Here is an 85463-nt window from a genome sequence, read left to right as displayed (position 1 = left end):
CCAGCGAGTGAGAGAGCGAGGGTGCTTGTGAGCGCTTCATGAGCCCGTGGCGATTTGCGCGCTCGCCGAGCGACGAACGAGCGTTTTGGCGGAAAGGGGGCGCGCCTTTCTTCTCCCCCATCTTCTTTTGGCGCGAAAAGAAGATGGGGTCCGGGGCGCGGGGCGGGATTAGCCCCGCAACTATCCAATTACATTAATGTTTTATCTGTTATGGTGGGCAGTGCCCACCTTACACGGCTACACGGCTACACGGCTTTCCAAGAACCCCAGTACACAAATATTCCAACAATTGATAAAATAGATAACAATATAAACAAGATAAATATTACCATGTAAAGGGTTGGGGTTTGTTTTTTATCAAAAGCCAAGCCGCAAAAAATTATTTGTTCTGTGACTTTAGACATGACAATTTCAGACGAAGCTAAAATTAATAGAATTACCGATATGCACATAGCAACCAGATCTTTGTTTTTATTGCCATATACCAAAGAAGCATACATTATTATTGCTATTGATATAATTGCTAAAACATTTTGAACTGTTCTAATGTTCTCCACTATTCGGCTACGCATGGATACCTCCTAGTATGCAGGTCGGTTTGCGCGGAGCGAAAAACCGACAAACAAAATAAGGAATTGCCGGATTTTCACGCTGTTCAATCCGGCCGACACGGCTTCTCATCCTACTCGCCCTCTTCTCCTGCTGTCAAAAAGCTCTTCGCCTGCGCGCCCCTCTTCACAATTTAGCGGTAAAATTATCCTTCCGGGGTTAAAATCACCGCTCTTTCAGAGGAGTCTTTAGTGAAGGGAACTATTGTTAACACCGGGGCGGTGCTGGCCGGGGGAGTGCTCGGCGCGCTTCTCGGGTCGAGGGTTGAAGAGCGCTTCAAGACGACCATTCTCCACGCTCTCGGCGTGGCGGTGATCTACATCGGCCTTCGGATGGCGCTGAGCGCGAAAAGCGAGCTTCTGGCCGTAGGCTGCATCCTCCTCGGAGCGGTGACCGGGGAGATGCTTCGCATCGAGGACAGGGTCTGCCTTGCGGGAGAGTGGCTGAAGGGGAGGTTCAGAAGCTCTTCGCCCACCTTTTCGGAGGGGTTCGCCGCCGCCTCGATACTCTACGTCACCGGCGCGATGGCGATTATCGGCGCGATAAAGGACGGCGTCTACGGCGACCCCTCGGTGCTTTACGTCAAGGCGCTGCTGGACGGCTCCGCCTCGATAATCTTCGGCTCGGCCCTCGGCATAGGCGTGGCGGCGAGCGCGCTGAGCGTACTTCTCTATCAGGGCGCGTTCACCCTGCTGGCCGGGCAGCTAACCTTCCTTGAAGACCCGGCGGTGCTTTCGGCGGTCAACGGCACCGGAGGGCTGCTGGTGCTGGCCATAGGAATCAACCTTCTCGGCATCGTGAAGATACGCACCGGGAACCTGATTCCGGGACTCTTTTACGCCATAATATTCGCCCTCAATTTCGGATAACGGAGCACCGTCTTGCGAAAACTCTTCTTTACCCTTCTCCTTCTGCTTCTCGCTCTGCCATTTTCCGCCCTGGCGGAGGAGAGCGGCTGGCAGAACTACTCTTTCAAGATCGACGGGACATACTCGGTGAGAAAGACCGGTCCTTCGGAACTGGTGATCTATCGGGGAGAAACACCCCTGCGCCCCGGCGGGGACGCGGGGCCGCTGATGGCGCTTTTTGTGACGGAAACCTTCGTCTACGGCAAGCACTACGCCCTGAAAGAGGGGAAGCCGGACGACAAGCGGAATATCTACTCCATCGTCCCGAGAGACGGCGGCGAACCGGCGGGGCCGCTGGACGAGGCAGCCTTTCTGGAGAAGGCGGGCGGGCAAAAGGAGTGGGAGACCGTAAGGCAGACCTACAAGAGGGCTCTTCGCGAGGGGCGGGCCGACTACTCCGAGGTCGACCGCTACTTTTTCGGCCAGCTCGGCTTCACGCTGCTGAAGCTCCCCTACATAACCCTCTACAGCTTCCTGCCGGGCTTTCTCATCAGCTTCTATCTGCGCTCGAAGGGGAAAGCGCGGCCGGTGATAAAGGGCTGGCTCTATACCCTCTGCACCATCCTTTCGATCTTCTTCCTCGTAGCGTTCGCCGGCTGGCTCGACATGAGATTCTTTTAGGCGATGTACTTCGACACCCACCTTCACCTTGACTACGAGCCCTTTTTCAGGGAGCTTCCCACCGTAGTCGAAAGGATGAAGGCGGCGGGGATAAGCGGCGCGGTCAACGCCGCGATTAACGTTGACTCGTCAAAAAAGGCGCTCTCCATCCACAAAAAGTATCCCTTCGTCCTCCCCGCCGCCGGGCTCCACCCGTTATACTTGAAGGGCCGCGAACCCCTGGCCGAGCTTTCGGCGCTCCTTCGCGCCGGAGGGTTTCGCGCCGTAGGAGAGACGGGGCTGGATTTCTGGAACGGGCGTGAAAACGAGGAGCTTCAGAGGGAGTGCTTTCACTTTCAGGTGCTGCTGGCCAAGGAGCTTCGCCTGCCGCTCCTTCTTCACATCCGCAAGGGTTTTTACGAAACGCTTTCGGTAATGCGCGAGGCGGGCTATCGCGGCCCCGCCGTCTACCACAACTTCACCGGCTCGCTCGACATGGCGAAAAAGGCGCTGGACGCCAACCTTTACCTCTCCATAGGCGCGACAGTAACCTACCCGCGCAAGGAAAACCTCCGCAGGGTGGTAAAATTCATCCCGGCGGACCGCCTCCTCGTCGAGACCGACGCGCCCGACCTCCCGCCCTGGAGTAAGAAGGGGGAGCTTCACGACCCGGCGGACCTTCCCGAGACCGTACGCGCCTTGGCCGAAGCGCTCGGCGTGAGCGGGGAAGAGCTGGCCGAAACCACTTCAAGCAACGCCCGAAGGCTGTTTTTGGGAGAAGAATGATGGATATGCACGAACGGACGAGGATGCTCATCGGAGAAAAGGGGCTGAAAAAACTCTCCGAAGCCAGCGTCATAGTCTTCGGCCTAGGCGGCGTGGGCGGGGCTGCGACGGAATTTCTGTGCCGCGCGGGCGTCGGCGCGATAACGGTTGTGGATTTCGACAAGGTGAAGGAGTCCAACCTCAACCGCCAGCTTATCGCGCTTCGCTCGACGGTAGGCAGGCCCAAGGCCGAGGTGATAACCGAGCGCCTCCGCGAGATAAACCCCGGGTGCGCAGTTACTCCCGTGGAGGATTTCTTCGCCCCCGACACCGCCGAAAACTTCGACCTTCCCGCGTTCGACTACGTCCTCGACTGTATAGACAGCCTGAACCCCAAGGTAGAACTTATCGTCCGCTGCAAAACCCTCGGGGTGCCGCTGGTCGTATCCACCGGCGCGGGGGGCAGGATCGACCCCACCGGCGTCAGGGTCTCCGACCTCTTCGCCACCCGCAACTGCCCGCTGGCGAGGCACCTTAGAAAGCGCCTCCGCTCACGGGGCATCTCCGGCCCCATCCCCGCCGTCCACACCGACACCCCGGCGCTGGTCAGCGAGCCGCTCGAACCCAAAGCGGAAGACTTTCACCGCGGCAGGGCGCGAAGCCCCGTCGGCTCGATCTCCTACCTCCCCGTAATCTTCGGCGCGGTGATGGCGGGTCATGTGGTCAAGGAGCTTGTCGAGGAAAAACAAGAGGGGTAGGTTTCGTCTCACCACCCGCCGTACATTTCCATCCTTCGCGGCAATCAAAAATATCCAATAATAACGGCTACTTGCGGTTTTGCAAAACCGTCTAATTATCAATTATCAAAAAATTGATAGCAAATTGATAGTTCGATGGTTGCAAAATATCAATTTTACAATTATCATTATTTTTCAAATTGATAATTAAACGACGGAGCCGGTCATGAAAATGCCTGTAGCGCCGCCCGGGCCGGATGCCGGGGACTTTGTAAGACTGCTGGACCACCCCGGAATATTAGAAGTCGAACCTGAGGGAAAGTATCTCCACTGGGACGAACTCCGGCACAGAAAACCGCCCGAGGGGGTCTCCAGCGAAAAGTGGTGGTGGGCGGTAAAAATCGCCCGCAAATTCACTCTCAAAAACTACCCCCTGAAGGACAAGGAAGGGAATTTTTTCAAATTCCTTCAGCCCGACTCCATCGGCAACCGCCTGCGCCTTCTGGAACGGAAGACCGCCGGAGCCCTGTCCGGTGTCTGCCCCGACGCCAACGTTTCGATAAGGGACAACTTCATCGTCTCCTCCCTTTTCGAGGAGTCCATAACCTCCAGCCAGCTCGAAGGAGCCGTTACCACCACCGACGTGGCGAAAAAAATGCTGCTGGAGCAGCGGGAGCCCCGGAACAAAAGCGAATGGATGATACTCAACAATTACCGGGCGATGGAGTTCATCCGGGGTAACGCGAAAGAAAAACTGACTCCGGAACTGATACTCGAACTCCATTCCGTCGTCACCCACAACACGCTGGACAACCCGAAGGACGCGGGAAAGCTGCGGAAAACCGACGACATAGTCGTTCAGGACAGCCTGACCGGCGAGCGCCTTCATACTCCTCCGGGAGCGGACACGCTCAGGGAACGGCTCAGGGACCTTTGCGCCTTCGCCAATGCGCCCGACGACAGCTCGCCGTTCGTCCACCCCCTGATACGGGCGATTTTAATTCACTTCCAGCTCGCCTACGACCATCCCTTCGTTGACGGCAACGGCAGGACCGCCCGCTCCCTCTTCTACTGGTCGGCGCTGAACCGGGGCTACTGGCTGATGGAATACCTCTCCATCTCGGCGGAGATAAACAGGGCCAGGGCAAAATACTATCGCGCTTTTCTCTACACGGAGACGGACGAGGGGGACGCCACCTACTTCATAATGAATCAGCTTGAAACGATCGAGCGCGCTTTAAAGAGATTCGAGGAGAAGGTCGCAAAAAAGACTGAGGAGACGAAAAGGGCGAAGGACCTGCTTTCCGGGTTCGCGAGGAACCTGAACTCAAGGCAGATAGAGCTTTTGCGTCACGCGCTTAGCCACCCCGGCGCCGAATACTCGATAAAAGAACACCAGACCTATCACAACCTCGCCTACGCCACGGCCAGAAGCGACCTTCTTGAGCTTGAGCGGATGGGGCTTTTAACGATGGTGAAGACCGGGCGCAAGTTTCATTTCCTCGCCCCCTCAGGCCTACCGTCAAAAATAGCGCCTAACATATAGCTGTATAATTCCGCGCTGTTGCTATTGTTTTTCATTTAGTGTCAACTTGCAACTATCAATTATCAAAAAATTGATAGCAAATTGATAGTTCGCGAGATGACTTGCCTCACTCCGGTTCAATCTCCCATTCGTAAAATCTATTCCTGGTGCCGAAGTTATCGATATTGCCGATTTGACGGGTCTTGGCGCGGGCGCTATCGTTCGGCCTGACTTTACGACCGGACTTTACCCAAACAAAGGTGCGCCATGAAAAGATTTTTGAACGCCTCGCTCGTCCTCCTCTTCGCCCTTACCCTAAGCGCGTGCGCGGGAATCGGCAGCAAGATCGGCACTTCGCCCAGCGGCCTTGAACTTCCCATCGAGAAAGCTTCCCTAAAACTGTTGGACGACGCCAAAGACGGCGGCTACAAGCTCGTTAATACCGAAGAGTTGTACAAATGGACTGCAGAGAAGAAGGACATGATTATCATCGACGTGCTTCCGAAGGATGAGTACGACAAGGGCCACATCCCCGGCGCGGTCAACAGCCCCCTGCCCAAGACCGAAAAGGAGCTTACCCCCTTCGACACCGAATCCGTCGTGAAAACCGCCGGAAGCGACAAGGAAAAGCCCGTCGTGCTGTATTGCGGTTTCGTGGCGTGCCGGAGGAGCCACCTGGGCGCGAAAATCCTTGCCGAAAACGGTTTCAAGAGCGTCAACCGCTACCCCGCCGGGATAACCGGCTGGAAGGAAATGGGGTATCCTTTGGAGAAGTAGGAACGCCAAGAGGCTTCAAAAGGCCGCCGGGATATGGGCGGCCTTTTTTGCTTTCACGGCGGACAGGCCGGACCGGAGGCAAGGATGCCGGATACAAAAGGTGGAAGTTGGTTTGACCGTACGGTGCTTTTCGCGCTACTGGCCCTCCTGACGCTGGCGGCTGACGGCTGCGGGAGAAACACCGTGAGGAGCGATGAGATAAACAAAGAGATCGACGTCTTCGGCGTGACCCTCCTCTCGCGGGAAGACCTGAATGTTTTAAAGGGCGTGAAGGCCGCCTCCGAGCCCTGCCTTAAGGGCTGCGTCTACATTTTCGACTCCCTGGATGTCTCGATAGGATATGGCCACGACGGCGTCGTGAGGATGATCACGTCGCACAACCCTAAGAACAGCATCTTCGGAATCTCTCCCGGCAACGAGTTCGCCGCCGCAAGGGAAAAGATACTTCTCGCCGGTTTCGCGCAGGGGTTGACCCCCTACAAATTCACGAAGGAGATCTACCTGCTGACCTTTCTGGTGAACGAAAGCGGAATGGTCTTCGGCATCTCGTTGGAAATCATCGATTAGGAGCATCAAGGCTTTTCAGAGTATCCAGAGAGCGGGAAAACGTCGCGAGAAGCCCCGGTTTCAAGGAGTCGCGGAGCGAGAGGGCGAGACAGTAGCAGCGCTACGGCGAGCACTTGAGCGAGCACACGACACAGAAAACGGGGCTCGCAGCAGTTTTCAGGCCTATGCGGTCATCTGACCAGAGCTTCGTGTGAATATAGGGCTGATCATGTAGACAACCGAAACCACGAAAACCACGGCCATCGGCTCGCCAAAATCCATCCTCTTTACGGCGTGGGCCAGCATTAAGGTGAAGACGCCCAGGATCAGAACTCTGGCGAAGAGGGGGACTTTCGGCAATATCGAGCGACCGAAGTGCGGGTAGGGTATGCTTGAGACCATCAGCAGCGAGGAGGCTACAACCATTACCGCCCGCATCCACTCGGCTTCCAGAAAGATGCAGGCGCTTCCCGCGAGGAGCGCGCCGCCGGGGCTCGGCATTCCGCAAAACCACTCGACCCCTCCCTCTACCCCAGCCTTTCTCTTCCTGATTATGAAGCGGACGAGCCGGAAGATCGTGCAGAAGGTGTGCAGTATCCCGAGAGACCACCCGAAGGCGGGACTCTTGAAGGAGTAGGCGACCATGAGGCCGACGGTGCCGCCGAAGCTGGTCCCGTCGGCTATGTCGTCAAACATCTCCCCCTTCGGAGTCGATCCCCACCGCTCCGCCGCCCGCCCGTCGAAGAGGTCGAGAAACTGGCCGAGGAAGACGAGGCCGAAGGCGTAAATAAGCGGCTTCCCCATTAGTATCGTCACGATGCCCGCGATACCGCAGACCATGTTCATCAGGCTGAGTATGTTGGCGTACCAGTAATTGGGGATAATCTTGAAGGCCACGGAGCAAAAGGCCAGACCGATGCAAAACCCCATCAGAGGGCCTAGAACCCGCGAGTGGGGGAGCGGGCCGTAGATTATTTCCAGCACGGTGGCGATGAGGAGGACGACGACGAGAAAGGTCTTGGCTTTGCCGAAGAGGTTGGCAGCCTTGTTTTCCACCACGAGGCGCGACATCTGCCCGAGAACGTCAAGGGCGATGAAAACAATGACGGCGGTGGGATCCAGAAACCCCTTCCACGCCATGTAGGCGAGGGCGGGTATGTACATGAGCTTGTCGGAAAGAGGGTCGATGGTCGCGCCCTTCTCCGTGCTCAGGTTGCAGCGCCGCGCAATGTCGCCGTCGGTGAGGTCGGTTATCATCCAGAAGGAAAAGATCCAGATGGCGAGGCGCGGATAACCCAGATGCAGGGTGTAGACCGAGAGTATGCCCATCGGGAAGCGGTAGAAACTGATGGCGTTGGGATGGAGCCACGACTTTGACCGCACCCACTCGCAGCGCTTGTTGGTCGCCAGCAGATAGCTCATGGCCACGCGCTCGGCGACGAACATGAGGATGATCGGCCAGCCGGTTTCGAGCATTATCTTGAAATAGATTTCCATTATCCCTCTAACACTAACACGGCTTCGGCTTTTGACGCTGAGCTTCGTCGCTACTCGCTCGCGCTCCTTGACGTAGTCACGCTACTGTCTTCGTCGCGCGCCCTGCGGACTCCTTGCCCTTCGCCGAAATAGTTTGCCGTTTTTTTTCTTTACAATAAATGCGCTGCCTCCTGGAATACCGATCAGGAGGTTGCTTTAAAAACGTCGCGAGAAGCCCCGTTTACAAGGAGACGCGGGCGAGACGCGAGGCAGTATCGTCAATACGTTGAGCGTTGAGCGAGCACGCGACGCAGTAAACGGGGCTCGCAGCAGTTTTTAAAACAACCTCAGACATAATAGGTTAAAACCATCACCTTTCCAACCCGCAAAGGATTTTCTCCACCTCGCCCTCCTCCGGCGAGAGGAGAAAGGCGCTCTCCCACATGGTCTTCGGCTCCATGCAGAGGTAGAGGGGAACCTTTCCCCTGCCCAGCGAGCCTACGCGCTCCCTGAAGAAGCGGTAAGCCTCCCTGCGCAGCGGCCAGAAGTAGCGCATCTTGCCGTCGTCGCAGTCGATTATCTCGTCGAAGTAGATTCTGCCGGAACGCAGTGCGTACCCCCACTGGTCCAGAAAGCGCCGGGGAAAGCGCAGCGAGCCCACGCTTATCCAGGCGATTTTTTCCGGCGGCGCCGAGTCGAAGAGGTTTTCGATGAGCCTCCCGTACTCCTCGCGCCAGTTGCCGTGAATTATCACCGGGTCGAAGTGAAAGCCAACCGAAAGCCCGGCCGAAACCGCCTTTTTCGCGGCTTCGAGCCGCTCCCGAAGGGTCGCGGCGAGGGGTTCGTCGCTCGTGGCGAAGGCTTCCGGGTTGACCGACCACGCGGGGACGACGTTTCTGGGAGGCGAGCAGGCCAGCAGCGGCTCGATTACGGCGGATTTGGTCTTCAACTCCACCAAGACATCGGGGAACTCTTTGGCGAGTTCGCTCATGAAACGGGAGTGGCCGGTTATCCCGTCCAGGGCCAGGGAATCGGTGAATTCCCCGGTCCCGACGCGGAAGCGCCCGAGCTTCGCCGCTTTCAGTCTGAATTCCTCCCTCGCCTCTTCGAGGTTGCAGTAGAGGGTCAGCGGGAGGTCGGGCGCGTAAAAACGCAAAAAGCAGTAGGAGCAGGCAAAGGGGCACTGAAAGCCGAGGGTGAAGATGCGGTAGCCGCACCCCACCGCGCCCGGCGTGCAGGGGCAATCCTTGAAAAAGGTTCCCCGCTCGCGGGTGAGGTGGAGCGAGGTCTTCCCCTTCGGAATCTCCTCGCCCTCTTCGCGGACTTCTACGGGAACATCCGGGGGGAGCGTCGAGAGAACCCTTTCCGTGAAGGGAAGATGCAGAACATCACGGTCTACCGCGACTTTCTTTATCAAAAGCTCATTCATTCCAAGTACTTCAGAAGGGGGTCGAGGTCTCCGGCAGAAGCTTTTTTCTCCACCTCTTTTGCGGCTTTCGAGAGCTCTTCGAGGCTGCCGAAGGAGATTATGAGGCGCAGTTTCCCGCCCTCGAACCCCTTCGAGTGCTCGACCCGGACGTTTGCGGGGAGGTCGGCCAGCTTCGCGTCATCGAGAAAGGACGCCGACCACCCGGCGACGGTTGGATAGCGAAGGGAAAACACCTTTTCGCGGAGTTGGTCGCCGTCGCCTTTAAAATCGTAAAGCTTCTCCCTTTTCGCCCACTCTTTGACCGTTATCCCCTCGCGCCACGCGCACTCAAGAAGCTGCCGCGCGAGGTCGTGGAACTTGTTCTGCCCGATGCGGAGTCCCCGCGTCAGTTCAAGGACCGTCAGCGCGTCCCCGCGGGGAGCAGAAGCGAGTATGCGCACCCCCCGGAAGGGAATCTCCCCCTTCGCGAAACGCAAAAGCTCCTCTTTGGGAAGACCGGCGACGAAAAGGGGGTCGTCCATCGCTCCGGGGCGCGGCGGAAGTCCGAGTTTTTCGAGTACGCCGCTTCGGGCCAGCGTTTCGGCGTCCTCGCCGGTCCGCTCCATTCTTTTTTTAAGGTACAGGCAGATTTCAGCGGGGTTGAGCACGCCGGAGGCGAGAGCTTCTTCCAGCAGCAGGTCGAAGAGGGAGCTTTCATCGCCCTTGAAGACGGCGCAGGGCGCTTCCTCCATTCCGGCCTCTTTGAGTGCGCGAAGTCTCGCCGACCCCGAGGCTACGAGATACCCCTCGCCTTCGTGAAGGACCAGCAGAGGGCGCAGGAGCCCGTAGCGCGCCACCGACTCCGCCAACGCTTTTTGGTGTTCCTCTCCCTTCGCCGAAAAGGAGTAAATCTCCTCCCCGGAGCGCAGGAGTTCAACGGGCAGAGTTTTCAGCCCTGAAGTTTCGCCAGACAAAAGAGCGCCTCCTTCCGGGAGTGAGAGAATATCTCGGAGCGTTCGACGTTGCCGCGCTTTAGCGCGCCTTCGGCGACGATGTGCGATTTTTCGGCTATGGCCTTCAGCGCCTCGATCCTCCAGTCGCCCCTCACCTCTTCGTCCAGGGCTATCTTCCAGAGCGCCGCCACCCGGTAGCGATCCTGCGCGAAGTGTATGGCGGAAAGCTGCCCTTCGTGGCCGTTTCTCTTTATTATCAGCTTTTCTTCGACGAGGTGGACGCTATGGCGCGAGGTAAGGCGCAGCCACAGGTCGTAATCCTCGCAGGCGGGCAGAGATTCATCGAAACCGCCCGCTTTCATGAATGCTTCGCGCCGTATAACCGCCGAAGAGGGGCTTATGATGCAGAGGGGGATGCAGTGGGGAAAGATCCACCCCGAGCGCTTGGCGTGGTGGGAGCAGGGGTTGGCCCATTTGCCGCGCCTGTGCCATATCTCTTCGGTGTAGACCAGCGCCGCCTCGGGATGCTCTTCGAGCGCCTTTCGCGAAAGGCGAAGTTTTTCTTCTGTCCAGAGGTCGTCCGAATCGAGGAAGGCCAGAAACTCACCGCGCGATTGGCCGACGCCGGTGTTCCGCGCCGCGGAGACGCCCCGGTTTCCCTGCCGGATGACGCGAAGGCGCGGGTCTGCGAAGGTCTCCTCAAGAAAGGCTGCGGTGGAGTCCTCGCTGCCGTCGTCAACCACTATTAGCTCAAAATCGTCAAAGGTCTGGGAGAGGACGCTTCTGACGGCCTCGGCCGCGAATTCTCTTCTGTTGAAGGTCGGAATTATGGCCGAAACGGCGGGTGCTCTTTTCATCGTCGAAAGGATATCAGCATGGAAAAAAAATTGGGGGTAAATTTTTAGCAAAACAACTTGACATTGGTCGCCCAGAAGGTACGATTGCGCCGCTTAACCTTAAAGCGTGAAGTCGCCGATAAATGGCGAAACAAAATCTACTCGCGGCGTTTATAAAAAGGAGACGCGCTTGTGCGCGATGAGATGGAACGATCCCGAAGATCGAATTGAACTGGAAAAAGCCCTCGAAGCCATCCTCAGGGAGGTAGCCGGAGACTCTTCCGAAGACGGCGATTCCTTTGACGGACCTGAGGAAGGGTTTATGCCTTCGGTGGACGTCGAGGAGACCAGGGAGGGGGTGCGCGTAGTCGCCGAACTTCCCGGCGTCGCTCCCGATTCCCTGAAGTTGCTGGCCGGGCCCGGCTCCCTCGTCATAAAGGGCGAGTGGGGCGGCGCGCTGCCCAAAACCCTCGGAAAACCCATCCGCGTCGAGACCCGCAAAGGCCCCTTCTCAAGGGTTCTCGACCTGCCCGAAGCCGTAGACGGAGAAAGAGCCGAAGCGGTGCTGGAAAACGGGGTGCTTACCGTGGAACTGCCTTTCAGGGCCCAAAAGCAGGACTAAAGCCTCTCCGCCGGGCCGCCCGAAAGTCCGTTACAACTTTCAAGAGGTTGTCGAAAACGTCGCGAGAAGCCCCGGATTCAAGGAGACGCGCAGCGAGAGGGCGAGGCAGTAGCAGCGCTACGGCGAGCCCTTGAGCGAGCACGCGACGATGAAGACGTGGCTCGCAGCAGTTTTCGACAATCTCTTAGACGCTGATCGGGGTATCGCACGGCTCCATGTCAAATCCGCAATCCTCCCCGAAAACCTCCGCCTCGAAGACCCTGAAGCTCGCTCTCGGATTTTGCCAGCCGTTGGGAGGAAGCCCCGCTTTCATCGACAGGTAGGCGAGAGCGGTGTTCGCGTCCCACCCCTGCTCCGGCGCAACCTGCGGCAAAAAGACGGCGTTGTACCCTCCCAGCTCCAGAATTATCCCCTGCTTTCCCACCTCGAACTTCTCCGGCCCTTCTATGGGCACGGGCGGGGTGAGGACGCTTATCTCTACCCTTATATCCGGCAGTTCCCTCGCGCTGACCTTGGGGAAGCGCGGGTCGCGGGTAGCGGCTGAAATCGCGTTGCCCCTTATGCTCATCCAGAGCGGCTCGACGGGCACGATATGGCCTATGCAGCCGCGAAGCTCTCCTTTCTCCTTGAGGGTGACGAAGACGGCGCGGTTCTCCAGAAATATCCCCTCCTCCGGCACCCAAAGCTCCTCGCGGTGAGGCTTTCTTCCCTCTTCGAGGTATATGACCAGGGTCCTTCGCGCCATTGCGAGCGCCAGTTTCTTTTCGTCGTCGCTAAGGAACATCCGTCCTCCTCCTGTAAGGCCTGTTTACGGACAAGCCCTGAAAGAAAACTACCCCCTGAAAGGTCAGTTGGCAAAAAGCGCAAACAAAAAAGCCGCGCTTTTCGGGCGCGGCGCTTTTGCTTCTCGGGAGGAAAAACCTACAGCCCCAGAGTTCCCAGAAAACACGGCCCTACGAAAATCCCTTCGTCGGTTTTTCTGTGGAGTATCTCGAAGGTGACTTCGTTTATGGAGTTCTTTTCCCCGTCGGAGACGAGCACCGGCATTATCACCTCAAGCGACTCACCCTCGTCGGGAACCGGCAGGAGGGAGGGAGCAACCAGAGTAAGCTCGCCGGTTGTAGAGTTAAGCGAGACAAAGCCGGTAAGGGAGCCGTCGGTCTTTGTGAAGGTAAGCGGCTCCCCTTCGGGGTCGAAGGCCTCTATCGTTCCGAGCGCCGTGCCGGCCGAGGCTTCCGGGCTTACGCTGATCTCCATCCCCTGCCAGACCGGCGGGTCGTTGACGAAGGGATTGTCGGTATAGCGCACCGCCACAGTGCCGGCATCGGGGTCTCCCACCGCGCCGTCGTCAAAATCGTCGGAGTCGAAATCCGCCGTGAGGCTCCTGACCGAGGCGACCACCGTGGACGCGGGACGGGAGTTAAGGATCTTTCCGGGGCCTTCGGCTGTGCCTGTGCCGAAAAGGGCGAAGGGGAAGGGGCCGCCGGGAGCGCCGCTGTCTACGAGGACGAGAATATCCAAAAAATCGTCGCCGTTGACGTCCGCGACAGATATTGCGGCGCCGAGGCCGCTGCCGGTGGAGCTGTCCAGGGTCATCGACCAGAAGGGGGAAGTCGAAAGCCCGCCCTCGCCCCCGGCGTAAAGATAAAGAGAGCCTCCGGGGTTTCCGGGAGCCCCGACGACAAGATCGGGGAAGGTGTCGCCGTTCAGGTCTCCCTGCGCCAGGGCGTACCCGAACTCTCCGGCCCCCGAAGGAGCGGTGAGGGTTACGTTCTCCGGAAAGGCGAAGGCGACGGAAGAGGCGAAAATAAGCGAAAGAGCCAGAACGTTCCTTGAAATCACCATGCCAAAAAATCCCCTTTGGGCATTGCCGCGATACATTTTATCTTTAACCATCCCTTATAGCACGATACGGATTCAAAAGTGGAGAGCCAGTATAACCCGTCGCGGTTCAACATAACCTTTTTTAACAGCTCGCGCGTTTTTCAGGGTTTTTGCGAGGGCTTTTGTATGTTTTGCTCGATGTACTCCAGTTGCGAAAGCGCGTTGTAAAGCTCCGTCGAGAGGGCCTGTATCTCGGCGGAGGCCTCCTGCAGCGTGCTGGCGGCGTTGCGCATGCTGTCGAACATCTTTTGAGTCGAAATCCCCGCCCTGTACTCCTCCTTCTCGATCTCCCCGCGCTTTTCGGCCAGCTTCGTCTCCATGTCGGTCAATTCTTCGGACAGGCGGTCAATTTTTTTCTGGTTTTTTTCGGTCCTGGGAAGAAGGTCGTTGATCTTCCGGTTTATCCCGTCGCGGTCGTCGATGAGGGAAGCGACTTCGCTTCTCAGCTTGTTCGCCGTTTTCATTTCGTCGGCTTTTTCGGCGTCGCGGGCGATCTCGGCGCTGTAACTCTGGAGGTTGTCGCGTATCACGTTCGTGCGGTCCAACAGGGTTTCGAGAAGCAGCCTGAGCTCGGCCACCCTTTTTTTCTTCCTGTAGAGAAGAAACTCGGCCCCCCTGTAGCGAATCTCCCAGTGGGGCTCCTTGCCCAGAGTGACGGGGCGAACCGCCATCCCTTCGCTTATTTTTTTGAAAACCTCTTCGGGAAGGGGCTCGGACCAGAAACGGTCTTCAAAAATCTCGAAGGGGTAGATGGGGACAACCGCTTCGCCGTTTTGTCCGATTACCATAAAATCGTTCTCGGAATCGAACTTCATTGACCCCGATTGGCTGACGACCATGACCGCCATCTCGTCTTCGTTTTTCATCTTTACCGCCAGAGCCCCTTCTCCCGCGAAAGAGGAAGCGCAGAAAAAGAGTCCGGCCAGGAAGGCCAGCGCCTTGCAGAACCTCATATTGTCTCCGTTTTTTTTGAGAGCCCTGCCGCTTGGGCGTATACTTATAAAAAAGGCTGCAACAGTCCCGCGCGGCGCTCTCTACCGGCAAGAAACAAATGGGTGGTTGCAGCCGTAAATGCTTTTATAACGCCAATCGGCCTGTTTTTTTAAGAAAGTTTTTCCCGAAAGGAATTTTTCCCGATGAAGGGCAGATTCTTTCTCCTTGCCGTATCGCTGATCTTCCTCTCTTCCACCGCCAAAGCTTGGGATCTGGCCTGGAGGCTCGGCGGGATCGGAGCCTGGTGGGACATGAAAGCGGGAGACAACAATCTCTTCTCGAACACGGCAGGCTTTTCCCTCGGCCTGGAGGGAAGAACCGACGTAGGGGATTCAAAACTGATTCTGGGCGGCGTCAATTACCAGAATCTTTACAACCGGCAGGCCGACGATGACGAACACTTCACGGCGCAAGGGGTGTCCCTGAACGGCGCTCTCGGCTATTACTTCCGCAAAGGCGAGAAGCTGAAGTTCTGGGCGGGGCCGGAAGTTACGGCCGCCTTCCTGGAAGGCTCGATGACCGAAGCCGGTGACTATTTTACCCTCAGAAGATACGGCCTCGGCGGCGCCGCCGGGCTTTTCCTGATCCCGGCGGAAGGCTGGACTCTGGGGGGCAGGGTCGGGCTGGACTACTCCGTCATCAAGGGGAGCGGCAAAGATGTCGGCTCGATAAAGGGCAAGGGGCCGGGCTCCTACCTACTCATGGGGTTCGATTTCTGACCAAACCGCGACCCCCCTAGTTGCCTTCGGTCTCCCACCTCTTCCAGAGGTTCTCGTCCTGTCCGTAGTCCTTGCCGCTTAACTTTTTGAGCGAATCGAGCGCGGCCAGCTTTATCGATTCGTCAGGATCGCTCAAAAGGCGTATGAGCCCGGCCGCCATTTTCCGGTCCAGAAGAGCGCCGGCGGTTTTAGCGGCGGTCAGGCGAATGGAGGGGTCCGTGTCGCCAAGCAGCCTTTTTACGGCGACCAGTATGGTTTCGGCGTCCTTGCGCGGCTCCGTCCCGCCCTCGCGGTACGCAAGCCATATCGCCTTGTTTATCCTCTGCGCCATCTCCATCGACGATTTTCTTGCCTGTGGGGACTTGTCAACCACGCCGCGAGACACTATTCCGATGAGAACAAGCGAATTGTCGAGGCTTTTTTCCCCGGAACCGAGGAGCGCGCCGGCCTTTGTCTCCCCGCTCCCGGAAGCGGGCCGCCCCTTTTCCTCCCCGGATTTTTCCAGGCCCCTCGCTATCGCCGGGAAGTAACCGTCTATCTTGGCGATGATTCTTTTGGCGCTGAGAAGCGCGGCGCCGTCCCTGCCCACCTCTTCCATCCAGCCGCGCACGCGCTTCATCACCGTCTGGGCGCGCTCCCGGCGAAGCTCCGAATCGCTGTCGGCGTAACCTCCCATTGAATCGACTATGAGAGTGAGGAGTTCCTCGGCGGTGTTCCTCGCCTTCATCCGGTCGCTCCCGATAAAACCGGAGAGGTTGTCGACAAGGCCGGAGAGGAAGGCGACGTGGGATTCCTCGCCGCCTATGGCGCGGGAGTGCAGGGTAATTAGCTCTCTGGCGGCGGAAAGGGCGGAGGGATCTTCTTCCCTTATCGATTGCGAGATGAGCTGGACGGCCTTGCCCGGCTCCATTGCGAAAAGCTCTCTCGGAACGGGGGCCGGGGCGGCGCAGGCCGCCGGAACAAAGGCGCAAAGAAAAAGCAAAACAAGCAAGCTGGCAAGATAACGCATGAGAACGGTCCCGCTGATTGATTTCAAAATGAGTCATCTCCCCGGAGGATTTTCTTGTACTTCATTTAGGGGTTGTCCGTAAACAGGCCTTTCTAAAATCGCGCCGGATTTTTGAGAGGACAAGAAAAGAAAGGCCTTGAGGACCCCTCCCCCAAAGCCTTCCTCTACCCTTTGTCCCTGAGCTTTAGACGCTCCGATAACCATCCGGTATTACCGTTTTGGCAGGCTGCCTGTCTTTTTCCGGGGGTATTGCGGTCGTGAAATTTTGTACTAACATGATTTGTGGGGATAGCCTTCACTTTATGGAGGTAGAAAAAATGGGGAAGACAAATTTCTTTAGGGCAACGGCCGTATCGCTGACCTTCGCCGCCCTTTTTCTCTGCGCGACGGGGGCTTCGGCCTCCATGCAGACCAGAGTGATGAGGGGGTTCCTCCAGAAGGTCGACGTCAAGGGGGGGATTGTCTACGTCGTCTTGAGCACCCACAAGGGCAGCCGCTCCTTCGATTTCAAGCTCGAAAAGGAGGCGAAGGTGACCTTCAAGGGGAGCCCGGTAGACGTGAAGGACCTGGGCAAGGGAACCGAGCTTCTGATTACCTACGTCCCGAGCGGGAAATTGCTTACGGCGACGGATCTCAAAAGAGTGCGCTGAATTTCGGTGCGAAAAACGGCGAATCGCTCCCGGAGCGGAGCCGGGAAAGGCGGGATTTTTGCGCCTTGAAGGCCGGCTTGAATAAAACGGCCCGGGCATTCGTCATTTGAGGCGCTGTAAAAAATCCGGTTTAAATAATTTCAAAAAATTCCCTCTATAGTGGAAATGGTAACCAAAGCGCCGGGGGAACAGCTATCGGCGTTATAGATATGTACTTAATATCACTGGGTCTTTTCCCCCATAGCCGTCGCGGGCCACAAATTATCGCCGCTCTTTTTGATTTAGTCTTGCGGCACTTAAACTTTGACGCTATATTGTAAACTCGTGTTTTATTTTAAACCCGCTTTGCGGCCCGAAGGCCGGGGCGGACCGAGAACTGCAATATCTGAAAGGAGAGTCTGATGTCGAGTGATACCACCCTCAAGACCAAATACCCCGTTCCCGAAGCTTACAAGACCCGCCCGGCGCATATCAACAGCCGCGCAGAGTATGACAAGCTCTACAAAGAGTCGATTGAGGACAACGACGGCTTCTGGGCGCGCATGGCCGAGCAGCAGGTGACCTGGATAAAGAAATGGGACAAGGTTCAGGACTGGAAGTACTCCAAGGATGAAGTCTACGTTAAGTGGTTCATCGGCGGAAAGCTCAACATCTCCTACAACTGTCTCGATCGCCACCTTGCCACCCGCGGCAACCAGACCGCCATCCTCTGGGAGGGCAACGAGCCCACCGAAGACCGCAAGCTCACCTACAAAGAACTTCACGAGATGGTCTGCCGTTTCGCGAACGTGCTCAAGGCCAAGGGCGTCAAGAAGGGCGACCGCGTCTCCCTCTACCTCCCGATGATCCCCGAGCTGGCCGCGGCGATGCTGGCCTGCGCCCGCATCGGCGCCGTTCATTCGGTCGTCTTCGGCGGCTTTTCCGCCACGGCGCTCACCGACCGCATACAGGACTGCGACAGTAACCTCCTGGTCACCTGCGACGGTTACTTCCGCGGCGCCAAGCTGATCGACCAGAAAGCCCAGGCCGACGCCGCCGTCGCCAACTGCCCCACCATCAAGACGGTGGTCGTGGTCGAGCGCGTTGGCAAGGCCCACATCACTCCCACCATGGTCGCCGGACGCGACTGCTGGTGGCACGACGAACTCGCCAAGGCCAGCGCCGAGTGCGAATGCGAAGCGATGGACGCGGAAGACCCGCTCTTCATCCTCTACACCTCCGGCTCCACCGGCAAGCCCAAGGGCGTCGTGCATACCACCGGCGGCTACCTGGTCTACACCTCGCTCACCCACAAGCTCATCTTCGACTATCATGACGGAGACGTATACTTCTGCGCGGCCGACATCGGCTGGGTCACCGGCCACAGCTACATCGTCTACGGCCCGCTCTGCAACGGCGCCATCACCACGATGTTCGAGGGCGTTCCGAACTACCCCGACGCAGGCCGTTACTGGGACATCGTCGGGAAACACAAGCTCACCGTCCTCTACACCGCCCCCACCGCGATCCGCGCCATCGCCGCGCAGGGCGACCACCACGTCACCTCTCGCCTCGGCAAGCTCGATTCGCTCCGCCTGCTGGGCACCGTCGGCGAGCCGATCAACCCCGAGGCGTGGAAGTGGTACTTCGAGCTTCCCGGCCGCTCCAAATGCCCCATCGTCGACACCTGGTGGCAGACCGAGACCGGCGGCATCCTGATCACCGGCCTCCCCGGCGCGATCGACATGAAGCCCGGCAAGGCCACCACCCCCTTCTTCGGCGTCGAGCCCGTCATCGTCGACCCCGAAAAGGGCTTCGAGCTCAAGGGCGAGGCCTCCGGCGCTCTTTGCATCCGCCGTCCGTGGCCGGGCCAGATGCGCGGCGTTTACGGCGATACCGACCGCTTCCGCACCACCTACTTCGTCCAGTACGACGGCTACTACTTCACCGGTGACGGCGCCAACCGCGACGCCGACGGCGACTACCAGATCACCGGCCGCATCGACGACGTCATCAACGTCTCCGGTCACCGCATGGGCACCGCCGAGGTCGAATCCGCCCTCGTGCTCCACCCGAAGGTCGCCGAGGCGGCTGTCGTCGGCTTCCCGCACGAAATCAAGGGCCAGGGCATCTACGCCTACGTCACCCTTAACGCCGGCGTGGAACCCACCCCCGAGCTGAAGAAAGAACTGATCACCCTTGTCAGGAAGGAAATCGGCGGCATCGGAACTCCCGACTTCATTCAGTGGGCCCCCGGCCTTCCGAAGACCCGCTCCGGCAAGATCATGCGCAGAATTCTCCGCAAAATCGCCGCGAACGAAGTCGATGGCGGCTTCGGCGACACCTCCACGCTCCTCGACCCCTCGGTCGTCGATTCGCTGGTCGTGACTCGCGAAAACAAAGGCTGATAAGCCGGTATAACTGACCATAGAGGGGACCGGCGAAATCCGGTCCCCTTGTTTTTTACGAAAGTTTCGTACTTGACCGGGTTGCTACTAAATAAAACCGAAGACTTTTACAAAGGCGGTGACGCTTCCCTTCTCTGGGAGATGACAATCTGCCAGTCCCTTTCGAGGGCGGACGCCCCTTGCGCAAACGCGCTGGAAACCAGGGCATCCTACGGCGAAAAGCTGGCAGGGTTCCTGACATCGAGGGCGGGGATAAAGCCTGGGGCGAGAATAATCGAGGTGGGCTGCGGCTACGGGACGCTGATGGAGAGCCTCATCGGCCACCTTCGGCCTTCCGCCGTTACGATGATCGACATAAGCCCGCGCTTTCACGAAATGCAAAAAACCGCGCTCGGCTCACATAAGAACGTCAGCTTCGTCCTGTCCGACGTCTTCGACTGGCTGGATACGCCCGGCGAGACCGCCGACCTTCTCATCTCCAACGAGAACATCGGCGATTTTCCCGCCGCCGACGGCCTTTCGCCTGAAAAAGTCAGGCGGATGCTCGAAAGCGGGATTACCCAAGGCGACACTCTTGAGGGACGATCGGTTAAGCTTATACAGCGCTATGGACTTCCGCTTCCGGAAGGGGACGAACCCTTCGCCTTGAACATCGGGGCGATCGAATATCTGGAAAAGCTGAAGGGAAGGGCGAAAACCGTCTTTTTGTCGGAACACAGCGCCGACATCGTGCTTCGGGAGCCCTACAGCGGGTTTCTCGATTACGATCCGGCTGGAAGGCCCAGAAGAATCGAGCTTAAGGGTCACGCGGAATACACCATACGCTTTGACCACCTCGAAAGGGTTGCAAAAGCTCTGGGGTTTAAAACCGAAAGAGTATCGATGCTTGAATTTCTTGGAGTGCGCCACGACGCGGGGGCGAGGTTTGTCGCCCGGGCGGAGTGCGTAGGCAACGAGAACGCCGAAATCCTCCACGAGTTTTTACACCACGTCAAGGAATACGAATGCCTGCTTCTTCAACTCTGAAAAAACCGCTCGATCCCCTTAATATCGAAGAAGGGAGCGGGCTGGACAAACGCTGGGACGCCCTGCGCGACCCCTCCGACCCCTCCCAGTTCGTCACCGGCGGCTGGGTAGCCCCCGCGCCCTTCGAGAAGCTCTGCGGCATGGAGATAATCGAAGCCGGGGCAGGCCGCAGCGTCCTTCAAATGCCCTTTACGGTCAAGCTCGCCATGAGCGAGGGGCTGATGCACGGCGGGGCCATAACCTCGCTCGCCGACACTGCCGTCGCCGTTGCGATAAAGACCATACTCCCCGAAAAATCCCTCTTCGTCACCTCGGAGCTTACCTGCAAATTTCTCGCGCCGGTAGAAAAGGGCGTAATCACCGCAAGGGCTCACATAAGCCAGTACGGGGGCAAGCATCTGGTCGCCAACGCGGAGATAACCGATGAAAACGGCTGCAAGGTGGCTACCCTCTCCGCCACTTTCCGGGTGCTGCGCCACGGGAAAGCGGAATAAGAAAAGGGGCCCGTTTTCACGAGCCCCTCCGGTCTGCTAAAAATCTCTCAGTAAGACTTCTTTAAAGCGGCAGCGCCAGATTCACGGTCGTGACGCTGTCCTCCACGACTGACGCATCCGCCGCGAGATCGAAGACTACGCTCGCGTCGTCGGTTGCCGGGTCGTCCAAAGCCGCGTCGAAGGTCAGCGCCACGGTGTAGGGGCCTTCGGAGAGGAAGGGAACGGTGTAGCCGCAGACGCCTTCCGTTTCGACCGCTTTCGCGGAGGCTATCGGTTCCGGATCTATAAAATCGACGTCGTCGGGAACGATTCCGCTGCCGCCAAAGACGTAAACGGCGGCGTCGGCGCAGGTATTCACCCCGAGATTGGTTATCTCTCCGGCAATTGTCCCGACCTTGCTGAGGTCCTCGATGCGGATGGTCGGGCGAAGGATGTATTTGTCGCCGCTTTCGGCGGTGTGGACCGACTTTCTAAGATCGAAATCGAGAACGAAATTCGCGCTTCCCCCCGCCGGTACGACAAAGGGGCGGTTCAGCTTGAGGCCGCTCTGGTCTCCGCTGGGGATGACGAGGGGGAAAGCGTCTTCTCCTATCACGATGTAGCAGAAATTCTCTTCGGAGAAGGGGCCGCCGGAGAGGTCTTCCGGCGCGGTGTTGACCATCAGCCTGATCCAGTTGTACTGGCCCGCCGGAAGCTCTATCCCGTCGAGCAGGGTGGCCGTTTCGCCGTTTGTGAGGGTGAGAAGGTCTATCCGCTGGGTCTCGGCGAGGTCGTAGATCAGCCGCTCTCCCTCGGCGGGCTTTATCTCTATCGCGTCGAACTTGATCCAGACGTGGGTCGCGCCGTCCACCGGGGCGTCGGAGAGCTTTAAAGTCAGTCTGCCCGTATCGGAGCCGCCGCTCCCGCCGCAGCCGTAAAGAGCGGCCATCCCGAGGAGCAGCACGGCACCCGCAAAACCATATAATTTCTTCATAGCGTTCACTCCTTGAAGTAGAAATCTTGCCTGTAACTTATTCTAGTGCAGTCGAAGGTTTTTTCAAACTGAATGGTCTGCCTCCCAGGGCGAAAAGCCCGTAGTTTCCCCAGGTATCCGTGTCAAAGTCAATTTATCGGCCGAAATTTTTATACCTTGAGTCCTTTCGGGATAAGACCGCGGCAAGCGCATCCGCGACGGCGAGAGAGGCGGTTAAAGCCGCGCTTTCCCCTTCTCCATGGACCTGAGAAAATTTATCAGCGGCAGGTCGGCTTCCGGCATCAGGTACCGGTCCATCCCGGAGGGAGATACCCACGCCACATCCGCGCACTCCAGAGGCCGGGGCTCCCCCTCCGCTATCCTGCACCAGAAGGCGGCGAGACGGATTGTGCGGTGCGGGTAGGCGTGAAGGGTCTCCAGAACCGGGGTGTGAACCCTGACAGCGATTCCAAGCTCCTCAAAGAGTTCCCGGCGAAGGGCGTCCGCCGGCGACTCGCCCTCCTCCACCTTGCCCCCGGGAAACTCCCAGAGCCCGCCGTGAGCGCCGCCGGGAAGCCTCCTCGCGATGAGAATCTTTCTTCTTCTGATTATCACTCCGGCGACAACGTGGAGCGGCTCGCTGTTTTCTTTCATGTAACCCCGAAAACCCGCCAAAAAGGCGAAAAACCTGTGAACCAAAGCCTTTTATGCTAAAGTAAATAAGAGGCCGCTTAAAAAACGTCGATAGAAGCTCCGGTTTCAAGGAAAAGAGGTCGGCAATCTATTTCGGATGAAGGGCAAGGAGTCCGCAGGGCGCGAGGTCGCAGGCAGTATCGTCTATACGCCAAGACCCGCGCCCGAGAAACGACGCAGCCCTTCGCCGAAAGAGGAAGCCGGGACAATGAGCATTTTTCAGCAGCCCTCTTAAAGAAGGTATCATTGTTCAAGGCGGGGATAAAGGAGAACTCCGATGGATCTTGGACTCAGGATATCCATCGCGATGGCCCTTATCGGACTTGTATCCGGTTACGTGATGTACCGTTCGGATTTTTGCCTTGCGGGAATGGTCCGCGACCACATCCTCTTTGGCGAAAAGCGGCTGCTGCGCGCCCTCGCCCTGACGGTGCTCCTCTCGGCGCCGGTTTTCGAGGGTCTGCGGCTTTTCGGCCTCGCCCCTTTCTCCTTCTTTGATCCGCCCTCTCTGAATTCCCTTATCGGCGGGGTTCTCTTCGGCCTCGGCATGGTTCTCTCGGGCGCCTGCATCGCGGGGACTTTCTGGAAACTGGGCTCGGGGCAGGGCCTCCAGCTGGCAACGATTTTCGGGCTCTTCGCCGGAAGCGCCCTTTACGCCGAGGCGGCCCCCTTCTTCGAGGAACTGGCCAGAACCACCCTCTTTTCCACGGCCCCCACCCTGCCGGAGCTGCTTGGAATTAACCCTTTTTATATAATCACCCCTCTCCTAATCGGCGGAACAGCGCTATTATGGGGGTGGAGCAAACGGGGGCTGTGGAAACACAAAAATTTCGCCAGAGGCTACGTCGAACCCTGGAAGGCGGGCATCGTCATCGCCCTTCTGGGAACGGCCTCGGTAGCGGTCACCGGCATTCCCCTCTCCGCCGCAACGCTATTCGCCAAGGCCGCGGGGTTTGCGGAATCGGTTTTCTTGCCCGGGCACTTCGCGGAGGTTCCTTTTTTCAAGTCCTCTCTTGTAATGGAATTACCCCTGCAGAAAGGAGCGCTGAACTGGGGAAACGGCCCGGTGTGGGACGCTGCCGCCGCCATCCAGTTGCCCTTTCTGCTCTTTATGGTTGCCGGCGGTTTCGCCGGAGCAAGGAGCGCCGGGGATTTTGAATGGCACTTTCGCGTGCCGCCGGTGCAGTATCTTTCGGCCCTTTTGGGCGGGGCCGCAATGGCGGCAGGCTCCAGGGTGGCGGGGGGCTGCAACGTCTGGCAGCTTTTGGGCGGGCTCCCATTTTTTTCAATAAGTTCTTTTATTTTCTTTATCGGGCTGTATCCCGGAGCCTTTCTGGGAGTAAGAATCCTCACCGGGAAAGTTTTATCGCGCAAGGCCGGCGGATGAGGAGGATTTTGAGATGACGGTTCAGGTTGAAGAAGTCGTCCTCGACATAAGGGGCCAGGTTTGCCCTTCAACCCTTCTGTCGGCCCTGAAGGAAATAAACGATCTGCGCGACCGCCTTCGGAGCGGCGAAGTAAAGATTATCGTTCTTACGACAAACCGCAGCGCTACAGGGACCATACCCACGGCGGCCGAAAACATGGGCTACCGTTCGGAGGTCACGGAGGAAGGCACCCATTACAGGATCGAGATAAGTCAGAACCCGTAACGCGGGTTATTTCTCCCGTAACGCAGGATTATTCTGGAGCTTGAATTGAAGGACGAAAAGACTAAAGCGGGCGCACCCCCGGCCTTGTCCGTCGAGGAGCTGAAGGCCGAGAACGCCGCTCTGTATAACTATATACGAACCTCCACGAACCGGATGCTAAGGTCCATCGGAACCGCTCCCCTCGGCGACGAGGAGCTTGCGGGCATGGACATGCTCAAATTCGACCCGATCGGGGTGATAGCCTCCTCCTTCGAGCAGATACTCGAAAACCTGCACCTTACCAACGACAAGCTCAAACTGACTCATGAAGAGCTGAAGGCGGTCTTCGATTCCACCGGCGTGGCGATAATAGTCGTGGACGGTTCGATGAAGATCGTATCCTACAACCTCACCGCCTCGAAAATGTTCTTAAAGCCCGACCCAACCCGCTGCTACGAGGCTATCTGCGGCCAGGGCGGCCCTCCGGAGATATGCACCCTCTGTCAGGTCTTCGAGGAGAGAAAACAGGTAACGACCAACGAGATATCAATCGGCGAGAAGATATACAAGGTAATCGGCACGCCGGTAATGGCGGCGGACAACTCCAACGTCACCCACGTCGTCCTCGCCTACGCCGACATCACCGACAGGATACGCTCGATGGAGGCTGTGGAGGCCTCAGAGAAACGCTTCCGCGACCTCTTCGAGAACGCAAACGACCTCATCCAGGCGGTTACCCCCGACGGCAGGTTCCTCTACGTAAATTCGCAGTGGAAAAAGATACTCGGCTACCCGGCCGACCGGCTCGGCGAGTTGAGCATTGTGGACATCATCGCCCCGGAAGCGCGGCGCGACTACCTGCGCGCGATGGACAGGCTGCGGGAAGGCGCGGAAAACATCAGGATCGAGACTGTCTTCCTCACTTGTGCCGGAAAACAGGTCGAACTCGACGGCAACGTCACCATGTCGCACGATTCCTCCTCCCCCGCCTTTTTCAGGGGAATATTCCGCGACGTTACAGCCCAGCGGAAGCTTGAGGAAGAGTTCAACAAAGCGCAGAGGCTCGAATCCGTGGGTGTTCTCGCGGGCGGCATCGCCCACGATTTCAACAACCTCCTCACCGGCATACTCGGCAACATCTCCCTTGCCCGTCTCTACATGAAGGAGGGGCTGGACATAACCCCCAAGCTCGGAGAAGCCGAAAAAGCCGCCCTGCGCGCTCAGGAACTTACCCGCCAGCTGCTCACCTTCTCCCGCGGAGGCTCGCCGGTAAAACGGCTAATCTCCATAGGGGCGATAATCCACGACGCGGTGGTCTTCGCCTCCTCCGGCTCGAAGGTGACCCACTCCCTTTCGATTCCCCAGAACCTCTGGCCGATAACCGCGGACCCGGCACAGATAGACCAGATCGTGCAAAACCTCGTCATGAACGCCGTGCAGGCGATGCCCGACGGCGGCGAACTGCGGGTAGACTGCAAAAACATAAGTCCCGAAGAAGCCGTAGACCTGCCCCCTTTCCTCGAAAACCGCCACTGCGTGCAGGTAGAAATCGGCGACGAGGGAATGGGCATACCGCAGGAATACATGGACAGGATCTTCGACCCCTACTTCTCCACGCGCGAAGAGGGGATGGGACTTGGGCTGGCGACCGTTTACTCCGTGGTCAGGAGCCACGGCGGCCACGTCGTCGCCGCAAATTCTCCCGGCCACGGCGCGAAATTCACGATATGCCTCCCCGCCGAACCCAAGGGAAAGCCTAAAAAAACGGCGGAGCCCCCGGTGAGCGAGCCCCAGCGCGGCGACGGCAACATCCTCATAATGGACGACGACGAAATAGTGCTCGATCTCGTCGCCGACCTCCTCGGCCACCTCGGCTACTCCACCGAGAAAGTCACAACAGGCGAAAAAGCGGTGGAATGCTACCTCGCCGCCCTCCGGAGGGGAGACCCCTTCGACGCCGTAATACTCGATCTCACCATACGCGGCGGCATGGGCGGAAAAGAAACCGTGAGGGAGATAAAAAAGATCGACCCCGAAGCCCGGGCCATCGTCTCCTCCGGCTACTCGCAGGACCCGGTAATGTCGCAGTACCGCCAGTACGGCTTCGACGCCGTCGTCGCAAAGCCCTACCGCGGCGAAGCCCTCGCCAACGCGCTAAAAGGGCTCCTCAACGGAAGCAAGAAGGGGTAGGATTCGGTTGCTTCGGGCCCTAAAAGCTCTGCCCCTGCCGCTCTCAAGGCCGCAGGGGCATCTTTTTGTCCGGGATATTCGGGGGCAGTTTTTGAGGAGCGGCTTTTTCTCCTTTTTTGAGGTATACTATGGGGGGTTGTTGTTTTTTGGGGATTTTGTATGAGATGATTCGGCTTTAGGTTATGTCCTTCGGTTTCACGAGGTTGTCTTCGATGATGCGCAGGTTTTTGATTCTTTTTTGTGCAGTTTTTTACGCCGGCGCGAGCTTTGCGCTGGAATCGGACATTCTGGACTATAAAAACATAGGGCCGAAGGAGCAGGCGGCGGGCCACATGGGGCGGCTTACCGACCCGGACGGCTCGGTGCGCCGCGACGGCGCGAATCTTCTTTCCCGCGAGATCGAAAGGGTTTTGCCGGAGCTGGGGATGTCGCCGGGAGCTTCCGCCTTTCTGACGGAGGTCGGCGCGGGCCTTTCGGCGCTGCTAATGACCGACAGCGCCACTATCCGCGTCCGCGCCGAGAGGGTGATGGATCAGCTCATAGGCGGCTACGTCGCGGCTTCCACCTCGAAGGACGCGGCGCTAAAGGAGGAGGGGAAAAAGGGGCTCCTTTTTCTGGCGCAGAGGGTGAAGGAGCCTGAGACGCGCACGCCCCTCGCCAACGCCCTGAAGAAACTGAAGATCGAGATGCCTCCCTTTGACGAGGCGCTGGCGAAACAGTACGAGCTACCCGGCAGGGAGACGGCAAGCGCCGCATCCGAACCGGAAGCGCCCGCCGCCCAGCCTGAAACCGCTCCCGCACCGGCGGTTGAAGTTTCCGTTTCGATCCCGGCCGCCCCGTCGCAACCCGCCGTGGCCGAACCCGTTAAGGAGGCTGCAACTCCGGCCCCCGCTCCCCCTCCCGCCGCGGCGGAGGCTCCCAAATCCGCCACCGCGCCGAGAAAGATCGTCGTCCGTTCCCTCGCGGGCGGAGCGGCCAAGGCCGCAACCCCGGCTACGCCCTCGTCAGCCCAGGTGATTACCGTCTCCCTGAAGGATATCAAAAAGGCCGTCCAGGCGAAGAGCGAAGCGTCTTCAGCTGCGGCGGCCGTACAGGCCAAAAAGGATACCTCCTCGCAGGACCGCGTGGTTCTGAAGATGCTCAGCGACAAGCTCTCGGCGACGGAGGAGCAGGGCAAGCTGGTGGGCCTTGAATTTGCGATAAAGCTTATCGATTCGCTTTTGAAGGCGAAAGAATCCACCGAGCCGGATTTGAAAAAGCTCGCCGAGGACGATCTTCAGGCGGTGAGGAGGCTTATCGGCGACCCCTCCGCCAGCGTAAGGGCGGAGGCCGTTAGAATCGCGGCAGCCTTCAAGGACACCGAGGCGACGCCGCTCATAATATCCCGCCTCGGGGATCAGGACCCCAAGGTCAAGGAGGCCGCCCACATAGCGCTTGTCTCTCTCACCGGCAAGGATCTCGGCCCCTCCCCGGAAAAATGGCAGGAAGCGGCAACCGCCGAGCCACCGAAACCGCAGTAAGGGGTTGATCAAAAAAAGGGCCGCTTTCACGGCCCTTTTTTAATGGCGAATTTCAGTGCAGCTTCGTCTTGTCTTTCCCCCGCATCTCCTCGATTCTCTTTAAGGCCCGCTTTACCGTCGAAAAGGAGGTGGAAAACCGCCTGGACAGGCTCCGTAGCGACTGATTGTGACCGGAGCCGCCGTTTTTCAGTTCATGGTAGACGAGGTGAATCTTTACGTCCCTGGCCAGCCTCTCGCACTCCGAGACCATCCGCCGAAGCTCGGGACTGGCGCGCAGCGTCCGTTCCTCAAGCCGCATCACTCTTCCTCCTCCCAGCCGCCCCTCGAATGCATTATTCCGGCAAGGTCGCAAAGCTGCCGGTATTCGTTTCTCAAAAAGGGTCTCTGCCCGTAGAGCCGCTGGCGAAACTGGCTGACCCCCATCCCGATTTTGCACCCCGCGGCGCGGTGGGTGTGTCCCCGGCTCCTGAGCCTCTCGCGAAGGCCGCGAAGCTCCCGCCCGCTCAGTTTCACCTCCTCGCCCTCGTACTCTTCGAGATCCGGGCAGCAGTTGAAGTTTAAAGGGTCCTGATCTTCCATTCCCTTTACCGCCATTCCCGTCCAGTAATGCGCTTTGCCGTCCCAGAAGCGGTGGTCGGTCAGCGCGCCGTAAGAGGTTTCACCTCGCGGCAGCCCTCTGTCCTTCAGCGTTCTCTCCATCTTTCCCCCCCCTTTTGTCCGGCGCAGCCTTTCCGTCCCCGGCGTCGTCATGTCCTCGCTCAAGGGCTCGCCGTAGCGCTGCTACTGTCTCGCCCTCTTGCTACGGGATTCCTCGCCGGGAACACAAAAACCGCGCCGATAGTTTTTCCTTAAGCGTCTCTTGTAACCTAGTCTGTCATCGCGACGCTTTTAACAACCTCCTGTTCTTTCCTTGCCGAATTCTTGCCGCCTACTTGCCGTCGAACGCCCTTTTTACGGCTTCCGCTCCGTAGGCGCGCACCAGAAGGCGGATGAGCGGCCTTGAGCAGGCGCTCCACTCCCCGTCGAGAAGAACGTCCCACAAAAAACCCCTGCAGCCGAGGAGCGCCTCAACCTTCTCCCGGAGCCCGGCCCTCTCCCTCTCCTCGGCCATCTCTTCGAGCGCCTCGCACCTTTGGCCCCCCCGGCACTCCTCGCAAGGGGGGCCCTGTTCCTCCCTGGTTCCCGGATTTTCTTCAGACATGGTTTCCCTCCCCGCAGGCCGCTCCAGTCCGGACGGCGAAACCCGCTCTACGTGTTTGCTTTTAGTGAATTTTTGTGTATACTCTTTTGGCGTACTTTACTTAATTCAACTTACTTCGTTCGCTTTTGGCGAACAAGAAAATAACACCCGGCGAACAAGCGCCCTTTCAATTATCTTTTTAGCCGGGCAAAGACCCCGCGAAGAGGCTTTCAATGAACGAGATGCTCGCCGCCAGCCGGATTCTGGAGAACCTCCGGAACCTTCTGGGCTTTAAGACCAAGAGAGAGGCCGCCGGTTTTTTCGGCGTCGGCCCCTCGGCAATCTGCGACTGGGTGCAAAGAAAAGGGAACAAAATACCCCCCTCCCGCCTCGCCGAGGCAGCCAGACGCCATAATATCAGGTGGCAATGGCTGGCCTACGGCGAAGGGCGCCCCTATGAAGAATCCCTCGTCGAAACCTCCACCGGCGTCGAACTTGGCCGTGAGGAGATTTTGCTTCTCCAGAAACTCAAGGAGTCCCCAGCCTTCAAACAGGCCGTCAAGACCCTCATCGGACTCGACGAGAGGGAAATAAAACTCCTCGGCGCGGTGGCCGATTCGATGACCCGGACCGGCGGGGTGCGCGAGAACAAAAAACAGGAGTCCTCCGGCGAGGAACCCTGGCTCGAATGGAGAGCGGAGTTCCCCTTGACAAAGCTACGCTAACACTATATATGGTTCCTTGCAACCATAATTTGTTTTATTAAAACATTTTTGGTTTATTAAATTTTAATATGAACCATTTACGCTTTACGAGGGGGGTTTGCGATGACGATGAGCGAAGAGACGCGGGAGGGGTTCGGGACGAGGATACGAAAGGCGCGGGGGGAGCTTACCCTTTCGGCCTTCGCAAAGGCCCTTGGCGTCCACAAAAACACCCTCGCCCGCTACGAGCGCGGCGAATCCTCCCCCGACGGAGAAGTGCTCGCGCTGATCGCCCAAAAGTTCTCGATAAACCCGCGCTGGCTGCTGACGGGCGAAGGGAGGATGCGCGGAGGATCCGGGGAAGAGGAAAAAGGCGGCTACGTCTACCTTCCCCTCTACAACGTCACCGCCTCCGGCGGGGGCGGCTCTTTTCTGGAAGGCGAGGAGGTGGCGGACTCTCTCGCCTTCAAGCGCGAGTGGGTGACGGGGGTGCTTCGCGCCAACCCCTCCGACCTGGCGCTGATAACGATGACGGGCGAATCGATGGAGCCGACTCTGGGAAAGGACGACGTGCTTCTCGTGAACCTCGGGCTGGCGAAAAATCCCCGCGACGGAATACACCTGATACGCTCCGGCTCGGCCCTGCTGGTGAAGCGCCTTCAATTCACGCCCGACGGGAGGGTGAGTGTCCTGAGCGACAACTGCTCCTATCCGCCCTTCACCGTCGATCCCAACGACGCGGAGACTGCCTTTAAAATTCTTGGAAGAGTTGTCTGGGCTGGAAGAAAGGTTTGAATCGGGAGGCTTTTGAAAACGTCGAGAGAAGCCCCGTTTTCAAGGAGACGCACAGCGAGAAACGAGACATAACCGGGTGTTAGGCGAGATTCGAGCGAGCACGCGACGTAGAAAACGGGGCTCGCAACAGTTTTCAACAGCCTCCCGCGTTATTTGCGCTTCGGATTCTCCATCCCAAGGAGCTTTTCCTTTACCGAAAGGGCTTTCCCCCGCTCCCACTCGCCGGAGTAGCCGCCGGTGCCCGAACCGCCCACGACGCGGTGGCAGGGAAGGATTATGGGAATGGGGTTCGCCCTCATCGCGCCGCCGACGGCGCGGGGGCTGGTTTCAAGTTCCCGCGCGATATCGCCGTAGGTGAGCGTCTCCCCGTAGGGAATCATGGACACCGTCTCCCAGACGCGCTCGCGAAAGGGAGTGGAGGCCAGCGAGAAATCGAGGTCCATCTCGAAGGACTTGCGCTTCAGGGAAAAATATTCCCGAAGCTGGCGCGCGGCCTCGGCCAGCACACCTTCCGGCGGCGTACCGGCCTTTCCCTTTTCGACAAACTCAAGCGCGACTATTTTGTCCCCTCTGGCCGATACCCTGACGAGCCCTATGGGGGTGTCGATGATAACCGCGTGATTTTCATGTAGAATGTTCATGATTTTTAAGTATCCGCAGGGTTCTTTGCAGCATCGAAAATGCGTGCGAGTTTAAGGAGCGATTAATGAACGAAACCTCAAAAGCCATCGACCCCGTCTGCGGGATGGAGGTCGATACCGCCAGCCCTCCCGGCGGCGTGGCTGTGCATAATAGTAAAACATATTATTTCTGCAACGCCAGTTGTAGAGAAAAGTTCAGCGATAATCCGGAGAAATATCTGAAGCCGCCCTCCGCCCTGCCTGCGGAGAAAGAGGGTTTTTCCATAGACCCGGTCTGCCGGATGACCATCGACGAGGACGCCCCGAAGGGCGGCGTCTTCGACTACAAGGGCGAGCGCTACTATTTCTGCAACCCCCGGTGCAACGAGAAGTTTCAGGGCGACCCCGAGGGCGTGCTGGCGAAGTACCGGGAAGCGGCCGAGGAACCGGCCGAGATGGAAGAGGAAAAGACTCTTCCGGCGAAAGCGCAGAGCCTCGCCGTCCTCGAAATAATCGGGATGAGCTGCGCCTCCTGCGCCGCCACCGTCGAAAAATCGCTCCGAAAGGTCCCCGGCGTGTCGAAGGCCAACGTTAACTTCGCGGCTGGGAAGGCGTTCGTAAACTACGACCCTAAAACCGCCGGAGAGACGATTCTCCGTGAGGCGGTGAAGAAGGCGGGCTACGAGGTCGCCCTGAAGAACGCCAAAAACGGGCTGCAAAGCGAACTGGCCGAAGAGGTTTTCAAAAAACGCCTCGTAGTCGCCTGGATTTTCGCCCTCCCCCTCTTTTTCGTCGCGATGGGACAGATGTTCGGGATAACGCTCGGCCTCTCCCACCGTACTCTGGCGATAATCCAGCTTTTACTTTGCACCCCGATAATGCTTGCGGGGTCGAACTTCTTTCGCGTCGGGACAAAAGCGATGCGAAACCTCTCGCCCAACATGGATAGCCTCGTGGCGATAGGCACCGGCACCGCCTATCTCTACTCCCTCCAGCAGACGCTGGGAGGTCACGATCACCTCTACTACGAAACCGCCGGGCTCCTCATAGCCTTCATCCTCCTCGGAAAGACGCTGGAGGCGGGCGCGAAAGCGAAGGCGGGCAGGGCGATTAAGGCCCTTCTCGACCTCGGGGCCAAGAGTGCGAGGGTTGTCAGGGAGGGCGTCGAGGTCGAAATTCCCGTCGAGGAGGTGGTTGTCGGAGACAGAGTCCGCGTGCGCCCCGGCGAAAAGATTCCGGTTGACGGCGTCATAGTCGAGGGGAATTCCACCATTGACGAGTCGATGCTCACCGGCGAATCGCTCCCCGTGGACAAAGCCCCCGAAGATTCCGTCACCGGCGCGACGGTCAACCTGAGCGGGGCCTTTCTCTTCGAGGCCAGAAAGGTCGGAGCCGATACGGCGCTTCGGCAGATAGTGCGCCTCGTCGAAGAGGCGCAGGGGTCGAAGGCCCCCATACAGAACCTCGCGGACAAGGTCTCCGCCGTCTTCGTGCCCGCCGTAATACTCATCGCGGCCGTCTCCTTCGCCGTCTGGCTCGCAGTCACCGGCGACGTGGCGGAATCGCTGAAATCCTTCGTCGCAGTGCTCATCATAGCCTGCCCCTGCGCACTGGGGCTCGCAACCCCCACTGCGGTGATGATGGGCACCGGCATCGGCGCGAAGAGGGGCATCCTCATAAAGGGCGCGGAAGCGCTCCAGCTCGCGGGCGATGTCGGCGTCGTAGTCTTCGACAAGACGGGAACCCTGACTATCGGAAAACCCGAACTGGTGGGAATCAGCACGGCGGAGGGTTATTCCGAAGAGGAGGCGTTGCGCCTCGGGGCAAGCGCCGAGAGCCCCTCCGAGCACCCCCTCGCGAAGGCGATCCTCAAAGCCCGGACCGGCGCTCTTTCGCCCGTTTCCGGCTTTCTCGCCCACCCCGGCAAGGGCGTCGAAGGCGTGGTGGAAGGCAAGAAGCTACTGGTCGGAACGAAGGGGTTTCTGGCTGAAAAGGGGGTAGACCCCTCGCCCGTTGAGACCGCCGTGGATAACTTTCAAAGAGAAGGGAAATCCACCCTTCTCCTTGGTGTGGACGGGAGGGCCGTCGCTGTCTTCGCCGTCGCCGACACACTGAAGGACCATGCGAAAGAAGCCGTCCTGGGGCTGGAAGACATGGGTATCGAAGTGGTTCTTCTCACCGGCGACAACCGGGCCACCGCCGAAGCCATAGGAAAAGCCGCCGGTGTTTCGCGGATAATCGCCGAGGTACTGCCCGCCGATAAGGAGATGGTTATAAGAGAGCTTAAGGGGGAGGGCAAATCCGTGGCGATGGTCGGCGACGGGATAAACGACGCCCCCGCCCTCAGCCGCGCCGACGTGGGCATAGCCATAGGCACCGGCACCGACATCGCCATAGAGTCGGCCTCCATAGTTCTCGTCCGGGGCGATGTGCGCGACGTGCCGAGAACCATAGCGCTCTCCCGTTACACCATGCGGAAGATCAAGCAGAACCTCTTCTGGGCCTTCATCTACAACATCGTGGGCATCCCGCTCGCAGCGGGCGTTTTCGTCCCCCTCTTCGGATGGCGGCTGCACCCTGTCGTCGCGGGCGCGGCGATGGCCTTCTCCTCGGTGTCGGTGGTAACCAATTCGCTCTCGATGAAACGCTTCAGGACCGGCAAATGAGGGAAAACTTTTTCACACGATGGTCCGTTTTTCCGTACCGTGCTAAAATCGGGTCTTTGCGGGCAAAGCGCTGACTTAACGGAGGACGCGGGAGTTGGAGCGTTTTTTAATAATCCAGCTGAGGGCTCTTGGAGACGTCGTTCTGGCGACTGCGCTTGCGCGGATAATCAAGGAACTTCGTCCGGGGGCCTTCGTCGGCTTTCTGACTCAGGCTCCGAACGATGCGATTTTGTTAAATAACCCCGGCATCGACAAGGTCTTCACCTATTTCCCCTCGAAAGGTCTTCCGGGGCAGTTTAGCCTCATCCGCGACCTTCGCCGCCACAGCTTCGACACCTCGATAGACGCCTTATGCACTCCGGGAACCGAAATCTTCTCTTTTTTTTCCGGGGCGAAAGTGCGCGCGGGGTTTTATTCCAAATGGCGTTCCGCCTCTTACACCGAAAGGGTGAAAAGGAGCAGCGGATACGCCGTCGAAACGAAAAAGACCCTTCTTTCGGCTATCGGACTGGAGAGCGGCCTGGACAGGCCGGAAATATTCCTGACTCCCGAGGAGAAGCTCTGGGGAGAAGCCTGCCGGAAAGATATCCTGAAGAAGAGCGGGAACAAAAAACTCTTCACCGTGGACGCCACGCACAAGCACGCCTATCGCAGGTGGTCGGCGGACGGCTACGCGAACCTGTGCAAAATCGTCTCCGAAAGATACGGCGCTACCGGAGTGGCCCTCTGGGGGCCGGGCGAACGCGATACGGCGCTTTCGCTTGAGGAAAAATCCGGGGGCACCGTCGTGGCGTCGCCCGAGACAACCCTCAGAACCCTCTCCTCCCTGATCGCCTCGGCGGACTTTCACCTCGGCAATTGCTCCGCGCCCCGCCACATCGCCGTGGCGGTGGGAACCCCGACCTTCATCATCCCCGGCACTTCGCAGAACTCCTGGAGATACCCTTCGGGGGAGCATGGGGAGGACCCCTACAAGCCCCCCTGCGGGGACTGTAAGGAGAAATGTTTCGGGGGGACAATTCTTCTCTGCATGGAAAAAAGGAGTGCAAAAGAGGTGGCGGAGCACGCCCTGCCCTTTCTGGACAAGCTGTTGGAAACCCCCGCCGCCGGTGACTGCTGCTGAAAACCGCCGTAAACCGGTCTTTAAAGTGAAGTCCGTCCCCTAGTATTCTTCTCCGAGAAGCAATCTGACCGCCAGATTGGCCTGAATGTGCGCCGCCACGCCCACGCGGGGGGCCATCAGCCCCATGAAGGGACGGGCTTCGCTTTCGAGGTCGCCCACTACGTAAAGCCTTTTCCCGAGTTTGTGAACGCGAATGGTTTCGGAGGTCCCGTGACCGGCGAGGCCGGAAGCGGCGATAATCTCCGCCGAGGGAAGGGCCGAGAGAAGCGCCTCTATGAGCATAGTCTTCTCCTCGGCGCGGTCGAGCGCCTCGATAACCACGTCGCACCCCGCGAAGAGGCGGGCGGCGTTGTCACAGTCGATTCTCGCCGTGTGAAGGGTGAGGTTTGCGTAAGGGTTTATTCTCTGAAGGTTCCGGCTTAGCGCCTCCGTCTTCTCCAGCCCTATCTGGTCGGCGTAGTACGCCTGCCTACCGAGATTAGAGGGCTCCACCACGTCGAAATCCGCGAGTACCAGTTGCCCTACGCCCACCCGGACCAGCGCCGTCGCCGCGTGGCTGCCGAGCCCCCCGAGCCCCGCTATCCCGACGCGGGCTTTTTTAAGTTTCGCATAGATTCCGGGGGTGTGGCGGGCCGCGAGGAGCGCCTCAAGCTCGTGGGATGGCGGAATCTCCCCCCTCTTTATAAGGACGACCCTGTCGCCCTCCCGAAGAGGGGTATCCGCCCCGGCGGGAAAGCCGTTGACGACTATAATATCCGCTCCCGGCTTTAAAAGGTCTCTTACCGCTCCGGCAAGAGAGCCGGGGACAACCTTGGCCTCGCGTTCGTTTATAAAAATCCTCAAACAAAAGCTCCCGCGCGGCTTTCCGCGCCTCGAAACATTACCTTTGTGGTTATTGATACAGGGATTTGCGAAAAAATCAAACGGGTAATAAGTGAAAGGATTAAGAGGGTAACGGGAGCTTTCTCTTCGCCTCTACCGCCCTTCGGAGGGCCAGAAAGGACTCGTAGGGGACGCTGAGGGTGCCGAACCCCCTCCCTATCTCTATCCTCTCGGGGGTGGGCGAGTGAAAGTCGCTGCCGCCGGTGGATAGGAGGGAGTGTTTGTCGGCGATTTCGAGGTATCTCGCTGTCTGCTCGGGGGTGTGCCTGCTGTAGCGCGCCTCTATCCCGTCAAGGCCGAGGCCGAGGAGGCAATCGAGGGCGCGGTCGAGCACTCCGGGGTTCTCGCGCTCGATGACGCCGGGGTGGGCCATTACCACCACGCCGCCCATGTCCCGTATAGCCTCGAAGGCTTCTTCCGGGGTCAGCCGCACGCGGTCGATATAGGCGAGCCCCCCCCTGCCGAGGTACTGGGTGAAGGCGGCCTGAAGGGAGGGGACGAGGCGTTTTCTGACCATCAGGCGCGCGATGTGGAGCCTGCCGACGATGTTTCCGCCCGCTTCTTTCCGCACCTGCTCGGAGGAGATGGGGGCTCCGAGTTCGTTGAGCCTGCAGATCATCTTCACGAGGCGGTCGTTTCTGGCGTCTTCGAGCCTCGAAAAGACCTTTTTCGCGCTCTCGGTGATGCAGTCGATTCCATAACCGAGAAGGTGAAGCCCGACCCCCTCGAAAGCGACGGAGAGCTCCACGCCGGAGATCACCTCGATCCCGAGGCGCGCCCCCGCTTCGGCGGCTTCGGCGTTGCCGGCGCAGGTGTCGTGATCAGTAACCGCAAGGGCCTCCACGCAACGGACGGCGGCGCGCTCAAGAAGTTCGGTGGGCGTGAGCGAACCGTCCGAGTAAGTGGTGTGGAGGTGCAGATCGATCATTTGGGTCCTTTTGACGAGTATGCTTTCGATGATGTTAAGTCAACCCGGCGAGGAAGTCTAGAGGAAGCGAAAACCTTAAAAGAAACTTGACTTTAGACCAGTCGCAATCTAGCATTCCCGTAGTCGGGCGTGAACGCCCTCGTAGCTCAGGTGGATAGAGCACAGGATTCCTAATCCTGGGGCCGCAGGTTCGAGTCCTGCCGGGGGCACCACGGATTTTTTTATTGGATGTCTCCCTATAGTCACCGTGAAGAGGAGACTTGGATGAACAAGTCAGAACTCATCAAGACCGTGGCCGAAAAGGGCGGGCTCTCTATGAAGGCCGCCAAAGAGGTTGTAAACACCTTCTTTGACGCCAATATTGAGGCCATCCTCAGGGACGAGCGGATCGAGATCAGGGGGTTCGGCAGCTTCGTAAACAAACAATACGACGCCTACACGGGCCGCAATCCCAAGACCGGAACGAAGATAGAGGTTCCGGAAAAGAAGCTCCCCTTCTTCAAGGTCGGTAAAGAGCTTAAATTCCGCGTCGACTCCTAAAAACGTCCGCAAGCCGTCACTTCGCAAAATATCCCTCCCCCTTTGGGGGGCAGGGTGTATTTTCCTTTTAGCCAACAGCCTCCCCTAACCTGTCTGGAAGCATAAACAGCCCATGTGCGTAGCCGTACCCGGAAAAATAATTTCCATCGACGAAAACCTTATGGCGCTGGCCGATTTCGGCGGCTCCAGCCGCGAGATCTCGGTCGCCCTCCTCGAAGAGCCGAAGGAAGGCGATTACATCATCGTCCACGCGGGCTTCGCCCTCCACAAGGTGAGCCCCGCCGAGGCCGAGGAAACCATAGAAATGATGCGCCGGATGGTTGACGATGGCTCCATCCTCTGATTTTTTCCGCGACCGGGAACTTGCGGGGAAGCTCCTCGACAGGATCCGAAGCTACGACGGCCCGCCCGTCTCCGTAATGGAGGTCTGCGGCACCCACACCGTGGCCATCGCCAGGATGGGCCTTCGCGGCCTGCTGCCCCCCGCCGTAACCCTCCTTTCGGGCCCCGGCTGCCCCGTCTGCGTCACCCCGGTAAAAGCCTTCGACGAGGCCCTGTGGCTGGCGGAAAATGAAAAGGTAATTCTCGCGACCTACGGCGACGCCCTCCGGGTGCCCGGCACCAAAAAGAACCTCGCGGCGGCAAAGGCCGAGGGGTGCCTGATCGCGCCCGTCTATTCCGCCACCGACGCGCTTGCTCTCGCCCGAAAAAACCCCGGCAAAGAGGTCGTTTTTCTCGGACTGGGGTTCGAGACCACCTCCCCCACCGTCGCCCACTCCCTCACCGTCGCTAAAAAAGAGGGTCTTAAAAATTTCTCGGTCCTCAGCGCCCACAAGGCCCTGATGCCCGCGCTGGAAGCCCTGCTCCTCGACCCGGCGGTAAGAATCGGCGCATTCCTTTGCCCCGGCCACGCCTCGATGGTGCTCGGCTCCGACATCTACCTCCCCGTGGCCGAAAAATACAAGGTCCCCTGCGTCGTCGCCGGGTTCGAGCCGGTGGACGTGCTGGCGGGTCTCGTGATGATCCTCGCTCAGGCGAAGGAGGGAAGGGCCGTGGTCGAGAACGGCTACCCCCGCGCCGTCAGCGCAAAGGGCAACCTCCCTGCGAAGGAACTGCTCCGCGCGGCCTTCACGCTGGTGGACGCGGGCTGGCGCGGCCTCGGCGAACTTCCCCGGAGCGGCTACGAGCCCTCCGAAGAGTATTCAGAATTTGACGCCAGGAAAAAGTTTCTGAAGGGGGTCGAGATTGACTCGAAGGAGCCCCCCGGCTGCCGTTGCGCCGAAGTCTTGCGCGGGATAATACCTCCCGCCGAATGCCCGCTCTTCGGCGTCGCCTGCACCCCCGAATCTCCCGTCGGCGCCTGCATGGTCTCCTCCGAGGGCGCCTGCGGGGCCCACTTCCGCTACAGAGGGGTCTAAAATGGACAGGATAAACCGGGCTCACGGCGGCGGCGGGACGAAGATGCGCTCCCTCATCAAGGATATCTTCCTTGAGAATTTCAAGAGCCCCGAGCTGGCGAAGCTGAACGACTACGCCGCCGTGACTCTCCCCCCCGGCAGGGTCGCCCTCACCACCGATTCCTTCGTCGTCGATCCCTGGGAGTTTCCAGGAGGCAACATCGGCGATCTCGCCGTGTGCGGCACCGTCAACGACCTCGCCATGTCCGGCGCGACTCCCCTCTACCTGACTACCGGTTTCATACTTCCGGAGGGTTTTCCCCTGGGCGACCTTCGCAAGATAGTCAAAGCGATGGCTCTACGGGCCGAGGAGGCGGGCGTCGCGATAGTCGCGGGGGATACCAAGGTTGTCGAGGCGGGCTGCGGCCCCTTCCTGAACACTGCGGGGGTTGGGGTCATCCCGGAGGGAGTCGAAATAGCCGGTGAAAACGCGAGGCCGGGCGACGCCGTGATTATAACCGGCGTAGCGGGCAGCCACGGCATTGCGGTCCTCTCGAAGCGGGAGGGGATATCCTTTTCCACGGAGATACTGAGCGACGCCGCGCCGCTTTGCGGGATAACGAGGGCCCTCCTGACCGGCGGCGCACTCCCCCACGTCCTTCGCGACCCCACGCGCGGAGGGGTTGCCGAGGCGCTAAACGAGATCGCCTCCCAGTCCGGGGTGGAGATAGAGATAGACGACAACCTAATCCCGCTGGAGGCAGGAGTCCGCTCCGCCTGCGACCTTTTGGGCTACGACCCCCTGCACGTCGCCAACGAGGGGTGCATGCTGGTGATCATTCCGGGGGAGTTGAAGGAAAAGGCTCTGGGGATAATCAGAGGGTGCAGATACGGCGAAAGGGCCGAGATAATCGGAGAAGTCAGGGCCGGAACGCCCCGCGTGGTCGCCCGGACGATTCTGGGTTCCAGAAGGTTGGTTGATGCCCCAGCCGGAGAATTACTCCCCCGCATCTGCTGAAAACTCCCGCATTACCGGCACACCCATACTGCGAATGGCTTTTCCACATAATCTTACAAGTTTTTCAGGGATTATTCTACATACGGCAAAAGCCGAAGCCGTCCTAGGCTGACTTAACGCCGTCGCGCGTAGTTTCCTTGACTTGGTACATCAGCTTGTCCGCCACGTTGACCAGCGAAAGCTTTGAATCCGCGTCGTCGGGATAGGTGGCCACGCCGAAACTCGCGGTAATCCTTATGTCCATCCCCTCGCTCGCGAGAAAGATGCGGTGGCGCATCGACTCGTGAAGCTTTTCCGTGAAGATTACTGCGCCCTCTTTGGCGGTGTTCGGCAGGATTACAACGAATTCGTCGCCTCCGTAACGCGCCGCCATGTCCGTCTTTCTCATCATCTGGCTTATGAACTTGCCGACCTCCGAGATGAGCTTGCTGCCGACAAGGTGGCCGTAGGTGTCGTTTATCCTCTTGAAACGGTCGATGTCGAGGAAGATGAAGGAGACGGAGGTCTTGAAGCGCTTCGCCCGCTCGACTTCCTTGTCGAGGCAGGAGAGTATGTGGCGGGTGTTGTAAAGGCCGGTCAGGTCGTCGGTGATGACCAGTTCCTGAATGATGGCGAAGTTTTTGGCGTTTTCTATGGCGATGGCGACGAAGTCGGCGACGGTGGAGAGAAGCTCAAGGTCCTGTTCGCCGAATTCCTTGTCTTCGACGCTGTTGACGAATTCGATGACGCCGGTGATCTTTTTGCCGAATTTGAGGGGCACGCAGATTATCGAGCGGGTCTCGAAACCTATGGATTTGTCGAATCTTCTGGTGAAACGCGCGTCCTTGGAGACGTCCCGGATGAGTATCGGCTCTCCGTTGACGGCGACCCACCCGGCGATGCCTTCGCCGCGCGGCATGCGCTTGCCGGTGAGCTTTCTGGGCGTCGGAGAGACGGCGATCTCGAAGACGAGGTCGCCGGTCCGCTCGTCAATGAGCAGGAGGGACCATACCTTGGGATGGAGAAGCTCCGTGACCTTCTCCATGATTATGGAGATTAGCTCGCGCCTTCCAAGGGTCGAGGTCAGCGCCTTGCCGATATCGACGAGCGCCGAAAACTCCTGCTTTAGTCTTGTAAGTTCGCTGTCGTCCATTTAAGGGCTTGTCCCCGTCCGTTTTGGTGACCGTTCGCCATATTATACTTTTTTTGCCTCTTTTCATCACCACAATGTTTTTACGGAAAAACACCCCGAAAACATTAGGAATTTATTTCCCCCCTTGACCCCGGCGGAGAGAGTGTAAAAATATTTTCATAGAGCCGGATTGTATGAATTTGACCGAGGGGAGCGTCATGGTTATGCGTCTTTCCACTACGGTTCTGGCCGGTTTCGCGAAACGGCTTCGGGGCGGGGGCGATTACGCCTCTTGCAGGCAGTGCGGGGCCTGCTGCGAGCGCTGGGGCGGAACGCTTCTGGCGAGCGAGAGCGACGTTGCGGCGTGGAAAAGCGAGGGGAGGGAGGATCTTCTTTCCCGCGTGGGTCCCATGGGAGAAATCTGGCTCGACCCCTCTACGGGAATTCGCGAAAAGAGGTGCCCCTATCTCTCCCGCGCTTCTTCGGGTCTCGCCGCCTGCCTGATAAACGGGCAAAAGCCGCTGATGTGCAGGCAATACCCCGGCCCCGTGCAGAGCTTCCGCTGCATAGGGAAGGTCCGCTTCCCGCTCCACCCCTACTGGACCGCCGACCGGGTGACTCTGGCCTGACGGCTGCGCTATTCGTTCAGCATGCGAAAGATAAAATCCACGTACCTCTGCGCACCGGAGCAGGTGGAGGTTTTGCTCCCTCCCGCGCTGAGCCCGGCAAGGAAGGCCGCGGCCAGAGCTTCGGGAGGATTTTGACGTATCCACTCCCTGGGGCTCGCGCGCCCGGCGGCCTCTATCAGCCGCTCCCTCGCCTCTTCGACGGTCAACGGACGAGTTTTCTGGCTGTCCACAGGAGCGCTCCGGAGAGAAGGAGGAAGACAAGACCGGTGAGAAAAGCGCCCGCAGGCTGTCCCAGCGCTTTCGCCGCGTAAAGGTAGAAACCCCACACCATGAAACCCGCGCCCACCGCGAGCAAAAGGGCGAAAAGGGACAAAAGAGCGAGAGCCGTCGCAAGGCGAAGCACGGCGCGCCGGAGAAGGACCCCCTCCAGTTCGAGGAGGTCCATCACCGCCAGAAAGAGTTCGGCGAGAGCTTTCAGGATCTGTTCCTGTCCAGAACCTTGGCGACCAGAAAGCCGATGCCGAAGGCCGCGAGAATCGTTATGAAGGGGTGCTCGCCCACCTGATGCTCGACGGCCTCGACGGACTTCTTCCCCTTGGCCTTCGCCTCTTCCATGGCGTGGCGAAGCTGTTCCTTCAGGGAAGCGGCGAATTCGCCGGTGCTCTCCCTCAGGGAAGCAGCCTCGGCCGCGCCCGCGCCCTTCAGCGCGGCGGCGACTCCGGCGAAATCGGCGCGGAGTTTGGACATCTCGGACTTGAGATTTTCCAGTTCAGCCTGCACATCGCGTTCAGCCATTTTAAACCTCCGGTCTTGGCCACGCCGGCAAGAGTGCCCGGCGGGCGAAATGATCGTTACGCTTTTCAGTTTAATCGGACTTTTTCAGAGGGCAAAATCAATTTTTAAAAATCCGCCTGAAAAATTAAAATCATCTTACCCGAATTTGGGTTATTGAAAAACCGGTAGTTGCCGATAAGAAAATCAGGGTATCTTTTTAAGAGAGGATTGAAATGAAAAAGCTGTTCGCAATCTTGTTCGTGCTCACCCTTGCCTTTCCCGCAGCCGCTCTGGCTGACGATTTCTCCGATCTGATTACCTCGATAAACGTCAACGCCAACGCGGATCTCGGGGCTTTCAGGGTGAACGTGGGGGCCCAGTTCGGCGCGGGCGCTCCGAAGATCGACGCCGTGCTCTCCGCGGTGGGGTCGCCGGGGGACGCCTACATGGTCTTACAGATCAGCAATGTCACGAAAAAACCGGTCGAAGTTGTTATACAGGAATACAAGGTAAACAAGCACAAGGGCTGGGGGGTAATGGCCCAGAACCTCGGCATAAAACCCGGTTCCCCGGAGTTTCACGGACTGAAAAGCGGCAAGTACGCCAACGAATCCAAAAACAAGGGGAAAGCAAAGGAAGAGAAGAACGGCGGCGCCAAAAAGGGCGGCGGGAAGAAAAAATAGCGTCGCACGTTCTCTGTAAAGGGGCGGCAAACCTTATGGTCTGTCGCCCCGTTTTTATTGAAGAGCCTTGAAAAACTATTGCGAGCCTTTTTTCAACGGCCTTTGAGAAGTTCTTTGAGTTGCCGCGTCAACTCCGGGACGACAATCGACAGATCGCCCACGACCGCGTAATTGGCCACCTTCATTATCGGGGCCTCGGGGTCGGTGTTTATGGCTATTATGATGTCCGACTGGTTCATCCCGGCGAGGTGCTGTATCGCCCCGGAGATTCCGCAAGCGACGTAGATTACCGGGCGGACGGTCTTTCCTGTCTGTCCCACCTGCCGCTCGTGCGCTACCCAGCCCGCGTCCACCGCCGAACGCGAAGCGCCGATGGTCCCGCCGAGAACCTCCGCGAGCTCCCTTAGCAGCGCGAAGTTCTCCGCCTTGCGAAGCCCCTGCCCTCCCGAAACGATTACCTCCGCCTCGGAGATATCCACGCCGCCCTCGAAGGGTATGTACTCCAGCACTTCTGTGCGCGGATGGGGTATCCGGACGGGTTCGCAGGTTACGATTTCGCCGGTCCGCTCCCGCCTCTCGGGCATCGCGAAAACCTTCGGCCTCACCGTGGCCATCTGCGGGCGGTTTTTGGCGCAAAGTATCGTCGCCATTATGTTTCCGCCGAAGGCGGGGCGGGTCTGGAGGAGGTTTCTCGTCTCCGGGTCGATGGCGAGCTCGGTGCAGTCGGCGGTTAGGCCGGTATTCAGCCTGCTAGCCAGAAAGCTGCCGAGATCGCGCCCCTCTACGGTGGCGCTGAGGAGCACCGCCTCGGGCTTGAATTTTTCGACGATGGCCAGCGCGGTCTCGCCGCATACCTCGGTACGGTAATCGGCGAACTGCGGGTCCTCCGAGAGGTAAACCCTGTCGGCCCCGTAGGCGAACAGCTCGCTTGCAAGGTGAGCCGCGCCGTGGCCCAGAAGAAGCGCCGAAACGGGGGTTCCGAGGGTGGCGGAAAGCTCCGCCGCCTTACCGATAAGCTCGAAGGTCGCGCTTGTGATTCCCCCGTCCCCGCGTTCGGCGTAGACGAGTATCCCGCGCCCGGAAAAAGCGCTTTCCTTCGCGGCCTCTTCCGGTATCGAGAGGGCGTTGACCGGGCAGACTCCCACGCAGGTCCCGCAAAGGGTGCAGTTCTCATTGACTTCGAGCTTGTCGCCCTTTATCGCGAGGGCGTCCACCGGGCAAACGCCGACGCAGGTTCCGCAGAGGGTGCAAAGGTCGCGGTCTATGGCGAGGGCGGTCATGACGCGCCCCCGTGGCCGAGCAGCTTCGCAAGGTCAAGGGCGAGCTTTCCGGCGGATTCCTTGGGGTCGCCGGTGTAGACCACCGAGGCTATCTTGCGCTCCTCCGGGGGAAATATCTTTACCACCCGCGTGGGCGAGCCCTTGAGGCCGGTATCCGCCTCGGTGATATCCAGATCGGCCAGGGTCAGCTTTTCAACCGGTCTTGTCCTGGCCTTGCGTTTGGCGAGGAGGGAGGGAAAGCGCGGGAGGTTTATCGCCTTTACCACCGTAAGAACCGCCGGAAGCTCGCTACGGACCACCTGCGTGCCGCGCTCAAGCATCCGTTCGACTGTGATTTCCCGCTTCTCCAGGTCCACTTCGCGGACCTTCGAGACGTAGGACAGCGGCGGGAGGTTCATGCGGACGGCGAGGCTCGGCCCCACCTGCCCGGTGTCGCCGTCGATGGCCTGCTGGCCGCAGATGACGAGGTCAACCGGCCCATCGCGTTTTTCTATCGCGCGTATCGCGCTCGCGAGGGTGCGCGAGGTGGCGAGGGTATCGGAACCCGCGAAGGCGCGGTCGGAAGCGAGATACCCCTTGTCGCACCCCTGCTCCAGCGCCGTCCGCAGTATGTCGGTGGCCTGCGGCGGCCCCATCGTGAGGGCTATGCACTCCCCGCCGTGCTTCTCGGCGAGGCGCACTCCCTCCTCTATGGCGAATTCGTCGAAGGGGTTCAGCATCGCGCCCACCCCCCCGCGCATCAGGGTCTTCGTCTCGGGGTCTATGTTCACCTTCGTGCTCGAAGGCACCTGTTTAATGCAGACTACTATGCGCAAAGCTCGCTCCCGGAAGAGATTGACCGGAAAAGAAACGCTGAAACAACGTGCTGTAAGATACTTAATTATGACACGGCCCGCAAGAATTGACCTTCGAGGCGGCAAATGCAAAAAGCCCCGCGTCTCCACGGGGCTTTTTTACGTTCAGCGAATAAACCTTACTTCGCCAGACAGGCTTTTATATCTTCGTCTACGTTGCCTATCGGCTTTATGTCGAAGTTCTGGACGAGTACGTCGAGGACGTTCGGCGAGATGAAAGCGGGCATGGAGGGCCCGAGGCGGATTCCCTTTATGCCGAGGCTGAGCAGGGTAAGAAGGATGGCGACCGCCTTCTGCTCGTACCAGCTGCAGATTATCGAGAGGGGGAGGTCGTTTACGCCGCAGTTGAAGGCCCCGGCGAGGGCGGTGGCTATCTGCACGGCGGAGTAGGCGTCGTTGCACTGGCCTACGTCAAGAAGGCGCGGTATGCCGCCGATGTCGCCTATCTTCTTGTCGAAGAAGCGGTACTTTCCGCAGGCGAGCGTAAGGATTATCGTGTCTTTGGGGGCCTTTTCGACGAATTCGGTGTAGTAGTTGCGGCCGGGCTTAGCGCCGTCGCACCCGCCGACGAGGAAGAAGTGCTTTATCGCGCCGGATTTGACGCCTTCTATCACCTTGTCCGCTACGCCGAGGACGGTGTTTCTCGCGAAACCGACAAGCACGGAATCCTTGTCGAGGTCGGAGGCGAAGCCGTCCATTTCGAGGGCCTTCTTGACGACAAGGCCGAAATCCCCGTTCTTAACGTGGGTCACGCCGGGCCAGCCGACCAGCCCGGTGGTGAAGATGTTGGCCTTGTAAGCGTCCACCGGCTCCATGAGGCAGTTGGTGGTCATGAGAATCGCGCCGGGAAACTGGGCGAATTCCTTTCTCTGGTTCTGCCACGCGGTGCCGTAGTTACCGTAGAGGTGGGGGTACTTCTTGAGGCCGGGGTAGCCGTGGGTGGGCAGCATCTCGCCGTGGGTGTAGATGTTTATCCCCTTCCCTTCGGTCTGCTTGAGCAATTCTTCGAGGTCCTTGAGGTCGTGGCCGGAGATGAGTATCGCCTTGCCCGCCTTGTGGCCGAGGGGGACGGGGGTGGGCACCGGGTGGCCGTAGGTGCCGGTGTTGGCGGCGTCGAGTAGCTCCATGGCCCGGAGGTTTACCTTGCCGGTGTCGAGGGTTATCCCTATCCACTCGGTGAGGCCCAGCGAGCGGTCGGTAATCTTCGAGAGCTTATCTTCCATCGCCGCGTAAACCGCGTCGTCAACCTGACCGAGTATGGCGGCGTGGTCGGCGTAGGCCGCGACTCCGCGAAGGCCGAGAAGGGTAATCTCCTGGAGGGAGGCGATATCGGCCCCGGCATCCCAGTCGATGGGGAGCCCGGCGTCCTCGCCCTGCTTTATAAGCCCTTCCAGAGTGCCTGCGGGCATGAAGGCGGCTGCGGGGTCGGCGAAGGAGGTCTTTCCGCCTTTCTGCGCGATCTTCGCCTTCAGCGACTCGCGGAGGCCGACAGCCTGATTGATAAGCTGCTCGAAGCGTTTCGGGTCGAAATCGACGTTGGTCAGGGTCGAAAAAAGCGCCTCGGAGATAAATCTTCCGACGGAGGGGTCGCTGATCCCGATCTTTCGCGCCTCGACCGCAAAATGGGAGAGACCGCGTACGCAGTAGGTTAAGAGATCCTGAAGGGCGCTTACCTCGTGGGTTTTGCCGCAGGCGCCGACTTTCTTTTCGCAGGCCTTGCCGCCTATCGTCTGTTCACATTGCTGGCAGAACATCTCTTTTCTCCTCGTTTGAAGTTTTCCCCGGCGCATGACTCGCAGCGCCGAAAGTTTATGAATTGCCGATGTCTCTAAAACATCTAAATTGCACTTGCCGTGCCAAATATATATTTACCTGTAATTGCAATACCTTACGGGTTTAGACTGTTTTTAGGGCGTCGAAACGTTACCGCATGGCAACGCTATAAATTGCGGCGTTACCCGCAGGTAACCAAAAAGGCTGGTTTGAATCATTCCCGGAGGCAGAAAAATATTTAACCCGTTTTTAAGGACGCAAACCGTTTCCGAACGGTAACAGGCGTGTCCGCCTCCTGTTCAAACCTTTCGGATTCAAGTTTTACACGGGAACCGCCGAAGTCCAGCGGGCGAATAAAAACAGCAGGAGGAGCAGTACTACCGGAGGGATTTTCAGAGACAGCAGCGTATCTGGTTTATCAGATCCTTGTAGTGGAAGGGTTTTTGAACCATGCCGACGAGACCTCCCTCCCGGAATTCCCTGGCCACGTCGTCGATGCGAAGGCCGGTCACGAGGATAACTTTTACGTCAGGCTTTAGGGCGCGAAGTCTCTTGAAGACTTCCGCGCCGTTCATCTCCGGCATCCCCATATCCAGCAGGACGACGCGGAAATCCCCTTGGCGAGCCTTAAACTTTTCCAGCCCCTCAAGGCCGTTTTTCGCCGTCACGACCTCGAAGCCGGCGGTTGTGAGCATCCGCTCCAGGATGGTGCGAACTATCTCCTCGTCGTCGATAACGAGAATCGCTCCGCTTCCCTTCCAGTTCGATTCCGGGCCGGGCGTCCCGGGAAGATCCTGAACAAGCCGTGGGAGCGCGGGAAAAAGCACCTCGAAGGTTGCGCCTTTTCCCGTCTCGCTTTTCACCCTCACCGCCGCTCCGTGGGCTTTTGCTATTCCGATAACCGCCGAGAGGCCGAGTCCTCTTCCCGCGAACTTCGTGGTAAAGAAGGGGTCGAAGATGTTGGCGACTATTTTTTTATCTATGCCGCAACCGGTGTCGGAGACCTCAAGCGCCACGTAGTCTCCCTCGGGAAGACCATCGGTCATAAAAGTGTCGCCCTGGGTCTCTCCCGTGAGATGGAGAGCGCGCACGGCAACGGTAATCGTACCCCCCACGCTTTCGAGAGCTTCGGCGGAATTGGACACGAGATTGGTCAGAAGCTGACGGAGCTTGTCCGGGTCGGCGTTTATGCGCGGCGCGTCTTCGTCGAGCAGGTAGCGGATAGAGCACTTCAGAGGCGCGAAAGAGCGCAGCACGTCGCTGGACTCGCGCACCACTCTGGCGAGGGAGAGCGGCGCGAGGTGAAAACTCCCCCTGCCGGAATAGGCGAGCATCTTGTCCGTCAGTTCGGCGGCCCGCCTGCTCGACGCTATGACCGCCTCTATGTTCTCCCTGACGCCGGACCCGGGATCGAGGAGGCCGAGGGCCAGTTCCGCGTTGCCGAGTATGCCGGTCAGGATATTGTTGAAATCGTGGGCGATTCCGCCCGCCATTATCCCGAGGCTTTCGTTCTTCTGGTACTGCCACAGATTGCGTTCGGCCTCGAAGCGTCTGGCCTCCTCCATCTTCTCTTTGGTCACGTCGGAGAGCGAGCCGACGACGTAGGGGGAATCCCCCTGTGCGCCAGGAAGGAGCTCCCTCTCGTCGCGCACCCAGATGTACCGGCCGTCCCTTCGCCTCAAGCGGTACTCCAGGACGATGTGACTGCTCTTTTTTAGTTCCGTAAGCCCCCCCAGGACCTCCGGCAGATCCTCCGGGTGAACCGATTCAATCCAGAAACCCGGCTCGGAGGTGTATTTTCTGGCGTGGTAGCCGAGCATGCCGGCAACGTTCTCACTTACGAAAGTAAGACCGAAGTCGCCGTCCGACCGCATGGTGTAAAGGACCGAGGGGGAGGCGAGGAGGAGTTGGCGGAAGCGCTCGTTGGCGTCCTGCAGCTTCCTTTGGGCCTCTTTCTGCCTGCTGATGTCCAGAATGAAGGTATAATAGTAGAGAGTTTTCCCCTCCGCGTCGCGCTTTTGGTGCACAAGGAGCTCTACCGGAACCCTCTTGCCGCCTTTTTTTATGTATTCTTTCTCGTAGCGAACCGGAACTCCGGTTTTTTCTAGTTCCTGAAGGTGTTTCTGGCTCTGGGCGAGCCATTCCGGAGGAGTAAGGTCGCGTATCCAGTTGAGGGAGGAGAGTTCTTCGCGGGTGTAGCCGAGGAGGTTCAGGGCGGCGTCGTTGAATTCGCAGAGTCTGCCGTCGGGATAACATATTCCAAAAGGGAGGGAGGAGCTTGTCAGAAGTTTTACAAGTAAAGGAACCCCTTTGAGGTCTTCAGGATTTTCACTCCTGCCCTCTGCCTCACCGGAAGAAGAGACAAACCTCTCCTTCGCGCCGGAATCGGTCACCGCAACAACCCTCGAAATCAAAATTAAATAAAAATAATCGAAGGTTTCCCTTCGCTACTAATTTATCATTCAAAATTGTTTTGGCAACCCTTAAAGTTTTTGTTTTCACTTAATGTGAAGGGCAACATTCCGGCTGCTTTTACCGTACACCGTCGCCGTTTCACAAAAAGGGTTGGTTTATCAGGCGTTATGCGCCCTTTTCGCTCTTCCCTGGGACTGGTGGTGCATTCTCGATTCTTCCGCTTCCGAGTGGAAGCTCTCTTTTTTCCGGCAGATCATGTTCGTCTTCCCCCAGCCCGCCTTGTCGTAAAAGTCGGCTGCGGGCAGATTGTCTTTGTCCGCCAGCAGGGTAACCCTGACGACGCCCATCGACCTGGCCCAGTTTTCCACGGCCAGAAGGAGCTTTTTGCCGACACCTTTCCCCCTGAAGGGGGCCTGCACGACGAGGTCTTCAATGATGGCCGAAAGACCTCCCTCCGCCGTGGATATGGTTATCTGCCCGGTCACCATTCCAATGATGGCCGACTGGCGCTCCGCGACGAGGACGATTCTCTCCTCCGAGGCCCCCAGCATCATGGTCAGCCCCTTGAGCTGCTTCCTCCTGTCGGGGGTGAAATCTTTTTCTATCGCGTAAAGAACGCTAAGCAGCTTGGCGAGATCCTCGATATCCTCCGAGGTCGCGGGCCGTATCCGGAAATCCATTTTCTACCTCTTTTTTTGCCGATGCGAAGATGCGGCTTCCCCGGAGCCTGCCGCTCCGGGGAAATTTTCCGCCTTTGTTCACTGGTGTTTTAGCGGTGTCGAAATTCATACCGATACGTTCGCCCGCTATGCGGCTGTTTAAAAACGTCGCGAGAGGGCCGTTTACAAGGAGACGCGCAGCGAGAAGCGAGACATAACCGTGTGTTAGGCGAGCTTCGAGCGAGCACGCGACGCCGAAAACGGGGCTCGCAGCAGTTTTTTCAGCCGCTATATTGCGCCCTGGCCTCTTTCCCCGGTACGAATGCGCACAACATCCTTGATCAGGTGAATGAAGATCTTGCCGTCGCCGATGTTGCCGGTCTTGGCGGCGCTTACAATCACGTCCACAACCTTGTTTTCCATATCGTCGGGAACGACGACCTCTATTCTGGTCTTCTGGAGGAACTCAACCTTGTGCTCGGCTCCCCGATAGGTTTCGGTATGGCCCTTCTGCCTTCCGAAACCGCGCACGTCGCTGACGGTCATGCCGGTAATGCCTACTGCGTGCAGCGCTTCCTTGACCTCTTCAAGTTTGAAGGGCTTGATTATCGCTTCGATTTTAACCACCTTGATTCTCCTTCCATTCTTTTTCTTCGCGGGGCGAGAAAAGTTAATTCACGAATTGTGCCAACGCGGACAGGTGGCGGGTTTTCCGCTTCGACCGGCGGCGTCCGCGCCGCGCCGCGCCGGAAGAGTGAAGATTAGGTTCCATTTTTGTACTTTTTAAACTTTTACGTGTCAATTTTGTAATCTATTTCATTTCCGTTTCTCCTCCTTTCTTGCAAAACTTCGCTTTTATTCTATACTTTCCGCTTGTTGCACCGGTTGGCACGACTCTTGAAGATAAACATTTCCAGAGGGAGCGAACCGGCCTTTAACTCGCGGGGCCGCAAGCGGGGCCGGAGACCTCCCCGGAAATTTTAACTTCTTCAAAGACAGGAGCAAGGAGTATGCGCCGCTTAAAATTGGTAAACCAAATAATACTGGCACTGTTGACGGGAATCTTCCTGTTCACAGGCGTCGCCCTGGCCGAGGAGATGGCCTCGGCCCCCTCATCCACGATAACCATAGAAGCGCCTTCGGCCCGCACCTCGGACCCGAACGGCGGTTCCACCGGCATGGCCTACGACGTAAAGACCGGAGAGACCTCCACTCTGGACATCGCAAACGCGGTCGGCCACAACAAGATAGCCATCAACATGATGTGGGTTCTCATCACCGGCTTCCTCGTCATGTTCATGCAGGCCGGTTTCGCGATGGTCGAGGGCGGCTTCACCCGCGCCAAGAACGTCGCGCACACCATGTCGATGAACTTCATGATCTACCCCCTCGGCATGATCGGCTTTTACCTCTGCGGTTTCGCCCTGATGTTCGGCGGCGTCGGCTCCCTGGCTACTCTGGGCGGCTTCGACGGGCTCAACAGCGAATTCACCATCAACCTCTTCGGCAAGGACTTCGGCCTCTTCGGAATGACCGGGTTCTGCCTGACGGGACATACTTACGACGTAGCCATCTTCGCCATGTTCCTCTTCCAGATGGTCTTCATGGACACCACGGCGACCATCCCGACCGGCTCGATGGCCGAGCGCTGGAAGTTCTCTTCCTTCATGGTCTACGGCATCTTCGTAGGCACCATCATCTACCCGATCTACGGCAACTGGGTCTGGGGCGGCGGCTGGCTGGCCACCCTCGGCAAGAACTTCGGCATCGGCCACGGCCACGTCGATTTCGCCGGCTCCTCGGTAGTCCACATGACCGGCGGCGTATTGGCCCTCGTCGGAGCCTGGATTCTCGGTCCCCGCCTCGGCAAGTACAACAAGGACGGGAGCGCCAACGCCATACCCGGCCACAACATCCCCATGGCGATTATCGGCACCTTTATCCTGGCCTTCGGCTGGTTCGGCTTCAACCCCGGCTCGACCCTTGCGGGCACCGACCTTCGCATCGCGGTGGTCGCCGTCAACACCATGCTCGCCTCCGCCACCGGCGCAATCGCCGCAATCCTCTACATGTGGCTTTTCAAGACCAAGAAGCCGGATCCCTCGATGATGTGCAACGGCCTTCTGGCCGGACTCGTGGCGATAACCGCCCCCTGCGGCTTCGTAAATTCGATAAGCGCCTGCATAATCGGCCTCGTCGCGGGCGTGCTGGTCGTCGAAGCGGTCTTCTTCATCGACCAGAAGCTCAAGGTTGACGACCCGGTAGGCGCCGTAGCGGTTCACGGCGTAAACGGCGCGTGGGGCTGCATCGCCCTCGGCCTCTTCGCCGACGGCACCTACGGCGACGGCTGGAACGGCGTAGCCGGTCCCGTCAAGGGCCTCTTCTACGGCGACGCAAGCCAGTTCTTCGCCCAGGTCATCGGCGTGGGAGCTAACATAATCTACGTCGGCGTCATCGGCTTCATCGTCTTCAAGCTGATCGACAAGACCATCGGCCTTCGCACCTCGAAGGAAGAGGAGATCGAAGGTCTCGACATTCCCGAGATGGGCGTCAACGGTTACTCCGGCGTCGTCACCGACAAGGTTTCCGAGACCCCGGTCTCCAACTAAGTCACGACTCAAAACCGAAACGCAAAAAGCCGGTCCGGGATTTCCCGGGCCGGTTTTTTTTGCCTGCGCTTAGACCTTACATGTGCTACAAAGCATTTTAGAGACGAAACAGGTTATAATTTTAAGAACAGCCTCTTCACTGGCGGAGGACGGTTCGATGAAAAGACTGTTACCGGTTCTTCTGGCGCTTGCCCTTGCGGCGACGAGCTGCGGCCAGCGGCGCGTCGGCCCGATGGCCCCGAGGCGTCCGGATAGTCCCGAACACCGCGGGATTAAGTCCAGCGGCGAATGCATCTCCTGCCACGATATCGCCGGAATAAAAGACCACAAAAAGGAAGACAACTGCCTCTCCTGCCACTTCTCCATACCCGGAAGATAGGAGCGTTGCCAATATGCGTTTAGCCGGAATAATCCTGATTTTTTCGCTGGCCGCGCTGACCGGGTGCGGAATGATAGTCGGACAGATGATGGTGGCGGGAACCGGCGTGAAGCGGGCCGAGGTGACGAGCGGCGACCTTCGGGATTTCGAGCGCGGAGCCAAAACCGCCATTTTATCCCCCTTCGCCGTCACGGAAAAATCCTACCACATAGCGCGCGGGGACGACGAAGCCCGGCTTGGTGAGGAGCTTTCACGCAGGGGCGTAATCACGCCCCTTTACACCTTTCTCCCCACCCCCGGCCAGGCCGAAAAGACGGCTCTCGAACTGAAGGGCAAATCTCCGGCGGAGGTAAGGGAAAAGCTGGGCCTCGAAGAAGAGCCCCGCTACCTCCTCACCGGCGTAATCCTCTACCGCGACACCGTGGTCGCTCCCATGCACGGAGTCGTGATGGAAGCCTCCTACAGGCTTGTTATCGACGACCTTGTCAGCGGGAAGAGCGCCGTAATCGAAATAGAGATAAAGGATCTCTTCCGCGACGCCCTTCCCCACGCGGCCGACGCCATCGACAATCTGATCAGGGGAAAATAAGGGGCGCGAGCGCGCGGTGCGAACTGACGCAAGTTTAATCCCTGAGAAGCGACTGGTCCCTCGCGATTAAAAACCACATACCGTTTTGTCTGACGGGAAGGGTGAAACCGTCGCTCAGATATGAGATCAGCCTGTCGGTTTTTCCGCGGATAAGAAGATAATCGACCGTGCCGCTCCAGTTTGCAAGGGCCCTGGCGTACTGTGGTTCTATAGTGTAAGCCTCGGGGTCGTTCTCGTCAAAATCGTACAAAACTCTCGGCTCGAAATCCTCCGCAAACATCGAATCTTTTTTAAAACTGACCGGCCTCATGGGGCTGAGGAAGAGATTTGTGTCGGCCCCTCCTCCCACAAGCAGGTGGTAATAAATCGGATCATGAACGTGAATATCGAAAAAATCAGAATCGATATGTCTGCTGTAAGGGTTGAATTTTACCGGCATGAGCAGGCGGTTCTTTTCCATGAGAGACAAGAGGGGGAGCAGTTCTTCCTTTTCGGAAGAGATGTCCAGATTTCTTTTCCAGGTTAACCCGGTAAGGGCGAGACAGACGGCGAGGAGGGTCGCTCCCCATTGCCGGCTCAGCCGAAGCCGGGTAAGCAGTAGCGCCAGGAACCAGTAAACGTAAGGCGACATCCTTACGTTGAAGAAGGCGTATCTTCCGAACCGGAAGGGCATTAGCAAAAACCAGGCGACGGATACGGCTAAAAAGAGCGAGGTCGAGCCGGGCTTCGTCACCTCTTCCCTCTCCCTGAAAACCAGAAAAAGAGCGCCGAAAAATATCAAAAGCCACAATATGAGATCCGGAAAACTGATCCCGTTAAATAACTTCATCCCCGTAAAGGGCAGGATCAAGGAGGCAAGATTGCCTGAGAAGCTCCTCCAGAAATAAGTCGCCGGAACGCCCGTCGCCTCGTCCGCAGGCCTGAAAAAAACCAGATACCAGATTGCGAAACAGACAAGGAGAGCGGCGGCGGGCGCAAGAGACCTCCAGAACCCCCGCTTGTCGGGCAGCGCCGACAGGGATGAGAGCGACCCGAGCAAAAAGAAAGCCAGAATGCTGGAGGGGTGCGAGGCGAACAGCGCATACAAAAGTATCCCCGTTACACACCACTCTTTGGGCGAATAGTTTCTTTTTTTAAGGTTCTCCACGTCTGAAAGGAGGAGCAGGGTGACGGGGGCGCCGAGGAGAATCGGCATGAAGCCGTAATAATACATATGCGTAAAGAAGAGAGGGAAAACCAGCAGAAGCGGCCAGGGCGATTTCACCTCCGGGCTTTCTCTTGCGATCTTTACCGCCAGATAGAGCGTCACAAACAAGGAGAGCGTCACAAACATCTTCCCGGAGCCGACCGGGGAGAGGAACTTCATAAAGAACCAGAGCAGGTTGTAGAGAAGGGAGTAGGGGCCGAAGGTGAAACCGGCCTGATAGTAATCTTTCCAATTGTATGAAGGATCGTCGTAAGTGGACAGAACCATCGATTCAAAGATGTGATGCGGCGCGTCCTGCATGGGGAGGAGAGGAACGCCCCAAACTGCGGCCATGGACGCCAGGAAGGAAAGACCGAGGGCCAGGTAAAAAAGTTTCTTCTCCTCTCGGTCCAGAGAGCTTCCCGGGTTCATCGTCGCCCCTTAATCAAATATAAATTCCCGCCGTGTGAGCCGCCTACATTCCCGGATAAAGCTCGGAGATGCAGTCGGGACAGATCGAGTGGGTGAAATCGGCGTTTGAGTGGTCTTTGACGTAGGTTTCTATTCCTACCCAGTTCCCGGCGGTCTGCCGGATTTTCTTGCAGTTGGCGCAGATGGGGAGGAGTCCTTCGAGGGTTTTTACGCTGTCCAGAGCGTCTTCGAGTTCGCTTATGGTGCTTTCGAGTCTCAGCTTTGCGTTTTTTATCTCGGTAAGATCGTGGGCGACGACGCAAATAAGGGGCCTGCCGTCTTTGCGTTCGAGAAGAGAAGCGCTTGCCAGCACGGAGAGCTTCAAGCCGTTTTTCCGCATGTAACTGCGCTCCCCGATTCCGAGAGAGCCCATGCTTATTATTTTTTCAATATTTTCCCGGATCTCCGCCCTGTCGTGGGCGATGAGGTCGAAGGCGTTCATTTTCTTCAATTCTTCGGCGGTGTACCCGATCATTTCCTGAAAGGCCGGATTGGATTCAACCACCCTCGCGGTGTCGGCTTCAAAGATAAGGATTCCTTCCAGAGACTGGGTTACGACGGTTCTGTAGCGCTCTTCGCTTCTCTGTATCTTTTCTTGCATCCGCGCTATTGCTATGAAGATCGGCTTTATCGCGGCTATGCCTCCGAGTAGGCTGGCGGAGGTGACAAGACCAATGAGTTCATATTCGAGCTGAAGATGGGCTTCGGCGCCTTGTCCCATGTGAATCGCCGCGAGACTCATAATGCGGCGAATCTCCATTCCGATGAGGGCGATGGCGATGAGAGACCAGGCAAGGCGGGTATTTGTGGTGCGTATAAGGCGAAGAGCCAGTATTGCGGCGACAAACTGGAGGAGCACAGAAACTATTACTACTACTTCCGCGAGCATGAAAACCCCCTCGGCGGCGTACCGGGGCGAACCGGCCCCTAAGCCGACTCCGGGGATTATACAACCGAAACCCTGCCGGTTGGAACAGATAAACCCTATCGGAACCGTGGAATTTCCCGAAGGGTGTCCGGCCTCCGGGAAATTACCGGCCTAAGGCTTGGCTATCATCACCTCGGTGGATTTGATCACCGCAAGAACCTCGTCCCCCTTCTTCAGGCCGAGTTCGACGACGCTCTCTTTCGAGATTATCGAGGTGAGTATTTCACCGCCGCCGAGTTTAATCTTGACCTTCGCGGTTATGAGGCCCTCTTCGATGGACGTTATCTTGCCTGCAAGCTGGTTTCGGGCGCTGAGCTTCATTTTTGCCTCCTTTTGAAACGTTTACCCCGAAAGCAATTATACACCTCTTTTCAGAACGTGAATTCCGGCGGTCTTGAAAGATACCCCCGCCTGGGCCCCTTCCCTTACCGCCAGTTCCTCCAGCGACCGCGAGGTGACGAGAGCCGTCAGGGTAAAACCGCAATCGACCTCGACCTTCGCGAGGGGCCCCTGCGGTATTATCTTCAAAATTTTTCCTTCGAGACGGTTTCTGGCGCTGGACTGGGCTTTTTCAGCGGAAACGTGAAGGGTGACGTTCTCGGGGCGTATTCCTATGAGAGCCGCCTCGCCCACGGCGGCGTCGCCCACCACGTCTATTTCCCTGCCCTTGACGTCGAGGGTGAAATAGCCCCCTCCCGCCTCTATCACCGTGCCGCGAAGGAGGGTCTCCATCCCCACGAAGGAAGCGACGAACTCGTCGGCGGGGCGGTTCAGCACCTCGTCGGGGGAGCCGAGCTGGGCTACGCGCCCCCCGCGCATGACGAGCATCCTGTCTCCGAGCTGGAGCGCCTCCACCCTGTCGTGGGTCGCGAAAAGGGCGGTGGTGCGGGTTTCCTTGAGGCTCTTGCCCAGGTCCCTCAGCAGAGCTTCTCGTGTTGGCGGGTCGAGCGCGGAAAAGGGTTCGTCGAGGAAGATTATCTCGGGGTTTACCGCGAAGGCGCGGGCGAGGCTGGTTCTCTGCGCCTCCCCCCCCGAAAGGGTCCTCGCGCGGCGGTCCCTAAGGTGAGTTATGGAAAACCTCTCAAGGTTCTCCATAACCCTCCTGTCCGTCTCGGCCTTCGGAAGATTTCTGAGCCGCGGACCGGTGGCCACGTTGCCGTAAACGGTATCGCGAAGAAGCAGCGGCTCCTGAAACACCACCGCTATCCTCCTGCGGTATTCGAGCGACGCCGGGGTCGCGGAAACAATATGCGAATGGTGACGTATCTCCCCGCCGTCCGGCTTTTGAAGCCCGGCGAGGCAGAGCAGAAGGGTCGATTTGCCCGCTCCGTTGGGGCCGACGAGGGCCAGGGTCTCGCCCTCGAACACCTCCAGAGAGGGTATGTCGAGAACCGGAGCGCCGCCGCGCGACAGGCGAAGCCCCGTCACCGTAAGCGCCTTTTTCGCCTCCATCAGCGCTTCTCCCATTGCTGGATGAAGGTCAGGGCTGCGTTTACGCCGAAGGCGAGGACCAGAAGGATGATGCCGAGAGCTATGGCCGTCTCGAAGTTGCCGCGCGAGGTCTCCATTACCGTAGCGGTGGTGAGCACCCGCGAATAGCCCTTGATGTTGCCGCCGACCATTATCGACGCGCCTATCTCGGAGATTACCCCTCCGAATCCGGCCATCACCGCCGCGAGAAGAGGGAGCTTGGCCTCTCTTACCAGCAGCCACACCATCTGTACCCGCGTGGCCCCGAGGGCCAGTATCTGAAAACGAAGCCTGGGGTTGAGGTTCTGTATAGCCGAAAGGGAGATGCCCATCACTATGGGGGTGGCGATGACGGTTTGTGCGATAATCATGGCGGCAGGGGTGTAGAGAAGGCCGAGCGCCCCCAGAGGGCCGCTCCGCCAGAGAAGAATCGAGATGAAGAGTCCCACCACCACGGGCGGGACTCCCATCCCTGTGTTTACGAGGCTTATTATTATCTGCCTTCCGGGAAAGCGCGTAAGGGCGAGCGCCGTGCCGCCCGAAACACCCAGGACAAGGCTGATGAGCGTCGCCAGCCCCGAGATCTTGAGCGACAGCAACGAAATCCCCATCACCTCCGGGTCGAGGGAGAAGATAAGAGTCAGGGCCTTTAGAAGCCCGTCGAAGATAAGCTCCATCTGTCGCGCCGTTTACCTGTCTCGCTGTCCGTTTGTCCGCCGGAAACCGTTCGCCCTTACAATCTTACAGCATGTTCAGGACTATTTTCCCAGTTCTTCCACCTTTTTCCCTGCGTCGGGGGTGAAGAGGGGCTGGCCGTACTTTTCCGCGCCGAAGGTCTTTATCATCTCCTGCGCTCCGCCAGATACCATGAAATCGTTGAAAGCCTTCGCGCCTTCGGCGTTTACCTTCGGCCACTTGGCGGGGTTTACGCTGATGACGTGGTAGACGTTGAGGAGGTTGGACTCTCCCTCGACCAGAACGGCGAGGGAAAGGTTCTTCTTCATCGAAAGGAAGGTTCCCCTGTCCGCGAGGGTGTAGCCTTCCTTCTCGGAGGCGACGGAAAGGGTCTGCCCCATCCCGAGCCCCGTCTGCTGGTACCACTTCTGGCCGTCGGGGGCGATTCCGGCGACCTTCCAGAGCGCGAGTTCCTTGGAGTGGGTGCCGGACTTGTCGGAGCGGGAGAGAAAGAGGCTGCCGCTCTCTGAGATCTTCTTCAGGGCCTCGGCGGTCAGCTTCGCGCCCGAGACCTTCGCGGGATCGCTCGGCGGGCCGACGAGGACGAAATCGTTGTGCATTACGAGCTTTCTGTCGACGCCGAACTCCCCTTCCATGAACTTCTTTTCCGCCGCGGGGGAGTGGACGAGAAGCACGTCGGCCTCGCCCTTCTCGCCCATAGCCATCGCCTGTCCGCTGCCCACGGCTATCGTTTTGACGAAATAGCCGGTGTCCTTCTCGAAAGCCGGGAGAAGGAGGTCCAGAAGGCCGGAATCCTGCGTGCTCGTCGTCGTCGCGAGTATCAGGTTCTTTTCGGCGGCCAGCGCCCCGCCCACGGGGAACGCAAGGAGCGAGGCCAGAAGGAGAACTAGCGCCATTGCCTGTTTTTTCATCTTTTTTCCTTTCAGTGTTAATGTTTGCAAAACCAAAAAACGCAAAAAGGCCCTTCCCGCGCAGGGAAGGGCCTTGGCAACGAGACATGGTCTCGCCGAAAGGCTACCGTCACTCCTTTCCAAAACGCGGGAGGCCGCGGGGTTTCCCTCACGACCCATCGGCTGGCGGACATAGGCGTAAAGCCTTTAGTCCCGCTTCGCTCGGAGCGCTTCGGATACTAGCGCAAATCAAAGGAGAGATAAAGGGCGTACAGGCGAATTGGTGAGAATTGCCGAAATATACGGATTGAGACGCTGGGGGTGCAGGCTGGCGGCCGGAGGCGTAACGCACAAGCACCCGTCACTCCCGCGAACGGGAGTCCAGAGGTTGGTGGCGGCGCTTCCGGATTCTATGCGCGCGCGGGAATGACGAAGTCAGCATTGGGATATTATTGGTGCGTTACGCCGCTTCGCGGCTAACACACCCAACTTTACTCGTTTCTGGTTTTTCATACGGCAAAGGATTTTGCCGCCGGGCGAGGAGCCCGCAGCGAGCGCGACGAAGACAGTAGCGTGCCTACGGCGAGGAGCGCGAGCGAGTAGCGACGAAGCCCCGCGTCAAAAGCCGAAGCCGTCAGGGCTGAAAGGATGCGCCGGATGCCTATGATGGTCCGGCCATCAGGCCGAGGGCGAGCTCCTCAATCTTCTCCCCCATGAAAATCTTCGCCTGCCAGCTCTCGGGAATCCCGCTTGCGCCGTAATAAGCCCCGGCGAGCTGGCCGAAGATGGCGGAGGTGGTGTCGGCGTCCTCTCCGAGATTGGCGGCCGCGAGGCACCCTTCCCGGAAAGAGCCGGTGGAGCAAAAGGCCCAGAGAGCGGCTTCGAGGGAGGTGGCAACGTAGCCCGTGCCGCGGATTTCGGGAGGATTTTTGCCGAGAAAAGAGCCTTTTGCGACGGCTTCGATCTCGAAGTGCAGGGGCTCTTTGTCCCAGATGCCGGGAAAGGGCTCGTAGAGGGGCTTTAACAGCTCCTCTTTGGATGCGCCAAGGAGCGCGCCCATGATGAGCGCGGCGAAGTAGCGGCAGGCGTCTACGCACTCCCTCGCCCCGTGGGTGGTCTTTGAGCTTTCTCCCGAAATATGCACCGCCTCGGCGGGATCCCGGGCGAAGTAGAGGGGAACCGGCGCGAGGCGCATCAAGGATCCGTTGCCTCTCCCCTGAGGATCGCAGGGGATGGGCTCACCGGTGCGTTCGTACCATTCCAGGGCGCGCAGGGTGGTGTTGCCGATGTCGAAACAGGCCCCCGTGCAGCTGAAATGCCCCTCCCTCCACCAGCGGCGGTAGCGTTCGAGCTGGTCGAGAGGGTCGAAGCCGCCCGTCTTGACGAGGCTCTCCGCGAGGCAGAGCGCCATGGAGGTATCGTCGGTGAAAGCCCCCGCGGGAAGGCTGAAGGGGCCGCCGCCGGTTATCTTCGTGAGGGGAGTGAAGGTTCCGGGCAGCTTGAATTCCACGGCAAGGCCAAGGGCGTCGCCAACGGCAAGGCCGAGGAGCGAGCCCACGTATCTTTCTTCTTTTTCCATCGTCCACAACTGAATCGATCCAAAGGATCAAAAGGGCCTTGCCCCAAAGGCTGGTTAAAGGCGAAAACATCAATCCAAGGGTTTGTCCGTATCCGGATAAGCCCTATACTTCCAGCGGCTTGTTGGACAGCTCGTTACGGTCGCATTCCTCGGGCGGAAAGTACTCCGAAAGCACCTTCGCCACCTCCCCCACGGCCTCGATTATCCCCTCGGCCTTCTTGCCGGCCTTGAAATTCTCCGCCAGAATGTCTCTGGTCCTGTCCCACCCCTCCTGCCCCATGTGGACGTCAATCCCCTCGTCCCCGATTACGGCAAAACGCTTGCGGTTGACGGCGATATAGATGAGGACGCCGTTTCGCTTCGCGGTCTTTTGCATTCCTATCTTTGCGAAGGTTTTCGTCGCGGCGGCGAAGACCTCCTCCGGGGCGGATCTGGCTATTACTACGCGAATCTCGCCGCAGGTGGATTTTTCAGCCGCTTCGATGGCCACTTCGACTCTCAGGCTCTCTTCCCTGCTAAGGAATTTTTCTTTGAAGAGCTGCATGGCTACCATCCTCCGCTGGAGCCGCCGCCGCCGAAACCGCCGCCGCCTCCGCCAAAGCCGCCGAAACCTCCGAAGCCGCCGCCTCCCCTGCCTCCGCCGATGAAAGGCCCGCCCATCCACATTCCGCCGCCTCTCCTTCCGAGCACTTCATTGGAGCCTCTCCTGCGAAGACCGGAGATAAAGAGGAAAATGAAGAATAGCAGGAAAAAGATGACCGGAAAACTGTTGTCCTTCTTCTCTTTCTTCGGCAGGGCGGTAAACTCGCCCCTTGAAGCTTCGTCGAAGGCTTTCATCGCCTTCGAGAGCCCTTCTCCGGGCTTGCCGTCGCGAAAGGCGGGGGCGACGATCTCCCTTATGACCCGCCCGGAATAAAGATCCGTTATTGCGCCTTCGAGTCCCTTGCCCACCTCGACGCGGACCTTTTTTTCGGCCATGAAGATGAGCAGCATGAGGCCGTTGTCCCGCCCCTTCTGGCCTATCTTCCATTTGTCGCCTATGCGGATTGAGAGGTCTTCGAGGCTCTCGCCCTCAAGGCCGGGAAAGATCGCGATCGTGAACTGGTTTGAGTTCGAGGTTTCTATCCTGGCAAGCTGCGCTTCGAGTTCGCGCGCCTCTTCGGGTTTAAGGAGCCCCGCGTAGTCGCTCACCCGTCCGCTTGGGCTTTCCGGTATCTGGAACGCGGCGAGGGCTAAGGTCCCGAGCGAGGCGAGAGCGAGCAGAAGTATCGCGAGGAGCGCCTTACGGCCACGGCCCATTAAAACTTGACCTTCGGAGCGGCGGATGCGCCTTCTTCGGCCTGGAAATAGGACTTGGCGGCGAAACCGAACATCCCCGCCAGCATGTTGGCCGGGAAACTCCTGATTTTTGTGTTGTAGAGGCGCGCCCCCTCGTTGAAGCGGCTGCGGGCGACGTTTATCCTGTTCTCCGTCCCTTCGAGCTGGGTCTGGAGGTCGCGGAAGTTTTCATTGGCCTTAAGCACCGGGTAGTTTTCCGCCACCGCCAGCAGCCTTGTAAGCGCGCCGGAAACGGCGCCCTGAGCCTCCTGAAAGGCCTTTATAGACTCCGGCGTGAGCTTTTCGGGATCGACCCTTATGGACCCGGCCTTGCTTCTGGCCTCGGTGACGTTGGTGAAGACTTCTTTTTCGTGGCTTGCGTAGCCTTTTACGGTTTCCACGAGATTCGGAATCAGGTCGGCGCGCCGCTGGTAGGAGCTTTCCACGTCGGCCCAGAGCTGGGAGACGTTTTCCTGGGCGGAAACGAAACCGTTGTAGGTTCCCTTAAGCCAGCCGAAGACCCCCAGTATTAGTACTGCTATTACGATTAGAACTATCCAGCCCTTTTTCACGGCTTGTTTCTCCTTATAAACGTGGTGGTGCTTTCTTCGGCAATTTTACACTAAAAGAACAAGAAGCGCGAGGTGCAGAGTTCTTGTCAAAATTTCCAGGAGGGTTTACCTTGCCGGTCTGTCGCCGTTACGCTCCCCTTTTCGCGGGATTGTCCGCAGGGCCCTCAGGATCGTGAACAAAAGAAAAATACTCGTTACCGGCTCGGAAGGGCTTATCGGCAGGGCGGTCGAAACTTCGCTAAGAGGGGCGGGGTTCGAGGTCTTCGGGCTCGATATACGCGGAAGCGGTCCCCGAAAGGGCGACGTGCGCGACCCGGAAGCGGTCGAAAGAGCGCTTGTGGGCGTTTGCGGAGTTATCCACCTCGCTGCGGTCTCCCGCGTCCTCTGGGGCGAGAAAGACCCGGCCGCATGCATTTCCACCAACGTCGGCGGCACAAAAAACCTCCTCGAAACCTCCCTCTCCTCTCCCCTGCGCCCCTGGGTTCTCTTCGCCAGCTCCCGCGAGGTCTACGGGGAAGCAAAAAAGCTGCCGGTTAAAGAGGACTCTCCCCTTCGTCCGGTCAACCTCTACGGCAGAACGAAGGCCGAGGGCGAAAAACTGACGATGGAGGCGAGGGAAAAGGGTCTTTCGACCGCCGTGGTCCGCTTCTCCAACGTCTACGGCAGCGTGCTCGACTACCCCGACAGGGTCGTTCCGGCCTTCGCCCGCGCCGCAGCCTTCGGCGGAGAGATACGGGTCGAGGGGGAGGAAAACCTCTTCGATTTCACCCATGTGGACGACACCGCGAGGGGCGTTCTGGCCCTCGTCAACCTTCTGGAAGCGGGCGAAAGGAACCTTCCGCCGGTACACCTGCTCACAGGCTCTCCCTGTACGCTGGGGGAACTTGTCGGACTCGCCGCCAAGGTCTCGCGTAAAGAGGTTTCGGTGGCAAGCGCCCCCTCTCGTTCCTTTGACGTAGCGCGGTTTTACGGCGATCCCGGAAGGGCGGAAAGGCTGCTCGGCTGGAGGGCTGAAATATCCCTCGCCGAGGGGTTTGCGCGGCTTTGCGGGGATTACGAAGCCGGGCAGGGCTCCTGAAGGGTGTTCCTCCACATCTCCAGAGCTTCCAGGGCGCGGACGGAACGCAGCCGCTTTGACTCCTCCTTGTCGCGCATGCGCGTCCCCAGAGGGGGGAGGATGCCGAAATTCATGTTCATCGGCTCGAATTTCTTGCCGGGCGCGTGGGTTACGTGCTCAATGAGCGCTCCGAGGGCTGTTTCAGGCGGGGGAATCGACGGCGTGTTTCCGGTAAGCCGCAGGGCGAGGTTCAGCCCCGCCCAAAGCCCCATCGCCGAGCTTTCGAGATACCCCTCGACGCCGGTAATCTGCCCCGCAAGCATGGCCCAGGGCGCTTTTCTAAGCCGCAGGTAGCCGTCAAGGACCCTCGGGCCGTCCACGTAGGTGTTCCGGTGGAGGCTCCCGAGCCTGAGGAACTGTGCGTCCCGAAGGCCGGGGATAAGCCTGAAAACCCGCTCCTGCTCGCCGTAAACCAGCTTGGTCTGGAAGCCGACCATGCTCCACCTCTGCCCCTCGGCGTCCTCGCGCCGAAGCTGGACGGCGGCGAAGGGTCGCTCGCCGCTACGGGGATCCAGAAGGCCTACCGGCTTCATCGGCCCGAAGCGCAGGGTCTTGGAGCCGCTGGCCGCGAGGGTCTCTATGGGCTGGCAGGCCGAAAAGACCTTTTCCTCCTCGCAGCCCCTCGTCGGAACCTTTTTCGCCTCCAGCAGAGCCGCGAAAAAGAGGTCGAACTCCTCTTTGGTCATCGGGCAGTTCAGGTAATCGTCCCCCCCCTTCCCGTAGCGCGAAGCCCGAAAGGCGACTGTTTCGTCGATGGTGCCGCCCTCTATTATGGGGGCCATTGCGTCGTAGAAGTAGAGTTCGCCCGAGCCTGCCAATTCTTCCAGCTTTTTTGCGAGGGGAGCGGAGGTCAGCGGGCCGGTGGCGATGATGGAGTATCTGTCGCGGGGTATCTCGACGGCTTCTTCCCTGACCAGTTCGATCAGCGGTTCGTTTTGGACCATCTCCGTTATCCGGCGGGAAAATTTCGCCCGGTCCACGGCGAGGGCCTGCCCCGCCGCGACGCGGTTTTCAAGGGCCGCTTCAATCACCACCGAACCCAGCGCCCTCATCTCCTCCTGCAAAAGCCCGGAAGCCTGCGTGAGACCCATCGACTTAAGGGAATTCGAGCAGACCAACTCGGCGAGGTCGGGATTTTTGTGGGCTTCGGTAAATTTGACCGGTTTCATCTCGACGAGGCGGACCCGAACACCCCGGCGGGCAAGCTGGATTGCCGCCTCCACTCCGGCGAGCCCGCCCCCGACGACCTCCACGGGCGCTTTTGCGTCGAAACCTTCACTCTTTTCTTCGCTCATACCGGATTTTCTCCAAAAAAAACGGCCCGCCCTTGTGCCGGGCGGGCCGCGCTTTGCAACTTAACCGGGCCTACTTCCCGCAGGAGGGCTCCTGAGTGAGCGCTTCGAGCATGAAGATAAAGCCGTCGTCCTTGGACATCGCGTCGCCGACGTATTCCTTGCGGAGCTTGCCGGCGCAGTCGATGATGAGCTTGAGCGGGATGGGCCCCTTGAGCTTGTAAAGCTCTTGGGCGACCTTGTATTCGGTGTCGAGCAGAAGGGGGTAATTTATCCCGTGCTTCTCCACCTGCTTCTGGATTTTCTTGCGGTCGCCGGGGTCTCCGGGGCTCAGGGTAATCGCCAGAATCTGGAAGTTCTTGTCCTTCCAGTCGTTCTGAATCTTCACCAGGGCGGGTATCTCTTCCTTGCAGATGTCGCACCAGGTCGCCCAGAATTCAAGCATGACCACCTTTTTCCCCAAATAGGAGCCCAGGGAAACCTGTCCGGCGGTCGCGTAGTCTTCGAGCGTGAAATCCGGTGCGGAATCACCCTTCCCCTCTTCGTCTATGAAAAGGGCCGAGCCTTCTCCCGCATGGGAGAGGGCGCAAAAGAGTGCGACAATAGCGGCAGTCATCCATCCCGTAATGTTGCGTCGCATAGTAAAACTCCCCAGTTCCCCCACGTTAAATTAAGCCTGCATGATTTGCCGGGACTCGTATGCTACTCCAGAAGCTCTTTGATCACCTTTTCGTAATTGGCCTCGTCGCCCGCCTCGTAGCCTTCGTGGTAGAAGCGGATGACGCCGGTTTTGTCGATTATAACATTTAACGGCGCGCCCATCAGCGAAAATGCGTCGACCATCTTGAAATCCACGTCGGAGACGAGATGAAAGGTGACGCCCGCGCCTTTGAGGTCGTCGCGGTCCGCGAAGGATTTTGTTATGAAACCGTCATCGACGCCGTCGGCGTTGATGCCGATGATGACGAGTCCCTTGTCGGCGTAGGTTTTGTTGAGTTTTTCGAGGGCGGGAAGTTCCCTTATGCAGGGGCCGCAGCGAAGGCCCCAGAAATTCACCCAGACCACCTTGCCCGCGAGGGAGGAGAGGTTTAGCTCAACGCCCTTGGTGTCTTTAAGGGTGAAATCGTCCGCCTTCTTGCCGACCCACTCTTCACTGGCCAGGGCGACGCCGGATATGGCAACAAAGGCGGTGACTACCGCCAATCTCCACAGGTATTTCAACATGTAAATCCTCCCGCAAAAATTTATGTCAATAAACCCACCGAATGATAGTAACTTGCTGGAGCAATTGTCAAAACAAAAACATATAAAATGAATGAAAGAGACGCGCACGGGCGCTGTAAGCCGGGTTCTGTCTCCCCCCGAAGGGGGCGGCAACCATTCCTCTGGGATCCGGATTGCTCCGGACCTCAAGCAGCCTACCCGGGGACATGGGGCGGGCAGCCCTCGTACGTCCCTCTATTTGGCCTTGCTCCGGATGGGGTTTGCCCTGCCGTCCCGGTCGCCCGGTCCGCGGTGAGCTCTTACCTCGCCATTTCACCCTTACCCCTTCGGATTTCTCCTTAGGGGCGGTATATTTTCTGTGGCACTTTCCTTCGGGTCGCCCCGACTGGACGTTATCCAGCATCCTGCCCTGCGGAGCCCGGACTTTCCTCCCCGGATCTAGATTTCCGGAGCGGTTGCCCGCGCCTGTGCGGTCCCTTTCAAAGGGATTACTCTCCGGCTTTCCTCGCCGGAATCAGTATTCTGTAACAGTTTGGGCACTGCACCACCGTAAGCCCCCGCATTACCTCTATAAAACGCTGTGGGGGGATGCGCATGAAGCACGCAGTGCAGGCCTCGTCCTTCGCCTCCGCGACGGCGACGCCGCCAAGGCGGGAGCGAATCAGTTTGTACTTGGTCACGACCTCGGGGGGAAGTTCGGCAAGTATCGCCTTCTCCGCCTCTTTACCCGCGGCTATCTGGCTCTCGGTGTCCTCGCAGATGGAGTCGAACCTGGCGCGCGCGGCCTCGGCGTCGGCCTCTATCCTCGCCACCTTCTCTTCCCACTTCCTGACCTCTTCCTCCAGAGCCTCCAGCGCCTCCATATCCTTCAGGACAGCCTCTTCGAGGGTGGTGATGGTCTGCTTGGAGGCGTTTGTCTCGGAGATGACGGCCTGATATTCCCTGCTCGTCTTCACCTCTCCCACGCGCCCTTTTATCCTCTGCTGGCGCTCTTTTTCGGAGCGAAGCAGAAGCTCCTTTTTCCTGCGCTCGATGTCGAGGGCGTGGTGCTCCTCTGTTTTTTGTTCGGCGCCGTGGCGGGCCTCCTCAAGGCGCTCCTCGATCCTCTCTTTTTCGGCCAGGGCCTCCCTGCGCCGCGCTTCCATCTTGTCCATCCGATCCGACAGGGTCTGAAGCTCGCCCAAAAGTTCCATTACTTTCACGCTCAAGATACCCTCCATGCGCCTTTCGCTCCTTTGGGGAGCAATCTATTGATTCCTCTAAAAACTGCTGCGAAACCCGTTTTCTGTGTCGCGTGCTCGCTCAGGGGCTCGCCGTAGCGCTGCTACTGCCTCGCCCCCTCGCTGCGCGGCTCCTTGAAACCGGGTCTTCTCGCGACGTTTTTCAATAGCTCCTATTGATTCTTGGCGACTGCGAAGGAGAATGGCTCCCCTTCGCTGAAAACCGAGACCTTTATTTTACTTTTAGATGCTTTCGCGTAGTTTCTGAGCTTCTCGGCCAGAGGCGAAAGCACTACCGTTTCGGTTGATGCGTGGCCCGCGTCAAGAATCGCGAACCCCGCGTCGGCGGCCTCCTGCGCGGCGTGGTAGCCGACGTCGCCGGTGACGAGAATATCCGCCCCGGCGGCCATTGCGGACGGCCAGAGCGAAGCGGCGGAGCCCCCGCACACCGCGACTCTTAATATCTTTTTCTCTTTTTGCCCCGCGAAGCGCACGCCCGGCGCGCCAAGAGCTTTCATCGCCGTGCCGGCGAATTTCTCAAGGCTGACCGCTTTTTCGAGGGTCCCCATCCTGCCGGTACAGCCGTAATCGGAACTTCCCGCGAGGAGATAGAGGTCTATGGCGGGCGCTTCGTAGGGGTGGGCGCGGGCTATTGCCCCCGTAACCCTCCCCGAAAGAGATTTTGGGACAATCCCCTCGATCCTCACCTCGTCCACTCTCTCGGGGGAACCCGGCTCGCCTATGAAGGGGTTCGACCCGGCGAGAGGGGTGAAGGTTCCGACACCCCTTCCGAGAAAAAAGCATCCCCGGTACGCGCCGATGCTCCCCGCCCCGGCCTCGTCCATCGCCTTCCTTACCCGCTCCTCGTAGCCGACGGGCACGGTGACGGCGACCTTCAGAAGGGGCTCTCCCTCTCCCAGCCCACGGACTCCCTGAAGGCCAAGCGCCTCTGCAAGGCAGTCGTTGACTCCGCCTTCGGCGCGGTCGAGGTTGGTGTGGGCGCTGAGTAGGGCTATCTTGTCCTTGATGAGTGCGGAGATTATCTGTCCCTGCGGCGTGCTTTGGTCGATGCTGGCGAGGGGCTTGAAAAGAAGCGGGTGGTGGGTGAGGAGGAGGTCTGCGCGGATTTTCTGCGCCTCAAGAAGGGCGCCTTTGGTGGGAGAAAGTGCGACGAGGGCGGAGCGTATCTGTGCTCCGGGGTCCCCCACCTCAAGACCGCACCGATCCCACGATTCGGCCAGTCCGGGCGGGGCGAGTCTCATTACCTCGCCTGCGATGTCGCGAAGGATCAATCCTTCCAACTCCCTTAACCTAAAGATCTAAAGCGCGTAATGCGCGGTATTTGATGGTGGGCCCACCAGGATTCGAACCTGGGACCGACCGGTTATGAGCCGGCAGCTCTAGCCAGCTGAGCTATGGGCCCTGCAAAAGAGGCGGTATTATGCTCTAACGGGGCACCCCTGTCAACCGTCAGTCTTGGGTTTTCTCACCATCGGTCCGATGTTTCTTCCGCCGAAAAGGTGCATGTGGACGTGCATGACTTCCTGCCCGCCGTCGGGTCCGTTGTTGACGATAAGGCGGTAGCCCGATTCCAGCACTCCGTCGGCTTTCGCCGTCTCGCGGGCGGCCGCGGCCATGCTGGTAAGAATGGCCGCGTCGGCGGCGGTGAAATCCGCGAAGGTGACTATGTGCTTTCTGGGCACGATGAGGATGTGCGTCGGGGCCTGGGGGTTTATGTCCCGGAAGGCCACCGCATTTTCATCCTGCCAGAGCATCTTCGAGGGAATTTCACCGGCGATTATCCTGCAGAATATGCAACTGTTCATCCATAGCCCCCTTTGGCTTTTTGTCAGCCGCGAACCTCTGTCTTGGTAAAAAGGCTCTCGAAGCGAAGTCCCCTCGCCTCGATCGCTTCCCGCGCCCCCTCCTCGCGATCGACGAGGGCCATCAGCCCGGCGACCTTGTACCCTTCCTCCTCGACCTTGTCCACGGCCGAAAGGCCCGAGCCGCCGGTGGTCACCACATCTTCCACCACAACGACCCTGCACCCCTCCGGGAGGTTCTTTTTTCCCTCGACCCACCTTCTGGTGCCGTGGCCCTTGGGCTCCTTGCGCACTATGAAGGCGGGAAGGGGGCGCCCCTCAAGGCCGGAGACGAGGGCGATGGAGGTGGCGATGGGGTCGGCGCCGAGCGTGGGGCCTCCTACGGCGTCAACCTCTCCGAAGCGTCCGAGGAGTTCCAGAAAGAGCCTGCCGACGAGGTAAGCGCCGCGCGGATGAAGGGAGGTCTGCTTGCCGTCCACGTAAAAATCGCTGATTCGTCCCGAGGCCAGAGTAACCTGCCTCTGCTCGTAGGATTTTTCCCGTATCAGGGCGAGGAGCTCGCTCCTCAGCTTTTCCAGATTCTCCAACTTTATAACTCCCTTTAGGATTTGTCTGTTAGAACAACCCTAACTGCACTATGTCGGAACCATCCGGTTTCACGGGATAATTTCCCGTAAAACAGGCGTCGCAGAAATTAAAGGCCCCGTCGTTCACTGCCTTGCGCATCCCGTCGACGCTCAGGTACTCCACCGAATCGGCGGTAAGATACCGGGCTATTTCTTTTAACGTATGGGTGTGCGCGATGAGCTGGTTCTCGGAGGGAGTGTCGATGCCGAAGAAGCAGGGGTGCGCCGTGGGAGGGGAGGTTATGCGCATATGCACCTCTTTCGCTCCGGCTTCGCGTATCATCTTTATTATCTTCCGGCTGGTCGTGCCGCGCACGATGGAGTCGTCCACCACGACGACCCTCTTGCCCTCGATGACCCCCTTCACCGCGTTGAGCTTGAGCTTTACCCCGAAGTGGCGGATGGACTGCTCGGGTTCGATGAAGGTTCTGCCGACGTAATGGTTTCTCATGAGCCCCATCTCGAAGGGAATCTTCGACTCCTCCGAAAAGCCCAGAGCGCCGACGATGCCCGAATCGGGCACCGGCACCACCACGTCGGCCTCGACGGGATGCTCCCTCGCCAGCTCCCTGCCGAAAGACTTTCGCACCGGGTAGACCTGATGGCCGAAGATGGTCGAATCGGGCCTCGCGAAGTAGATGAACTCGAAGATGCACTGGCGCGGCCGCGTCTCGGGGAAGGGGCGGAAGGACTCTATCCCTTTCCTGCTTATCATTATCATCTCGCCCGGCTCTATCTCGCGGATGAACTCGGCCTCGATGAGGTCCAGCGCGCAGGTCTCGGAGGCCACGACGTAAGCGTCGCGAAGCCTTCCGAGGACGAGGGGGCGAAAGCCGAGCGGGTCGCGCACGGCGATGAGGCGGGTTTCGACCAGGGCTACTATGGAGTAAGCGCCGCGCACCCTGGAGAGGGCGTCTATCACGCGCTCGTGGAGCTTTACTTTCCGGGAGCGGGCGTAGAGGTGGGCGACGACCTCGGTATCCATCGTGGACTGGAAGATCGAGCCGGAATCCTCAAGCTCGCGCTTGAGGCAGGCCGCGTTGACCAGGTTGCCGTTATGGGCGAAGGCTATCGGGCCGTGGGCGCACTCTACGAAGAAGGGCTGGGCGTTCTTTATTACGGAGGAGCCGGTGGTGGAGTAACGGACGTGGCCTATGGCGTGGCTTCCGGGGAGTTCGGAGAGGGTGCGCTCGTCGAAGATCTCGGAGACGAGCCCCATCCCTAGATGGACGTGCATCTTAAGCCCGTCGGAGGTTACTATGCCCGCGCTCTCCTGCCCCCTGTGCTGGAGCTGGTGAAGGCCGAGATAGGTGAGATTGGCCGCCTCGGAATGGTTGTAGATTCCAAAGACGCCGCATTCTTCATGGAGTTTGTCGAACATAGAGTCCTCCGGCATTGCAGCCGTCAATTTTTAACTGCGAACCCCATCCCACAAGGTTTTTGAAAAACGTAACGAGAAGCCACGGTTTCAAGGAGCCGCGCAGCGAGGGGTCGAGTCAGCAGCATCGCTACGGCGAGGCCTTGAGCGAGCACGCGACGTAGAAAGCGGGGCTCGCGGTAGTTTTTCAAAAACCTTAACTATTTCTGATGTACTCCGCCGCGTTCCTGTAAAGCTTGAGCCCCTGCCCTTCCTCGGGCAACTCCTCCCTCGTCCAGCGCGGGTGCTGGGTGCGGTGGACGAAGGCCTCGGGGTGGGGCATGAGGCCGAAGAGCCTCCCCGTCGGATCGCAGATTCCCGCTATCGCGTCGAAACTTCCGTTCGGGTTGAAGGGATACTCCCCGGTTGCGTTCCCTTCGGAATCAATATACCTAAGAACGGCGAGGCTGTTGTCCACAATCTTCTTTTTCGCCTCGTCGCCGCCGGGCACGAATTTACCCTCTCCGTGGCGCACCGGGAAGTAGAGAGTATCGATTCCCTTCGTGAAAACGCAGGGACTTTTGGGGTCCGCCTTCATCCTGACCCACCTGTCCTCGAAGCGGCCCGAGTCGTTGTGCATGAGGCTCACTTCCTGCACCAGCTTCCCCCCGGTGAAGGGCAAAAGCCCCAGTTTCACCATGAGCTGAAAGCCGTTGCAGACGCCGAGCACCAGCCCCCCCCGGCTTACGAAGTCGAGGAGTTCGTCCTCGAAGCGCGCCGTACCGGAGTTCTCTTTCACGGCGCCGTACTTGAAACGCACCGCCCCGGCCTTCGCGCTGCCGAGGTCGTCGCCGTCGAGAAAGCCGCCGGGAAGGTGTATGAAGTTATAGTCCCGGAGCCGAACCTCTCCCGCGAAGATGGCGGACATGTGCGCTATGTCGGCTTCCATCCCCGCCAGCCTGCAGGCGTGGGCGGATTCGCGTTCGCAGTTGATTCCGTTCCCGGTAATTACCAGTGCTCTGGGCTTAATCGTCATCGTTAAATCTCCGCCAGGGTCTTTTGCCAGGCTTCCTTGAGGTCGCCGTAGAGTGCGTCGGCCAGTACCTTGCCGCCTGAGCTAAGAACCACCCTTTCGCCTCCCGTCACCTCTCCAGCCCTTTTCGCGGGAAGCCCCGAGAAAAGCTCCTCGAAGCGGGCGATGTTTTCGGGCCTCACGGTGCAGACAAAGCGCCCTGCCGATTCCGAGAAGAGAAGCTGGTCGGCGCGGGTCAGCCCTTCGCTCGCTCCCTTCGCGAGATCGACGTCGATGCCCAGTCCGCCGGAGAAGGCGGTTTCGGCAATCGCCACCCCGAGGCCGCCGTCGGAGGCGTCGTGGCATGAGGCTACGAGTCCTTCCTGGATGGCCTTTTCGAGGGCGCGGTAGAGTTTGAGATTTTCTTCTATGCGGACGACGGGAACGGTGTTGCCGACGAATCCCTTCATGGCGAAGTATTCGGAGCCGCCCATCTCGGGGCGGGTCACGCCGAGGAGATAGACCGCGTCGCCGGGGCGCTTGGCGTCCATCGTCACGCACTTCCTGGCGTCCTTCACCTTCCCTATTACGCTGAAAAGCAGGGTCGGCGGAATGGAAATCTTCGTCCCGCCGATCTGGTAATCGTTCTTCATCGAATCCTTGCCGGAAACCAGCGGAATCCCGTAGGCGACCACCGTCTCGTAAAGCGCCTTGCAGGAGCGGACGAGCTGGGCGAGCTTGTACTCGCCGTCGGGGGTCTTTTCGCTCTGAACCGGGTCGCACCAGCAGAAGTTGTCGAGCCCGGCGAGATGGTCAAGGGTGCCGCCGACCGAGATCGCGTTTCTCACCGCCTCGTCCACGACAAGCGCGGTCATGTGGTATGTGTCGATGTCGGAGTAGCGGGGAGCGATGCCGTTGGCCGTCACCACTCCCTCGAAGGATTCCAGTATCGGGCGGTTTACCGCCGCGTCGGAGGGGCCGTCGTTGGCCGCGCCGACGAAGGGCTTCACCACGGACCCGCCCTGAACCTCGTGGTCGTAGCGGCGGACTATCGACTCCTTGGAGCAGACGTTCAGCCTGGACAAAAGGGCGGTGAGGTCCGCCGTGAGGTCCTCGGGGCACTCGAAGGAGGGCTCCGGGTGGACCGGCTTTACCCACTTCGCCCGAAGCTCCATCGGCGGAAGCCCTTCGTGGAGAAAGTGGAGCGGGATGTACGCGACGGTATTTTGGCCGTAGAGGATGTGGAAGGCCCCTTCGGAGGTGAATTCGCCCATGACGACCGCCTCGACCTTCATCTTTTCGGCCAGAGCCATGAATTCTTCGAGCTTTTCGGGCCGCACGGCGATACTCATGCGCTCCTGCGACTCGGAGACCAGTATCTCCCAGGGGTGGAGACCGGGATACTTGAGGGGAGCACGGTCGAGGTGGAGGCGCGCGCCGTTCGTCTGCTCCGCCATCTCGCCGATGGAGGAGCTGAGCCCACCCGCGCCGTTGTCGGTTATGGAGGAATAGAGCCCCCTGTCGCGGGCGATGAGCAAAAAGTCGTAGAGGCGCTTTTGCGTTATCGGGTCGCCGAGCTGCACGGCGGTGGCGGGGCTTCCCTCGTGAAGTTCCTCCGAGGAGAAGGTCGCGCCGTGGATGCCGTCCTTGCCGATGCGCCCGCCCGCCATGACGATCAGGTCGCCGGGCCGGGTGCGCTTGCCGTGCCCCTCCTCGCCCTGCAAGGTCATCGGTATTATGCCCGCCGTACCGCAAAAGACCAGGGGCTTGCCCAGAAAACGGTCGTCGAAGACCACGGTCCCGTTGATGGTCGGTATTCCGCTCTTGTTTCCGCCGTGCTCCACGCCGGTGACCACTCCCTCGTAGATGCGGCGAGGGTGGAGGAGGCGCGGGGGAAGAGCGCCCTCGTGGAAGGGATCGGCGAAGCAGAAGGTATCGACGTTGAAGACCAGCTGCGCCCCCATGCCGGTGCCCATCGGGTCGCGGTTGACGCCGACGATGCCGGTGAGCGCCCCGCCGTAAGGGTCGAGGGCGGAGGGGGAGTTGTGGGTCTCCACCTTGAAACACAGGGAGTAGTCCGCGTTGAACCTGATTACTCCGGCGTTGTCCTTGAAGACCGAGAGGCAGTAATCGCGCTCGCCGTGGCGCTCGCGCACGGTCTTCGTGGCCCCTACTATATAGGTCTTGAAGATCGAGTCGATAGCCTCGGTCTTCCCGCCCTCTTCGTAAAAAATCTTCGCGTTGAAGATCTTGTGCTTGCAGTGCTCCGACCAGGTCTGGGCGAGGCATTCGAGCTCGGCGTCGGTGGGACGGTCCACGGGAAGGCCGAACTTCGCCCTCTCGCTCCGGACCCCCTCCAGCCTGAAGTAATCGCGGATGGATTTCATCTCGGTGAGGGTTAGCGCAAGAAGGCCGTCGCGGGAGATCTTCATAAGCTCCACGTCGCCCACCTCCAGATTCACCGGCACGACCTTCGGCTGGCTGAGCCCGCGCACCTTAGGCACCTCGGGGCTAAAGCCGCCGTCCCTGTCGTACTCGTTGCGATCCAGTATCCGAAAGCGCTGGATGAGGGGGTTTCCGAGGAGGCCGGAGGCTATCTTCTCGATATCACCGAGAAGGAGGCTTTTGGCCGCGAAAAGGTACTGGACCGAGGTGTAGACCTGCGCGTCGTGGGGGAAGGTTCTCCCCAGGAGCATCTCCACCGCTTCCTTGGCGGTTCTGCCGAGGTTGTCGGTTACGCCGGGAAGGTAGCCTATCTCCAGCGCCCAGTCGAAATCGGGAAAGATTTCGACGCCGAGGCCGGGAAGCGGCGAGGCGGTCTGGATTACCGGGTCGGAAAACGCCTCCCTCGCGACCAGCCCGGTTTCCTCGCCGGTGAGGCCGAGGTCCACCGTGAAGACGTCCAGGGTGCGCGCTCCGTCAACCTTCAGGTGAAGAAATTCCCCTATGTCGCGGACGGCGCTCTTTGCCCTCGCGTCGCGCAGGCCGGGCTTGACCGCGACCTCTATTCTTGCGGGTTTTCTTTCGTCGCTCATCTTGAAAGCCTCACGCCTCGCCGAAGACGCGGCGGAATATGGTATCGACGTGCTTAAGGTGGTAGCCGATGTCGAAGAGTTCGTCTATCTCTCCGGCGGAAAGAACACCCGAAACGCCGGGGTCTTCCTTGAGGAGTTTTTTGTAGTCGGCGCCCTCCAGCCAGACGCGCATGGCGTTTCTCTGGACGAAGGAGTAGGCGTCCTCGCGGGAGACGCCCTTTTCCACGAGAGCGAGAAGCACCCTCTGGCTGTCGGGGAGCCCGCCCGTCCTGTCGATGTTCTTTTGCATGTTCTCGGGGTAGACGAGCAGGTTTTTTATGACGCCGGTGAAGCGCCGGAGCATGTAGTGGAGGAGGATGGTGGCGTCGGGGCCGATGACCCGCTCGACGCTCGAATGGCTTATGTCGCGCTCGTGCCAGAGGGCGACGTTCTCCAGCGCGGCCCCGGCGTAGGAACGCATGAGGCGGGCGCAGCCTGTGAGGTTTTCGGTCGCGATGGGGTTTCGCTTGTGGGGCATCGCCGAGGAGCCCTTCTGCCCCTTGGAGAAAAACTCCTCGGCTTCCAGAACCTCGGTGCGCTGCAGGTGGCGCACCTCGACGGAAAATTTCTCTATGGAGGAAGCGACCACCGCGAGGAGGGAAAAGTACTCGGCGTGATGGTCGCGGGAGACCACCTGGGTGGAGACGTTCGCGTATCGGAGCCCGGCGCGCTCGCAGACGTGCTCCTCGACGAAGGGCTCGATGTTGGCGAAGGTGCCCACCGCGCCGGAGATCTTGCCCACGGCTATTATAGCCCTCGCCCTGCGGAGGCGGTCGAGGTTGCGGCTCATCTCGTCGTACCAGAGAGCCATCTTCATCCCGAAGGTGATCGGCTCGGCGTGGATTCCGTGGCTGCGCCCCATCTGCGGCGTCATCTTGAACTCGAAGGCGCGGGACCTGATCGCCTCGCGGCACTTGTCGGCTTCTATAATAATGAGGTCCGTGGCCTGCACCAGCAGCATAGCGAAAGAGGTGTCCAGAACGTCCGAAGAGGTGAGCCCCATGTGGACGAAGCGCGAATAGGGGCCGACGTACTCCGCCACGTTGGTCAGAAAGGCGATTACGTCGTGCTTCACCGTCGCCTCGATCTCAAGTATGCGGGCGGTGTTGAAATCGGCGCGTTCCTTTATCGTCGCGAGGGCGTCGTCCGGCACCTTCCCCAGCACGTTCCACGCCTCGCAGGCGTAAATCTCAACGTCCAGCCACTTTCTGAAGCGGTTTTCGTCCGTCCAGATGGCGCCCATCTCCGGGTTCGTATATCTTTCAATCATGAATAACTCCCCAGAAAAACCATATCATGCCCAATATCGAAAAACGTCGCGAGAAGCCCCGGTTTCAAGGAGACGCGCAGCGAAAGGGCGAGGCAGTAGCGGCACTACGGCGAGCCCTTGAGCGAGCACGCGACACAGAAAACGGGGCTCGCAGCAGTTTTTCAAACCTTTACCACTCTTCCGGGCCTGTCCTGTCTGGCCACCAGAAGGGTAACGTCCCTCCCCGCCCCCGCCGCGTCCAGCGCCGCCATCGCCGCGTCGTAGGCGAGCGAGGGTTTGTTGTTCACCTCCGAAAGGTGCGCCAGCACCACCGTCGAAAGGTCCTTGTGGATGATCCTCGACAGCAGTTCTCCCGCGCCCGCGTTCGAGAGGTGTCCCACATCCGAGAAGATGCGCCGCTTCAGAAAGGACGGATAGGGCCCGGAGGCCAGCATATCCTCGTCGTGGTTCGCTTCGAGGTAGATTATATCGCACCCGCAGAGGCACTCCGCCACCGCCGAAGGCGCTATCCCGAGATCGGTGGCGAAGCCGAGGCTCTTTTCCCCGTCCCGCACGCAAAACCCCACCGAGGCGTGGGCGTCGTGAGAGGTGGGAAAGGAAGAAAACTCAAGCGCCCCTGCCTCGAAGACCTCTCCCGGCAAAAATTCGTGAATTTTCAGCCCCCGAAGGGCGTTCTGCCCGTAGACCCTCGAAATCTCCCCCGCCACCCCCTCCGGCGCGAAGAGCTTGAGGCCCAGCTTTCTCGCCAGAACCCCCACGCCGCAGGTATGATCGCGGTGCTCGTGGGTGACCACAAGGCCGTCGAGCGAGAGGGGGTCAAGCCCCGCGAGAGCCATCCTCCGGAGAAGCTCGGTGGCCGAAAGCCCGGCGTCGATGAGCACGCCGCGGCCTCCAGACCCCGCGAAAACAGCATTTCCCTTGCTGCCGCTTGCGAGAGCGCAGAAATCCAGCTTCGCTACCTCCCGTAATGGAATGTAAAAAATCGTAGGCGAATCATAATCGACTCCGCCCGCCCATTCAAGGAAGGGAAAGGGGGTAGTGAAAATAGTTTGGAGATGGAGGGATTTCGGAGGAGGAGAGGTGGAGGGCCCTCATTGAGGGCCCTCCGATGAGTCTTACTCAAGGGGCGGGAGGAGAAATGTTGGCAATGCGGCTGAACCCAGCGGCTGTCACGTCTGACGCCGCATCGGTCGGGTCCTGGGCCGCCTGAAGCGGGTCAAAGCCGGACGCTGTGACACCCGTGACGGTAATAGTCGAAGGGGTAGTAAGCTGGTATACGGTAAGATCACTGGTCAAATCGGCAATGAAGGGATTCGCAACAGGATTACCGTTCCAATCTGTGGCAAGCACGTTGCCGCTGCCGTCTGTTTTTACAAACAGGGTGCCGATCTCCCCCCCCCCTGCATCACTGGTTTTGCTGGTCAGCATTGCTCCGCCGTCGGAGGTTGCGATGCCTTTGCCCTCGACCTCGGCTGAATAAGGCATGATAAATTTCTTTTCCCAGGTTACGTTGATGTTGCTGCGCTGCTGGTTTGTTTCCTTGAACTTGATCGCAACCGGGTTGTAGTTACTTACAGGCGTGTAACTGGTTGAGCTGCACCCGAGAATATGATCAAGGTCGGAATTGCTGTAAGTTGCTACCGTACTGCACCATTCGGAGCCGGGGCCGCCGATCCCGCGCTCATACGTTTTTTCCCATGCCGAAGTAAGCCTCATAAACCAGCCGTCGATGTCCGTGTAGGGGGTAGTGTAGTAGCCAGCCAGAATCATCGAGCCATCGGTTGACGACACGCTGATTCCATAGATTCTGATCTGGGATGCAAGATTATCGACGGTTATCATTGATACCGGATCGAGCGTATCTTGTGCGATCCTGAGAACGAAAGAGGTTCCCGCCAGGTAGAGATATGGAGTACCGGCGCCGTTATAAACGCCCACGGTTTTAACGGGAAAGACGGGAAAAGTTCCCTGGTCGGCTACCGAGAGGTTGCTTAGATCCAGTTTCACGACCTCCCCATACTGTGAAACCAGGAAGGCATAATTACCCGCCATCGCGACGTGTTTAAACGCTCCGTAGAATCCGAATTCGGTTTGATCGACCACGTAGCCGGCGATCAGGGGCCCGGCGCCGTCGGGGTCATTGGGATCAATGATCCCGACCCAGTTGGACCCGTACCCGTAGGGAGCGCTCCTCGCCCCCACGAAAAGAATCTTTCCCATGTTCGGACCCGACTGTATCTCGCCCAGAGTAACGCCCTGACCGGAAAAATACTGTTTTGCCCCCATCCCTGCCGGATCGCCATTGGCGTCTAACCCTATAAGGGCCGCGTAGGAGCCGGTGCAATCTACCGCTGTTCCCGCAACAAAGTACTGGGCCTTAAGCGGGTCCGGACTCGGGATATGAATCGTGTCGCTCTTGAACGAATCAGACTGGAAATCGCTCCAGCGGTTGATAAAGTCCGCTGAGTAGGACGGAGCAGCCAGTAAAAGAACAGTTCCGACTCCGAGGCATTGGCGAAAAAATCTTTTTAACCCGCCGATTTGTTTCATAACACTTCCTCCCGTGGAATTCCCTGCGCCGGAATTGGCGCCGGAAAAAATTCTCAGCCTTGCTGCACTGGGGATTCATCATTGAAACAAAAACCGCTCGCCATACTCTCGCCCATTCATCTCTTATCAGCAGGCGGATGGAACAGAGAGATTCCAAAATTTAACCACCTTAAATGGTGATGATGATTTTGGCTTGTGCCCGATTGTACAGGATTTTTTTGTCGCGCTCAATTTGTTGTTTTTCGTAAACGGCGGGAAAACAGGCAAGGGGCCGAGCCAGCGCCCCGGGGGGGGTGTAAGGAAATTCACTTAGTGGTAGGTGTTATCCCCTACAATTTTGGTGTTTAAAACCGATTTTTTTGCGCCCGGGAATGATATAGCTTTTAGTCATGATTACTCAAAGCGCTGAAAATACGGAATATTCCATAGAAACTCCTCGCTTAAGCCTCAGCACAGCCAAATACAAACCGCTTTTACTGTGTTCAGCAGTATTTTTCATTGCCGTGATTTCCTATTTCTACACGCTCTCTTACGGTTTTGTCTGGGATGACATTCCTTTCATAGTAAACAACATATTCCTGCACGACGTCTCCAATTTTTTCACGATATTCGGCTCCAGCGACGCCGTGGGCACCGACCCGTCCTTTGATAATCCTTATTACAGGCCGATAACCACTGCTTCGTTCATGCTGAATTATCTCATCTCCGGCGATAACCCCGCCGGGTATCACCTCGTAAATCTGCTGCTGCACGCTACGGTTTGCGTTTTGCTGTTCCTGACGATTGAAAATTTCCTGAAAAATACCGGGGCTGCCTTTGCTTCAGCGGTCCTTTTCTGCGTTCATCCCGCTAATCTTGAGCCGATCGCATGGATCAGCGCCCGCGCCGATTTAATATGCGGAATATTCCTTCTTTCCAGCTTGCTGCTTTACCTGAAATTTTCCAAAGGTCAAAAGCCGGTACTTTATTATCTTTCCTTAATAAGCTTCGCCATTGCCGTTTTTGCAAAAATAGTGGCTATTTTGCTTCCGGTTCTCATGGTTCTGACTCTGACCCGCTCTTCATCACGCAAAAGCTACATTCTTCCTTACATTGCCATTGCAATAGGCTTTTGGCTTGCCAGAAGCGCCGTAGTAGTAAAAGAATCTTTTTTCGGGTCAACCTGGGATCTCCGTTTTGCCACCGCACCGACGATGGTGGTGAACTACATCATAAACACCGTGTTCCCGTTCAACCTGAAAACATTTTACAACCTTCCGATTAAATATACCTTTAGCGATCCGGCCGTTATTGCATCATGGCTTGTTATCCTGATCATCGCGGCAGCCATGATACTTTCGTTCAATAAACACCGCATAGCCACTTTCGGAATCATATGGTATTTCCTGTTCATGCTTCCCACCTCCGGATTTTATATGCTTTTTGCAGGCACGTTAATAGCCGACAGGTATCTATACATACCTCTGATGGGCTTCTCCTTTTGTATAGGCTACATGCTGCTAAAATTGAACAGCCTTATCAACGGCAGGCTCAGCAGAATACAGATCGCATCCGCCATAACCGCTGTTGCAATCGCATTTAGTTTGTACAATTACGAGAGAAGCGCAATCTGGAAAAACAACATAAGTTTCTGGGGAAAGGCAGTAACTGAAGTAACGCCGGATCAAAAATTCACGATACGCAATTACGGTCTGGCGTTGATGGAGAATAACCGCTACCAGGAGGCATACGATGTTTTTACCTTTTTAAAAGCAAAAGACCCTTTAAATCCATACATGGATTATTTCATTGCGAAGTCTCTTATCGGCATGTCGAATTATGACGAGGCAATGGTCCATTCAAAAAATGCTGTGCATCAATTCCCTGACAATCCCAGATTCATCGCTCTTCTCGGCAAGATATCCATGTTGACGGGGCAATATAAGGATTCCATGGATTTGTGCAGCTTCGCCCTCCGCATGGACCCGTGGCAAAAAGACGCCAGGGAGACGCTCAGCAAACTGAATAACATGCAGACACAATAGCTTTTTCCTCCGCTTGCCGTGAATTCGCCCTTTTGGTCTATCTAAGGGCTTGTCCGTAAATAGGCCTTTCGGAAATCGCGCCGGATTTTGAGAGCGATTTTGTCGCGAAGATTGAGCAAAACCGCAGGCGTAGTTGTTCTACGTCGAGGTTTTGCGATTGATGAGCGGCAAAATCGGGCCAAAAGACGGATGCGAGAACGAAGGTTTTATTTACGGACAAGCCCTGAGGCGCGTTCCCTCCCTTAACGGTACCCTCACCGCCTGCGCCCGTATATAATGCCCCCATGAACACTTTCCCCTTATGCAGGAAGCTGGGTCTCGCGCTGGCGCTTCTGCCGGTCTTTGCGGCTGCTGCCGATCCGGTTTTGCCGCCGCTTGCCCCGGAGTTTCGCGGCTCGATCCGCTCGGTGACTCCGAAAAACGGCGAGAAAGTCATAGCGCTCACCTTTGACCTCTGCGAAGGAGGGAGCGAGCGCTCGGGGTACGATTCAAAAATCGTAGAATATCTCCGGAGAGAGAAAATCCGTGCGACTTTCTTCGCGGGCGGCAAGTGGCTGCGCTCCCACCCGGAGGAAAGCAAAAAGCTCATGGCCGACCCTCTTTTCGAGATCGGAAACCACGGCTGGAGCCACAGGAACCTTCGCACCCTGCACAGCGGGGAGATGGAGAGCGAGGTTACGCGCGCGCAGGAGGAATATGCGCTCCTTCGCGAAGAGCTTTCGCGCTCGGAGGCCACGGACAAGGTTCCAGCCCTGCCCCGCCTCTTTCGCTTCCCCTTCGGCGCGTGCGACGCAAAAGCGCTCGATTTTCTGGCCCGCCGTGGGCTCTACGCGGTGCAGTGGAGCGTGGTGCCGGGAGACCCCTCACCGGCGGCGAGTGCGGAGGCGATAGCGGGAGAGATTGTTTCGCGGGCGAAGCCGGGGGCGATAGTAGTCCTTCACGCCAACGGCAGGGGATTAAACACCGCAGAGGCGCTTCCCCTCTTCGCGCCCGAACTTCTCAGGCGAGGCTACTCTTTCGTCACCGTGAGCGAACTCCTTCAAAAAGGAACTCCAAAAATCGCCGGAGACTGTTATGAACTCAGCCCCGGCGACAACTTCCGCTACGACGCGCCGCCGAAAAAGGACACGCCATGACAGGGACAAAACCCCCTTTCTCGCATGAGGTCAAATACCTCTCGAACTGCACCCTTTTGCCGATGCACAAAAAATCCGCTGAAATTCTCGGCGTCGAATTGGGAGCGATGGACCCGTGGCGCTCTCTTGGCTACAGCGCGAAGAGGCTGGAAGAGTACCTGCTGAGAGAAGACCCCTCCCTTCACCGTTTCGAGGTACATACCGGAAAGGAGCTGGCGGGCGTAATCTGCGTCCGTTATCCGTGGCTGCGGGGGCCGTATCTCGAACTTATCGCTCTCACCGGCTCTCACCGGAACTTCGGCGTCGGGAAAACCCTGCTTGAATGGTTTGAAGCAGGGGCGAAAACCCACGGGCAGAACGCCTGGGTCATCGTCACCCATTTCAACGAGGGCGCGAGGCGCTTTTACGCCCGCCACGGCTATCAGGAAATTGCTTCGCTGAAAGGGCTTGTCACCGAAGGGGTTGACGAGATTCTCCTTCGCAAGAAGATCTCCGGCTGAGAGGAAGAGTTTGCAAAAACTGCACGTAATTCTTGTAAATCCGGAAATACCGCCGAACACCGGCAACATAGCCCGCATGTGCGGCGCGACCGGAAGCGCCCTTCACCTCGTTCACCCTCTCGGGTTTCGCACCGACGAAAAGAGCCTTAGAAGGGCGGGGCTGGATTACTGGAAGGACGTAGAGGTATTCCATCACGAGAGCTTCGACGCCGCGCTCGCCGCATCGGGCGACGGGCCGGTGATCCTCTTCTCGGCGCGGGCGGCGAAGGTTTACACGAAGGCCCCCTACCGTGACGGCGCGAGGCTGGTCTTCGGCTGCGAAACCAAAGGGCTCCCGCCGGAAATACTCTCCCGCTACCCCGAAAACACCTTCCTCATCCCCATCTGGGGAAAAGTCCGCTCCCTCAACCTCTCCACCGCCGCCGGGATAGCGGTCTACGAGGGGTACCGGCAAATGGGGGCGTTTTAGGCCGGTCCGGCGCTTCGTTACCTCGTCTCGACCTTGAGAAATATAACGTCGCCGATTTTTTCCGTGCTGACGTAGATACTTGCCGCCTCAGCGGCCCCCTGAAGCTCCTGATAGCCCTCGACCCGCCATCTGCCGCGCCCGTCCCCGTTCGTTGCCGTTACCGTATTCCTTATTACGCAGCCGCTGCAGTGAAGGGTCTTGCCGCAGCCCTCCGGATGGCGGGCGTAAGCGCACTCAATAACGTCTCCGGCCAGAGAGCCCTTAATCTCCGGCGGTTCTTTTTTGAGAAATTTCAGCGCGCTCCGGTTGGCTCCCAGTATGGAGACGTTGCCATCCACAAGCAGAACGGGCGCTTCCAGCCTGTCCAGAAACCCCTGCAGCGTTTCGCACTCATCCCGTGAGAAATACCCGAAGCACTCCTGGCAAATTCCGTGAGTTATTTCTGCTCCGGAATCTCCTTCTTCAATCGTTTTGCAGCACCAGGCGCATACTTGTTTCATCTTCATGGCTTCATCTCCGGTTAAGTCTTCGGCTAACGATATGACAAGACGCGCGAAGTGAGCAAGGCGGGTTTTACGGACCGCCTCCTCTTCCCTCAATTCTACATTCCTGGCTTGAGAACCGCCACCGCTGGAAGCATAATGCGCGGATGAAAAAACCGGGGTTTCACTATGGGTGGATGATCGTGCTGGCGGGTTGCCTTACCATCTTCGCCTGCATCGGGCTCGCGCGCTTTTCCTACGGGCTTTTGCTGCCGTCGATGGGGAAGGAGCTGCTCCTCGAATACGACAGGATGGGATACGTCGGCACCGGCAATTTCTGCGGCTACCTCCTCGGCGTCGCGATCGCCCCCTTTATCCTCCGAAGGGCGGGCGCCCGTCACACCATCGCCGGGGGGCTCACTCTGGTCGCCCTGACAATGTTCGGCATGGGCGTAGCGACCACCTTTTTCGCCGTCCTCGTCCTTTATTTCCTTACGGGAATCGGCAGCGGAATCGCCAACATACCGGTGATGGTGGTGGTGGGGAGGTGGTTTCACCGATCCTTGCGCGGGAGGGCGACGGGGCTGATGCTGATGGGCAACAGCATGGCTATAATTTTCGCGGGGTATCTGGTGCCCTGGATGAACGTCCTGAAGGGCTCGGGAGGATGGCGGTGGAGCTGGGGCACGCTCGGCGGGGTGATCTTTCTCGTGGCGGTGACTGCGGGGCTGATTATAAGAGACGACCCTTCGCAAAAGGGGCTTTCGCCCGCGGGAGAGCCAAAGGCGCCAGCTGGCGCGCAGATTGCCAAAGCGCCGGAAAAGCGCTCCCTGCTAAGGCCCCTTCTCCACCTGTCGGCGCTCTACTTCACCTTCGGTATTACCCACGTCGTCTACGTGACCTTCCTCGTCACCAGCCTCGTCTCGGAAAGGGGGATGGCTGAGGCCACGGCTGGAAGGTTCTGGGCAGTGGTGGGAATCTTCGGCTTCTTCTCGGGGCCTCTTTTCGGAAGCTTTTCCGACCGCTTCGGCAGGAAGTGGGGACTTGCGACGGTCTTCGCGGTCCAGTCGCTCTCCTTCTACCTCGCCGCTAAAACCACCGGCGAGATACCCCTCTTCGTCTCCGTGGCCCTCTTCGGGCTCTCTGCCTGGTCGATTCCCGCGATCATCTCCTCTGCGGTGGCCGACACCTTCCCGATGGAGAGAGCGGCCTCAGCCTTTTCCTTCGTCACCTTCTGCCTCGCTATGGGGCAGATAATCGGACCGGCAGTCGCCGGGTCGATGGCGAACGCCTCAAAGACCTTCTCGACGGTCTTTCTGCTGGCCTCCATCGGCGCGGCTTTCGCGGTGGTGCTGGCGGCGTTTCTGCGCGAAAACAGGGCTCATTCCTGAAAATCTTCACGCAATAATTAAGCATACTGCCCCAACTCCCCCCGCTTTGAGCGCAGCGAAAGGCGACAATCCAAAACAAGTCAAAACAGTTAATGTAATGTCGGCTTTCGTCCCTCAAGCCGACCTACCCGGCTTCTCGTGAACCTCGCTTTTATCAATTGCCACCGGATGGAAAAATCGTCATCCCCTTCCGGGAGCCGCCATATGCAATGCAAATGGTCCGGTAAAATTACCCACGCCAGGATCGCGAAAGGGTGGTTCTCCTTCAC

The 85463-nt window shown here is 58.7% G+C and carries 87 protein-coding genes, 2 tRNA genes, 1 other RNA gene, 1 pseudogene and 1 riboswitch; of the genes and pseudogenes, 37 read left to right on the top strand and 54 right to left on the bottom strand.

Translation table 11 applies throughout. The features are described 5' to 3' along the window. Nucleotides 1-245: 245 nt before the first annotated feature. Nucleotides 246-572, bottom strand: coding sequence for a hypothetical protein (locus tag EPN96_10380; protein TAL16246.1), 327 nt, complete (start codon nucleotides 570-572; stop codon nucleotides 246-248). A 228-nt stretch (nucleotides 573-800) separates the two neighbouring features. Between EPN96_10380 and EPN96_10375 the strand changes: the two genes are divergently transcribed. The 7 genes from EPN96_10375 (at nucleotide 801) to EPN96_10345 (ending at nucleotide 6488) form a co-directional block, all read left to right on the top strand. Continuing rightward, nucleotides 801-1478, top strand: a complete 678-nt coding sequence (locus EPN96_10375; GenBank protein ID TAL16245.1) for a DUF554 domain-containing protein — start codon at nucleotides 801-803, stop codon at nucleotides 1476-1478. Nucleotides 1479-1490: 12 nt separating this feature from the next. Further along, a complete protein-coding gene (locus EPN96_10370) occupies nucleotides 1491-2138 on the top strand; it encodes a hypothetical protein (GenBank protein TAL16244.1) in 648 nt (215 codons plus the stop codon). A 3-nt stretch (nucleotides 2139-2141) separates the two neighbouring features. Further along, a complete protein-coding gene (locus tag EPN96_10365) occupies nucleotides 2142-2903 on the top strand; it encodes a TatD family deoxyribonuclease (GenBank protein TAL16243.1) in 762 nt (253 codons plus the stop codon). Beyond that, entirely contained in the window at nucleotides 2900-3640 is a 741-nt protein-coding gene (locus tag EPN96_10360; GenBank protein TAL16242.1) for a tRNA threonylcarbamoyladenosine dehydratase, read from the top strand. Before EPN96_10365 ends, EPN96_10360 begins: the two co-directional genes overlap by 4 nt. Nucleotides 3641-3845: 205 nt before the next feature. After that, complete coding sequence (locus EPN96_10355) at nucleotides 3846-5165, top strand: Fic family protein (GenBank protein ID TAL16241.1); 1320 nt, start codon at nucleotides 3846-3848, stop codon at nucleotides 5163-5165. A gap of 246 nt (nucleotides 5166-5411) precedes the next feature. Then, nucleotides 5412-5921, top strand: a complete 510-nt coding sequence (locus EPN96_10350; protein ID TAL16240.1) for a rhodanese-like domain-containing protein — start codon at nucleotides 5412-5414, stop codon at nucleotides 5919-5921. Nucleotides 5922-6005: 84 nt separating this feature from the next. Continuing rightward, nucleotides 6006-6488, top strand: coding sequence for a hypothetical protein (locus tag EPN96_10345; protein TAL16239.1), 483 nt, complete (start codon nucleotides 6006-6008; stop codon nucleotides 6486-6488). A 162-nt stretch (nucleotides 6489-6650) separates the two neighbouring features. Here the strand turns inward: EPN96_10345 and EPN96_10340 are convergent, their stop codons facing one another. The 4 genes from EPN96_10340 to EPN96_10325 all read right to left on the bottom strand — a co-directional run bounded on the left by EPN96_10340 (nucleotide 6651) and on the right by EPN96_10325 (nucleotide 11161). Then, on the bottom strand, nucleotides 6651-7964 hold the full coding sequence (locus EPN96_10340) for a CDP-diacylglycerol--glycerol-3-phosphate 3-phosphatidyltransferase (protein TAL16238.1): 1314 nt from the start codon (nucleotides 7962-7964) through the stop codon (nucleotides 6651-6653). A 349-nt stretch (nucleotides 7965-8313) separates the two neighbouring features. Beyond that, nucleotides 8314-9372 carry a hypothetical protein gene (locus EPN96_10335; protein TAL16237.1) on the bottom strand — a complete coding sequence of 353 codons (1059 nt, stop codon included), beginning with the start codon at nucleotides 9370-9372 and terminating at the stop codon, nucleotides 8314-8316. Then, a complete protein-coding gene (locus tag EPN96_10330) occupies nucleotides 9369-10484 on the bottom strand; it encodes a hypothetical protein (protein ID TAL16236.1) in 1116 nt (371 codons plus the stop codon). The genes EPN96_10335 and EPN96_10330 overlap by 4 nt, the downstream gene beginning before the upstream one ends. Beyond that, on the bottom strand, nucleotides 10301-11161 hold the full coding sequence (locus EPN96_10325; protein ID TAL16235.1) for a glycosyltransferase: 861 nt from the start codon (nucleotides 11159-11161) through the stop codon (nucleotides 10301-10303). Before EPN96_10325 ends, EPN96_10330 begins: the two co-directional genes overlap by 184 nt. Nucleotides 11162-11330: 169 nt before the next feature. Here EPN96_10325 and EPN96_10320 point away from each other — a divergent pair, with 169 nt between their 5' ends. Beyond that, a complete protein-coding gene (locus EPN96_10320) occupies nucleotides 11331-11762 on the top strand; it encodes an Hsp20/alpha crystallin family protein (protein ID TAL16234.1) in 432 nt (143 codons plus the stop codon). A 184-nt stretch (nucleotides 11763-11946) separates the two neighbouring features. Here the strand turns inward: EPN96_10320 and amrA are convergent, their stop codons facing one another. From amrA to EPN96_10305, 3 genes are all read right to left on the bottom strand, one after another. After that, nucleotides 11947-12546 carry an AmmeMemoRadiSam system protein A gene (amrA, locus tag EPN96_10315; protein TAL16233.1) on the bottom strand — a complete coding sequence of 200 codons (600 nt, stop codon included), beginning with the start codon at nucleotides 12544-12546 and terminating at the stop codon, nucleotides 11947-11949. 137 nt (nucleotides 12547-12683) lie between these two features. Further along, nucleotides 12684-13658, bottom strand: a complete 975-nt coding sequence (locus EPN96_10310; protein TAL16232.1) for a hypothetical protein — start codon at nucleotides 13656-13658, stop codon at nucleotides 12684-12686. An 89-nt stretch (nucleotides 13659-13747) separates the two neighbouring features. Beyond that, a complete protein-coding gene (locus EPN96_10305; GenBank protein ID TAL16231.1) occupies nucleotides 13748-14599 on the bottom strand; it encodes a hypothetical protein in 852 nt (283 codons plus the stop codon). Nucleotides 14600-14782: 183 nt separating this feature from the next. Between EPN96_10305 and EPN96_10300 the strand changes: the two genes are divergently transcribed. After that, on the top strand, nucleotides 14783-15358 hold the full coding sequence (locus EPN96_10300) for a hypothetical protein (GenBank protein ID TAL16230.1): 576 nt from the start codon (nucleotides 14783-14785) through the stop codon (nucleotides 15356-15358). A gap of 16 nt (nucleotides 15359-15374) precedes the next feature. Here EPN96_10300 and EPN96_10295 read toward each other — a convergent pair whose 3' ends face one another. Beyond that, on the bottom strand, nucleotides 15375-16394 hold the full coding sequence (locus tag EPN96_10295) for a HEAT repeat domain-containing protein (protein TAL16229.1): 1020 nt from the start codon (nucleotides 16392-16394) through the stop codon (nucleotides 15375-15377). Nucleotides 16395-16684: 290 nt separating this feature from the next. Here EPN96_10295 and EPN96_10290 point away from each other — a divergent pair, with 290 nt between their 5' ends. The 4 genes from EPN96_10290 to EPN96_10275 all read left to right on the top strand — a co-directional run bounded on the left by EPN96_10290 (nucleotide 16685) and on the right by EPN96_10275 (nucleotide 20924). After that, nucleotides 16685-17017, top strand: a complete 333-nt coding sequence (locus EPN96_10290) for a hypothetical protein (GenBank protein ID TAL16228.1) — start codon at nucleotides 16685-16687, stop codon at nucleotides 17015-17017. Between the two features lie 401 nt (nucleotides 17018-17418). Further along, nucleotides 17419-19404, top strand: a complete 1986-nt coding sequence (acs, locus tag EPN96_10285; protein ID TAL16227.1) for an acetate--CoA ligase — start codon at nucleotides 17419-17421, stop codon at nucleotides 19402-19404. A gap of 72 nt (nucleotides 19405-19476) precedes the next feature. Then, nucleotides 19477-20430, top strand: a complete 954-nt coding sequence (locus EPN96_10280) for a methyltransferase domain-containing protein (GenBank protein TAL16226.1) — start codon at nucleotides 19477-19479, stop codon at nucleotides 20428-20430. Then, nucleotides 20409-20924, top strand: coding sequence for a PaaI family thioesterase (locus EPN96_10275; GenBank protein ID TAL16225.1), 516 nt, complete (start codon nucleotides 20409-20411; stop codon nucleotides 20922-20924). Before EPN96_10280 ends, EPN96_10275 begins: the two co-directional genes overlap by 22 nt. Nucleotides 20925-20985: 61 nt before the next feature. On the opposite strand, the gene EPN96_10270 is transcribed toward EPN96_10275, so the two are convergent. Then, a complete protein-coding gene (locus EPN96_10270) occupies nucleotides 20986-21897 on the bottom strand; it encodes a DUF4382 domain-containing protein (GenBank protein ID TAL16224.1) in 912 nt (303 codons plus the stop codon). A 213-nt stretch (nucleotides 21898-22110) separates the two neighbouring features. Beyond that, complete coding sequence (locus EPN96_10265) at nucleotides 22111-22530, bottom strand: (deoxy)nucleoside triphosphate pyrophosphohydrolase (protein ID TAL16223.1); 420 nt, start codon at nucleotides 22528-22530, stop codon at nucleotides 22111-22113. 316 nt (nucleotides 22531-22846) lie between these two features. Here EPN96_10265 and EPN96_10260 point away from each other — a divergent pair, with 316 nt between their 5' ends. The 4 genes from EPN96_10260 (at nucleotide 22847) to EPN96_10245 (ending at nucleotide 27910) form a co-directional block, all read left to right on the top strand. After that, entirely contained in the window at nucleotides 22847-23956 is a 1110-nt protein-coding gene (locus EPN96_10260) for a YeeE/YedE family protein (protein ID TAL16222.1), read from the top strand. A 13-nt stretch (nucleotides 23957-23969) separates the two neighbouring features. Next, nucleotides 23970-24221 (top strand): sulfurtransferase TusA family protein, encoded by a 252-nt coding sequence (locus EPN96_10255; GenBank protein ID TAL16221.1) that lies wholly within the window; start codon nucleotides 23970-23972, stop codon nucleotides 24219-24221. A gap of 45 nt (nucleotides 24222-24266) precedes the next feature. After that, nucleotides 24267-26390 carry a PAS domain S-box protein gene (locus EPN96_10250; protein ID TAL16220.1) on the top strand — a complete coding sequence of 708 codons (2124 nt, stop codon included), beginning with the start codon at nucleotides 24267-24269 and terminating at the stop codon, nucleotides 26388-26390. Between the two features lie 182 nt (nucleotides 26391-26572). Continuing rightward, complete coding sequence (locus EPN96_10245) at nucleotides 26573-27910, top strand: HEAT repeat domain-containing protein (protein ID TAL16219.1); 1338 nt, start codon at nucleotides 26573-26575, stop codon at nucleotides 27908-27910. Nucleotides 27911-27962: 52 nt separating this feature from the next. On the opposite strand, the gene EPN96_10240 is transcribed toward EPN96_10245, so the two are convergent. From EPN96_10240 to EPN96_10230, 3 genes are all read right to left on the bottom strand, one after another. Next, nucleotides 27963-28208: a hypothetical protein gene (locus tag EPN96_10240; protein ID TAL16218.1), complete on the bottom strand. Its 246-nt coding sequence runs from the start codon at nucleotides 28206-28208 to the stop codon at nucleotides 27963-27965. Then, nucleotides 28208-28609: a hypothetical protein gene (locus EPN96_10235; protein ID TAL16217.1), complete on the bottom strand. Its 402-nt coding sequence runs from the start codon at nucleotides 28607-28609 to the stop codon at nucleotides 28208-28210. Before EPN96_10235 ends, EPN96_10240 begins: the two co-directional genes overlap by 1 nt. Before the next feature lie 229 nt (nucleotides 28610-28838). Next, a complete protein-coding gene (locus tag EPN96_10230; GenBank protein TAL16216.1) occupies nucleotides 28839-29111 on the bottom strand; it encodes a hypothetical protein in 273 nt (90 codons plus the stop codon). A 212-nt stretch (nucleotides 29112-29323) separates the two neighbouring features. On the opposite strand from EPN96_10230, the gene EPN96_10225 reads away from it, so the two are divergent. Together EPN96_10225 and EPN96_10220 are read left to right on the top strand one after the other, a co-directional pair. Beyond that, nucleotides 29324-29815, top strand: a complete 492-nt coding sequence (locus EPN96_10225; protein TAL16215.1) for a hypothetical protein — start codon at nucleotides 29324-29326, stop codon at nucleotides 29813-29815. 102 nt (nucleotides 29816-29917) lie between these two features. After that, on the top strand, nucleotides 29918-30589 hold the full coding sequence (locus EPN96_10220) for a helix-turn-helix transcriptional regulator (GenBank protein TAL16214.1): 672 nt from the start codon (nucleotides 29918-29920) through the stop codon (nucleotides 30587-30589). Nucleotides 30590-30738: 149 nt separating this feature from the next. Here EPN96_10220 and EPN96_10215 read toward each other — a convergent pair whose 3' ends face one another. Continuing rightward, nucleotides 30739-31230 carry a methylated-DNA--[protein]-cysteine S-methyltransferase gene (locus EPN96_10215; GenBank protein TAL16213.1) on the bottom strand — a complete coding sequence of 164 codons (492 nt, stop codon included), beginning with the start codon at nucleotides 31228-31230 and terminating at the stop codon, nucleotides 30739-30741. Nucleotides 31231-31295: 65 nt separating this feature from the next. Between EPN96_10215 and EPN96_10210 the strand changes: the two genes are divergently transcribed. Then, on the top strand, nucleotides 31296-33875 hold the full coding sequence (locus EPN96_10210; protein TAL16212.1) for a heavy metal translocating P-type ATPase: 2580 nt from the start codon (nucleotides 31296-31298) through the stop codon (nucleotides 33873-33875). Between the two features lie 94 nt (nucleotides 33876-33969). Further along, entirely contained in the window at nucleotides 33970-34998 is a 1029-nt protein-coding gene (locus tag EPN96_10205) for a lipopolysaccharide heptosyltransferase family protein (protein TAL16211.1), read from the top strand. Between the two features lie 39 nt (nucleotides 34999-35037). Here the strand turns inward: EPN96_10205 and thiF are convergent, their stop codons facing one another. Together thiF and EPN96_10195 are read right to left on the bottom strand one after the other, a co-directional pair. Continuing rightward, complete coding sequence (gene thiF / locus EPN96_10200) at nucleotides 35038-35841, bottom strand: sulfur carrier protein ThiS adenylyltransferase ThiF (GenBank protein TAL16210.1); 804 nt, start codon at nucleotides 35839-35841, stop codon at nucleotides 35038-35040. Between the two features lie 100 nt (nucleotides 35842-35941). Continuing rightward, nucleotides 35942-36808, bottom strand: coding sequence for a PHP domain-containing protein (locus EPN96_10195; protein TAL16209.1), 867 nt, complete (start codon nucleotides 36806-36808; stop codon nucleotides 35942-35944). Nucleotides 36809-36943: 135 nt separating this feature from the next. Between EPN96_10195 and EPN96_10190 the strand changes: the two genes are divergently transcribed. The 5 genes from EPN96_10190 (at nucleotide 36944) to hypE (ending at nucleotide 39763) form a co-directional block, all read left to right on the top strand. Further along, nucleotides 36944-37020: transfer RNA gene (locus tag EPN96_10190), tRNA-Arg, on the top strand. A 52-nt stretch (nucleotides 37021-37072) separates the two neighbouring features. Beyond that, nucleotides 37073-37348 carry an integration host factor subunit beta gene (locus EPN96_10185; protein ID TAL16208.1) on the top strand — a complete coding sequence of 92 codons (276 nt, stop codon included), beginning with the start codon at nucleotides 37073-37075 and terminating at the stop codon, nucleotides 37346-37348. Nucleotides 37349-37460: 112 nt separating this feature from the next. Further along, a complete protein-coding gene (locus EPN96_10180; GenBank protein TAL16207.1) occupies nucleotides 37461-37691 on the top strand; it encodes a HypC/HybG/HupF family hydrogenase formation chaperone in 231 nt (76 codons plus the stop codon). Then, nucleotides 37675-38766, top strand: coding sequence for a hydrogenase formation protein HypD (gene hypD / locus EPN96_10175; protein TAL16206.1), 1092 nt, complete (start codon nucleotides 37675-37677; stop codon nucleotides 38764-38766). The genes EPN96_10180 and hypD overlap by 17 nt, the downstream gene beginning before the upstream one ends. Before the next feature lies 1 nt (nucleotide 38767). Continuing rightward, entirely contained in the window at nucleotides 38768-39763 is a 996-nt protein-coding gene (gene hypE / locus EPN96_10170) for a hydrogenase expression/formation protein HypE (protein TAL16205.1), read from the top strand. A 103-nt stretch (nucleotides 39764-39866) separates the two neighbouring features. Here the strand turns inward: hypE and EPN96_10165 are convergent, their stop codons facing one another. Continuing rightward, entirely contained in the window at nucleotides 39867-40895 is a 1029-nt protein-coding gene (locus EPN96_10165; protein TAL16204.1) for a sensor domain-containing diguanylate cyclase, read from the bottom strand. A 203-nt stretch (nucleotides 40896-41098) separates the two neighbouring features. Here EPN96_10165 and EPN96_10160 point away from each other — a divergent pair, with 203 nt between their 5' ends. Further along, nucleotides 41099-41503: a YkgJ family cysteine cluster protein gene (locus EPN96_10160; protein ID TAL16249.1), complete on the top strand. Its 405-nt coding sequence runs from the start codon at nucleotides 41099-41101 to the stop codon at nucleotides 41501-41503. Between the two features lie 8 nt (nucleotides 41504-41511). Here EPN96_10160 and EPN96_10155 read toward each other — a convergent pair whose 3' ends face one another. Genes EPN96_10155 through EPN96_10145 form a run of 3 tightly spaced genes read right to left on the bottom strand, consistent with a single transcriptional unit; the run spans nucleotide 41512 to nucleotide 42298 of the window. Then, nucleotides 41512-41733, bottom strand: a complete 222-nt coding sequence (locus EPN96_10155; GenBank protein TAL16203.1) for a hypothetical protein — start codon at nucleotides 41731-41733, stop codon at nucleotides 41512-41514. Further along, nucleotides 41706-41948 (bottom strand): hypothetical protein, encoded by a 243-nt coding sequence (locus EPN96_10150; protein ID TAL16202.1) that lies wholly within the window; start codon nucleotides 41946-41948, stop codon nucleotides 41706-41708. The genes EPN96_10155 and EPN96_10150 overlap by 28 nt, the downstream gene beginning before the upstream one ends. Before the next feature lie 29 nt (nucleotides 41949-41977). Further along, entirely contained in the window at nucleotides 41978-42298 is a 321-nt protein-coding gene (locus EPN96_10145; GenBank protein ID TAL16201.1) for a DUF883 family protein, read from the bottom strand. A 212-nt stretch (nucleotides 42299-42510) separates the two neighbouring features. Between EPN96_10145 and EPN96_10140 the strand changes: the two genes are divergently transcribed. Then, entirely contained in the window at nucleotides 42511-42960 is a 450-nt protein-coding gene (locus EPN96_10140; GenBank protein ID TAL16200.1) for a hypothetical protein, read from the top strand. 92 nt (nucleotides 42961-43052) lie between these two features. Here EPN96_10140 and EPN96_10135 read toward each other — a convergent pair whose 3' ends face one another. The 6 genes from EPN96_10135 to EPN96_10110 form a co-directional block, all read right to left on the bottom strand. Beyond that, on the bottom strand, nucleotides 43053-44240 hold the full coding sequence (locus tag EPN96_10135) for a 4Fe-4S dicluster domain-containing protein (protein ID TAL16199.1): 1188 nt from the start codon (nucleotides 44238-44240) through the stop codon (nucleotides 43053-43055). Next, nucleotides 44237-45049 carry an electron transfer flavoprotein subunit beta/FixA family protein gene (locus EPN96_10130; GenBank protein TAL16248.1) on the bottom strand — a complete coding sequence of 271 codons (813 nt, stop codon included), beginning with the start codon at nucleotides 45047-45049 and terminating at the stop codon, nucleotides 44237-44239. Before EPN96_10130 ends, EPN96_10135 begins: the two co-directional genes overlap by 4 nt. A 164-nt stretch (nucleotides 45050-45213) precedes the next feature. Then, the gene (locus tag EPN96_10125; protein TAL16198.1) at nucleotides 45214-46848 is read right to left on the bottom strand and encodes a hydroxylamine reductase; all 1635 of its coding nucleotides are present in this window, start codon (nucleotides 46846-46848) and stop codon (nucleotides 45214-45216) included. A gap of 411 nt (nucleotides 46849-47259) precedes the next feature. Next, complete coding sequence (locus EPN96_10120; GenBank protein ID TAL16197.1) at nucleotides 47260-49260, bottom strand: PAS domain S-box protein; 2001 nt, start codon at nucleotides 49258-49260, stop codon at nucleotides 47260-47262. Nucleotides 49261-49440: 180 nt separating this feature from the next. Beyond that, the gene (locus tag EPN96_10115) at nucleotides 49441-49962 is read right to left on the bottom strand and encodes a GNAT family N-acetyltransferase (protein ID TAL16196.1); all 522 of its coding nucleotides are present in this window, start codon (nucleotides 49960-49962) and stop codon (nucleotides 49441-49443) included. 267 nt (nucleotides 49963-50229) lie between these two features. Further along, entirely contained in the window at nucleotides 50230-50568 is a 339-nt protein-coding gene (locus EPN96_10110; GenBank protein TAL16195.1) for a P-II family nitrogen regulator, read from the bottom strand. Nucleotides 50569-50951: 383 nt separating this feature from the next. Here EPN96_10110 and EPN96_10105 point away from each other — a divergent pair, with 383 nt between their 5' ends. From EPN96_10105 to EPN96_10095, 3 genes are all read left to right on the top strand, one after another. Further along, nucleotides 50952-52550, top strand: a complete 1599-nt coding sequence (locus EPN96_10105; GenBank protein TAL16194.1) for an ammonium transporter — start codon at nucleotides 50952-50954, stop codon at nucleotides 52548-52550. A gap of 157 nt (nucleotides 52551-52707) precedes the next feature. Beyond that, nucleotides 52708-52929 carry a hypothetical protein gene (locus tag EPN96_10100; GenBank protein TAL16193.1) on the top strand — a complete coding sequence of 74 codons (222 nt, stop codon included), beginning with the start codon at nucleotides 52708-52710 and terminating at the stop codon, nucleotides 52927-52929. 13 nt (nucleotides 52930-52942) lie between these two features. Further along, nucleotides 52943-53518: a hypothetical protein gene (locus EPN96_10095; GenBank protein ID TAL16192.1), complete on the top strand. Its 576-nt coding sequence runs from the start codon at nucleotides 52943-52945 to the stop codon at nucleotides 53516-53518. A gap of 34 nt (nucleotides 53519-53552) precedes the next feature. Here EPN96_10095 and EPN96_10090 read toward each other — a convergent pair whose 3' ends face one another. The 10 genes from EPN96_10090 to EPN96_10045 all read right to left on the bottom strand — a co-directional run bounded on the left by EPN96_10090 (nucleotide 53553) and on the right by EPN96_10045 (nucleotide 62627). Next, nucleotides 53553-55136 (bottom strand): hypothetical protein, encoded by a 1584-nt coding sequence (locus tag EPN96_10090; protein TAL16191.1) that lies wholly within the window; start codon nucleotides 55134-55136, stop codon nucleotides 53553-53555. A gap of 43 nt (nucleotides 55137-55179) precedes the next feature. Next, nucleotides 55180-56064 carry a PAS domain S-box protein gene (locus EPN96_10085; protein ID TAL16190.1) on the bottom strand — a complete coding sequence of 295 codons (885 nt, stop codon included), beginning with the start codon at nucleotides 56062-56064 and terminating at the stop codon, nucleotides 55180-55182. 150 nt (nucleotides 56065-56214) lie between these two features. Then, a complete protein-coding gene (locus tag EPN96_10080; GenBank protein ID TAL16189.1) occupies nucleotides 56215-56424 on the bottom strand; it encodes a molybdenum-pterin-binding protein in 210 nt (69 codons plus the stop codon). Between the two features lie 36 nt (nucleotides 56425-56460). Then, nucleotides 56461-57555, bottom strand: coding sequence for an ABC transporter ATP-binding protein (locus tag EPN96_10075; GenBank protein TAL16188.1), 1095 nt, complete (start codon nucleotides 57553-57555; stop codon nucleotides 56461-56463). Next, nucleotides 57555-58250, bottom strand: coding sequence for an ABC transporter permease subunit (locus EPN96_10070; GenBank protein ID TAL16187.1), 696 nt, complete (start codon nucleotides 58248-58250; stop codon nucleotides 57555-57557). Before EPN96_10070 ends, EPN96_10075 begins: the two co-directional genes overlap by 1 nt. Before the next feature lie 81 nt (nucleotides 58251-58331). Then, on the bottom strand, nucleotides 58332-59180 hold the full coding sequence (locus tag EPN96_10065) for a tungsten ABC transporter substrate-binding protein (protein ID TAL16186.1): 849 nt from the start codon (nucleotides 59178-59180) through the stop codon (nucleotides 58332-58334). Between the two features lie 96 nt (nucleotides 59181-59276). Next, nucleotides 59277-59399: riboswitch (molybdenum cofactor riboswitch) on the bottom strand. A gap of 421 nt (nucleotides 59400-59820) precedes the next feature. Further along, entirely contained in the window at nucleotides 59821-60738 is a 918-nt protein-coding gene (locus tag EPN96_10060; GenBank protein TAL16185.1) for an ADP-ribosylglycohydrolase family protein, read from the bottom strand. 103 nt (nucleotides 60739-60841) lie between these two features. After that, entirely contained in the window at nucleotides 60842-61291 is a 450-nt protein-coding gene (locus tag EPN96_10055; protein TAL16184.1) for a TPM domain-containing protein, read from the bottom strand. After that, nucleotides 61285-62037 (bottom strand): TPM domain-containing protein, encoded by a 753-nt coding sequence (locus tag EPN96_10050; protein TAL16183.1) that lies wholly within the window; start codon nucleotides 62035-62037, stop codon nucleotides 61285-61287. The genes EPN96_10055 and EPN96_10050 overlap by 7 nt, the downstream gene beginning before the upstream one ends. After that, a complete protein-coding gene (locus EPN96_10045; protein TAL16182.1) occupies nucleotides 62037-62627 on the bottom strand; it encodes a LemA family protein in 591 nt (196 codons plus the stop codon). The genes EPN96_10050 and EPN96_10045 overlap by 1 nt, the downstream gene beginning before the upstream one ends. Nucleotides 62628-62799: 172 nt before the next feature. On the opposite strand from EPN96_10045, the gene EPN96_10040 reads away from it, so the two are divergent. After that, nucleotides 62800-63705, top strand: a complete 906-nt coding sequence (locus EPN96_10040; GenBank protein ID TAL16181.1) for an NAD(P)-dependent oxidoreductase — start codon at nucleotides 62800-62802, stop codon at nucleotides 63703-63705. Here the strand turns inward: EPN96_10040 and EPN96_10035 are convergent. The 15 genes from EPN96_10035 to EPN96_09965 form a co-directional block, all read right to left on the bottom strand. After that, nucleotides 63681-65039: a methylenetetrahydrofolate--tRNA-(uracil(54)-C(5))-methyltransferase (FADH(2)-oxidizing) TrmFO gene (locus tag EPN96_10035; GenBank protein TAL16180.1), complete on the bottom strand. Its 1359-nt coding sequence runs from the start codon at nucleotides 65037-65039 to the stop codon at nucleotides 63681-63683. The genes EPN96_10040 and EPN96_10035 overlap by 25 nt on opposite strands. A gap of 70 nt (nucleotides 65040-65109) precedes the next feature. Then, the gene (locus EPN96_10030) at nucleotides 65110-65676 is read right to left on the bottom strand and encodes a TlpA family protein disulfide reductase (GenBank protein TAL16179.1); all 567 of its coding nucleotides are present in this window, start codon (nucleotides 65674-65676) and stop codon (nucleotides 65110-65112) included. Between the two features lie 62 nt (nucleotides 65677-65738). Further along, nucleotides 65739-66260, bottom strand: coding sequence for a TlpA family protein disulfide reductase (locus tag EPN96_10025; GenBank protein TAL16178.1), 522 nt, complete (start codon nucleotides 66258-66260; stop codon nucleotides 65739-65741). Between the two features lie 100 nt (nucleotides 66261-66360). Next, nucleotides 66361-66731, bottom strand: an RNA gene (gene rnpB / locus EPN96_10020) — RNase P RNA component class A. 17 nt (nucleotides 66732-66748) lie between these two features. Beyond that, nucleotides 66749-67480, bottom strand: coding sequence for a hypothetical protein (locus EPN96_10015; GenBank protein TAL16177.1), 732 nt, complete (start codon nucleotides 67478-67480; stop codon nucleotides 66749-66751). 173 nt (nucleotides 67481-67653) lie between these two features. After that, nucleotides 67654-68772, bottom strand: coding sequence for a Nif3-like dinuclear metal center hexameric protein (locus EPN96_10010; protein ID TAL16176.1), 1119 nt, complete (start codon nucleotides 68770-68772; stop codon nucleotides 67654-67656). 54 nt (nucleotides 68773-68826) lie between these two features. Beyond that, a tRNA-Met gene (locus tag EPN96_10005) sits at nucleotides 68827-68903 on the bottom strand. 40 nt (nucleotides 68904-68943) lie between these two features. Then, nucleotides 68944-69306, bottom strand: coding sequence for a histidine triad nucleotide-binding protein (locus EPN96_10000; GenBank protein ID TAL16175.1), 363 nt, complete (start codon nucleotides 69304-69306; stop codon nucleotides 68944-68946). Between the two features lie 23 nt (nucleotides 69307-69329). Further along, nucleotides 69330-69881, bottom strand: a complete 552-nt coding sequence (pyrE, locus tag EPN96_09995; protein ID TAL16247.1) for an orotate phosphoribosyltransferase — start codon at nucleotides 69879-69881, stop codon at nucleotides 69330-69332. Nucleotides 69882-69918: 37 nt separating this feature from the next. Beyond that, nucleotides 69919-71310 (bottom strand): amidophosphoribosyltransferase, encoded by a 1392-nt coding sequence (locus tag EPN96_09990; GenBank protein ID TAL16174.1) that lies wholly within the window; start codon nucleotides 71308-71310, stop codon nucleotides 69919-69921. A 193-nt stretch (nucleotides 71311-71503) separates the two neighbouring features. After that, nucleotides 71504-72322, bottom strand: a complete 819-nt coding sequence (locus EPN96_09985; GenBank protein ID TAL16173.1) for a phosphoribosylformylglycinamidine synthase subunit PurQ — start codon at nucleotides 72320-72322, stop codon at nucleotides 71504-71506. Between the two features lie 2 nt (nucleotides 72323-72324). Next, nucleotides 72325-75333: a phosphoribosylformylglycinamidine synthase subunit PurL gene (purL, locus tag EPN96_09980; protein TAL16172.1), complete on the bottom strand. Its 3009-nt coding sequence runs from the start codon at nucleotides 75331-75333 to the stop codon at nucleotides 72325-72327. Nucleotides 75334-75343: 10 nt separating this feature from the next. Beyond that, nucleotides 75344-76642 carry an adenylosuccinate lyase gene (locus tag EPN96_09975; GenBank protein ID TAL16171.1) on the bottom strand — a complete coding sequence of 433 codons (1299 nt, stop codon included), beginning with the start codon at nucleotides 76640-76642 and terminating at the stop codon, nucleotides 75344-75346. A 161-nt stretch (nucleotides 76643-76803) separates the two neighbouring features. Continuing rightward, nucleotides 76804-77523 (bottom strand): MBL fold metallo-hydrolase, encoded by a 720-nt coding sequence (locus EPN96_09970; GenBank protein TAL16170.1) that lies wholly within the window; start codon nucleotides 77521-77523, stop codon nucleotides 76804-76806. Nucleotides 77524-77761: 238 nt separating this feature from the next. Then, complete coding sequence (locus EPN96_09965) at nucleotides 77762-79192, bottom strand: hypothetical protein (protein ID TAL16169.1); 1431 nt, start codon at nucleotides 79190-79192, stop codon at nucleotides 77762-77764. A 389-nt stretch (nucleotides 79193-79581) separates the two neighbouring features. Between EPN96_09965 and EPN96_09960 the strand changes: the two genes are divergently transcribed. The 4 genes from EPN96_09960 (at nucleotide 79582) to EPN96_09945 (ending at nucleotide 83321) form a co-directional block, all read left to right on the top strand. Next, the gene (locus EPN96_09960; GenBank protein ID TAL16168.1) at nucleotides 79582-81216 is read left to right on the top strand and encodes a hypothetical protein; all 1635 of its coding nucleotides are present in this window, start codon (nucleotides 79582-79584) and stop codon (nucleotides 81214-81216) included. A 284-nt stretch (nucleotides 81217-81500) separates the two neighbouring features. Beyond that, entirely contained in the window at nucleotides 81501-82352 is an 852-nt protein-coding gene (locus EPN96_09955) for a polysaccharide deacetylase (GenBank protein TAL16167.1), read from the top strand. Beyond that, the gene (locus EPN96_09950) at nucleotides 82349-82852 is read left to right on the top strand and encodes a GNAT family N-acetyltransferase (GenBank protein ID TAL16166.1); all 504 of its coding nucleotides are present in this window, start codon (nucleotides 82349-82351) and stop codon (nucleotides 82850-82852) included. Before EPN96_09955 ends, EPN96_09950 begins: the two co-directional genes overlap by 4 nt. Nucleotides 82853-82862: 10 nt before the next feature. Further along, entirely contained in the window at nucleotides 82863-83321 is a 459-nt protein-coding gene (locus tag EPN96_09945) for a tRNA (cytidine(34)-2'-O)-methyltransferase (protein TAL16165.1), read from the top strand. A gap of 17 nt (nucleotides 83322-83338) precedes the next feature. Here EPN96_09945 and EPN96_09940 read toward each other — a convergent pair whose 3' ends face one another. Beyond that, nucleotides 83339-83827 (bottom strand): hypothetical protein, encoded by a 489-nt coding sequence (locus tag EPN96_09940; GenBank protein TAL16164.1) that lies wholly within the window; start codon nucleotides 83825-83827, stop codon nucleotides 83339-83341. 143 nt (nucleotides 83828-83970) lie between these two features. Here EPN96_09940 and EPN96_09935 point away from each other — a divergent pair, with 143 nt between their 5' ends. After that, complete coding sequence (locus tag EPN96_09935; GenBank protein TAL16163.1) at nucleotides 83971-85194, top strand: YbfB/YjiJ family MFS transporter; 1224 nt, start codon at nucleotides 83971-83973, stop codon at nucleotides 85192-85194. Nucleotides 85195-85325: 131 nt separating this feature from the next. On the opposite strand, the pseudogene EPN96_09930 reads toward EPN96_09935, so the two are convergent. After that, nucleotides 85326-85463, bottom strand: a pseudogene (locus EPN96_09930) (transposase).

It is taken from the genome of bacterium (genome assembly GCA_004322275.1).
GTDB lineage: Bacteria > Desulfobacterota > Deferrisomatia > Deferrisomatales > BM512 > SCTA01.
The sequence above is the reverse complement of the archived record's forward strand: the minus strand, read 5'-3'. Positions and strand labels throughout refer to the sequence as shown.

Excerpts from the sequence above, each read along its gene's own strand:
- EPN96_10380 (TAL16246.1), bottom strand. The coding sequence starts at position 572 with ATGCGTAGCCGAATAGTGGAGAACATTAGAACAGTTCAAAATGTTTTA.
- EPN96_10365 (TAL16243.1), top strand. The coding sequence starts at position 2,142 with ATGTACTTCGACACCCACCTTCACCTTGACTACGAGCCCTTTTTCAGG.
- EPN96_10360 (TAL16242.1), top strand. The coding sequence starts at position 2,900 with ATGATGGATATGCACGAACGGACGAGGATGCTCATCGGAGAAAAGGGG.
- EPN96_10355 (TAL16241.1), top strand. The coding sequence starts at position 3,846 with ATGAAAATGCCTGTAGCGCCGCCCGGGCCGGATGCCGGGGACTTTGTA.
- EPN96_10350 (TAL16240.1), top strand. The coding sequence starts at position 5,412 with ATGAAAAGATTTTTGAACGCCTCGCTCGTCCTCCTCTTCGCCCTTACC.
- EPN96_10345 (TAL16239.1), top strand. The coding sequence starts at position 6,006 with ATGCCGGATACAAAAGGTGGAAGTTGGTTTGACCGTACGGTGCTTTTC.
- EPN96_10340 (TAL16238.1), bottom strand. The coding sequence starts at position 7,964 with ATGGAAATCTATTTCAAGATAATGCTCGAAACCGGCTGGCCGATCATC.
- EPN96_10335 (TAL16237.1), bottom strand. The coding sequence starts at position 9,372 with ATGAATGAGCTTTTGATAAAGAAAGTCGCGGTAGACCGTGATGTTCTG.
- EPN96_10325 (TAL16235.1), bottom strand. The coding sequence starts at position 11,161 with ATGAAAAGAGCACCCGCCGTTTCGGCCATAATTCCGACCTTCAACAGA.
- amrA (TAL16233.1), bottom strand. The coding sequence starts at position 12,546 with ATGTTCCTTAGCGACGACGAAAAGAAACTGGCGCTCGCAATGGCGCGA.
- EPN96_10310 (TAL16232.1), bottom strand. The coding sequence starts at position 13,658 with ATGGTTAAAGATAAAATGTATCGCGGCAATGCCCAAAGGGGATTTTTT.
- EPN96_10305 (TAL16231.1), bottom strand. The coding sequence starts at position 14,599 with ATGAGGTTCTGCAAGGCGCTGGCCTTCCTGGCCGGACTCTTTTTCTGC.
- EPN96_10300 (TAL16230.1), top strand. The coding sequence starts at position 14,783 with ATGAAGGGCAGATTCTTTCTCCTTGCCGTATCGCTGATCTTCCTCTCT.
- EPN96_10290 (TAL16228.1), top strand. The coding sequence starts at position 16,685 with ATGGGGAAGACAAATTTCTTTAGGGCAACGGCCGTATCGCTGACCTTC.
- acs (TAL16227.1), top strand. The coding sequence starts at position 17,419 with ATGTCGAGTGATACCACCCTCAAGACCAAATACCCCGTTCCCGAAGCT.
- EPN96_10275 (TAL16225.1), top strand. The coding sequence starts at position 20,409 with ATGCCTGCTTCTTCAACTCTGAAAAAACCGCTCGATCCCCTTAATATC.
- EPN96_10270 (TAL16224.1), bottom strand. The coding sequence starts at position 21,897 with ATGAAGAAATTATATGGTTTTGCGGGTGCCGTGCTGCTCCTCGGGATG.
- EPN96_10265 (TAL16223.1), bottom strand. The coding sequence starts at position 22,530 with ATGAAAGAAAACAGCGAGCCGCTCCACGTTGTCGCCGGAGTGATAATC.
- EPN96_10260 (TAL16222.1), top strand. The coding sequence starts at position 22,847 with ATGGATCTTGGACTCAGGATATCCATCGCGATGGCCCTTATCGGACTT.
- EPN96_10255 (TAL16221.1), top strand. The coding sequence starts at position 23,970 with ATGACGGTTCAGGTTGAAGAAGTCGTCCTCGACATAAGGGGCCAGGTT.
- EPN96_10245 (TAL16219.1), top strand. The coding sequence starts at position 26,573 with ATGTCCTTCGGTTTCACGAGGTTGTCTTCGATGATGCGCAGGTTTTTG.
- EPN96_10240 (TAL16218.1), bottom strand. The coding sequence starts at position 28,208 with ATGCGGCTTGAGGAACGGACGCTGCGCGCCAGTCCCGAGCTTCGGCGG.
- EPN96_10235 (TAL16217.1), bottom strand. The coding sequence starts at position 28,609 with ATGGAGAGAACGCTGAAGGACAGAGGGCTGCCGCGAGGTGAAACCTCT.
- EPN96_10230 (TAL16216.1), bottom strand. The coding sequence starts at position 29,111 with ATGTCTGAAGAAAATCCGGGAACCAGGGAGGAACAGGGCCCCCCTTGC.
- EPN96_10225 (TAL16215.1), top strand. The coding sequence starts at position 29,324 with ATGAACGAGATGCTCGCCGCCAGCCGGATTCTGGAGAACCTCCGGAAC.
- EPN96_10220 (TAL16214.1), top strand. The coding sequence starts at position 29,918 with ATGACGATGAGCGAAGAGACGCGGGAGGGGTTCGGGACGAGGATACGA.
- EPN96_10215 (TAL16213.1), bottom strand. The coding sequence starts at position 31,230 with ATGAACATTCTACATGAAAATCACGCGGTTATCATCGACACCCCCATA.
- EPN96_10210 (TAL16212.1), top strand. The coding sequence starts at position 31,296 with ATGAACGAAACCTCAAAAGCCATCGACCCCGTCTGCGGGATGGAGGTC.
- EPN96_10195 (TAL16209.1), bottom strand. The coding sequence starts at position 36,808 with ATGATCGATCTGCACCTCCACACCACTTACTCGGACGGTTCGCTCACG.
- EPN96_10185 (TAL16208.1), top strand. The coding sequence starts at position 37,073 with ATGAACAAGTCAGAACTCATCAAGACCGTGGCCGAAAAGGGCGGGCTC.
- EPN96_10180 (TAL16207.1), top strand. The coding sequence starts at position 37,461 with ATGTGCGTAGCCGTACCCGGAAAAATAATTTCCATCGACGAAAACCTT.
- hypD (TAL16206.1), top strand. The coding sequence starts at position 37,675 with ATGGCTCCATCCTCTGATTTTTTCCGCGACCGGGAACTTGCGGGGAAG.
- hypE (TAL16205.1), top strand. The coding sequence starts at position 38,768 with ATGGACAGGATAAACCGGGCTCACGGCGGCGGCGGGACGAAGATGCGC.
- EPN96_10165 (TAL16204.1), bottom strand. The coding sequence starts at position 40,895 with ATGGACGACAGCGAACTTACAAGACTAAAGCAGGAGTTTTCGGCGCTC.
- EPN96_10160 (TAL16249.1), top strand. The coding sequence starts at position 41,099 with ATGCGTCTTTCCACTACGGTTCTGGCCGGTTTCGCGAAACGGCTTCGG.
- EPN96_10150 (TAL16202.1), bottom strand. The coding sequence starts at position 41,948 with ATGGACCTCCTCGAACTGGAGGGGGTCCTTCTCCGGCGCGCCGTGCTT.
- EPN96_10145 (TAL16201.1), bottom strand. The coding sequence starts at position 42,298 with ATGGCTGAACGCGATGTGCAGGCTGAACTGGAAAATCTCAAGTCCGAG.
- EPN96_10140 (TAL16200.1), top strand. The coding sequence starts at position 42,511 with ATGAAAAAGCTGTTCGCAATCTTGTTCGTGCTCACCCTTGCCTTTCCC.
- EPN96_10135 (TAL16199.1), bottom strand. The coding sequence starts at position 44,240 with ATGACCGCCCTCGCCATAGACCGCGACCTTTGCACCCTCTGCGGAACC.
- EPN96_10125 (TAL16198.1), bottom strand. The coding sequence starts at position 46,848 with ATGTTCTGCCAGCAATGTGAACAGACGATAGGCGGCAAGGCCTGCGAA.
- EPN96_10115 (TAL16196.1), bottom strand. The coding sequence starts at position 49,962 with ATGGATTTCCGGATACGGCCCGCGACCTCGGAGGATATCGAGGATCTC.
- EPN96_10105 (TAL16194.1), top strand. The coding sequence starts at position 50,952 with ATGCGCCGCTTAAAATTGGTAAACCAAATAATACTGGCACTGTTGACG.
- EPN96_10100 (TAL16193.1), top strand. The coding sequence starts at position 52,708 with ATGAAAAGACTGTTACCGGTTCTTCTGGCGCTTGCCCTTGCGGCGACG.
- EPN96_10095 (TAL16192.1), top strand. The coding sequence starts at position 52,943 with ATGCGTTTAGCCGGAATAATCCTGATTTTTTCGCTGGCCGCGCTGACC.
- EPN96_10090 (TAL16191.1), bottom strand. The coding sequence starts at position 55,136 with ATGAACCCGGGAAGCTCTCTGGACCGAGAGGAGAAGAAACTTTTTTAC.
- EPN96_10085 (TAL16190.1), bottom strand. The coding sequence starts at position 56,064 with ATGCTCGCGGAAGTAGTAGTAATAGTTTCTGTGCTCCTCCAGTTTGTC.
- EPN96_10080 (TAL16189.1), bottom strand. The coding sequence starts at position 56,424 with ATGAAGCTCAGCGCCCGAAACCAGCTTGCAGGCAAGATAACGTCCATC.
- EPN96_10075 (TAL16188.1), bottom strand. The coding sequence starts at position 57,555 with ATGGAGGCGAAAAAGGCGCTTACGGTGACGGGGCTTCGCCTGTCGCGC.
- EPN96_10070 (TAL16187.1), bottom strand. The coding sequence starts at position 58,250 with ATGGAGCTTATCTTCGACGGGCTTCTAAAGGCCCTGACTCTTATCTTC.
- EPN96_10065 (TAL16186.1), bottom strand. The coding sequence starts at position 59,180 with ATGAAAAAACAGGCAATGGCGCTAGTTCTCCTTCTGGCCTCGCTCCTT.
- EPN96_10060 (TAL16185.1), bottom strand. The coding sequence starts at position 60,738 with ATGGAAAAAGAAGAAAGATACGTGGGCTCGCTCCTCGGCCTTGCCGTT.
- EPN96_10055 (TAL16184.1), bottom strand. The coding sequence starts at position 61,291 with ATGGTAGCCATGCAGCTCTTCAAAGAAAAATTCCTTAGCAGGGAAGAG.
- EPN96_10050 (TAL16183.1), bottom strand. The coding sequence starts at position 62,037 with ATGGGCCGTGGCCGTAAGGCGCTCCTCGCGATACTTCTGCTCGCTCTC.
- EPN96_10035 (TAL16180.1), bottom strand. The coding sequence starts at position 65,039 with ATGAGCGAAGAAAAGAGTGAAGGTTTCGACGCAAAAGCGCCCGTGGAG.
- EPN96_10030 (TAL16179.1), bottom strand. The coding sequence starts at position 65,676 with ATGCGACGCAACATTACGGGATGGATGACTGCCGCTATTGTCGCACTC.
- EPN96_10025 (TAL16178.1), bottom strand. The coding sequence starts at position 66,260 with ATGTTGAAATACCTGTGGAGATTGGCGGTAGTCACCGCCTTTGTTGCC.
- EPN96_10015 (TAL16177.1), bottom strand. The coding sequence starts at position 67,480 with ATGGAGGGTATCTTGAGCGTGAAAGTAATGGAACTTTTGGGCGAGCTT.
- EPN96_10000 (TAL16175.1), bottom strand. The coding sequence starts at position 69,306 with ATGAACAGTTGCATATTCTGCAGGATAATCGCCGGTGAAATTCCCTCG.
- EPN96_09990 (TAL16174.1), bottom strand. The coding sequence starts at position 71,310 with ATGTTCGACAAACTCCATGAAGAATGCGGCGTCTTTGGAATCTACAAC.
- EPN96_09985 (TAL16173.1), bottom strand. The coding sequence starts at position 72,322 with ATGACGATTAAGCCCAGAGCACTGGTAATTACCGGGAACGGAATCAAC.
- purL (TAL16172.1), bottom strand. The coding sequence starts at position 75,333 with ATGAGCGACGAAAGAAAACCCGCAAGAATAGAGGTCGCGGTCAAGCCC.
- EPN96_09975 (TAL16171.1), bottom strand. The coding sequence starts at position 76,642 with ATGATTGAAAGATATACGAACCCGGAGATGGGCGCCATCTGGACGGAC.
- EPN96_09965 (TAL16169.1), bottom strand. The coding sequence starts at position 79,192 with ATGAAACAAATCGGCGGGTTAAAAAGATTTTTTCGCCAATGCCTCGGA.
- EPN96_09960 (TAL16168.1), top strand. The coding sequence starts at position 79,582 with ATGATTACTCAAAGCGCTGAAAATACGGAATATTCCATAGAAACTCCT.
- EPN96_09955 (TAL16167.1), top strand. The coding sequence starts at position 81,501 with ATGAACACTTTCCCCTTATGCAGGAAGCTGGGTCTCGCGCTGGCGCTT.
- EPN96_09950 (TAL16166.1), top strand. The coding sequence starts at position 82,349 with ATGACAGGGACAAAACCCCCTTTCTCGCATGAGGTCAAATACCTCTCG.
- EPN96_09940 (TAL16164.1), bottom strand. The coding sequence starts at position 83,827 with ATGAAGATGAAACAAGTATGCGCCTGGTGCTGCAAAACGATTGAAGAA.
- EPN96_09935 (TAL16163.1), top strand. The coding sequence starts at position 83,971 with ATGAAAAAACCGGGGTTTCACTATGGGTGGATGATCGTGCTGGCGGGT.